The organism is Leptolyngbya sp. DQ-M1, from assembly GCF_039962505.1.
In the GTDB taxonomy this organism is placed as follows: domain Bacteria; phylum Cyanobacteriota; class Cyanobacteriia; order Leptolyngbyales; family Leptolyngbyaceae; genus Leptolyngbya.
Genome location: NZ_JAMPLJ010000004.1, coordinates 57,672 through 173,014, shown reverse-complemented (window position 1 = coordinate 173,014; position 115,343 = coordinate 57,672). Strand labels below are relative to the sequence as shown.

The 115,343-nt window shown below is 48.1% G+C and carries 114 protein-coding genes, 3 tRNA genes and 1 pseudogene (2 of these 118 cut by a window edge); 56 read left to right on the top strand and 62 right to left on the bottom strand.

Features of this window, described 5'->3' with window-relative positions; all coding sequences use genetic code 11:
- From gpmI to NC981_RS14105, 6 genes are all read right to left on the bottom strand, one after another.
- Window positions 1-1,401, bottom strand: the 5' portion of a protein-coding gene (gene gpmI, locus NC981_RS14130) for a 2,3-bisphosphoglycerate-independent phosphoglycerate mutase (RefSeq protein ID WP_348243941.1). 198 nt of this gene lie to the left of the window's left edge; only the first 1,401 of its 1,599 coding nucleotides appear in the window; it begins with the start codon at window positions 1,399-1,401; the stop codon falls past the left edge of the window.
- Between the two features lie 251 nt (window positions 1,402-1,652).
- Complete coding sequence (locus NC981_RS14125; protein ID WP_348243517.1) at window positions 1,653-3,371, bottom strand: ABC-F family ATP-binding cassette domain-containing protein; 1,719 nt, start codon at window positions 3,369-3,371, stop codon at window positions 1,653-1,655.
- A 69-nt stretch (window positions 3,372-3,440) separates the two neighbouring features.
- Window positions 3,441-3,779: a DUF952 domain-containing protein gene (locus tag NC981_RS14120; RefSeq protein WP_348243515.1), complete on the bottom strand. Its 339-nt coding sequence runs from the start codon at window positions 3,777-3,779 to the stop codon at window positions 3,441-3,443.
- Window positions 3,779-3,934: a hypothetical protein gene (locus NC981_RS14115; RefSeq protein WP_190379223.1), complete on the bottom strand. Its 156-nt coding sequence runs from the start codon at window positions 3,932-3,934 to the stop codon at window positions 3,779-3,781. The genes NC981_RS14120 and NC981_RS14115 overlap by 1 nt, the downstream gene beginning before the upstream one ends.
- A gap of 202 nt (window positions 3,935-4,136) precedes the next feature.
- A complete protein-coding gene (locus NC981_RS14110) occupies window positions 4,137-4,595 on the bottom strand; it encodes a VOC family protein (protein WP_348243513.1) in 459 nt (152 codons plus the stop codon).
- 25 nt (window positions 4,596-4,620) lie between these two features.
- A complete protein-coding gene (locus NC981_RS14105) occupies window positions 4,621-5,793 on the bottom strand; it encodes a pyridoxal phosphate-dependent aminotransferase (protein ID WP_348243511.1) in 1,173 nt (390 codons plus the stop codon).
- Window positions 5,794-5,850: 57 nt separating this feature from the next.
- Here NC981_RS14105 and NC981_RS14100 point away from each other — a divergent pair, with 57 nt between their 5' ends.
- Window positions 5,851-6,138, top strand: a complete 288-nt coding sequence (locus NC981_RS14100) for a DUF3288 family protein (protein ID WP_348243509.1) — start codon at window positions 5,851-5,853, stop codon at window positions 6,136-6,138.
- On the opposite strand, the gene NC981_RS14095 is transcribed toward NC981_RS14100, so the two are convergent.
- On the bottom strand, window positions 6,135-6,764 hold the full coding sequence (locus NC981_RS14095) for a cadmium resistance transporter (RefSeq protein ID WP_348243507.1): 630 nt from the start codon (window positions 6,762-6,764) through the stop codon (window positions 6,135-6,137). The two genes, NC981_RS14100 and NC981_RS14095, sit on opposite strands and share 4 nt — an antisense overlap.
- A gap of 52 nt (window positions 6,765-6,816) precedes the next feature.
- Here NC981_RS14095 and NC981_RS14090 point away from each other — a divergent pair, with 52 nt between their 5' ends.
- Both NC981_RS14090 and NC981_RS14085 read left to right on the top strand, forming a co-directional pair.
- On the top strand, window positions 6,817-7,641 hold the full coding sequence (locus NC981_RS14090) for a creatininase family protein (protein WP_190379228.1): 825 nt from the start codon (window positions 6,817-6,819) through the stop codon (window positions 7,639-7,641).
- Window positions 7,642-7,728: 87 nt separating this feature from the next.
- The gene (locus NC981_RS14085) at window positions 7,729-7,926 is read left to right on the top strand and encodes a hypothetical protein (protein WP_348243505.1); all 198 of its coding nucleotides are present in this window, start codon (window positions 7,729-7,731) and stop codon (window positions 7,924-7,926) included.
- Window positions 7,927-8,284: 358 nt separating this feature from the next.
- On the opposite strand, the gene NC981_RS14080 is transcribed toward NC981_RS14085, so the two are convergent.
- From NC981_RS14080 to trpD, 3 genes and pseudogenes are all read right to left on the bottom strand, one after another.
- Entirely contained in the window at window positions 8,285-8,620 is a 336-nt protein-coding gene (locus NC981_RS14080; protein ID WP_348243503.1) for a XisI protein, read from the bottom strand.
- Window positions 8,608-9,024: pseudogene (locus NC981_RS14075) on the bottom strand (XisH family protein). The gene NC981_RS14080 and the pseudogene NC981_RS14075 overlap by 13 nt, the downstream one beginning before the upstream one ends.
- A gap of 6 nt (window positions 9,025-9,030) precedes the next feature.
- Window positions 9,031-10,068 (bottom strand): anthranilate phosphoribosyltransferase, encoded by a 1,038-nt coding sequence (gene trpD / locus NC981_RS14070; protein WP_348243501.1) that lies wholly within the window; start codon window positions 10,066-10,068, stop codon window positions 9,031-9,033.
- 205 nt (window positions 10,069-10,273) lie between these two features.
- Here trpD and NC981_RS14065 point away from each other — a divergent pair, with 205 nt between their 5' ends.
- Complete coding sequence (locus tag NC981_RS14065) at window positions 10,274-11,356, top strand: EAL domain-containing protein (RefSeq protein ID WP_348243499.1); 1,083 nt, start codon at window positions 10,274-10,276, stop codon at window positions 11,354-11,356.
- Here the strand turns inward: NC981_RS14065 and NC981_RS14060 are convergent.
- Window positions 11,353-12,417, bottom strand: coding sequence for a potassium channel protein (locus NC981_RS14060; protein WP_348243497.1), 1,065 nt, complete (start codon window positions 12,415-12,417; stop codon window positions 11,353-11,355). The two genes, NC981_RS14065 and NC981_RS14060, sit on opposite strands and share 4 nt — an antisense overlap.
- Before the next feature lie 190 nt (window positions 12,418-12,607).
- Between NC981_RS14060 and NC981_RS14055 the strand changes: the two genes are divergently transcribed.
- Entirely contained in the window at window positions 12,608-13,072 is a 465-nt protein-coding gene (locus tag NC981_RS14055) for a CBS domain-containing protein (RefSeq protein WP_348243495.1), read from the top strand.
- Between the two features lie 20 nt (window positions 13,073-13,092).
- Complete coding sequence (gene nblB, locus NC981_RS14050; RefSeq protein ID WP_348243493.1) at window positions 13,093-13,755, top strand: phycobilisome degradation protein NblB; 663 nt, start codon at window positions 13,093-13,095, stop codon at window positions 13,753-13,755.
- Between the two features lie 118 nt (window positions 13,756-13,873).
- On the opposite strand, the gene NC981_RS14045 is transcribed toward nblB, so the two are convergent.
- Together NC981_RS14045 and NC981_RS14040 are read right to left on the bottom strand one after the other, a co-directional pair.
- On the bottom strand, window positions 13,874-14,743 hold the full coding sequence (locus tag NC981_RS14045; RefSeq protein WP_348243491.1) for an aldose epimerase: 870 nt from the start codon (window positions 14,741-14,743) through the stop codon (window positions 13,874-13,876).
- Between the two features lie 20 nt (window positions 14,744-14,763).
- Window positions 14,764-16,734, bottom strand: a complete 1,971-nt coding sequence (locus NC981_RS14040; RefSeq protein WP_348243489.1) for a CapA family protein — start codon at window positions 16,732-16,734, stop codon at window positions 14,764-14,766.
- Between the two features lie 237 nt (window positions 16,735-16,971).
- On the opposite strand from NC981_RS14040, the gene NC981_RS14035 reads away from it, so the two are divergent.
- Window positions 16,972-18,207, top strand: coding sequence for a pentapeptide repeat-containing protein (locus NC981_RS14035; RefSeq protein WP_348243487.1), 1,236 nt, complete (start codon window positions 16,972-16,974; stop codon window positions 18,205-18,207).
- Between the two features lie 186 nt (window positions 18,208-18,393).
- Here NC981_RS14035 and NC981_RS14030 read toward each other — a convergent pair whose 3' ends face one another.
- On the bottom strand, window positions 18,394-19,749 hold the full coding sequence (locus tag NC981_RS14030; RefSeq protein WP_348243485.1) for a CmpA/NrtA family ABC transporter substrate-binding protein: 1,356 nt from the start codon (window positions 19,747-19,749) through the stop codon (window positions 18,394-18,396).
- Window positions 19,750-20,520: 771 nt separating this feature from the next.
- Here NC981_RS14030 and NC981_RS14025 point away from each other — a divergent pair.
- From NC981_RS14025 to NC981_RS14000, 6 genes are all read left to right on the top strand, one after another.
- The gene (locus NC981_RS14025) at window positions 20,521-20,898 is read left to right on the top strand and encodes a DUF423 domain-containing protein (protein WP_348243483.1); all 378 of its coding nucleotides are present in this window, start codon (window positions 20,521-20,523) and stop codon (window positions 20,896-20,898) included.
- Between the two features lie 49 nt (window positions 20,899-20,947).
- A complete protein-coding gene (gene egtC / locus NC981_RS14020; protein ID WP_190379239.1) occupies window positions 20,948-21,721 on the top strand; it encodes an ergothioneine biosynthesis protein EgtC in 774 nt (257 codons plus the stop codon).
- Window positions 21,690-22,799, top strand: coding sequence for an SUMF1/EgtB/PvdO family nonheme iron enzyme (locus NC981_RS14015; RefSeq protein WP_348243940.1), 1,110 nt, complete (start codon window positions 21,690-21,692; stop codon window positions 22,797-22,799). The genes egtC and NC981_RS14015 overlap by 32 nt, the downstream gene beginning before the upstream one ends.
- Before the next feature lie 2 nt (window positions 22,800-22,801).
- Entirely contained in the window at window positions 22,802-23,815 is a 1,014-nt protein-coding gene (gene egtD, locus NC981_RS14010; protein ID WP_348243481.1) for an L-histidine N(alpha)-methyltransferase, read from the top strand.
- A gap of 295 nt (window positions 23,816-24,110) precedes the next feature.
- On the top strand, window positions 24,111-24,710 hold the full coding sequence (locus NC981_RS14005; RefSeq protein WP_348243479.1) for a hypothetical protein: 600 nt from the start codon (window positions 24,111-24,113) through the stop codon (window positions 24,708-24,710).
- Window positions 24,711-24,749: 39 nt separating this feature from the next.
- Window positions 24,750-25,661, top strand: a complete 912-nt coding sequence (locus tag NC981_RS14000; RefSeq protein WP_348243939.1) for a sugar ABC transporter permease — start codon at window positions 24,750-24,752, stop codon at window positions 25,659-25,661.
- Here the strand turns inward: NC981_RS14000 and NC981_RS13995 are convergent, their stop codons facing one another.
- The gene (locus NC981_RS13995) at window positions 25,662-26,606 is read right to left on the bottom strand and encodes a glycosyltransferase family 2 protein (RefSeq protein ID WP_348243477.1); all 945 of its coding nucleotides are present in this window, start codon (window positions 26,604-26,606) and stop codon (window positions 25,662-25,664) included.
- A gap of 44 nt (window positions 26,607-26,650) precedes the next feature.
- Here NC981_RS13995 and NC981_RS13990 point away from each other — a divergent pair, with 44 nt between their 5' ends.
- From NC981_RS13990 to NC981_RS13980, 3 genes are all read left to right on the top strand, one after another.
- Window positions 26,651-27,829, top strand: coding sequence for a glycosyltransferase family 4 protein (locus NC981_RS13990; RefSeq protein WP_348243475.1), 1,179 nt, complete (start codon window positions 26,651-26,653; stop codon window positions 27,827-27,829).
- Between the two features lie 59 nt (window positions 27,830-27,888).
- A complete protein-coding gene (locus tag NC981_RS13985; RefSeq protein WP_348243473.1) occupies window positions 27,889-29,307 on the top strand; it encodes a hypothetical protein in 1,419 nt (472 codons plus the stop codon).
- A gap of 213 nt (window positions 29,308-29,520) precedes the next feature.
- The gene (locus NC981_RS13980; protein ID WP_348243471.1) at window positions 29,521-31,206 is read left to right on the top strand and encodes an iron uptake porin; all 1,686 of its coding nucleotides are present in this window, start codon (window positions 29,521-29,523) and stop codon (window positions 31,204-31,206) included.
- A 63-nt stretch (window positions 31,207-31,269) separates the two neighbouring features.
- Here NC981_RS13980 and NC981_RS13975 read toward each other — a convergent pair whose 3' ends face one another.
- Both NC981_RS13975 and NC981_RS13970 read right to left on the bottom strand, forming a co-directional pair.
- Window positions 31,270-32,610 carry a TldD/PmbA family protein gene (locus NC981_RS13975; protein ID WP_348243469.1) on the bottom strand — a complete coding sequence of 447 codons (1,341 nt, stop codon included), beginning with the start codon at window positions 32,608-32,610 and terminating at the stop codon, window positions 31,270-31,272.
- A 329-nt stretch (window positions 32,611-32,939) separates the two neighbouring features.
- Entirely contained in the window at window positions 32,940-34,412 is a 1,473-nt protein-coding gene (locus NC981_RS13970) for a TldD/PmbA family protein (protein ID WP_348243467.1), read from the bottom strand.
- Window positions 34,413-34,854: 442 nt separating this feature from the next.
- Here NC981_RS13970 and NC981_RS13965 point away from each other — a divergent pair, with 442 nt between their 5' ends.
- The 4 genes from NC981_RS13965 to NC981_RS13950 all read left to right on the top strand — a co-directional run bounded on the left by NC981_RS13965 (window position 34,855) and on the right by NC981_RS13950 (window position 37,502).
- On the top strand, window positions 34,855-36,429 hold the full coding sequence (locus NC981_RS13965; protein ID WP_348243465.1) for an NAD(P)H-hydrate dehydratase: 1,575 nt from the start codon (window positions 34,855-34,857) through the stop codon (window positions 36,427-36,429).
- A 57-nt stretch (window positions 36,430-36,486) separates the two neighbouring features.
- Window positions 36,487-36,568, top strand: a tRNA-Tyr gene (locus NC981_RS13960).
- 33 nt (window positions 36,569-36,601) lie between these two features.
- Window positions 36,602-36,673 (top strand) — tRNA-Thr (locus tag NC981_RS13955).
- Between the two features lie 328 nt (window positions 36,674-37,001).
- Window positions 37,002-37,502, top strand: coding sequence for a hypothetical protein (locus NC981_RS13950; protein WP_348243463.1), 501 nt, complete (start codon window positions 37,002-37,004; stop codon window positions 37,500-37,502).
- Here NC981_RS13950 and NC981_RS13945 read toward each other — a convergent pair.
- The 7 genes from NC981_RS13945 to NC981_RS13915 form a co-directional block, all read right to left on the bottom strand.
- Window positions 37,499-37,693: a hypothetical protein gene (locus tag NC981_RS13945; RefSeq protein ID WP_348243461.1), complete on the bottom strand. Its 195-nt coding sequence runs from the start codon at window positions 37,691-37,693 to the stop codon at window positions 37,499-37,501. The genes NC981_RS13950 and NC981_RS13945 overlap by 4 nt on opposite strands.
- Before the next feature lie 159 nt (window positions 37,694-37,852).
- Window positions 37,853-38,305: an ATP-binding protein gene (locus tag NC981_RS13940; protein ID WP_190379311.1), complete on the bottom strand. Its 453-nt coding sequence runs from the start codon at window positions 38,303-38,305 to the stop codon at window positions 37,853-37,855.
- 287 nt (window positions 38,306-38,592) lie between these two features.
- Window positions 38,593-39,198, bottom strand: coding sequence for a DnaJ domain-containing protein (locus NC981_RS13935; protein WP_348243459.1), 606 nt, complete (start codon window positions 39,196-39,198; stop codon window positions 38,593-38,595).
- 75 nt (window positions 39,199-39,273) lie between these two features.
- On the bottom strand, window positions 39,274-39,867 hold the full coding sequence (locus NC981_RS13930; protein WP_068385955.1) for an ATP-dependent Clp protease proteolytic subunit: 594 nt from the start codon (window positions 39,865-39,867) through the stop codon (window positions 39,274-39,276).
- Window positions 39,868-39,882: 15 nt separating this feature from the next.
- On the bottom strand, window positions 39,883-40,512 hold the full coding sequence (locus NC981_RS13925; protein ID WP_348243457.1) for an ATP-dependent Clp protease proteolytic subunit: 630 nt from the start codon (window positions 40,510-40,512) through the stop codon (window positions 39,883-39,885).
- Window positions 40,513-40,533: 21 nt separating this feature from the next.
- Window positions 40,534-41,220 (bottom strand): ATP-dependent Clp protease proteolytic subunit, encoded by a 687-nt coding sequence (locus NC981_RS13920; protein WP_190379281.1) that lies wholly within the window; start codon window positions 41,218-41,220, stop codon window positions 40,534-40,536.
- A gap of 162 nt (window positions 41,221-41,382) precedes the next feature.
- A tRNA-Leu gene (locus tag NC981_RS13915) sits at window positions 41,383-41,465 on the bottom strand.
- 176 nt (window positions 41,466-41,641) lie between these two features.
- On the opposite strand from NC981_RS13915, the gene NC981_RS13910 reads away from it, so the two are divergent.
- Genes NC981_RS13910 through trpA form a run of 3 tightly spaced genes read left to right on the top strand, consistent with a single transcriptional unit; the run spans window position 41,642 to window position 43,031 of the window.
- The gene (locus tag NC981_RS13910; protein WP_190379282.1) at window positions 41,642-41,854 is read left to right on the top strand and encodes an NAD(P)H-quinone oxidoreductase subunit L; all 213 of its coding nucleotides are present in this window, start codon (window positions 41,642-41,644) and stop codon (window positions 41,852-41,854) included.
- A 4-nt stretch (window positions 41,855-41,858) separates the two neighbouring features.
- Complete coding sequence (locus tag NC981_RS13905) at window positions 41,859-42,173, top strand: DUF3007 family protein (RefSeq protein WP_190379283.1); 315 nt, start codon at window positions 41,859-41,861, stop codon at window positions 42,171-42,173.
- Window positions 42,174-42,230: 57 nt separating this feature from the next.
- Window positions 42,231-43,031 carry a tryptophan synthase subunit alpha gene (gene trpA / locus NC981_RS13900; protein WP_348243455.1) on the top strand — a complete coding sequence of 267 codons (801 nt, stop codon included), beginning with the start codon at window positions 42,231-42,233 and terminating at the stop codon, window positions 43,029-43,031.
- A 39-nt stretch (window positions 43,032-43,070) separates the two neighbouring features.
- On the opposite strand, the gene NC981_RS13895 is transcribed toward trpA, so the two are convergent.
- The 3 genes from NC981_RS13895 to trmFO form a co-directional block, all read right to left on the bottom strand.
- Window positions 43,071-43,634, bottom strand: coding sequence for a DUF4303 domain-containing protein (locus NC981_RS13895; RefSeq protein ID WP_348243453.1), 564 nt, complete (start codon window positions 43,632-43,634; stop codon window positions 43,071-43,073).
- Window positions 43,635-43,733: 99 nt separating this feature from the next.
- Entirely contained in the window at window positions 43,734-44,945 is a 1,212-nt protein-coding gene (locus tag NC981_RS13890; protein WP_348243451.1) for a lipid-A-disaccharide synthase-related protein, read from the bottom strand.
- Window positions 44,926-46,296 (bottom strand): FADH(2)-oxidizing methylenetetrahydrofolate--tRNA-(uracil(54)-C(5))-methyltransferase TrmFO, encoded by a 1,371-nt coding sequence (gene trmFO, locus NC981_RS13885; protein ID WP_348243449.1) that lies wholly within the window; start codon window positions 46,294-46,296, stop codon window positions 44,926-44,928. Before trmFO ends, NC981_RS13890 begins: the two co-directional genes overlap by 20 nt.
- Window positions 46,297-46,377: 81 nt before the next feature.
- Here trmFO and NC981_RS13880 point away from each other — a divergent pair, with 81 nt between their 5' ends.
- The 3 genes from NC981_RS13880 to NC981_RS13870 are packed head-to-tail and all read left to right on the top strand — an operon-like array spanning window position 46,378 to window position 49,144.
- Entirely contained in the window at window positions 46,378-47,790 is a 1,413-nt protein-coding gene (locus tag NC981_RS13880; protein WP_348243447.1) for a hypothetical protein, read from the top strand.
- A 30-nt stretch (window positions 47,791-47,820) separates the two neighbouring features.
- A complete protein-coding gene (locus NC981_RS13875) occupies window positions 47,821-48,375 on the top strand; it encodes a Uma2 family endonuclease (RefSeq protein WP_348243445.1) in 555 nt (184 codons plus the stop codon).
- A 58-nt stretch (window positions 48,376-48,433) separates the two neighbouring features.
- Window positions 48,434-49,144, top strand: a complete 711-nt coding sequence (locus NC981_RS13870) for a Fe-S cluster assembly protein HesB (protein WP_348243444.1) — start codon at window positions 48,434-48,436, stop codon at window positions 49,142-49,144.
- On the opposite strand, the gene NC981_RS13865 is transcribed toward NC981_RS13870, so the two are convergent.
- The 4 genes from NC981_RS13865 to fetB all read right to left on the bottom strand — a co-directional run bounded on the left by NC981_RS13865 (window position 49,136) and on the right by fetB (window position 53,645).
- Window positions 49,136-50,833, bottom strand: coding sequence for a DUF3352 domain-containing protein (locus NC981_RS13865; protein ID WP_348243442.1), 1,698 nt, complete (start codon window positions 50,831-50,833; stop codon window positions 49,136-49,138). The genes NC981_RS13870 and NC981_RS13865 overlap by 9 nt on opposite strands.
- Window positions 50,834-50,943: 110 nt before the next feature.
- Window positions 50,944-52,080, bottom strand: a complete 1,137-nt coding sequence (cofH, locus tag NC981_RS13860; protein ID WP_348243440.1) for a 7,8-didemethyl-8-hydroxy-5-deazariboflavin synthase subunit CofH — start codon at window positions 52,078-52,080, stop codon at window positions 50,944-50,946.
- Window positions 52,077-52,826 (bottom strand): circadian clock KaiB family protein, encoded by a 750-nt coding sequence (locus NC981_RS13855; RefSeq protein ID WP_348243438.1) that lies wholly within the window; start codon window positions 52,824-52,826, stop codon window positions 52,077-52,079. The genes cofH and NC981_RS13855 overlap by 4 nt, the downstream gene beginning before the upstream one ends.
- A gap of 54 nt (window positions 52,827-52,880) precedes the next feature.
- Entirely contained in the window at window positions 52,881-53,645 is a 765-nt protein-coding gene (gene fetB, locus NC981_RS13850; protein WP_348243436.1) for an iron export ABC transporter permease subunit FetB, read from the bottom strand.
- A gap of 112 nt (window positions 53,646-53,757) precedes the next feature.
- On the opposite strand from fetB, the gene NC981_RS13845 reads away from it, so the two are divergent.
- The 3 genes from NC981_RS13845 to NC981_RS13835 all read left to right on the top strand — a co-directional run bounded on the left by NC981_RS13845 (window position 53,758) and on the right by NC981_RS13835 (window position 57,313).
- Window positions 53,758-54,888, top strand: a complete 1,131-nt coding sequence (locus NC981_RS13845) for a DegT/DnrJ/EryC1/StrS family aminotransferase (protein WP_348243434.1) — start codon at window positions 53,758-53,760, stop codon at window positions 54,886-54,888.
- 282 nt (window positions 54,889-55,170) lie between these two features.
- On the top strand, window positions 55,171-56,883 hold the full coding sequence (locus tag NC981_RS13840; protein ID WP_348243432.1) for an AarF/ABC1/UbiB kinase family protein: 1,713 nt from the start codon (window positions 55,171-55,173) through the stop codon (window positions 56,881-56,883).
- A 55-nt stretch (window positions 56,884-56,938) separates the two neighbouring features.
- A complete protein-coding gene (locus tag NC981_RS13835; RefSeq protein WP_190379298.1) occupies window positions 56,939-57,313 on the top strand; it encodes a hypothetical protein in 375 nt (124 codons plus the stop codon).
- A 328-nt stretch (window positions 57,314-57,641) separates the two neighbouring features.
- On the opposite strand, the gene NC981_RS13830 is transcribed toward NC981_RS13835, so the two are convergent.
- On the bottom strand, window positions 57,642-58,874 hold the full coding sequence (locus tag NC981_RS13830; RefSeq protein ID WP_348243430.1) for a site-2 protease family protein: 1,233 nt from the start codon (window positions 58,872-58,874) through the stop codon (window positions 57,642-57,644).
- 89 nt (window positions 58,875-58,963) lie between these two features.
- Window positions 58,964-61,294: a cation:proton antiporter gene (locus NC981_RS13825; RefSeq protein ID WP_348243428.1), complete on the bottom strand. Its 2,331-nt coding sequence runs from the start codon at window positions 61,292-61,294 to the stop codon at window positions 58,964-58,966.
- 261 nt (window positions 61,295-61,555) lie between these two features.
- On the opposite strand from NC981_RS13825, the gene NC981_RS13820 reads away from it, so the two are divergent.
- The 3 genes from NC981_RS13820 to NC981_RS13810 all read left to right on the top strand — a co-directional run bounded on the left by NC981_RS13820 (window position 61,556) and on the right by NC981_RS13810 (window position 65,499).
- Window positions 61,556-62,716 (top strand): histidine kinase, encoded by a 1,161-nt coding sequence (locus NC981_RS13820; protein WP_348243938.1) that lies wholly within the window; start codon window positions 61,556-61,558, stop codon window positions 62,714-62,716.
- A 983-nt stretch (window positions 62,717-63,699) separates the two neighbouring features.
- Window positions 63,700-63,972 (top strand): Npun_R1517 family heterocyst differentiation transcriptional regulator, encoded by a 273-nt coding sequence (locus tag NC981_RS13815; RefSeq protein ID WP_348243426.1) that lies wholly within the window; start codon window positions 63,700-63,702, stop codon window positions 63,970-63,972.
- Between the two features lie 123 nt (window positions 63,973-64,095).
- Window positions 64,096-65,499: a TldD/PmbA family protein gene (locus NC981_RS13810; protein ID WP_348243424.1), complete on the top strand. Its 1,404-nt coding sequence runs from the start codon at window positions 64,096-64,098 to the stop codon at window positions 65,497-65,499.
- Window positions 65,500-65,505: 6 nt separating this feature from the next.
- Here the strand turns inward: NC981_RS13810 and NC981_RS13805 are convergent, their stop codons facing one another.
- Window positions 65,506-67,062, bottom strand: a complete 1,557-nt coding sequence (locus NC981_RS13805; protein ID WP_348243937.1) for a hypothetical protein — start codon at window positions 67,060-67,062, stop codon at window positions 65,506-65,508.
- Between the two features lie 288 nt (window positions 67,063-67,350).
- Between NC981_RS13805 and NC981_RS13800 the strand changes: the two genes are divergently transcribed.
- Window positions 67,351-68,064 carry a response regulator transcription factor gene (locus tag NC981_RS13800; protein WP_348243936.1) on the top strand — a complete coding sequence of 238 codons (714 nt, stop codon included), beginning with the start codon at window positions 67,351-67,353 and terminating at the stop codon, window positions 68,062-68,064.
- 103 nt (window positions 68,065-68,167) lie between these two features.
- Here NC981_RS13800 and NC981_RS13795 read toward each other — a convergent pair whose 3' ends face one another.
- Window positions 68,168-68,536, bottom strand: a complete 369-nt coding sequence (locus NC981_RS13795; protein WP_348243422.1) for a response regulator — start codon at window positions 68,534-68,536, stop codon at window positions 68,168-68,170.
- 213 nt (window positions 68,537-68,749) lie between these two features.
- Between NC981_RS13795 and NC981_RS13790 the strand changes: the two genes are divergently transcribed.
- On the top strand, window positions 68,750-69,307 hold the full coding sequence (locus NC981_RS13790) for a DUF308 domain-containing protein (protein ID WP_348243421.1): 558 nt from the start codon (window positions 68,750-68,752) through the stop codon (window positions 69,305-69,307).
- 86 nt (window positions 69,308-69,393) lie between these two features.
- Here the strand turns inward: NC981_RS13790 and NC981_RS13785 are convergent, their stop codons facing one another.
- From NC981_RS13785 to NC981_RS13770, 4 genes are all read right to left on the bottom strand, one after another.
- Window positions 69,394-70,239: an MBL fold metallo-hydrolase gene (locus NC981_RS13785; protein ID WP_348243420.1), complete on the bottom strand. Its 846-nt coding sequence runs from the start codon at window positions 70,237-70,239 to the stop codon at window positions 69,394-69,396.
- 245 nt (window positions 70,240-70,484) lie between these two features.
- Window positions 70,485-70,994 carry an inorganic diphosphatase gene (locus NC981_RS13780; RefSeq protein WP_190375678.1) on the bottom strand — a complete coding sequence of 170 codons (510 nt, stop codon included), beginning with the start codon at window positions 70,992-70,994 and terminating at the stop codon, window positions 70,485-70,487.
- Between the two features lie 53 nt (window positions 70,995-71,047).
- Window positions 71,048-72,595, bottom strand: coding sequence for a threonine ammonia-lyase, biosynthetic (gene ilvA / locus NC981_RS13775; RefSeq protein ID WP_348243419.1), 1,548 nt, complete (start codon window positions 72,593-72,595; stop codon window positions 71,048-71,050).
- A gap of 28 nt (window positions 72,596-72,623) precedes the next feature.
- On the bottom strand, window positions 72,624-73,067 hold the full coding sequence (locus NC981_RS13770; protein WP_348243417.1) for a Uma2 family endonuclease: 444 nt from the start codon (window positions 73,065-73,067) through the stop codon (window positions 72,624-72,626).
- Window positions 73,068-73,145: 78 nt separating this feature from the next.
- Between NC981_RS13770 and NC981_RS13765 the strand changes: the two genes are divergently transcribed.
- The 4 genes from NC981_RS13765 (at window position 73,146) to NC981_RS13750 (ending at window position 76,719) form a co-directional block, all read left to right on the top strand.
- Complete coding sequence (locus tag NC981_RS13765) at window positions 73,146-74,024, top strand: DUF3445 domain-containing protein (protein ID WP_348243415.1); 879 nt, start codon at window positions 73,146-73,148, stop codon at window positions 74,022-74,024.
- Window positions 74,025-74,345: 321 nt separating this feature from the next.
- On the top strand, window positions 74,346-74,966 hold the full coding sequence (locus tag NC981_RS13760) for a CHRD domain-containing protein (RefSeq protein ID WP_348243413.1): 621 nt from the start codon (window positions 74,346-74,348) through the stop codon (window positions 74,964-74,966).
- A gap of 401 nt (window positions 74,967-75,367) precedes the next feature.
- Window positions 75,368-75,952, top strand: coding sequence for a sigma-70 family RNA polymerase sigma factor (locus NC981_RS13755; RefSeq protein ID WP_348243411.1), 585 nt, complete (start codon window positions 75,368-75,370; stop codon window positions 75,950-75,952).
- Between the two features lie 8 nt (window positions 75,953-75,960).
- Window positions 75,961-76,719 carry an anti-sigma factor gene (locus NC981_RS13750; protein ID WP_348243409.1) on the top strand — a complete coding sequence of 253 codons (759 nt, stop codon included), beginning with the start codon at window positions 75,961-75,963 and terminating at the stop codon, window positions 76,717-76,719.
- A 90-nt stretch (window positions 76,720-76,809) separates the two neighbouring features.
- Here NC981_RS13750 and NC981_RS13745 read toward each other — a convergent pair whose 3' ends face one another.
- The 10 genes from NC981_RS13745 to NC981_RS13700 all read right to left on the bottom strand — a co-directional run bounded on the left by NC981_RS13745 (window position 76,810) and on the right by NC981_RS13700 (window position 81,010).
- The gene (locus NC981_RS13745) at window positions 76,810-77,022 is read right to left on the bottom strand and encodes a hypothetical protein (protein ID WP_348243407.1); all 213 of its coding nucleotides are present in this window, start codon (window positions 77,020-77,022) and stop codon (window positions 76,810-76,812) included.
- A gap of 258 nt (window positions 77,023-77,280) precedes the next feature.
- Entirely contained in the window at window positions 77,281-77,754 is a 474-nt protein-coding gene (locus NC981_RS13740; RefSeq protein WP_348243405.1) for a hypothetical protein, read from the bottom strand.
- A 98-nt stretch (window positions 77,755-77,852) separates the two neighbouring features.
- Window positions 77,853-78,239, bottom strand: a complete 387-nt coding sequence (locus NC981_RS13735; protein ID WP_348243403.1) for a type II toxin-antitoxin system VapC family toxin — start codon at window positions 78,237-78,239, stop codon at window positions 77,853-77,855.
- A 9-nt stretch (window positions 78,240-78,248) separates the two neighbouring features.
- A complete protein-coding gene (locus NC981_RS13730) occupies window positions 78,249-78,521 on the bottom strand; it encodes a DUF2281 domain-containing protein (RefSeq protein WP_348243401.1) in 273 nt (90 codons plus the stop codon).
- Window positions 78,522-78,546: 25 nt separating this feature from the next.
- Complete coding sequence (locus NC981_RS13725; RefSeq protein ID WP_348243399.1) at window positions 78,547-78,792, bottom strand: hypothetical protein; 246 nt, start codon at window positions 78,790-78,792, stop codon at window positions 78,547-78,549.
- A 185-nt stretch (window positions 78,793-78,977) separates the two neighbouring features.
- Entirely contained in the window at window positions 78,978-79,226 is a 249-nt protein-coding gene (locus tag NC981_RS13720) for a DUF4926 domain-containing protein (RefSeq protein ID WP_348243397.1), read from the bottom strand.
- 1 nt (window position 79,227) lies between these two features.
- Window positions 79,228-79,557, bottom strand: a complete 330-nt coding sequence (locus NC981_RS13715) for a DUF6883 domain-containing protein (RefSeq protein ID WP_348243395.1) — start codon at window positions 79,555-79,557, stop codon at window positions 79,228-79,230.
- 107 nt (window positions 79,558-79,664) lie between these two features.
- The gene (locus tag NC981_RS13710; protein WP_348243393.1) at window positions 79,665-79,901 is read right to left on the bottom strand and encodes a hypothetical protein; all 237 of its coding nucleotides are present in this window, start codon (window positions 79,899-79,901) and stop codon (window positions 79,665-79,667) included.
- Window positions 79,889-80,191, bottom strand: coding sequence for a hypothetical protein (locus NC981_RS13705; RefSeq protein ID WP_348243391.1), 303 nt, complete (start codon window positions 80,189-80,191; stop codon window positions 79,889-79,891). The genes NC981_RS13710 and NC981_RS13705 overlap by 13 nt, the downstream gene beginning before the upstream one ends.
- A gap of 15 nt (window positions 80,192-80,206) precedes the next feature.
- On the bottom strand, window positions 80,207-81,010 hold the full coding sequence (locus NC981_RS13700) for a carbohydrate ABC transporter permease (RefSeq protein WP_348243389.1): 804 nt from the start codon (window positions 81,008-81,010) through the stop codon (window positions 80,207-80,209).
- Between the two features lie 202 nt (window positions 81,011-81,212).
- On the opposite strand from NC981_RS13700, the gene NC981_RS13695 reads away from it, so the two are divergent.
- Both NC981_RS13695 and NC981_RS13690 read left to right on the top strand, forming a co-directional pair.
- Window positions 81,213-81,908: an aldehyde oxygenase (deformylating) gene (locus tag NC981_RS13695; protein WP_348243387.1), complete on the top strand. Its 696-nt coding sequence runs from the start codon at window positions 81,213-81,215 to the stop codon at window positions 81,906-81,908.
- A 155-nt stretch (window positions 81,909-82,063) separates the two neighbouring features.
- Window positions 82,064-83,083: a long-chain acyl-[acyl-carrier-protein] reductase gene (locus NC981_RS13690; RefSeq protein WP_348243385.1), complete on the top strand. Its 1,020-nt coding sequence runs from the start codon at window positions 82,064-82,066 to the stop codon at window positions 83,081-83,083.
- A gap of 270 nt (window positions 83,084-83,353) precedes the next feature.
- Here NC981_RS13690 and NC981_RS13685 read toward each other — a convergent pair whose 3' ends face one another.
- Entirely contained in the window at window positions 83,354-85,054 is a 1,701-nt protein-coding gene (locus tag NC981_RS13685) for an ATP-binding protein (protein ID WP_348243383.1), read from the bottom strand.
- Window positions 85,055-85,529: 475 nt separating this feature from the next.
- Here NC981_RS13685 and NC981_RS13680 point away from each other — a divergent pair, with 475 nt between their 5' ends.
- The 3 genes from NC981_RS13680 (at window position 85,530) to NC981_RS13670 (ending at window position 88,841) form a co-directional block, all read left to right on the top strand.
- Entirely contained in the window at window positions 85,530-87,032 is a 1,503-nt protein-coding gene (locus NC981_RS13680; protein ID WP_348243381.1) for an ABC transporter substrate-binding protein, read from the top strand.
- 89 nt (window positions 87,033-87,121) lie between these two features.
- Complete coding sequence (locus tag NC981_RS13675) at window positions 87,122-88,000, top strand: ABC transporter permease (RefSeq protein ID WP_348243379.1); 879 nt, start codon at window positions 87,122-87,124, stop codon at window positions 87,998-88,000.
- A gap of 25 nt (window positions 88,001-88,025) precedes the next feature.
- Entirely contained in the window at window positions 88,026-88,841 is an 816-nt protein-coding gene (locus NC981_RS13670) for an ABC transporter ATP-binding protein (protein ID WP_348243935.1), read from the top strand.
- 262 nt (window positions 88,842-89,103) lie between these two features.
- Here the strand turns inward: NC981_RS13670 and NC981_RS13665 are convergent, their stop codons facing one another.
- Entirely contained in the window at window positions 89,104-91,056 is a 1,953-nt protein-coding gene (locus NC981_RS13665; protein ID WP_348243377.1) for a LysR substrate-binding domain-containing protein, read from the bottom strand.
- A 294-nt stretch (window positions 91,057-91,350) separates the two neighbouring features.
- Between NC981_RS13665 and NC981_RS13660 the strand changes: the two genes are divergently transcribed.
- The 6 genes from NC981_RS13660 (at window position 91,351) to NC981_RS13635 (ending at window position 97,257) form a co-directional block, all read left to right on the top strand.
- Window positions 91,351-93,039 (top strand): fumarate reductase/succinate dehydrogenase flavoprotein subunit, encoded by a 1,689-nt coding sequence (locus NC981_RS13660; RefSeq protein ID WP_348243934.1) that lies wholly within the window; start codon window positions 91,351-91,353, stop codon window positions 93,037-93,039.
- A 28-nt stretch (window positions 93,040-93,067) separates the two neighbouring features.
- Window positions 93,068-93,295, top strand: coding sequence for a ferredoxin family protein (locus NC981_RS13655; protein WP_190376825.1), 228 nt, complete (start codon window positions 93,068-93,070; stop codon window positions 93,293-93,295).
- A 9-nt stretch (window positions 93,296-93,304) separates the two neighbouring features.
- A complete protein-coding gene (locus NC981_RS13650) occupies window positions 93,305-94,273 on the top strand; it encodes a HEAT repeat domain-containing protein (RefSeq protein ID WP_348243375.1) in 969 nt (322 codons plus the stop codon).
- A complete protein-coding gene (locus NC981_RS13645) occupies window positions 94,266-95,366 on the top strand; it encodes an Mrp/NBP35 family ATP-binding protein (RefSeq protein WP_348243373.1) in 1,101 nt (366 codons plus the stop codon). The genes NC981_RS13650 and NC981_RS13645 overlap by 8 nt, the downstream gene beginning before the upstream one ends.
- A gap of 95 nt (window positions 95,367-95,461) precedes the next feature.
- Entirely contained in the window at window positions 95,462-96,526 is a 1,065-nt protein-coding gene (locus NC981_RS13640; RefSeq protein ID WP_348243371.1) for a YeiH family protein, read from the top strand.
- 8 nt (window positions 96,527-96,534) lie between these two features.
- Window positions 96,535-97,257, top strand: a complete 723-nt coding sequence (locus NC981_RS13635; RefSeq protein ID WP_348243369.1) for a sulfite exporter TauE/SafE family protein — start codon at window positions 96,535-96,537, stop codon at window positions 97,255-97,257.
- Between the two features lie 43 nt (window positions 97,258-97,300).
- Here the strand turns inward: NC981_RS13635 and NC981_RS13630 are convergent, their stop codons facing one another.
- From NC981_RS13630 to NC981_RS13590, 9 genes are all read right to left on the bottom strand, one after another.
- Window positions 97,301-97,618 (bottom strand): hypothetical protein, encoded by a 318-nt coding sequence (locus NC981_RS13630; RefSeq protein ID WP_348243367.1) that lies wholly within the window; start codon window positions 97,616-97,618, stop codon window positions 97,301-97,303.
- 326 nt (window positions 97,619-97,944) lie between these two features.
- Entirely contained in the window at window positions 97,945-99,324 is a 1,380-nt protein-coding gene (locus NC981_RS13625; protein ID WP_348243365.1) for a cytochrome P450, read from the bottom strand.
- A gap of 149 nt (window positions 99,325-99,473) precedes the next feature.
- Entirely contained in the window at window positions 99,474-100,847 is a 1,374-nt protein-coding gene (locus tag NC981_RS13620) for a nucleotide pyrophosphatase/phosphodiesterase family protein (RefSeq protein WP_348243363.1), read from the bottom strand.
- Window positions 100,848-100,884: 37 nt separating this feature from the next.
- Complete coding sequence (gene eboE / locus NC981_RS13615) at window positions 100,885-102,102, bottom strand: metabolite traffic protein EboE (RefSeq protein ID WP_348243361.1); 1,218 nt, start codon at window positions 102,100-102,102, stop codon at window positions 100,885-100,887.
- A gap of 22 nt (window positions 102,103-102,124) precedes the next feature.
- Complete coding sequence (locus NC981_RS13610; RefSeq protein ID WP_348243359.1) at window positions 102,125-103,327, bottom strand: 3-dehydroquinate synthase; 1,203 nt, start codon at window positions 103,325-103,327, stop codon at window positions 102,125-102,127.
- 39 nt (window positions 103,328-103,366) lie between these two features.
- Window positions 103,367-104,299 carry a UbiA-like protein EboC gene (gene eboC / locus NC981_RS13605; protein WP_348243357.1) on the bottom strand — a complete coding sequence of 311 codons (933 nt, stop codon included), beginning with the start codon at window positions 104,297-104,299 and terminating at the stop codon, window positions 103,367-103,369.
- A gap of 74 nt (window positions 104,300-104,373) precedes the next feature.
- The gene (locus NC981_RS13600) at window positions 104,374-105,297 is read right to left on the bottom strand and encodes a TatD family hydrolase (protein WP_348243355.1); all 924 of its coding nucleotides are present in this window, start codon (window positions 105,295-105,297) and stop codon (window positions 104,374-104,376) included.
- A 47-nt stretch (window positions 105,298-105,344) separates the two neighbouring features.
- Window positions 105,345-106,235: an EboA domain-containing protein gene (locus NC981_RS13595; protein WP_348243353.1), complete on the bottom strand. Its 891-nt coding sequence runs from the start codon at window positions 106,233-106,235 to the stop codon at window positions 105,345-105,347.
- Between the two features lie 284 nt (window positions 106,236-106,519).
- Window positions 106,520-107,185 (bottom strand): SDR family oxidoreductase, encoded by a 666-nt coding sequence (locus tag NC981_RS13590; protein WP_348243351.1) that lies wholly within the window; start codon window positions 107,183-107,185, stop codon window positions 106,520-106,522.
- Between the two features lie 174 nt (window positions 107,186-107,359).
- On the opposite strand from NC981_RS13590, the gene NC981_RS13585 reads away from it, so the two are divergent.
- From NC981_RS13585 to NC981_RS13555, 7 genes are all read left to right on the top strand, one after another.
- Window positions 107,360-108,145 carry a lipase family protein gene (locus NC981_RS13585; protein WP_348243349.1) on the top strand — a complete coding sequence of 262 codons (786 nt, stop codon included), beginning with the start codon at window positions 107,360-107,362 and terminating at the stop codon, window positions 108,143-108,145.
- Window positions 108,146-108,232: 87 nt separating this feature from the next.
- Window positions 108,233-108,937 carry a Uma2 family endonuclease gene (locus NC981_RS13580; RefSeq protein ID WP_348243347.1) on the top strand — a complete coding sequence of 235 codons (705 nt, stop codon included), beginning with the start codon at window positions 108,233-108,235 and terminating at the stop codon, window positions 108,935-108,937.
- A 349-nt stretch (window positions 108,938-109,286) separates the two neighbouring features.
- Window positions 109,287-109,973, top strand: a complete 687-nt coding sequence (gene rppA, locus NC981_RS13575; RefSeq protein WP_348243345.1) for a two-component system response regulator RppA — start codon at window positions 109,287-109,289, stop codon at window positions 109,971-109,973.
- A gap of 9 nt (window positions 109,974-109,982) precedes the next feature.
- Window positions 109,983-111,227 carry an ATP-binding protein gene (locus tag NC981_RS13570; RefSeq protein WP_348243343.1) on the top strand — a complete coding sequence of 415 codons (1,245 nt, stop codon included), beginning with the start codon at window positions 109,983-109,985 and terminating at the stop codon, window positions 111,225-111,227.
- Between the two features lie 81 nt (window positions 111,228-111,308).
- On the top strand, window positions 111,309-112,553 hold the full coding sequence (locus NC981_RS13565) for a M28 family metallopeptidase (protein ID WP_348243341.1): 1,245 nt from the start codon (window positions 111,309-111,311) through the stop codon (window positions 112,551-112,553).
- A 31-nt stretch (window positions 112,554-112,584) separates the two neighbouring features.
- Window positions 112,585-113,361 (top strand): trypsin-like peptidase domain-containing protein, encoded by a 777-nt coding sequence (locus NC981_RS13560; protein ID WP_348243339.1) that lies wholly within the window; start codon window positions 112,585-112,587, stop codon window positions 113,359-113,361.
- Window positions 113,362-113,535: 174 nt separating this feature from the next.
- Window positions 113,536-114,621, top strand: a complete 1,086-nt coding sequence (locus NC981_RS13555; RefSeq protein WP_348243337.1) for a glycosyl transferase — start codon at window positions 113,536-113,538, stop codon at window positions 114,619-114,621.
- Between the two features lie 30 nt (window positions 114,622-114,651).
- Here the strand turns inward: NC981_RS13555 and NC981_RS13550 are convergent, their stop codons facing one another.
- Together NC981_RS13550 and NC981_RS13545 are read right to left on the bottom strand one after the other, a co-directional pair.
- Window positions 114,652-115,134, bottom strand: a complete 483-nt coding sequence (locus tag NC981_RS13550; protein ID WP_348243335.1) for a DUF2442 domain-containing protein — start codon at window positions 115,132-115,134, stop codon at window positions 114,652-114,654.
- Window positions 115,100-115,343: the 3' portion of a DUF4160 domain-containing protein gene (locus tag NC981_RS13545; RefSeq protein ID WP_348243333.1), read on the bottom strand. The gene runs 53 nt beyond the window's last position; the window shows 244 of its 297 coding nt (coding positions 54-297); its start codon lies off the right edge, out of view — the gene reads right to left on this strand; its stop codon occupies window positions 115,100-115,102. The genes NC981_RS13550 and NC981_RS13545 overlap by 35 nt, the downstream gene beginning before the upstream one ends.

The following is a 115,343-nucleotide window of genomic DNA, read 5'->3' as shown; positions in this document are numbered from 1 at the left end:
CACCAAAATGAAGGGAACGGGGTTTGTCGTGTGAGCTGTCCAGGGATTGTGATTTTCGTCGTACATCTGTTCAGCATTCCCGTGGTCGGCTGTGATCAACGCAGTTCCGCCGGCGCGATTAATCGCTTCGAGCAAGCGACCCAAACATCGATCAACCGTTTCAAGCGCCGTAATCGTCGCTTCGATCTGTCCTGTATGTCCGACCATATCAGGATTGGCGTAATTGAGAATGATCATTGAGTAGATACGTTTCTCAATGGCTGCGATCGCGCCTTCGGTAACTTTTTCGGCTGACATCGCAGGTTTTTTGTCGTAGGTCAGCACCATCGGACTTGGCACCAGTTCCCGATCTTCTCCGGGGAAAGGCTCTTCTAGCCCACCGTTGAAGAAATACGTCACATGAGCATATTTTTCCGTTTCAGCGGTGCGGAGTTGGCGTAATCCATGCCGCGCAACGACCTCGCCCAAAATGTTGTTAAAGTTCTGTGGCTCAAACGCAACTTTGACCGAAAGCGAAGGATCATACTGCGTAAAAGTGACAAACGAGAGCGGCGAAATCTGTGATCGCTCAAATCCATTGAACTTGGGATCAACGAATGCTTGAGTGAGTTGACGCGCCCGATCGGGACGGAAATTGAAGAAAATTACCCCGTCTCCCGGTTCCACGGCTCCCGGTGCAATCCGCACCGGTTCGACAAACTCATCGGTTACACCTGCCGCATAGGAAGCCTTCAGCACCTCGATCGCGCTTTGCCCAGTGCCTTCGCCGCTCTCGGTCATGACTTTATAGGCTTTTTCAACCCGATCCCAGCGACGATCTCGATCCATTGCATGATAGCGACCACTAATCGTCACAATCCGACCGACACCGAGACGATCGATTTCTAGCTGAAACTTTTGGATCTCTGATAACGCTGACATCGGCGTGGTGTCGCGCCCGTCGGTAATCGCGTGAATGCAGACTTCTTCGATCCCTTGTGCTTTTGCAAGTTCTAGCAAGCCGACCAAGTGCGAAATGTGAGAGTGAACCCCGCCCTCTGAACACAAGCCCACGAGATGTAACTTCGTCTGGTGCGAAGACACTTCCTGGCAAATTTCGACTAATTTTGGATTTTGCAGCAGGCTTTTATCTTCGACTGCATCAGAAATTCTGACCAATTCTTGAGGAACGACGCGCCCTGCGCCTAAATTGAGGTGTCCGACTTCCGAATTGCCCATCTGACCGTCTGGCAATCCGACATCTTTTCCAGATGTGCGAATTAGCGTGTGAGGATACGCTGCCCACAAGCTATTCATGACTGGCGTATTGGCTTGCGCGATCGCATTTCCATCGCGGCTCTCGCGGTAGCCCCAGCCATCCAGAATAACAAGCACCACAGGAGAAACAGGCGGTTGCCCCATATTGTTCTGCCCTTTCACTGAAATATTCTCCGCAAATCATACCATTGCTATCGTGACCATTCCCTTTTCCATGCCCCTGAAGATTCTTAATCAGTTATTTTATTAATGATTTCTTAAGAATCTTATCAGTTCAACAAATCACAGCAGGGAATTCACCCAACAATAAATGGCTTGCTATCAGTCAACATTCTCATAGCAAACCATCGATCGCAAGTTCTTATTTTTTGAATAGTAGCGGGTTTCGCCAAAAATTACGCGCTTTTTTGAGCTTTTTTTTCCTTCTCTTTGGCTTTTTGTTTAGTGCGTTTTTCAGCAACTTTCGCGGCTTTTTCAGCCTCGATTGCAGCTAGCTTTGCTTTCTCTTTTTCTTCAGCGATTTTCTCTAAATAATAGTGGTAATCGCCTCGGTACAGGCGGAGTTCACCGTCTCGAATCTCAACAATTTTATTTGCAGTTTTCGAGATGAAATAGCGATCGTGCGACACAATCACAATGCTGCCATCATAGTTCTGAATGGCTTCTTCCAGCATTTCTTTGGCTGGAATATCTAAGTGATTGGTCGGCTCATCAAGAATGAGTAAATTGGCGGGTTGAAGCAGCATTTTTGCCAGTGCCAGCCTCGCTTTTTCGCCACCGCTGAGCGCTTCTACTCTCTTAAAAACGGTGTCACCACTGAACAGAAATCGCCCTAAATGTGTACGAACTTCCTCATTTTTCCAGTCCGGAACTTCATCGTGAATCGTGTCGATCACGGTTTTGTTTAGATCTAGCGCTTCGGCTTGGTTCTGCTCGAAGTAACTGGGAATTACATTATGATCCCCTAACTTAACGGTGCCCTCGACAGGTTGTTCGCTTCCGGTCATCAGATGCAGCAGCGTTGATTTTCCGGCTCCATTCGGCCCTAAAATCGCGACGTGATCCCCACGTTCGATGAGCAATTCTGCCCCTAAAAATAGAATTTTATCGCCATACATATGCGTGAGATCTTCGATGATCACCACTTCGCGACCGCTTCGAGACGCAGGCGGAAAACGGAAATGTAGGGTTCTGACATCAGAATCGGGAGCTTCAATCCGCTCGATTTTGTCGAGTTGTTTTTCTCGGCTCTTTGCCTGAGTGCTACGGGTGGCGCTGGCGCGGAAGCGATCGACAAACGCTTGCTGCTTTTCTAATTCCTTTTGCTGCCGCTCAAAGGCACTCAGTTGCGCGTCTCGTTGTTCTTGCTTTTGTTGCAGATAAGCGGAGTAATTGCCAAGGTACGTTGCCGATATGCCGCGCTCGGTTTCTACAATTTGGGTACAGAGGCGATCGAGAAATTCGCGATCGTGCGACACAATCACCATCGGAGTCGATAATTCCTTGAGGTAGTTCTCCAGCCATTCGATCGTCTCCAAATCCAAATGGTTGGTCGGCTCGTCAAGCAGCAGCAGATCCGGAGATTGCAGCAGAATTTTTCCTAAGCTCATTCGCATTTGCCAGCCGCCGCTAAACGCACTGACTAAGCGATCGCCATCGTCAGGATCAAATCCCATTTCGGGCAGAATCTTCTCGATTCGAGTTTCTAAGCCGTACCCGTCCATCGCCTCGAATTGACGCTGCAAGCGATCCATTTTGTTCAGCAGCTTGTCTAATTCTTCGGGGGTCGCGGTTTCCATCGCACAATGAACTTGGGTCAGGGCTTCATGCACTTCGTTGGCTTCCTTGAACGCCCGCCAAAATTCTTCGCGCACGGTTCGAGTTGGGTCGACTTCAAATTCTTGCGTAAGATAAGCGATGTGCAAACTGGCAGGGCGGATGACTTCTCCGTCAGTCGGTTCGATCTCGCCTGCAATGATTTTTAGCTGAGTAGATTTGCCTGCTCCGTTCACGCCAACCAGACCGATGCGATCGCCCGGTTTAACCTCCCAATTCACATCTTTAAGAACTTCGCCAGTCGAATAAATTTTGCTGACGTGCTCTAGTCGCAACATAAGAAACTCCAAGGGTTAGGAATGCAGGCAAGTTCTAGAATCTTAACAAACCCTAACCCAATTCGATCTTTAAGTTGCGAACTGTTTCGGTAGCGTGAATGATCCGTCTGCATTCGGCGGAAAATCAACGATCTGCACGATCGCCTCTGTATTCAGTTCACCATAAAGATGCGGAAACTCTCCGACTCCTTCGACCGCTTCATATTTGATTTCTGCACGAACGCGATCGGGATCAATCACGAGCAAAACCAATGAAGTTTTTCCTCGATAAAATTGATTTGCAACCCAAATCACTTGATCCGGTGTGGAGCAGTGAATAAATCCTTCCGTCTCAAGCGAATCAGCCCGATAGGCTCCGGATTGTTGAGCCGCAATTGCAGCATCGCGCTCTGTAATGTGCAGGAGCATTAGTTTATTGATCCCATTGATCCCAAAGTGAGAAGCGAGAGGGAGAAGGTGTTAAAAAATGAAGTCGGAGCCTCTTTCGGTTTGGGTGCGCTAATGCCTGCGAACAATGTCAGAAGCGCAGTAATGACGATCGCTTGTAGAAGTTTTTCTAGCATCTCGAACCTCGCTCAATTTTCAGGAAGGCAAATCGTGCATCTACCTTTTGAATGATCTTACCCACATTTGATGCACATCGCGTATCTTTAGAGTCTTATAAGTTTGCAGGAAATGGAGTGATCTGACTCACTTTAGGTTGGTGAAAATGAGTCAGGTCAGCAAACAGAGAACAGAAGGAATGAGTGAGGACAAAACTGTAACTTAAGGTGAAGGATTGCAACGAATTTCTAACATAAAGCCATCCGGATCGTAGAAATAAATTCCGCGTCCGGTTGGGCGAGACACAGGGCCATGATCGATCGCCACGTGATAGTGATGCAGCACTTCAACAGCCTGATCGAACAACTCCGGTGCGATGTCAAACGCAAAATGATTCATTCGGGTAAAGCCTTTTTTGGGATCGGGATCAGGCGGAGTTAAATCGGGTTCCCAAAACAAATCAATAATGGTGCCATCTGGTGTTTTGAAGTTGGCAACTTTCCCAGAAGCAACTGCGTTTTTCAGCGTTTCGGGAACTTCTGATCCAGTGAGTTCATGCAAGCCTAAAACTGTGCCGTAAAAATGGCGAGATGCTTGCATATCTTTAACGTTCAGAGCGAGGTGATGCACCTGACGTAAACAGCCTGTTAAGGAAGCGATCGATTCGGAAGTAGAGAGCATAATTAACACCGCATTTTTTAATGTTCTAGCGTGTCTCGACGATCGTTTTCAATCCGGTGACAAGTCGCTGAATGCCTTCGATCGCGGTTTCTTTTTCGAGTGCGCCATATCCCACACGCAAATAACAACCATTTTCTAGTCCAAAGGTAAACCCTGGAAGTACAGCAACTTGGTGATCTTGAATCAGTCGTTTTACGAGTTCCATTGTGTCTAGTTCGGTGTGAACTTTGAGCAGAAAATAGAATGCGCCATCTGCTTTTGGAACGGTGCAGAAATGACGAATCGATTCGAGTTCAGCTAAAACAATGTCGCGGACTTGAGAAATGGATATAAGTTTTTCTTCGCAGTACGATCGTCCTGCCTGCAATGCTCCTAGTGCTGCATATTGAGAAACCACAGCAGGACAAATCACATTCGTATCCTGAATTTTCTGCACTGATTCGAGCAAGTAAGCCGGAATGACCATATATCCAATGCGCCAACTGGCAAAGCCATACGCTTTAGACAAACTAAAGATTGAGATCGTATGGTTAGCACTATCGCCAATGCTGGCAGCAGAGAAATGATCAACGCCATAAGTGAAATATTCGTAAGCTTCATCGGTAATGTGAAAGCAATTCGATTCACGACACAATTGATTCACTTCTCGCAATGCAAATTCGGAGTACACTGCACCTGTTGGATTATTCGGGGAAATGGTGACGATCGCACGAGTTCGATCAGTGATGGCAGCTCGAATTAAATCAGGCTGAAGCTGATAATTTTCATCTGTTGGCACTAACACAGCTCGACAACTCGCAATCTCGATCGCCATTTCGTGATTGAAATAAAACGGAGTTTGCAGAATGATCTCATCACCGGGATCAGTAATGGCTAAAACAACATGCAGAAACGCCATATTGCTGCCTGCGGTGACAACAATTTCTCGATTAGTCAAATCAATCTTGTTTTCAGTGGTTAATTTCTGTGCGATCGCCGCTTTCAATGCTGGAATTCCCTCAACCGCTTGATATTTATGATTCGCTGGGTTGCTGAGAAACGTGGTGATTTGATCGATCGCACTTTGAGGCGGCGGATAGTTCACCACACCTTGACCGAGTGAAATCGTACCAGGGTGTTGCCGGATCAGTTCACCGACGATCGGGATAATCGGCGATTGAACTGCTTGCATCCGAGAGGGAAGACGATTGAAATTCATGAGAATTGACAACGCTAAGCCCTATCATGGTATCGAACATTCCTTCGGCAGTGAGCTATGGCGCAAGAGCAAAAAGATCAAGAACATCCGTTGTGGAAGACCGATCGCGAGATTGTGAATGGTTTACTGAGCGGTGAAGCGACCGATTTGAATCTTGCTGAACTCGCGCGGCTTCGCATTCGCTACAATGGCTTTCCTGGAGCGCGAGACATTCAAGCGGATTTAGACAAAGTTCTCAAACAGTGGAACTTAACCGAGGAGGTCTTGTTTGAAAAAACTCGCAAAATTCATGCAGAATCCCAACCGTACAAAGGGCGCGGCGCAAAACGCGACGATTGGAGCTAAGCAAAAATTTTCCAGGTTTCGTTCTCGATCAAAATGTAAATTCCTAACCCAATCAGCACGATCGGCACCAAAATCCGGTTGTATTGTTCCAGCACAGGCGCGATCGCTGGATGACGCGATAACCAGTCGGCAACTCTACACCACACCGCAACCAAGCTAAAAAATACGGTCAACACAATCATCATTCGCTGTAACTCTAAGCTGGCAAACAGGGGAATGTAGGTTGCAATATTGTCTCCACCGTTTGCAAACGTGACGATCGCAACACTTAGGATCTGTGGCTGAAAAAATCGCAATAAAACCTTCGTGACTGGGTGATCCGGTAGCGTTGCGCCTTGAATTTCACCTTCTTCCTCTCGGCTTACGATCGCCCGAATTCCCAGACAAATTGGCAGAACTCCTAGCAGACCAATCCAAGTCTGCGGGATCAACAATCCACCTAAAAATCCCAATAAGCTACACCCAACAATTCCGGCAAATCCTAAATACTGTCCTAAATAGATGTGTGCTCTTGTAAAAGACGAATTGACCTGAGTAAAGAACAGCATCAGGACAAACAAATCATCGATATTCGTCGCCGCAAACGCGATCGCCCCTGTTAAAACAGTCGAGAGAAACCAGAGCATCGAGCAAGACACCTTACAATCTGAAATCAACGGTATCAGACTTAGGAACCCCATGATGCACGGTTTTATTCCCAGCGATCGCTATTTTCCCTATCTCAGTTGGACAGATATCGAATCAATGCCCAACAAAGAGAACGTTGTAATTGTGCAGCCGATCGGCGCGATCGAGCAGCATGGCGCACATTTACCGTTAGCGGTGGATTCTGCTATTAGTGTCGCTGTCTTGGGTAAAGCATTATCTCAACTTGATCCCAACATTCCCGCCTATGCTTTACCGCCTTTGTACTATGGCAAATCAAATGAACATTGGCACTTTCCCGGAACGATCACACTCAGCACTCAAACCCTACTCGCAGTTCTAATTGAAGTTGCAGAAAGCATTTATCGGGCTGGATTTCGTAAGTTAGTATTCATCAATTCCCATGGAGGGCAGCCGCAAATTCTCGAAATCGCTGCCCGTGATTTGCACCAGCAATACGAAGACTTTGCATTATTTCCGTTATTTACTTGGAAAGTTCCAACGATCGGCGCGATCGCATCTGAACTCTTCAGCGAAAAAGAACTCGAACTTGGAATTCATGCAGGCGATGTTGAGACGAGTTTGCTACTTTCAATCCTGCCGGATCAAGTGAAAATGGAACGTGCTAAAGCCGAATATCCGCTGGGTGAGCCGCAAGCAGGAGTTCTCAGCATGGAAGGAGCGCTTCCGTTTGCCTGGATGACTCGTGATTTGAGCCGCAGTGGTGTGTTGGGCGATCCCACAACTGCCACAAAAGAAAAGGGCGATCGCATTCTCACCGCTCTAGTGAATGGATGGGTACAAGTCCTCGAAGATGTTTATCAATTTTCATTACCAACTGCGTGGAAGTGTGAATAAGTTGAAGTATTTGTCGCAAATAGGATTGCACTTCTCCAAACCTCAGTAAAATTGGAGACAAATCGCACAGCTTATCTGGAGGTTTGTATGGCAGATGCGATCGTTGTTCCCGTTCGTCAAGTGTTGCAGACAAGGCAGGAACTTGATGAGGCAGTCAGAAACTACATTACAAATGATTGGCAAGGCGAAGAACTACTTCTGCGTTGGCAAGCGATTCGCGACGCTTCACTCGCGCAATTGGCGGATTCTGACCCGTTCGCAGTTCCAGGAGAAGATAGTTATTAGAGCAGACTGATTGTAAAGATTCGCGGATGAATCCGACCAAGTGCAAGATCAGCAGAAATACTTTTGAGGTGTACTCTACCCGGACTTTATCTCAACGGATCGCTTCTAGAATTCTCTGCGCCAACACAAGAGCAGACGGCTTCTAGAAAGAGACCTTACTCTCACTGGGGTTTTCCGATAGCTTAATTTAGAGCTATCGGAAACAACCGCGTAGATCTCAGGCTGCGAACAGAGTACGATCGCAGCTTAAATTGCGATCGCAGTAAGCGGAGCAGCCACGGCTCAACCCACTTTAAAAGGGAAACTCCGCTTAGATCAGACAGACGCGATTTTCGTCGTGGAGCGCCAAGAAAAATGGTTAAGCGATCGCGTATCCCGTATGCGGTCGCACATCGGCAGGATGAAAGCCCAGAACAATATCATGTTTGGGAATACCTGCTTCTACCAATTCACGAGTCACACCATCTTCTGTTTCATCCCGTTGCACCCAAATTTTGCCATCAATAATATCTAGGTGAACTAAACAACCGTGAACCCGCGTTTTACGATCCCATCCCAACGTCATCAGCACATAACTATCCCGGCTTTCATCAAAAATGGGTTTGCAAATCAGCTCGCCATGCGAGTAAGGAATTTCAGTATATGGGATCAGAACGGCTTGAATAATTCGGCGATACTCCGCTAACTTCTCCATTGTTGAATTACCTCTTGCTCCGCATCAAATACAATCAGCTTGAGATCCTCATCTTCGATCAAAAGTTGCCCGATCGGTTCTTCAAAGAAAGAACTGTACGTGATATCGCGAACAGCGAGATATAGTTTGTATTCAGGATTTGTGCGACGTAGAACCGATCAGTAAATTACAAATTGTCCAATTGCATCGCGAAAAGCTTGCATTTCGGAGTCTCCAGTAAAGCTCTTCACTTCAACTGCAATTCTCTCTTCGGCTCGTTCTGCAACAATTAACCGCTTTGCTCCTAAATCCACATACATATCTTTCCGTCCCCACCGTAAATGGAGCGGATCATGGGTAATGATCCAGCCATCCTTGATGAGTGCCTGTTTTACAACATGATGATAGAGGTCAAGAGCTGGCATAAGCTCCTACTTCAAGAATTCAACGAGTTGGGCTAACTTATCCCATGCTGCACAAGACTTAAGGATTTCTCTTGCTTGATCAATTCCCTGCTCATACGACTCTACCGCCTGTCCCACACGCAGCGCTAATGCCGCATTCAAAGTCACAGCATCTTGTTGAGCTTGCGTTCCTTTCCCTTGCAGCACCGATCGTAAGATCTCCGTATTCACAGAGATATCCCCTCCTCGCAGGGCATCGGTTGCGGCTTTCTGCAATCCAAGCGCTTGGGGATCGATCGTCGTCAGTTCCACCGCTTGATTGTTCAATACTGCAATGTCAGTCAGATCGCTCAAGCCTGCTTCATCGAGTCGCTCCCTGCCGTGCAGCACGATCGCAGATTCCTTGCCCAATAGCTTTAATGCTTCTGCGATCGGCTCTAACAGCGCAGAACTATACACTCCGATCACTTGTCCTGTCGGCTGTAACGGATTCACCAACGGGCCTAGCAAATTAAACACCGTCCGCACTTTCAGCGTTCTTCGCATCGGAGCCACGACCTTCAGCGCCGGATGCCAACCCGGAGCAAATAAAAACGTGATGCCCACTTCTGATACTGCCGCCTGGATTCGCTCCGGGTCTGCACCCAAATTCACGCCCAACGCTTCGAGAACATCTGCTGATCCCACTAAACTTGATGCTGATCGATTGCCATGCTTTGCCACTCGTAGTCCGGCTGCTGAAGCCACAAACGCCACGGCAGTTGAGATATTGAATGTAGAAGCACCATCGCCACCCGTTCCGCACGTATCGATCAGAGAAAAATTGGGGCGCTCGATCGACTGGGCTTGCGACTGCAATACTTTCGCCATTCCCGCAAGTTCTGGCGCTGAAATACCTTTTGCCTGCAACGCCACTAAAATTGCACCCGATAAAACTGGGGGAATCTCATCATTGAGCCATCCCTGCATCAACGTTGAAGCTTGATTGAGCGAGAGCGAGTCGCGATCGAGAAGCTGCTGAAGTAATTCAGACCATTGTGCGGTTTCTAGAGCCGGGGTAGTCATAGGTCAGGAGGGAGAACGATTCAAATCCTGTAGAAAATGATCTCACGCAATGGTTTTCTTGAAGCTTCTTCCTTAAAATTTGCAAATTAGGGTGTGATTTAGATCGCAAAGTAGCGCGATCCAAGTCACATTTGATACTCTATAGGCACGGAGAAAAATTCGTCATCCGTGGTGCATCCTTTAAGAAATGTGAGGGGTTTCTTTTGTGCAGATCATTCCCCAATCTAGTCATCTGTTCACCTTGATTGTGCAGCCAAGCGATCGCGAAACGCGTGCGGTGCTGTATCGATTGGGCTTTGAGAAAATCGCAGTCTTGCCGCAACTGCTCTATCGTTCTGTGAGCCAGTTTGAACTGTCGAATCTGTTCGCGGCAATCTGTCAGCACGTCTCGAACCAGGCAAAGGCATTATCTCGATATCTCGTGACGCGATCGGTGCTGGATCTGGAGCATTTATTGAGTGAGTTCCACAGTGCCCAATCGCTCAAACACATGATGCTGCTGGGCAAACACACCTGGTTTTTCCAGGTCTTGTCGAGTCGGCAACTGTTTTTTAACTATCAGCCGATTTTTGATCTGCATTCGGGTCAGGTGGTGGCGCATGAATGTTTAGCCCACGCTCGCAATGAAGAGGGGCAGCTCTTTAACGGACAGCAACTGATTGATGCAGCGTTGATGATGAATTTGACCCGAGAGTTTGATACGCTCGCCCGATCGATGTGCTTTAACACCTTGGCGCAGTGGAATCAGCCGGATCGCCCTACTTTTTTCATTAATGTCTTACCCAACGCGATCGCGCATCATCCCGAATCGCTAGAGCAGAACTTTCAGCAAGTGCTGGATCTCGGCTTGCACCCAGAACAAATCGTGTTTGAACTCACCGAAGTCGAAGCGCTGACTCAGCATCCTAACTTACCGAGAGTGATTGAACAAATTCGGGCAGGCGGGTTTGGGTTAGCGCTGGATGACTTGGGCAGTAATGTGGGAATCGATCACTATTGCACCGAGTTACGCCCGGATGTGATCAAGCTCGATCGACGATTGATTCACCGGTGTAGTCGCTACGAAATGAAGCAAGTGATGGTTAAGAGCTTGGTTCAGGTGGCGAAAGAATTTGGCATCACGGTGTTAGCCGAGGGACTCGAAGCTGTAGAAGACATCGAATTTTGTCGATCGATTGGCGTAGATCTGGGGCAGGGATTCGGATTAGGAATGCCGAGTCGAATGCCGATCGTCGCAGGTTCGCTTCAATCTGGCGCAGGAGTGATCGATCAAGCGTCCGTCAATTAGTTCCAAATGCGGGGAGAGCCGCGATAACGCATCTTCCGGCGCACGACTAAACTTCGCATCACCTGCGGAATATCGCCGCGATGCCCCATCACAATCACCGCATCGCCTTCGCTTAATACGATCATTTGTCCCGGATGGGTGATTGTCGTCCCGTCTGCTCGTCGCAGCGCTACGATGATCATCGTGCCGCGTCCCCGCGTTTCAATATCGCCGATCGTCGCCCCAATCATGCCGGACTTTTGGGTAATCGCCAGTTCATCCATCTGAATATCCATCTGTCCAAGCAGTTCATTCAGCGTATTGCGATCGTCGCCTTGGCTGAAAAAATCCAGCGTTGCCGGATGCGTGATCATGTGTGCCATCCGCAAAGCGCTAATCGAAGCAGGTAACACCACTTGATTGGCTCCTGCAAGTCGGAGCTTTTTCTCGGTCGAAGGCAGTTCCCCACGAGACAGAATCAAGAGTTTCGGATTCAGTTCGCGAGCCGTCAGCGTAATGAACACATTCGCTGCATCATCGGGTAGCACCGTCGCCAATGCCCGCGCCGTATTGATTCCCGCTTTATGCAAAACCGTGTCATCGGTCGCATTTCCCAAATACACTAAATAGCCCTGAGATTCTGCTTGCTCGATGCGATCGTCGTTATGATCAATCACCACAAACTTGACTTGAGCATCGGTCAGCTTTTTCGCCAAAATCTGCCCCATCCGACCGAAACCACAAATAATCACATGGTCTTCCAGTGCCTTGATTGTTTGAGACATATGGTTTCTTTGTAAAATCTGCTTGATTTCGCCTTCAGTCACCATCTGGATAAATCCGCCCACGGCATAAACCGCAGACGACGTACCACTGATGATCACCAGCATCGTAAAAACTTTGAGTTCCGGGGTATTGACGGGACGCACCTCTCCGAACCCCACCCCAAACACCGTAATCACTACCATGTAAAATGCATCGAGTACCGACCAGCCCGCGACAACATAGCCTGCGGCAGCAATCAAGACGGTAATCACAAAAAAGACGACTCCGGTGATGATTCGTCTGAGGGAACCTTGCATAGTCAAGCTTGAGCGTGTTCGCGCTATCGGTGGCGAAGTGCTTCTATCATCGCAGATTCATCCTCCTTTAGAGTGTTTATTCCGCAACGGTAGATCTACGAATGTTAAATCGGGTGAATCGATCGCAGCCTCGATCGCCAATTCCCCAATAATTGATCTAGACCTTAGAAAAGAACGGTTCACAACCTCCATGCCGAAAACTGTTGCGGAAGCGATGACCCCCAATCCGATCACGGTTCATCCTGAAACCCCGATCAACGACGTGATCAAAATCCTAGCCGAGCGGCATATTAGCGGTCTGCCTGTACTCGATGCCAACGGTCAACTGGTCGGCATCATTTCTGAAACCGATTTGATGTGGCGCGAAACCGATGTCACACCCCCCGCTTATATCATGCTGCTCGATAGTGTGATTTATCTAGAAAATCCAGGGCGGTATGAAAAAGAATTGCATAAAGCGATCGGGCAAACCGTCGGAGAGGTGATGAGTTCGGCTCCAGTCACCACGACTTCAGACACACTCCTGTCCAAAGCGGCCAAGGCAATGCACGACCACAAAATTCATCGATTGCCTGTGCTTGATTCATTCGGTAAGGTCGTCGGCATCTTAACTCGTGGCGATATTATCCGCAGCATGGCAGCAGAGCAAGCTTGATTTATTAGAGATTTGACCCTATGAATACACCAGATTCGATTCGCGACCTATTACAATCTCAAGATTTTGGCGATCGCCTGCGTGGCGTCAATCAACTCAGAACGATTGATCCGGCGATCGCGTTTGAACTCATACAAATTCCTGTGGCAGACTCCAATGTGCGGGTGCGATATGCTGCGGTTAGTCAGCTTGCGTCGCTGGGGAGCCAAAATCGCGAGGCTGCACTGAGCTTATTAAAAGTGGCGCTGGCAGATGTGGAAGCGGATGTGCAAGCGGCAGCAGCGGACTCGATCGGGGCGCTGAAGCTGACGGAAGCTTATGAACAACTCGAAGCCCTCTACCACAGAACGTCAGAATGGCTGGTGAGTTTCAGTGTGATCGCAGCGCTGGGCGAGCTGGGTGAGCCGCGATCGTTTGATCTGCTGAAAGCAGCGCTCGGCTCCAACAATGAGGTACTGGTTAAAACGGCAGCGATCGGCTCACTGGGAGAATTAGGGGATGCGCGAGCCGTTGAATTGCTTACGCCTTATGCAACTGACTCCGACTGGCAGATTCGCTATCGGGTGGTGCAAGCCCTAGCTCGGTTGAATACACCTGAAGCAAGAGCGACGATCGAAACTCTGACCCACGATGAAGCCGAGCAAGTTGCAAGTCACGCAAAACAAGTTTTGGCTGCGTCGTAGCTTTAAAGAATAAAGGTGGCAGATCGCCGATTTATTGCATCCGTGATCGTAGCGACGCGAGTAATCGCGTCGCTATGACAAGTTCTACACTTATCGCGCCTTTAAGACGATCGCCTTCTCACGAAAACTCAATAGATAAGCTAATCGTTGTGTTCATCGTTGCGCCAGGTTCCACCGAAAGTAATCGATCGCCTGTATTTAAAGCATTGCGGGGAGCGCTCCAAGGTTCTAGACAATAAAAATCCTTGCCTTTCAGCGTCCAAAACACCAGCAAAGGAAATTCATCCGCCGCAGTCAGAGTAATTCGTGTGTGACGGCTTAGATCCGCGACATTTGAGACTTGGCGGCTGATTTGCAGAAACGCCCAGTCGATCTCATCCTGAGCGAAATCAAACGTATTGAAGAACGGATGGTGCGCTTGAGTTCTTTGATCTAGAGCATCGTTCGCAGGAATATCGAATCGAAGCTGATGTTTTTCTGGAGCCAAGAAATAGGGATGAAATCCGATCGAAAACGGCATCGGTTCATCTGAGAGATTGCTAATTTGCTGCTCGATCAGTAACGTTTGACCCTGTAAGCGGTAAGTAAATACTAACCGGAAGTCAAACGGATAGTGTTCACGAGTTTGAGGAGTACTGGAAAGCCCGATCGTAAAGCTGAGTTCCGCTTCTGTGTTTTGCTCCATCACTTCCCAGGGCAAATCACGAGCAAATCCGTGCTGCTTCAAGTTGTAGGACTGTCCTTTGTAGCTATAAGCATTGTTGGGTAAATTCCCACAGATGGGGAACAAAATCGGAATTCCACCCCGGACTGAAAGCGTGGGATCAGCAAACCGAGCGGTATCCATATACAGGAGTTCGCGTCCCTGAACTTGCCAACTGGTGATAATGCCCCCGCGATCGGGAACGATTTCGAGCTTAGAGTTAGAAGCTCGATCAGATAAGACATAGGTATCGAATTGCTGGCGACGACGTTCAATGGAAAACACAGGCAGATGAATAAGTGGTGTTAAGGATAGAGAGCAGCATCGACGATCGTGTCATTAGGCATTGAGGTTGCATAACGACGACGATCGGGTTCAATGCTTTGACTCGGTGCTGGAGGGTTGAGTCCATCTGAGTCTGTTTGGCGATCGTTTGGATCGTCGGTCGCCTGCGGACTGGGTGAAATAGAGGGCTGAACCTCTGGAGCCGGAGATTCGCGGCTGGGTTGATTGATGAACGAATTTTGATTCCAAGGTTGGTCAGAAGAAGTCGGACTTGATTCTGGAGCAGGCGTTAAAGTCGGACTTGCAGAATCGGGACTCAATTGGGAATCTGAAGGCGTTGACTCTGGGTTTGGTGCAGCCTGATCAGGATCAGAATCAGGTTGAACAGTGCTAGAGGGACTCGGAGATGGGGTATTCGGCTGAGTTATGCTGTTCGATCGCGCATCAATAATCGTAGGCGACTTTAGCGGTTGCTGGAACACATCGGAAACCGATTCGATTTGGTTGAGAATTTCTTGTCCACGATCGCCCGTTGCCACATGCGGCTGAAATCCTTTAACCTCAACGGGCAAAAGTTCGACCTTCATTTGCCGATCTTTGAGCGCAACCCGCAGCATTGCACTGTCATAATTCCCTTCTGCTTTTTTGCCAAAAATGAAGTTTCCGAGCGAATAGGCGATCGGGCGACCTTTGTAAATTTCTGCGCCTTGCAAAACGCTAGAATGATGACCCACCACTAAATCTGCGCCTTGATCGATGGAAAAATGGGCGAGTTCGATCTGAGATTCGCTGGGATATTTGGCAATCTCATCGCCCCAGTGGAGGTTCACAACCACCCAATCGACTTGATCGCGAATGGCTTTAATATCGGCTGCAATGCGATCGTTTTGCTTCAGGTTCGTTCCGGGGGTTGATTCGCTAGCGGCTTGCTCCGGTGCGCCAAAATAACCCAGGTACGCCACTCGTTGCCCATCGACATCAAGAATTTCAGGGCGACGGGCTTCTTTCGTGTCTCGTCCTGCCCCAAAATGACGAATTCCCGCTTGGTCAAGCGTTTTGATCGTGTCTTCGAGTCCGGTGCCCTGGTAATCCATCATGCGATCGTTTGCTAGATTCACAAGACCGATGCCGCCGTTTTTCAGCACGTCTACTTGAGCCGGATCAGCTTTGAACCCTTCGTTCTTGGTTGAATCGGATGCCGTAGTAAACGGCGCTTCGAGGTTGACGATCGAGACATCCGCTTGCCGTGTTTCTGGCAGCGCGGCAAATGCCCAGTTTTTGTCGTCCTTCACCAACTCTGCGTAAGTATGCGTGAGCGACACATCACCCGTAAATAGAAGCGTGGCGGTTCCATCGGTGGAAGTTCCAGCAGTCTCGACCTGCACAGGTTCTAGCGCAGTGGTCACGGTTTGGGGTCTGACTGTAGAGTTGGCTGCTGTCGCCGTGGTTTGGGTGGGCGGTGCGTCTTTGTACCCTAACCAGCAGCCGAAGATAAACGCGGCAGCAGTCGTCCCGGTGAGTAAGAGCGATCGCAGGGCGCGAAACTGCACTCTTTGACGGGTGGTTTGCCGGAGTTTTGACTTGATCTGAGCAACGTCTGCGGTGGGAGCTTGCGCCTGGGGTTGTGCGAGTTTGGCGCGACGAGCAGGAGAAACAACTCGCACCGTTTTACGCCAGAGAATTTGAGGTTTACCCGTAAAGCGGGCAGCAATTTGAACGCCATCGATCGCGGCAGAGTTCAATTGCCAAATGTGATGGCAAATGAAGCGCACCAGATTTTGCTGAAATTCTGGCGATTGGGCATCGACTTCCGGAGAAGGATAAAATTCGACAAAGATTCTGACGCATCCCGGCGATGAAGCGGATTCTGTCTGAGCGAACAGATTATGAGGCAGCAAAAACACATTCAGCCAATACGTGAGTGCATCCAAATCGCCCGATCGTGCCAACTCCTGCACCGAGGGCTGATTTGACTGAGTTGCCTGACCCATACTGTTTAGACTCCACACGCACAAGGACACAGATTAGTAATACTGCAATTCTGGGAAGTTGAACGAATTTTATGGCATAAAGCCAACTTTTGTCACATTGGAGAAATATTTTTCCCACAATCTAACGATGAATTGATCAATCCGCACTGTATTCGAGATTGGAATCGCAGCAAAGACACAGATCAGCCTTGTGCGTAGCGGGTAACATAAGCTTACTGACTGAATTGACAAAGCTCCATGTCTGTTGATCCCAATTTGCCTGCTTCCAATACCACCAATGGTTCTGCGGTTTCAATCACGCCAACTCGCGCAGAAGTTTCGAGAGAGCGGACTGCCTCTCATCTAGCGTCTTCACAATCTGGCTCATCGCCCCCAAATCCGAGTCGAGCGATCATTTTGATTGTGGCATTGCTCATTGTGTCGATCGGGCTATTTCTCAACCAGTTCTGGCTAATTTTGGCAGGCTCGATCGTCACGCTCTTGTTCTCAGCGCAGATGCTTTACCCAACCGTAAAGCCCGTCCTGATCGAAATTCTCACCGAGCAAGATCAAGGGATTACTTTGGGGGTAATTGGGGCAGTTGTGGGGTTGATTGGGATTGCAAAAATTTTCGGAGCCGATCAAGCGAGCGCACAGTTATATCGCACTTTAGATTGGGATGCAGTTGGGGCATTAGGTGAAGTGTTCGGCGCGTTGGGACAGATTTTGATCGCGATCTTGGCAGTTTATATTGCATGGCGACAGTACATTATCTCGATCGAACTCACCGTGCAGCAAAATACAATTACGCAACAGCAAACGATCGATACGTATTTCCAGGGAATCTCGGATCTAGTGCTGGATGAAGAAGGGCTGCTGGAAGATTGGCCCCAAGAACGAGCGATCGCAGAAGGGCGAACGGCTGCAATTTTAAGCAGTGTCGATGGTGCCGGAAAAGCCAAGATCATTCGGTTCCTCTCACGGGCAAAATTGCTGTCTCCCCTCAAGCGAGATGCACGCTTGGGCAGAGCAATCCTTAACGGAACGGGTGGATATGCAGAAGATCGAGTCAACGGGATTCGGGTGATCGATTTAGGAATTATGCTGGCAGCAGCAGATCTTTCAGGAACCGATTTACGCTGGGCAGATTTGAGTGAAGCGAACCTCATTCGTGCAAATCTAGCCAACTGCGACTTAGTGAAAACGAATTTTGCCCGCACGGTATTATGTAGTGCGAGTTTACGCGGCGCTGATTTAAGCGGGACTCGTTTCTTCTATGGCAAAGCAGAAACCGCCTCGCCTCGCAGTCGCACAGAGCCGCCAAACTTCAAAACCGGAGCTTATACAGGTGCCGTGATCGAAAACGCAGACTTCACTGATGCAGAAGATATGTCTGAGGAGCAACGATACTACTGCTGCGCTTGGGGTGGCTCAACAACACGCAGCACTATTCCCGGTGGGTGTGAAGGAATTCCGAATAAGCTAGGGCGTTGAAGATTTAAAAAGAAAACAAGAGCACAGTCGGTCTTTCGATGTTCCGCACTCTTGATGCTATCCTTTGGGACACTCGATCGAAAGTGGAGAATGTATCGACGCTCCAACCTTCGCAATGTTGGTTTAAGTCAGGCTGGCAATGAACGATCGAAGAGCAAGACACGACTCTTCGGAATCGATCGCGTTCTAGACTTTGACTTTCTTCACTTTCAGGCTCTTGAGGTACTCGATCGGATTAGCAGGATCGAATGAAACCCCATCAAAGAACTTCTCGACCCCGCGCGAGGCATCTTTCGGAATGTCAGCATCTGCAATTCCGGCTTCTTTCGCCGCTTCTTTCCAGAGGTCTTCGCGGTTGGTTTTATCTACCAGCGCTTTGACATCGGTTTCAGCGGGCAGCATTTCCCAGCGAATGTTCTCGGTGAGGAACCAGGTGTCGTGACTCTTGTAGGGGTAAGACACGCTGCCTTTGCTGTCTTTCCAATAGAGTGGCCCCATGCTGATATCGTTGATTTCAGGCTGACCGTCGCCCATGTTGTACTTACCGGCGAGCGGCGAGTCGAGGATGTTCGCCGGCAGGTTGAAGTATTGCCGTCCACCCACAAGCTGAGCCAGTTCTTTGCGGTTTTCCTGCTTGTCGCACCATTGTTGCGCTTCCATCAAGCCTTTCAGAATCGCTTTGGCCGCTTTCGGGTGCTTGTCTGTCCAGTCTGCTCGCATTCCAAAGTATTCTTCGGGGTGGTCTTTCCAAATCTGAGCGGTGAGCGCTCCCATAAAGCCGATGTTGTCAGACAAGATCCGGTAGGGCCAGGGGTCGCCGGTGCTAAATCCGTCCATTGTGCCGGTTTTCATATTGGCAACGGTTTGCGCGGGCGGCACCACGATCAGTCTCACATCGGTATCGGGGTTCACACCGCCTGCGGCTAGCCAGTAGCGAATCCACAGTTCTTGGTTTGCGCCAGGGAAGGTGTAGGCTGCGGTGAACGGAGTGCCTTTCGATTGCAGTTCCTTCAAATAGGTAGCGCCGCCTTTGGACAGATCGAGGTGAAGATTTTTGCCGAGGTGCTTATTGGCGATCGCAATGCCATTTCCTTGAGTTGAGGTCTGCAACATCACGTACATCGGCACCTTGCGGTTATCCGTGATTCTGCCTTCTGCAATTAAGTAAGGCATTGGCATTTGGAACTGTGCGCCGTCAATCCCGCCACCTGCCGAGCCGATGACAATGTTATCTCGCAATGCACCCCAGGAAGATTGCTTCAAGGCTTGCACATCGGTCATGCCGTACTTCTTAAAGAAGCCTTTTTCAACGGCAACGACGAATGGCGCAGCTTCAAAGATAGGCAAATAGCCAAGCCGAGCGGTTGTGACTTCTGGGGCATCTCCACCGCCGGAGTTCACGGCTGGAACGGCTCCGGGGGAGGAAGGGGCAGCCGCATTATCCCGGCTGGGAGGATTGCCAACGCAGCCTTTCAGCACAAACGCGCCGATGCCGGATGCAGTTGCAGTATATAAGAAGCGGCGACGGGAAAACTGACTCATAACTCGAATCTCCTAACAAACAAAATCGCTATTTTTTGGCATGAGAAGCTGTCAGGAGTTATCCCAAAGTGACAGCCTTTTGAGAAGTAAAAGCTGAGCAGAAATTGAACCAAAACGAAACACAAATATTGCAACCGGAAGGACGCAAAGCCGCACAATTCCTGAGGTCTTCTAACATTTGTTTAAGCAGATAGAAGCCGCGATCGCGCTGACATTTGTATTTGCGTTCAAGTATTCAATTAGTAAATAAACTTTGTGAACTCAGAAGTTTCTTCTCTGATGGAAATTAGTTTATAGCTTTTTATAGCCATCTTGATCAAGTTAGGAATAAAACCATGAGAGTAATATCCAATCCATTCGATAAGTTTTTATTTTGATTTAATAACCCGAATTATTGATTAAGCAATTATTCTTATTTGAACCTATTAATGCTAAAAATTGATTGGAACCTATGAACGTTCAGAAATGGCTAGAAGAAAGATATTAAGGAAGTTTCAGCCGCCAAATGATTGTTTTGATCTATTGAAATTGCACTTTTGATTAGATTATGTTTGCTCTATTACACAGGATTAAATTACAAGATCTCTGCCTACGAATTTGCGTTTTGATCGAAGCGAGATCAGTTTCAGTGCAATTTTATTGATTCTTTAGATAGAGCAGAATCAATTTGCTCTTATTCATTTATCTTCATAATTGTTTTATAGCCCGTGCTCGATCGTGAAAGTCAGATCTAAAATCATTGAGTAGAACTAATTAGAAGGATTGATTGTAATGCGATTCTTTTTATCAATCGGAGCGATTTTTGCTGCAATTTCGGTTGCAGGAGGGGCATTTGCAAGTCATGCGTTAAAGGGAAAACTAGACGATCGCGCTTTGACTATTTTTGAAACGGGGGCACGATATCAGATGTACCACGCGATCGCATTAGTTCTAGTTGCATTATTTATTAGCAGAACTGAATTTGCAGATCCGCTTTTAACTGCTTCAGGAATCGCGTTTATTGTAGGAATTGTGCTTTTCTCTGGCAGTTTGTACGCGCTGTCGCTCTCTGGCGTGAAGTGGTTAGGAGCGGTGGCTCCATTAGGCGGAACAGCGTTTATCGTCGGTTGGGTATGTTTGGCGATCTCAGCTTGGAGACTGAAACTATAAGCAAAAGATTTATGTCACCATTTAGACAGTTCGCCCACGAAATTTATATATGTGTCGATTGCTAGGTTATTTGGGACAGCCTGTTTTACTCGATCGCTTAGTTTCTCAATCGGATCATTCTCTGGTCGTGCAGAGCTATCAACCGAAGGAAATGACGGCGGGCTTAATGAATGCTGACGGCTTTGGGGTCGGTTGGTATCGGGAAACTGAAGCGTTTATGTATCGCAATACCTTACCGATTTGGAATGATATGAACTTGCAAAGTTTAAGTCGGTATGTCGAATCGGGCTGTGTGTTGGCAAATGTTCGGAGCGCAACGGCTGGACTTGCGACGGATTTGAGTAACTGTCAGCCATTTCAGTACGATTCGATCTTAGGGCTTCACAACGGATTTATTCAGGATTTTCGCAAAACGCTGTATCGTCCCCTGCGCGATCGTCTTAGCGACGTTGCCTATGAATTAATCCAAGGACTGACGGATTCAGAGCATCTTTTTGCAACCGTGATTAATGAGCTAGAAACGAGCGCGAATTTAACTGAGGCGTTGCATCGTACTTTGAAGGTGCTGACTGAACTGGGTGAAAAACATCAAGTTCCTTTCTCGGCAAACCTAATCCTGAGTGATGGCAATCAGTTGGTTGCATCTCGTTATGCTCAGGGAGTTCCGACTCCCACGCTTTATTATCTGGTGAACGACCCGAATTTTCCGCAGTCGGTTCTCGTTGCATCTGAGCCTCTATTTGAGGGAAATTGGAAAGCATTAAGCGATCGCTGTTTGTTAACTATAGATGATGATTTCGAGCCAAACATTACTTCTATCTGAGTTGCAACACTCGATGCAGCAGTGTCGATCGAGAACGTTAGCGCTCATTGAATCGATTGATTACAACACTTTTTGCACGCAGGCACATCCGGACTTCAGCCCAGTTGGGTGGCATCTGGGACATATTGCTTACACCGAAGCCCTGTGGATCTTGCAGCGATGTGCAGGTTATCCGCCGTTGCTGCCTGAATATCATCGACTGTTTGCTCAGGATGGATTGCCGAAAAGCGATCGAGTTCGATTACCTGAAATTAATACGGTCGTTGAATATTTAGCGACGGTGAGAGCAAAAGTGTTTGATTATTTGGCGATCGCGCCTGTGGATCAGCAGGAACGATTGTGGAAATGGTTATTGCAACATGAGTGTCAACACGCGGAAACGATGGCGATCGTGCTTGCGCTGATCGGACAGGCTGCGGTTGGAGATGCAGGAAGCCCCCTAAATCCCCCACGGGTGGGAGATTTTGAATCAGAGCGCATGATTTTAATTCCGGGGGGTTCTTTTATTCAGGGGAATGAGACGATCGAGGCACAAGATAATGAGCGACCCCAGCACGAAGTCTATTTAGAGGCATATTGGATCGATCGACAGCCAGTGACTTGTGCGGAATACCGATCGTTTATTGAAGCGGGCGGATATCAGGATCGGGAGTGGTGGACAGCAGAAGGATGGGAATGGGTTCAGAAAAGCGGAATCGATCGTCCGTTGTATTGGAGTGCAGACAATATTCCAGTTTGCGGTGTGAGTTGGTATGAAGCGGACGCTTACGCAAAATTTGTGGGAAAACGACTGCCAACCGAAGCCGAATGGGAAAAAGCGGCTGCATTTCAGAATATGCTAGGTGAGGTTTGGCAGTGGACATCGACCTGGTTTGATGGATATTCGGGCTTTGAGAGCTATCCGTATCCGGGATATTCTCAAACCTATTTTGATCGAGCGCATCGCGTACTCAAAGGCGGAAGTTGGGCAACTTTCCCGTGGGCAATGCGAAACAGCTTCCGAAACTGGTATTATCCGCAGGTTCGAGAGATTTTTTCAGGGTTTCGCTGTGTTTGTTCGGCTGGTGTAAGGAGTTAGTTGTGCCGCAGAATTTTAGTGCGTTGGATCGCGTTCACCTCGTTTATCTCGTCGATCGCTCCCTTCCTTCTGAAGATGAGCTACATCCGGGAAGTGATGTTATACGCGGATTGAGTCAAGCACCAAAAACCTTACCGCCGCGCTATTTTTATGACGATCGCGGCTCTCAACTATTTGAGCAAATTACCGAACTGCCAGAATATTATCTAACTCGAACTGAAACAGAAATTCTCAAAGCTTGTGCGCCCGAAATTGTTCAAATCACCGGAGCCTGCGAACTGATTGAACTCGGTAGCGGCAATTCAACCAAAACGCGAATTTTGCTGGATGCCTATCGATCGGCGGATCATCCTTTGGTGTATTGTCCGATCGACATTAGCGCTGGAATTCTTGAAAGTAGCGCTCAAAGCTTGCTGTCGGACTACCCAACCCTTGAAGTTTATGGGCTAGTCGGAACCTATGAACAGGCACTGGAAAAGCTTCCGCAAACTCATCTTCAAAGTCGAATGATCGGGTTTATCGGCAGCACATTAGGAAATTTGAATCCGCAGGAATGCGATATTTTTCTTGATCAAATTGCAAGTGCGCTGAAGCCGAAAGAATATTTTCTACTCGGAATTGATTTACATAAATCCACTGCCCGATTAGAAGCAGCGTATAACGATCGCCAAGGCGTAACCGCAGAATTTAACTTGAATATGCTGCGTCATTTAAATCAGCGATTTCAGGGCGATTTTGATTTAACGCAGTTTCAGCACGTCGCGATTTATAACGAAGCTGAGCGACAAATTGAGATGCACTTACGGAGTTTGCGATCGCAAACCGTTCGCCTGAACACATTAGATTTAACGGTCGAATTTTCAGCCGGGGAGACGATTTTAAGCGAGATTTCGCGCAAATTTGATCTCGATGAAATGAAACAGCTTTTAAGCGCAAAAAAATTAGACTGGGTTCGCGTCTGGACAGATTCCGAGCAAGCCTTTGCCGTTCTGCTGTGTCAACGAATTCTGGGTTAGAACGTCGAGATCGATCGCGCACTAGGGCATTCTAGGCTTCAGTAAAAGCGACTCAAAACGGGGCAGCTTCAATCTTTAAATAGATTAGAAATTGCCCTTTTCCGGAAAAATCTATATAAACTGATATGGACAAGTCAGAAAATCTGAACTTGAATAAGTATGGAATCACCAATAAGATTCAGAAATCCTGGCTTGAGTCACAATAAACTAGAGACTACAAACTAGAGACTATAAACTAGAGACCGTTGGGAAACCGCAATCCGTGTTACAGCCAGCATGAGAAGGTGAAGGGGAGATGAGTGAAACGACATCATTTTTAGGAGGCGCAGCACTTGCAGGACTGGCGGCTGTTGTTTTGCTGAAAGGAGGAGTCGGCAACAGTTCGCCTACGATCCCGTCTCAACCCTTGCCGAACTATAACTATTCTGTGCCGCCTGCTGTTCCTACTGCACCTCCTTCTCCGATCGCCACAACGAGCGCTGATTTTGATAAACAAAAAGCAGAGATTGAGCAGTTGAGAGCGATCGTCGAGCAACAGCGGATTCAAACCGAGCAGTTCAAAACGCAACTGCAAAGCCAGCAAGCTCTGATTGAAACGCTGAATACTCAAAACAAAGTTGCCGTACCCGCGCCACAAAGGACTGCAAATCCAACAAACGAAAATAATTCTGTTCTCTCGAATCTTCTCTGGATGCTGGGCGGGGTGATTTTAACCTTTGGCGGCGGGATTGCTTTGGTTGGAATGTTTGTGTTATTCGCAAAGCAGCAGCGCCCTTCGCGAACGATCGAAGTGATTCACGATGAGTATCCGGGCTATTTGTCGAACCGTCGTCGAACGCAAGTGCTGCCTGCGCGGCGATCGATCCGACGAGTTGAAGCAGAGGAAATCGATTAGCGGTAGAGTGTGAGTTGGCTTTTTGCAACTCCACTCCTGATGATTAAGACACTCCGAATCAGTTGGTCTCCGATTCAGCGGCGTTTAACGCCTTATCTGTTTTTGTTGCCAGCGTTGATCGTGTTGGGGATTACGGTTTTCTATCCGGCACTGCAAGCGTTTTATTTCAGTTTTACGCGCTACGACTTGATCACAGAACCGCAGTGGATCGGGTGGGCAAATTTTAAGCGGTTGAGTACTGATCCGGTGTTTTGGCAGACGTTACGCAATACGATTTTGTATTTGGTCTGCGTGGTTCCGGTTCTGGCGATCGCACCTCTGGCTTTAGCGATTCTGGTCAATCAGAAGATTCGAGGAATTCGCTGGTTTCGAGTAGCGTACTATACGCCTGTGATCATTTCGATGGTGGTGGCGGGAATTGCTTGGAAGTGGTTGTACTCGGATAACGGATTGTTGAATCAGTTTTTACGAGCGATCGGTTTTGGAGGCGTGCCCTGGTTAACTGATCCAAATTGGGCGCTGTTTAGCGTGATGGCGGTGACGATTTGGAAAGGGTTGGGCTACTACATGGTGATTTATCTGGCAGGATTGCAGTCGATTCCGGCGGAATTATACGAAGCAGCAGAGATCGAGGGTTCAGACGGCATTCGCAAGCACTGGGATATTACTCTGCCGTTGATGCAGCCTTATTTGTTGTTAGTTGCGGTGATTTCTGCAATTTCTGCAACGAAAGTGTTTGAAGAAATATTCATCATGACGCAAGGCGGCCCGTTGAATAGTTCTAAAACCATCGTGTTTTACGTGTATGAGCAGGCGTTCACAAAACTAGAAATTAGCTATGCCTGTACAATCGGGCTTGTGATGTTTTTGATGATTTTAGTTTTGTCGATCGTGCGGTTAGCGGTGCAGCGTTCTACTGATGCGGAAAGCTTAAACGAAACAAAGCTATAGTCAAGCTTTAACTTTCCGAATCCTTTGAAGCAGAGTTTGTCTCAAGGATTTGGGCACCAGCGAAAGTGCTAATCCAGCATAAGCTTTTGGAACTGAAGCAGATTTGCCAAATTGCACTAATTCCCGCCCGCGCTTCGTTTCGCCCATTTCGATCAATCTCAGTCCAAGCAACAATTGCGTTTCGGCTAAGCGCGATCGCCGGATCTGCTCTAATTCTGATGTGAACTGAAAATTCTCTAAATAACGCAGCTTGTCTTTGAGATAAGGAATGGCACGATCGATGCCTTGCTGCTCTGGGTGCACCCGATATTCCATTAAGCGTTGTGGCAAGTAATAACCCTGCTTTCCGTCAAGTGCTAATCGCACAAATAAATCATTATCTTCGCAGTTTTGAATATTTGGGCGCATATAATCTACATCTTGTAATGCTTGCATTCTAAAAAGCGTTGCACCAACTTGAAAGCTCTGCTTCACAAATACGATTTCCAGAAGCGATCGCGGAATTCCTTCGGTCAATTCAGTTCTGCCCCATTTTTGCGAATTTCTATCCGTTTGTTCAAGGTCGCGCTGATTGTCGGAATTAATAATCCAGTGATCCGTTCCAACAAAGTCGATCGCTGAATTTTGATCAAGAATTTCACTCGTTTTTTCTAAAAACTTTGGGATGAGGCGATCATCGTCATCGAATTTAATAAAATACTTCCCACTCGCGACTTCATAGCCCGATCGCATATTGTTGCTTTTGCCCACGTTGCGAGGATGTCGCACATATCGAACTCGCGGATCAGTGTAGCGCTGCATGATTTCTGGAGTTCCATCTTGAGAGCCGTCATCGCAGACGATCAACTCCCAATCCAAAATCGTTTGCGCGAAAACACTCTCGATCGCATAAGGCAGAAAGTGAGCGCGATTATACGTAGGAATGCAAACGCTAATTTTGGGCATACCGATATGAGGTTAGTTTCTCTCAATATCGACACGATCGCCCCATGAATATCCTCATGTTGTCCACAACTTTCCCGTATCCCCCAACCAAAGGCGGGACGCAGGTTCGTACATTCCATTTGCTGAAGTATCTCAATCAAGCACATCACGTTACGCTTCTGACCCAGCGAAGCGAGGATGTTAGCGATGCAGAAGTTGAAGCACTACGGGAATTTACGGGGAAATTAGTTGTATTTGAGAAACCGATTCCTCGATCGAATAAAGTGCAACGATTTGCAGAGTTTTTGATCGAAGGAACACCGCCGAGTGTGCGATCGAACTATTCACCCCAGATGCAAGCTTGGATTGATCAGCACATCGATCAGTTTGACGTGATTACTTGTGAACATAGCGTTAACGAAATCTATCTCCGTCCCACATTTCAACAGAAAAAGATTGTGAACGTGCATAGCTCAGTGTATGGATCTTGCAAGAATCAATTACAGACTGGAACTTCTGAGAATCAACTGCGCGATCACATTAATCTACCGCTCCTGAAACGCTACGAGAAACGCTATTGTCGAAAATTTACCAACGTTGTGGTGACAACTGACGACGATCGTACCCAACTCCAACGCTTTAATCCAAATGCCGATTTCACCGTGATTCCGAATGGAGTCGATTTCACGGCTTTTCCTTACCGCACCACTGATCCGGGTGGTCATCATCTGGTTTTCATTGGTGCAATGGATAATTTAGCGAATATTGATGCTGCAAAGTTTTTAAGTCTGGAAATCTTACCGCAGCTTCAATTGATTTATCCTGATGTTACGTTGTCGATCGTTGGCGCACGTCCAACCGCAGAAATTCAAAAACTGAGTGAGCGCAAAAATATCATCGTTACCGGACGAGTTGAATCGATCGCAGATTACCTACACCAAGCAACAGTCTGTGTAATTCCAATGCGAACCGGATACGGAATTAAAAACAAAACACTTGAGGCAATGGCAGCCGGAACACCGATTGTATCGAGCGATCGAGGACTTGAAGGAGTACAATTCAACCGACCCATTCGGGCACTGCAAGCAAATACAGTGAGCGAATATGTTGCAGCAATTTCACGATTGTTTGGTGATCCAGCGTTACGATCGCAACTGTCCCAAAATGCACGATCGTTAATCGAAACCGAATACACTTGGGAACGCGCAGGACGGCAATATTTACAAGTCTTAGAGAGAAATTAGCTCGAAAACTCAAAAACGCATATACCATTCAAAGAAAGGGCAGTGTTTCAAATCGCGTTATGAAAGTGCAATTGCCAAAAATCGGTGCAATTCCCTGGAAATCAGTCGGATCGAGTGTGGTAATCGTGAGCGCAGCAGGTTTGGTTGCTTCTAGCATTTGGCTAAGTTTGCAATTCATCAAAGACCCGCGATCGGTCGCCTGGATGAATCAATACCTGCCCAAAAACGCCAAAATCCCGATTAGCGCTTGGGACGATCCAAAAACGCTCCGAGAAATCCAAGCAGACCTAAGAAAAGCTGGCTTATTTGCAGGAGAGCCAATCCGCGTTGAAACGGCAATCAAAGCCAAATCAAACCAAACCGATTTGCTCATCCCGATCTATCGTCCTGATAAAAATGGCGGAGACGATCGCTTAACCGAACTCCGGGCTTATCAATTGGTGTTCAATCCAACCCCAAACAAACCCGAAGCCCTTCAGTTCGTCAATCAAATCGCAGTGCGGGAGCTACAGGAGGATTTTGTCACCGAACCTCTCATTCGCGCCCATGTGATCGATTCCGGTGTCGATCGATCTGTCCCGTTCACCACAGTTCAACGATTTGAAGACCGCGCTCCGCGTAACGGGGCATGGCTCACCCTGAGCGGCAAACTCCAGCAGGGGGACAAATTGATCGCTTACGGTCAGGTGGTTTACTACAATCCCATCACGACTGCGATGAGCGTGATGCTGTCTTGGACAAGTTCAACGGGCGAGTTTCCAACCTGGCAAGCGGCTTCAAAAGGTCGTCCGGCTGAGTTTGTAGTCAATCAAACTGTCGGACTAGAGCCAGATTTTCAGGTGTATCAATTGCGATCGGTGCAGCGAAAAAACATTCCGTTTCAGCTTCAGCCGATTTCACTCAGCCAGAGCGGACTGCGGCAAGAGAATGGAGCCTTTGTCGATGCGTTGTTCCTTGCCCGCAGTGGGTTATGGTCACCAGCACTTGAGTATATGCAGTCTGTCAAGCAGCAAGTTGGCAAAAACTGGACGATGACGGCTCAAGCTCAAATGGATCTCGTCGAGCGTCATGCCAAAGTGACCAAAGCACAAGCTGATCAGCCTTGGGCAAGTCCAGGACAGCAAGTGTTAGCCAACCTAATTGATGGACGCTGGGAACGCGCTGCCCAGTTTGTGCAGAACCCTGCAACCGATCGTGCTGAAATCCTGGATACGCTCAAATTGGATTCAGATCGAGTTCAGAAGCGTATTGATGCAGTGCTAAACCTAAATCCTGCTCGATCGGACGTGCAGCTTTGGGCAGCACTCCGACTCGCCGCACAACATGGCAAACCAAACGCGATCGCGTGGCTCAAGAAACAACCCCAAGATTCGAGCCTGCGTCGTGCCCAAGCACTGAAGCTACTGAATGATTTAGACTCGATGACGTTCGGAGCCACTACGCCTGCACCAACAACGATTTCCCAAGGCAGGAATTAACGATACTACTTTTCAAAAATGACAGGCTTCAAGTTTTACAGCCTGTCGTTGTAACAGTCTGAGTCCCTTCCCCAGAAAAAGAAAATCTTAAATTCAGAGAAAATCGCTCGCGATTTAGTTGAGAATAAGACCTATTATCAAAAAGACCGCCCTTTTCGGTATTGCTAGTTTGCAACACGATTCATGATTCACTGGTGTAAGGATAGATAGGTCATGACAAAGCTTTTGATTCATTCCCTGGTTTTAGCAGCAGGATTGGGACTTGCTTCTAACGCCACCGCATCTGAAATTAGCGTAGATTCAGAAATTAAGGTAAATTCAGCAAATCCAGCTGTTGCAGAACTGAGCAACGAGGAGCCTTTAGCGCAGGTGACATCGGTTTCGCAGCTTTCCGATGTCCGCCCGACAGATTGGGCATTTCAGGCGCTACAGTCTCTAGTTGAGCGCTATGGCTGTATCGCGGGTTATCCCGATCGTACCTTCCGAGGCAATCGTGCCACCACTCGATATGAATTTGCAGCCGGATTGAATGCCTGCCTCAATCGCATTAATGAACTGATCGCCGCTTCCACCGCAGATTTAGTCAAAAAAGAAGACCTCGCCACGCTGCAAAAACTGCAAGAACAATTTGCCGCAGAACTCGCAACCCTGCGGGGTCGGGTCGATTCGCTGGAAGCTCGCACGACTACGCTGGAAAAACAACAATTTTCAACCACCACAAAGCTCAATGCCGAAGTCGTTTTAGGTATCACCGGAGCCGCCGCAGGACGCGATTTTATTCGACGTGAGTTTGATCCTGTGACCGGAACCAGTACCGAAGTGCTCGATCGCGTCTCCCGCAATACGATCGTCGGCAATCGTATCCGCTTGAACTTCGACACCAGCTTCACCGGACGCGACAACTTGAGAACCCGTCTGCAAGCGGCAAACCTTTCTGCGCTTCCTGCCAGCGTGAGTGGCGACCAACTGACCACCGAAGGGGCGTTGAGATTTGCAGGGGGTGATAATAATGAAGTGGTGATCGATGCTTTGAACTATACGTTTCCGATCGGAGAAAACACGACCGTTGTGGTCGAAGCGAATGCAGGTGCGATCGATGACTTTACCGATACATTGAATCCTTATCTTGATGGAGATGGTGGTTCAGGCGCATTGTCGCACTTCGGCACACGCAACTCGATTTACTATCTAGGCAACGGTACCGCCGGAACCGGCCTCGGACTGCGCCATAAGTTCGGCGATGCTCTAGAACTGAGTTTAGGCTATCTCTCAGGTGAGCCAAATTCTCCCGCAGCCGGAGACGGCTTATTTAACGGTTCTTACGGTGCGCTGGCTCAACTCACCTTCCGTCCGACTGAACGACTGGGAATCGGTTTGACTTACATTCACGCTTACAACGTCGATTTTGCAGGAAACGGCTCGGTAGGTAGCACTCGTGCAAATTTCCGCTCTCTCGGTGACACAGGCTTCTTAGCCAACAATGTGCCTACTTCGGCGAATGCTTACGGCATCTCGGCAACCTTCCAACTTGCGCCGCAGCTTGTACTTAATGGTGCAGTCGGCTACACGAATGCTCAATCGTTACAGCCTGGACAGCGGGGCACATTGGACATCTGGAACTGGTCAGTCGGCTTAGCGGTTCCTGACTTTCTCAAAAAAGGCAGCGTTGCCGGGGTGATTGTGGGGATGGAACCGAAAGTTACCGGAGCGCGGGGAACATTCGGATCTGCGGTGGGGCGCGATCGCAGCACCTCACTCCATGTTGAAGGCTTCTATCAATATCAACTCAATGACAACATTGCGATTACACCCGGAATTATTTGGCTAACGGCTCCGAATCATGACGATCGCAACGATGACATTGTGATTGGAACAATCCGAACCACTTTCACGTTCTAAGGTGCAAAAAAACGATCGGAGGATTGATAAGCTCCGATCGTTTTTGATCAGTTCAATGGTTCGCTATTCTCCAGTAACGGATAGTTCGTCTACCCAAACTCTCGGAGCAACCCCTGAGCCTGTAAATTCCGTCTCTTTCTCGACATAGATAATCGACTTCAGCACTTCCCGAATGTCACCTGCAACGGTAGCAGATTCAATGCTGGTACGCTTTCCATTCTGAATCAGCCAACCATCAAACGGCAGCGAGAACGAACCTTGCAGCGCTTGAACTCCCGCGTGAAGCGCACTCAGATCATCAATCAGAATTAGATTGTCTGCATTCTCTAAGCTATATTCCTGTGCTGCGGGTTCACCCGCATAGACATGAAAGAAATGCGGACTGACTGTAACCTTTGCGCCCATGTTTGCGTGTCCAGTGGGCTGTGCATTCATCCGTTTTGCTGTGCCCGCACTATGTAGGAAGTTCGACAACACGCCATTTTTGATCAATGGAATGGCGCGAGTCGGAGTTCCTTCACCATCAAATGCTTCTGCACCGATGTTTTCAGGATGCAGGGCATTATCATCTAAGCACAGGAGCGGAGAGGCGATCGTTGTTCCCAAAGATTCAACAGTAGAGAGACTTTGGTTATCTAAGATGCTCTGAGCATTAAACAAGTTAGAAAACGCACCAATCAAGCTCAAGAAGGCTTCTGGTGAAAATACGATGCGATATTTGCCTGTTTTTACTTTGTCATAGTTCAAATGACTGATTGTTTTCTCTGCTGCTTCTTTCAAACAGCCTTCAACATCCAGCTTTTCGATTCCAGGGCTGACGCGAAAAGCGCCTGCACTCCGAGGTTTTCTGCCTTCTTCTTCGGTTTTGGTGTAGAGATACATTGACGCATAAGAATGCGCTTCATGCCGTAATGCACCTTGACTGTTGAGATAGAAGCGATCGATATCCCGCTGCGCCAAACCATTGTAGGGAACACCGACGATCGCAGGATGCGCCGATAGTAGTTCTTTCTCTGCGTGAATCAATGTTTCTAACAATTGCGACACCGGAGCTTGCGGCAGATGCTCACTGTTCACATCCGCTGTTTTCGCCGTTGCTTCAGGACTAAAATCCGGTGCATTGTCTTTCACGCCAAAGTAACTGGCTTCTTTAGCCGTCTTCAAAGCAAGCTCTAAGCCGATCGAATCAACATCGGTTGTCGAAGTTATACCTACACTGTGTTCTTCGTTCCACACGCGCACCGTTACGCCCGATCGCTGTGAAGCCTTCATTTGCTGCGGCTCACCTTGATCGACCTGCACGCTGGTTTCATCGATCGATGAACCATAGATATCAAACTTATCAATTCCGAGTTTCTTTGCAGCTTCTTGTGCTGCGGCTGCAATGTCTTGAACCTTTGCCATTTGTTTAACGCCTATTGTGCAGAAGTGAATTTCTTTAATTACTTCGGGTTTGCTTCCTAAATCCCCAATCAGGAACTTTGAACAAAATGCTTTAACCTCCTGAGAAGCACCCCTAATACCAGATTGATTTGTGGATGCGACAGATTCTCGCCCCCTAAATCCCCCAGAATGGGGGACTTTGAGTATGATCTGTCGCATTCTATGTTTAATTCGGTATAAGCTTTAACGCCAAGCATGCTCCTACAGTCGATCAATTCCTTTATCTCAAAGTCCCCCACTGGTGGGGGATTTAGGGGGCAACAACCCACCCAAAACGAAGCAATTTGCCCTTATCGACCACCCACGGTGATCGAATCGACCTTCAGGTGCGGCTGTCCAACGGTGACATAAACGCTACCGCTCACCGAACCACAGAACCCTGCCGCCAAGCCTAGATCCTTAGAACACATGGAAATCTTATTCATGATGTCCACTGCTTCTCCGATCAGCGTTGCACCTTTGAGCGGTTTGGTCACTTTGCCGTTTTCGATCAAATACGCTTCATCAACTGCAAAGTTGAACTGGCCGGTAGGCCCAACACTACCGCCACCCATTTTCTTGCAGTAGATTCCTTTCTCGATCGACGCAAACAAGTCATCGATCTCATACTCTCCCGGTGCAATGTAGGTGTTCCGCATCCGACTGGCTGCTGCGAAAGTGTATCCTTGACGGCGACCGCTGCCAGTTCTTGGATGCCCAGTTCTCACCGAACCTGCACGATCGGAAATAAAGTTCTTCAAAATGCCATTCTCAATCAGCAACGTGCGCTGAGCGGGCATTCCTTCATCATCCATGTCGATCGTTCCAAACGCATCCGATGTAATGCCTTCATCCCAAGCAGTGAGATTTTCGTGTGCGATCTTCTCGCCTTTCTTCTCAGCAAACGGAGTCGTCTTGCGTTCGATCTGCGTCGTTTCGAGCAAGTGCCCACACGCTTCATGGAAAATCACGCCGCCGAATTCGTTTGCCATGATGATCGGATAGTTGCCCGACTCCACATAATCCGCATACAGCATCTTCGCGGCAGAATCTGCTACTTCTTCCGCATCGTTCGCGTAATTCCAATTTCTGAGAAAATCTGGCTCACTGGTGCTACCGACACGCTTATTGATCGACGATCGATTCGTTCCCTCGGCGCACAGCAAGCTATATCCAACCGACTGCGTTAAACGAATGTCCCGCGCAAACGTGCCATCGCTCGCAGCAACTAACACTTCTTGCCAATCGCGGAAATACACAGCGCGGCGCGATTGAACGTGATTTGCTTTCTGCAAGAGCGATCCGTTTGCCGCAAGCAGCACATCGCCCATTTCCCGCATCGAACTCGACTGACCGAGCCACGCTTCTTTGCCCTTCTTCGTCGCGTAATCGCGCAGCAGTTCGAGATGAATTTCTGGAATAAACGAATTCGGAGACGGCAAGTGCAACCCCATGATCGACAAGCCCTTCTCTAATGCTGCTTTCAGACCGTTAAACGACAAGTCATTCGTCGAAACGTAACAGTCTGCTTTGCCACGAAACACCCGCACCCCTGCACCCGTTGCCAATCGAGGCGAAATGCTGGTAATCGCGTCGTCTTCTGCCATACAGCTAATGTAGTTGACGCGCTCTAAGAAAAATTCGATAAAGTCTGCCCCGGCTGCCCGTCCAAGTCCAAGCAAAATCGACAACGGTGCTTCCCACGTTTCATCGAAGCGATCGGGAGCATAGGTATAGTTCAAGCTGGGTAGCTCTTTGGAGATCAAAAGAGTCGGTGATTGCATTAAGCAAGCCTCGTGCGTATTCGGGGTGGTTTTCGTTTATTGTAGCGAAGCCGTTCCGTTTCCGGGATCTCTGCGCTTTGGGGGGAGACCGTACTCTGTAGGGGCGATCGCGAACAGAAGGGTCACGTATGGAGTGTCGAGTTCACAGGATCTTTAGAAAGATTTCACTGATTTTGTCTGACAAGTCAGTAAATCTGCTGAAGGACTAACTGGTTCTCTAAAAATCATGGAGGCATTCCATGCGTGATCTTCTCGCTCTGACCAGCCTAGCCTGTTGGCTTATCCTCATGATTTGGGTCTATCGCAATTCGCCCGAATGGTTTTTTGTCCCCTTTTTCTTCGTGGCAACCCTTCTGTACCTCCGTCTATTGGAACCCGGAAAAAGCTCGTAGAGTTGGCGTTTGCTTGATAGCCTGAAAGTGCTGTGATTGGAATTGAGGTTGTGAATTCTCCACGCACGAAGTTAGACACCAGGCTAGAACAAATCCACCGCACGATCGTCACGGCTGCACAAATGAGATCGATCGAGCAGCGCCTATTTGATGCGGGAATGCCCGTTACCGCACTGATGGAAAAGGTTGCTGGAAGGCTGAGCGATCGCATTGTCAGCCTGTATCCTTCTGCTTGCAAAGTTGGAGTTCTCGTCGGGTCAGGGCATAACGGCGGAGATGCCTTAGTGGTGGCGCGAGAACTTCACTTTCGAGGGTATGACGTGCGATTGTGCTGTCCCTTCTCTCGCTGCAAAGAGCTAACCACCAGTCACCTGCAGTACGCAAAAAGTTTAGGCATTCCTTGTGACGCAGAAATCGACAGTTTGCGATCGTCTGACTTTTTAATTGATGGCTTATTTGGCTTTGGGCTAACCCAATCGCTCGAAGCCCCGATTTCTACAATGGTTGATTCTGTCAATGAATGGAATTTACCGATCGTCAGCATTGATCTGCCATCAGGACTGCACACCGATACAGGTCGCCCCCTTAGAGCCGCAATCCGAGCCACTCATACGCTCTGTCTCGGCTTATGGAAACTCGGCTTACTGCAAGATCATGCCTTGGAGTTTGTCGGTCAAGCTGAATTAATTGATTTTGATATTCCCCTAACTGACATCGCTGCGGTGTTAGGCGATCCGCCCCAAATTCAACGAGTTACCTCAGCCTGGGCAATGTCCGCCTTACCGCTTCATCGTCCCGCCTCAACTCATAAATATAAGATGGGGCATTTGCTACTAATCTGCGGCTCTCGTCGATATGCAGGTGGAGCGCTACTAACTGGACTCGGCGCACGATCGAGCGGCGTGGGAATGCTGTCGATCGCCGTTCCCGAATCGCTCAAACCGACCCTTTCCGCTCAACTGCCCGAAGCCTTAATCATTGGTTGTCCTGAAACTAAATCCGGCGCGATCGCCGAGCTTTCACAAATCGATTTGAGCGCCTTTGATGCGATCGCTTGCGGCCCCGGATTAACGCTCGATGCCGCTGCGATCGTCGGTCAGGTTTTAGCGTCCGATCGCGCAGTCGTGCTCGATGCCGATGGATTAAATGCTTTAGCGCAATTTGGAACCGTTCCGACTTTTCAAAAGCGCCAAGCTGCAACGATTCTTACACCGCATCTCGGCGAGTTTAACCGCTTATTTCCGGATCTTGCGGTTGAATGTCGAGTGACTGCGGTTCAGCAAGCGGCAAAATCAACAGGTGCAATCGTACTGCTTAAGGGAGCAAGAATTGCGATCGCATCTCCCGAAGCGCAAACAAGAATTAACCCAAAGAGTACCCCAGCGCTTGCCCGTGGCGGTAGCGGCGATGTCTTGACCGGACTACTCGGCGGACTCCTGGCACAAAATCTTGCAGATCAGCCTCCAATTCCGCTGCTCGGTCTGACTCAGACTGCTGCCTGGTGGCATGCTGAAGCAGGCATTCTCGCGGCTCAAAACCGCACAGAGCTTGGAGTTGATGCCCATACGTTGACTCAATTTCTGATTCCAGCCCTAGTAAGTCAACAACAAAAAACATTTTTTTAATTCGAGATTCGCTCTTGCTCACAATCCTGTGCTACTATATATAACTGTGAATGGCAAGGGTCGATGCCCGAGTGGTTAATGGGGGCGGACTGTAAATCCGCTGGCTACGCCTACGCTGGTTCAAATCCAGCTCGGCCCATATTCACAAGTGCGATGGTTTTCATCGCCTTCCGCCCGTGTGGCTCAGTGGTAGAGCACACCCTTGGTAAGGGTGAGGTCACGAGTTCAATCCTCGTCACGGGCTTTCGCAGAAACCTCTCAATGAGAGGTTTCTGTCGTTTTTGCATTAACTTCTGATAGTGTCCTACTCTCAGCAAAGGACAATTTTGGGGACTTATGATTTTGGGGACTTCTTGAGAAGTTTAGACCCAACGTTGGTAGAGAACTGGTAGACGACAATTAGACGAATAAAAGCGCAGCGCAATCCTGAATAAGAGCGCGACCACTGGTGGACAGGAATGGGACAACTGCTGCGCTCTTGAACTATTTTTATCTCATTTTGTCACGGTTGCTCATCGCACTTGTCGATGGCAATCGTTATCCTGAGACAGTGGCTATCTTGCTTCTTGCCCATGAGCAAACCGCGTTTTTACCAATCTTCTAGCCTCAGACGCACGTGGAGGTTGGTCAATTTGATTCTACTAACGATCGGCTTTGTAATCCCAGTCGTTCAGGATCAAGAGTTCGGCATGATCAACTACTTGCACATTCTATTTGTGCTGGTGCTATTCCTACCCGGTGTGATTTTTCAAGCGATCGCGATCCCCGGAAAGCTACCAGGACTTCTCCTTTACGCGGGAGGCTTGGTTAGTCTCGTTAGTCTTTTGGTCTATCTGCTTTTGGGGATCATGACATTCGGCTTGCAGAGTTCATCCGTGCTGAAAGAAAGCCGAAGAAGAAACCTGCAATCCTTGCTGCTCATCACCCTAAGTGGAATTGGAGTCTTTGCCATATTGTTTCTTTGGCAGGAACATCTGGCTCATGGGGCCGCGATCATGGTTGTGGGTCTCATTTCCTGCTGGATACTAGAGTGGCTCGAACTCCAATCAGCAAAACTAAGACAAAAGCGCTAGGAGTCCGATCGCGCCTGCAAGAATTCTGACTCCAATTTGAGGGCACAAAATGCACCAGTCACAGGTTTTGGAGCTTGAAGATTGGGGATCACTGGGGGAGACGCGATCGCCGATGCGATCGGATGCACCAACAGCGTGATCAAACAAGAACAACTTGCTAACAAAAATAACTCTAATCGCTTGGTCTTCATTCTTCTGACTATTCGCACAATGGGCAATCTGCTCTGCCACGATAACAAAATTTCGCCAGAATGATGCGCTTGTGTTGCAAATCTGGTAACGAGCGAGACCGTTCAAATTAAGGCGTGAGTCGTTCTTCTACCTAAGCTTGACTTAGGGAAAGACTGGTACTAAACTACTAATGGCGATCGGTGAGCATTCCGAACTTGCTTACATAGCCTCAGTTCTGTCCCTTCACGATTCCACTCAACCTGATCAAACACTTGATACAGAATGTACAAACCTCGTCCAGATTCGCCTTCATGCTGAGGAAGGTGTTCTTCTGCCTCTTCTACACAGCAGCATTCAGGCGCTTCAAATCCAGATCCCTGATCTGAGATAATCCACCAGTATTCGTCAGCAACCATTGAAAACTGGATCAGGACTTTTTTGCAGGGATCAAGGCAATTTCCATGCTTTGCGGCGTTGACGAGAGCTTCCTGCAATCCCAGCCTCACCTCAGCTTTCCAGCGGGCGGGAACTTTTGACAGCAGAAGATCAAGAATTGGAAGAAGATACAGCGTTGAAGGAAAGCTGACCGTATTCCAATTGCGTCCAACCGGACGAGGAGACATCGCAATCACTCGGAGAACTCCGTTGCTTTCAAATGGATCAACACATAGATCATTTAGCAATTGCACGTAGGAAAACTGGGTTGCTTCTAGAGAAATCAGCTTGGTACTGATTGAAGAACCTTAGAGTTTTTATCCTGCTTTACCGTCAATCCTGTACCTAAAAGAGTTAAGCAACCTTGTTATAAATTCGCAAATTTATTGAGGCTTTGCAGAAGCGAAACGCGCTCTGTAGGCCTATGTCTTCATCCTATACCAAAATACGAGGGCTGAGACACGAATTTTTACTCATCTTTCTGTCATCGTCGCCGATAAACTCTTTCTTCTAATCGTCGAAAATCCTGGTCAATTTCCGCCCAAAGCCGCCGATTGTGGGGATCAGTGCGGAGAGCCTTTTTCAGGTAAAGCCGCGCTTTTTCATAGTTGCGCTCCTGAATGAGATGTTGTGCCCAGCGGTGATAAGTAATCGCTTGCCATTGGCGTACATCGGGGTGATCTGGGAAGCGCTGGGCAAGTCCTTCCACTAGCGCGATCGCCCGTGGGAATTTCTTCAGCTTGAAGAAATCCTGCAATTGCTCGTAGGAGGTTTGTAGCAATTGGCGATCAATCAGGGAAAGTTCGGGTGCGGTTTGGGGATGAGTTACTTTAATGGTCACTTTAGGGGGTTCTGCCGATTGGGGTTCTGCCGATGGTGCTTCAGTAGGGTCGGGCGGCTTCTCAGCGATGATCCCCAATAAAAACTGGTACGCCTCGGTGATGCGAATGAAGCGTTCTTTGGCGCGATCGTCCTCCGGATTCATGTCCGGGTGTAATTGCCGCGCTAGTTTACGGTAGGCAGCTTTGATGTCTTCGTGAGTTGCTCCCGTCCTTAGCCCTAACAGTCGGTAAGAATCAGCAATATTCATAGATACAAAAAAAAGGGCAGAACTTATTGCATTCTGCCACTTCTTTATCAAATTGGTGTAGCGTGTGTTTGACGATTAGACCGTTTCGATGACGCGATCGATCAGTCCGTATTCTTTCGCTTCTGCGGCGGACATAAAGTAATCGCGATCGGTGTCTTTTTCGATCTTCTCAAGCGGTTGTCCGGTGCGGTCTGACAGCATTCCATTCAACTGGTGCCGCATCCGAATAATTTCTCTAGCTTCGATCTCGATGTCGGTCGCTTGTTGTCGTCCGGTTCCACCCAAGGGTTGGTGAATCATGATTCGAGAGTGCGGCAGTGCAACACGCTTTCCTTTGCTGCCAGCGGCGAGAAGAAAGGCTCCCATTGAAGCGGCAAGCCCGACACAGATTGTGATCACTTCGGATTTAATGTGCTGCATCGTGTCGTAGATTGCCATTCCTGCGGTGACTGATCCCCCAGGAGAATTGATATATAACTGGATCGGTTTGGTCGGATCTTCGGAATCGAGATAGAGCATGATTGCCACGATCTGATTCGCGATATTGTCATCGACATCTTGGCTTAAGAAGATAATCCGCTCTAAGCTTAAGCGCTGATAAATATCGATCCATTGCTCGTATGAGCTACCCGGTAAGCGATACGGGACTTTTGGAGTTCCAATTGGCATAAGACAATCTCTTGATTAAACGAGGGCGGGCAATTGTTTGGGTAACTCTTTAGTGCTGGTGAGAATCCGATCGATCAGTCCATAATCTTTTGCTTCCTGAGCGGTGAGATAGAAGCGTCGATCGAGATCTTTGCTGAGTTTTTCGACAGTGTGACCAGTGTTGAGCGACAAAATTTGCAGGAAGGTTGCACGATCGGCAAGTACCTTTTGGGCATCGACTTGAATATCGGTTGCTTGTCCTCGCGATCGTCCATACTGCGGAGATAAAACAATCTCTGCATTCGGTAAGCTCAGGCGCGATCCCTTTGTACCGGATGACAGCAGCAACACTGCACTACTCGCTGCCATGCCCATACAAATCGTATGCACCGGCGCTTTGATGTACTGCATTGTGTCGTAGATCGCCATGCTTGCCGCTAACGAGGACACACCGCCACCGATCCGCTCACCATACGAATTGATGTACAGATAAATAGGCTTGGTTGCGTCTTCTGAATGGAGATACAACAGTAGCGCAACAATGCTATTCGCAGTATTGTCATCAATCTCGCCATCGAGAAAGATAATCCGCTCGAATGCCATGCGGGTGTAGATATCGACCCACTGCACATATTGGCTACCGGGAAGACGGTAAGGAACTTGCATAAGGCTCAGTGAGGGGGTGAATTAAGTCAAAGCGGCAACAGGTTTGGGCAGTTGCTTGGTACTTTCGAGAACTCGATCGATCAGTCCATATTCTTTCGCTTCTTGCGGTGTCATATAGAAGGTGCGATCGGTGTCTTTAACGATTTTCTCGATCGGTTGTCCAGTGTTCTTAGACAGGATGTCGAGGATTGCAGCTCGGTTTTCTAGAACTTCTTTCGCCCGGATCTGGATATCGGTTGCTTGTCCGCGTGTTCCCGATTTCGGTTGGTTGAGAACGATCGTCGCGTGCGGCAGACTTGCGCGGAATCCCTTGGTTCCCGCCGAGAGAATCATTGCGGCTGTACCAACCGCCTGCCCGATACAAATCGTATGCACCGGAGGCTTGATGTAGCTAAGGGTGTCGCAGACTGCAAACGCTTCGGTTTCAAACCCGATCGTTTCACCTTCCCAGGAAGTTCCGGTTGAGTTGATGTAGAAATAAATCGGCTTTTCCGGATCGTCGAATTGCAGATACAGCAGTTGCGCGATGATCAAGCGGGTGTAATCTTGGTTGGGGTTTCTACGATATTCATCGATCGAGTGCAGGGGGCCGCCAAGATAAACAATGCGCTCTTTCAGCATCAGAGATGCTAAATCGGGTGGGGGCGTGCGGTAAGAGGCATCGCCATAATAATTTGAGGACTGAACAGCCTTAATCGGTGATTCCATAGCAGTTGCCTGAAACAATTTGCCTATAAGTGGCGGTTTATTCATGGTAGCGCGTGGAACGAGGAATAATACAGCCCAAGCCGAGCGGGACGAGTTGGGGAATCCGTAATTTTTGTGCGGCTAAATTTTGTAGAGGGACTGCCGCAATAAATCTTTAAGGTATGGGGGCGAAGGGACTTGAACCCTTACGACCTTGCGGTCAACGGATTTTAAGTCCGTAGCGTCTACCATTCCGCCACGCCCCCAAGACAATATTCTGAATTAGGATTGCAATTCAGAAGCTTTCCAAGGATATCACTAGATTTGCAGGATTGGTATAGAAATTTGTGAAACGATCGCAAATTAAATTTCACTGTTTGATTTTCAGAGCGCGATCGCACGAAAGCGCTAGGATAGAAAAGTTGATATCCGGTTGAAACGCATGGATGTAGCACTTCTATACCTCGCTTTGGGCGGCGCTTACCTGGTGGTTGTGCCCTTAATCATCTTTTTCTATCTGAAGTCGCGCTGGTATGTGGCAAGTTCAGTTGAGCGGGGCTTTATGTATTTCATGGTGTTTCTCTATTTTCCGGGAATGCTCTTGCTTGCGCCGTTCTTGAATTTCAGACCGAAAGCGCGACAGATAGAAGCTTAGAACGATGCGACGAATTGACGCGATCGGGATTACGTTTGGTGTGTTTTTAGCGGGCGGACTTGCGTTTCTGGCACTTCAGGGCGCAGGTCTGGACAGCGTTAGCGCAGGAATTTGGAGTCAGTTGCTGTTAGTCGGCGGCTTGATTGGATGGTTGGCGAGTTACCTGTTTCGGGTGCTGTCAAAGAACATGACGTACAACCAGCAGCTTAAGGATTACGAAGAAGCCGTCCTCCGCAAGCGCTTAGAAGAATTAACTCCTGAAGAATTAGAGAAAATTCAGGCAGAGATTGAAGCGGAACGGAAAAAGCAAGGTTCTTAGAATTTCGTGCCCAAATTTGCAGTAATCTACTGAAGTTGTACGTTTTAGAGAATCGAGATGGCTTCAGTGTCGGAATGTTTTGAGCGGCTACGGAATCAGGGTCGGTGTGCGTTGATTCCTTTTTTAACTGCCGGAGATCCGGATTTAGAGACGACCGCTCAGGCGTTGCAGATTCTCGATCGCAATGGAGCCGATTTAATCGAGTTGGGCGTTCCTTATTCTGATCCGTTGGCGGATGGCCCGGTGATTCAAGCGGCAGCCACACGATCGCTCGCGAATGGAACCCGACTCGATGATGTTCTGCAATTAGTAAAGCAGGTTGCTCCGAGCTTGCGATCGCCGATCATTCTCTTCACTTACTACAATCCAATTCTGAATCGCGGCATTGAATCCTTTTTGAAGGAGATTTCTGAAGCGGGTGCGAAAGGTTTAGTAGTTCCAGATTTGCCACTAGAAGAGGCTGAAACACTGCTCCGTCCCGCAAAAGAATACGGGATTGAATTAATTCTGTTGGTTGCACCGACGAGTCCACCGGAGAGAATCGCAGCGATCGCGCAACAGTCGCAAGGGTTTATCTATTTGGTGAGTACAACGGGTGTCACCGGAATGCGATCACAAATGGAATCGCGGGTGAAAGATTTAATCGCAGAGTTGCGACAGGTGACGGATAAAGCGATCGGTGTTGGATTTGGGATTTCACAACCGGAACAGGCGCGGCAAGTGATGAACTGGGGCGCAGATGCGGCGATCGTCGGAAGTGCGTTTGTGAAGCGATTGTCTGAGGGATCGCCTGCGGAGGGATTGAAAGCGATCGAGGAGTTTTGTCAGACGTTGAGGAGTGCGATCATTACAGATTAGTTTGCAAATAGTTTTCATTCTTTGTAGGCTGCTGCACTCTCAATCACAAAACTCTTGTATATATGTTTTGTAGATAGCATCAGAATTCGGCGCTTTAGCAGACTGAGACATGATGCTGTGATCCGAATCAGAAATCCAGATGATAGCGAACGATTTTTCACCTCCAAGCAGACCATCATGTCGTAATTCAATCATTGCTGTCAGAATTGTGGTAAGCAGTTTATTAGCGTGTGCGACTTCCCAGTCATCCAGTAGATATTCATTAGAATTATCTTTACGGTGGAGTTTCTTGAATTGAGCGTTGCGCGAATCGATGATTGCGCTGCTTCTTGGAAATTCGCTATGTGCATAGTTAGCCCATTCATCGACAGAGTATCGGTAATAACTGCTAGCAATATGTTCTGGAGCAATATCCGATTCACAATTGAAAGCAGCAACAAGATCACAGATTGCCTCAAGTTCACCAGGTAATAGTGCATATCCATAGAATTGCGTACTATGTGCATGAAGTTTTGCAATGTGAGTACGAATTTCTGATTTAATCGCATCAAGAAGCTCAAAATCATCACGATCAAGCCATGTTTGCAATTCGGTATTCGTCATTTGAGGTAGCGTGAAAAATTTCGATTAAGAGATCGTAATCCATTGAAACCTACAAATCGCACTCTCACTCTATCAAGTCCATCCGTTAGCTTCAAAATTTTAGAGGGTGTGAAGAATGTCAATTAAGCAATCGCTAATCCGCTCCGCTGCTCCCGGTTCTCCCATGCGTCGCCGTCCGTTTTCTGCAATCATCTGAATGCGATCGGGATTTTCTAGGAGCGATCGCACTGCACGACTCATCTGAGCGGGATGCGGAACTAACGTTACTGAAGCCCCTAACAATCGAGTTTGAGCCTCTGCAAAAGCAGGAGTAAATTGAGGTCCTGCACCAGGGATGATAAACGCAGGTTTACCCAGTCCGATAAATTGTTCGGTGGCGGTTCCTGCCATTGCGATCGCAATCTCACTTCGCTGAATACATTCTGCAAATCGTCCAGGCATTAACTTGAGTGTTGTTTGATTTTCACCGTATCCGTTCACATAAGTATTAGAATCTGTGGAACGCCAGCGATAGCGAACTAATAAAGTATGTAATTGATCGAGATCGATTCCAGGTGCGATCGCGCTCAAGAACTGCATGGGTTGCTTTAGATCGCTCAGATTATCGATCGCTTGCAGCATCAATTCCCAATTCGCAAAACATTCGGGTGGGCGAGAACCAGGAATCAGCGCAACAGTCAAACCATCGAAGGTTTCTGAGCCTGACCATTCCAAGCCGTCCATCATCGGATTACCCAGATCAAAAGCAGGCACATCAAAGCGTTTGAGAATCTGAGCGGTGAAACGATCGCGAGGAAACACAGCTTTACACTGAGGACGCTTCATCAGCCAGCGATCCCACGGTTGGAAAATACATCCGGTTGATCGCTCTAATCGATCGTCCCACCAGGATTGTCTTGGCAACCAGCCTTTCTCATCGCGCAGGTAATACTCTGACTTTGCAGTGGCAACAAAGGCAAACGGCGCACCACTGATCCAAGCAAACAACATTGGAACAATATCACCGACTGCCAGAATTAAGCCATCGTCTTTTGCCCAATTCTTAATCGCTTTGATTTGCTCTAGTGTGAGCTTTAGTAATCCACCTTGTATGTCTCGAACCAGTTGCTTATTATCCATGTAGATGAATCCGCCCGATGGCATCGCTTTCACCGAGCCGATTACAGGAATATTTGCATTTCTGTATGCGTGACCTTCTCCAACGATCGGTAAAGCTTCGATCTTGCAATCTGATTTTCGCTGCAACGCTTGAAGAATCCGAATTGCGATCGTATCTTCACCGTGACCGTTACTAAGACAAAGCAAACGCATAGTTGTTCGAGGATAAAGAAGCGCGGAATTGGTCTAAATCGGACAGGGCACGATCGCGATATTGTCCATACCGCTCTTGTTTGTTGCGAATCTTCTGCGGCAGTTCCGGTAAGATGCCAAAGTTCGGCGGCATCGGTTGGAAATGCTTTGGAGAGGCAGAACTGATGAAATCGAACAACGCGCCCATCATCGTTGTGACCGGAAGAGACAGGGTTGGTAATCCCAACGCCACACGAGCAGCATTGGTTCCCGCTAACCAACCGCCTGCACAAGCCGCCGTGTAACCTTCAGTTCCGCTGAGTTGGCCGGCGGCAAGAAGGGTCGATCGCGATTTAAATTGCAAGGTTGGTAGAAGCAGTTCGGGTGAGTTGATAAACGTATTGCGGTGCATCACACCCATTCGCACAAATTCAGCATTCTCTAAACCGGGAATGAGCCGAAAGACGCGCTTTTGTTCACCCCAGCGTAAGTTGGTTTGAAATCCGACCATGTTCCACAATTGCCCGGATTTATCTTCCTGGCGCAACTGGACAACTGCATAAGGGCGATGCTCTTTGTTGTCGCGGAAGTTGCCTTTTCGGGCATCAAACAGTCCCACAGGTTTAAGCGGGCCGTAACGCATCGTATCTTCGCCCCGTCGCGCCATTTCCTCGATCGGTAAGCACGCTTCAAAAAATTTCGCCGTTTCGCGCTCAAAATCTTTTAATTCCGCCTGTTCTGCATTGCACAGCTCTTGCCAGAAGTGGAGATACTGCGCTTTGTCCATTGGGCAATTGAGGTAGGCGGCTTCGCCACGATCGTACCGAGAAGCCAAAAATGCGGTTTCAAAATCGATCGACTCTCCCACGACGATCGGGCTTGCTGCATCGAAGAAACTCATATACTCCATTCCGGTCAGGCGCTGCAAATCCTGGGAGAGCGCTTCACTGGTTAAAGGCCCTGTCGTCAGCACCACAACGCCCGATCGCGGAATTTCGACCACTTCTTCACGCCGTAACTCAATTAGAGGATGATTCGACAGGGTTTCGGTTAATTCTTGGCTGAACACCCCCCGATCAACCGCCAATGCCCCACCCGCCGGAACTTGATGCTGATCTGCGGTTTGAATCACGATCGACCCCAAGCGCCGCAATTCTTCGTGCAGCAGTCCGGAGGAGCGATCGGTTGCTTGCGCTCCAAATGAGTTACTGCACACCAATTCCGCCAGATGCTCGGAGTGATGAGCAGGGCTTTGACGAATCGGGCGCATTTCATGTAGCACGACGGGGACACCCGCTTGAGCAATCTGCCAAGCCGCTTCGGTGCCTGCTAATCCGCCGCCAATGACATGAATTGGAGAAAGTTCGGTCATAGTCAACACTTTCGATCGAGTCCTTATCTAGGATAAACGGTTCTATGATCAATCTAGGAAAGTCAGTGCTGGTTTGAACTTATGCGATCGTCTCCTTCTCGCTCTCCGCTCCGTCGTAATCTGCTGTTTGAGCGATCGATGGCATTTTTAGCAGTGGCAAATTTAGGACTGGTGGCGTTTGATTGGTCGTATATCCCGTGGCGAGATTTCTGGCTTCGTAATTTTCCCGGTGTGACGCGGGGGTACGATCGCGTCAAAGGAATTGAGCCGCATCGCGACACCGAAGCGTATTTAGATACTGTTAACGCGTTGCAGCAGGAACTTCAGCAAACTGGATTAGAAAATCCGGCAGTGCAAGCAAGATTACAGGAATTGCGATCGCGCAGTTCCGAGATGGTTGATACCAATCCCTTTGCAGTCGCAAATAAAAGCGGAACGCTAGAGAAAATCAAAAATCGAATGCGAGAGCATATCTTCCAGGAGCGTCGGCGTGAATCTTCAAAACAGGCATTCGCAACCTTTTGGAGCACAGAAAACTTAACCCAGCGCGGAATCAATAACGAACTGCAATTTTTCAATCGTGAGATCCGTCCGTTGATTGCTTCAAACTATTACCGCAGCATTGGTGAAAACGGTGAATTTGTCGATTGGTTTTGGGCGATCGATGCTCCATTTATCGCCATCTTTGCGCTAGAGTTTATCGCTCGAACCTTCTATCTCAGTCGGCGTTATCGAAGTTTAAGCTGGCTCGATGCGGCACTTTGGCGATGGTATGACATCTTTCTGCTATTGCCCTTTTTCCGGTGGCTGCGAGTGATTCCGATCACAGTTCGACTGGATCACGCAAAACTGATCGATCTCAGCCACATTCGCGCTCAAGCGAGTCAAGGCTTTGTCGCAAATATCTCAGAGGATATGGCAGAAGCGGTGGTAACTCAGGTGATCGATCGGTTTCAATCGACGATCGAGCGGGGCGAGTTTTCCCGTTGGATTGCTCAGTCGATGAATCGCCCTTACATTGATCTCAATCAGCGCGACGAAATTCAGGAATTAACAACACATTTTGTTCAGACGACTGTTTACAAAGTTCTACCCAAGATAAAGCCTGAACTAGATGCAGTGTTGCGGCATACGATCGATCAAGTTTTGAGTCAGTCGCCTGCTTATCAAGGCTTGAAAACGATGCCGCTGGTTGGAGATTTGCCGCGCCAAATCAATGAGCGATTAGTTTCTGAAGTGACAAGCGGTATGTATGAGGCGATCGTCACGGCACTTGAAGATAAAAAGGGTGCAGAATTAATCAGCAAACTGGTGAAAAGCTTTGGTCAGAATTTGACGACCGAATTGCAGCAACAGCGATCGCTACAAGAGCTTCAATCATTGGTCATTGATCTGTTAGAGGAAGTGAAAGTTAATTATGTGCGACAACTGAGTGAGGATGATGTAGAAAGTATCTTAGAAGAAACTAGTCGAATTCGCAGACTCAAAAGTTAGATCATTGAAATTTAGAGTAAGGGAATCTGTATGACAATTTCGACTTGGAAATGGACAGTTGATCGCTATCACCAAGCAGTAGAAGCAGGTGTGTTTGATGATGTGCAGGTTGAACTATTGAAGGGAGAGCTGGTAGAAATATCCCCTGAAGGAATTCCTCATGCTGGATTAAGCAGCGATGCAGGCGATTATTTACGCGATCGTCTAGGCAGCCGCGCCAAAGTTCGAGAGGGACACCCGATTACCCTGCCAAACAACTCAGAACCCGAACCCGACTTAGTGATCGTTGAACCGCTCGGAGAGGTCTACATCACTGGGCATCACCCCTACCCGGAGAACATCTTCTGGATCATCGAGTATTCCAATACAAGTTTGCAAAAGGACTTAGAGATCAAGTCCAAAGTCTATGCAGAAGCAGGAATTCGCGAGTATTGGGTGATTAACCTAAAAACTAGGGAGTTGAACATCTTTCGGGATGCAGTAAATGGGGAGTATCAGCATCAAGTTGTATTGACCGATGGCAGGGTTAATCCTCTAGCTTTTCCAGAGGTCGAGGTTGAAGTAGCGAGACTATTGAGACGATAAAAACTCAGAAAACCAGTGAAGATTTAAGTCCCAATTCAGAACGATTATTCCTATTTTTATGCGATCGCGCCCCCCTTCTGTCACCCCAGAACTTCAGCAAAAACTGATTCAGATTCACGATCGTTTATGCCAAGAATACGGCTGTCCAATTCCGTATTTTCATAATCTCGATCCGCTGAGCGAATTAGTTTCAGCGTTGTTATCTCATCGCACTAAAAATGCGGATTCTGCGCGGGCATTCAAACAATTAAAAGCAAAGTTCTCCACTTGGGAGGCAGTCCGCGACGCGCCAGAAAAAGAAATTGAAACCGCGATCGCACCTTGCACTTGGGCAGATCAAAAAGCACTGCGGCTCAAACAAATTTTGCAGCAAATCACTGTCGAGCGCGGCGAATTGTCGATCGAGTTTCTTGCCAATCTCAGCGTCGAAGAAGCTCGAAACTGGCTGGAATCTTTTCCCGGCATCGGGCGTAAAACCAGCGCGGCGGTTCTTGCGTTCAGCAATCTCCGGCGACGCGCCTTACCTGTGGATAGTCATCATCACCGCGTAGCAATTCGACTCGGTTTAATTCCCGAAACGGTGGCGGTTGCCCCAGCTCACGACTTGCTAGAAGCACAATTGCCCGCAGGTTGGACAGCCCAACAGGTGTACGATAACCACGAAGTTCTCATGCTACATGGACAGCGCTGTTGTTTTTACCGCAGTCCCCAGTGCGATCGCTGTGTAGTTCTTTCGCTCTGTCCCTACGGTCAATCCCGTTTAGGGTAATGCTCCCGGCTTATTGCCTTTCCGCAAAGACACGAACACATCATGGCGAGAGGTGCGATCGCTTGTAATCGCAGTAGTGACCCCGATCGATTGCATTGCCTCCAATGCAGCTCGATTTGCGGCGGGAATCTGAAGCAGTGGGAAGTTCTGAAGCTTCAGCACCCGATCCATATCGACGAAGAAATGACCATTGCGGGGATTCAGTTCAGATTGTGTGCTTTTGCGGAATAGCTCATTTTCTGCCAGTGTGGTCGCTGGCTTTGGTAAAAAGGAGCCTGCCACAGGCGCACCGAGCGAGAGAAAAGCGATATTTCCATCGAGCCAACCGCGAGTCACGTTGACGTTCGCAGCAGGCAACGACCAATTCACCACAGCCTGTCCTTCAATTTTCGACTCTTCCACTCTGAAAGCGTATTTGTTTGCCATTACGCCATCAAGTTTTTTCAGTGTTTCTTCTGCGGCGCGTCGATCGCTTGCCTGCACCATCAGCACCAAACTTGCCGGAAAGTTACCAGGCGCACCTTGGGGTGCAGGCAGTAAGCCTAACGAATACTCCCCTTGCATCCAGTCGAGCAAGTCTTTCTCTAAATCAAGCCCGACGGTCGATCGCATGCCTTGCTTCAGTGCTTCTGGATTCACAAGCTGAATCGGATTTGCAGAAACGCCCTGCGAGTAGTCTTGCCAGAACTGCTTCAAATCACCACCAGATGCCATCATTAGCGTGTCTCCGGGTAATCGCGTTGGTATCGATTTTGCGTTATTACTGGTATCAAACTTGCGTTGGCTATCTGGTTTTAACCAGGAGATACTTTTGAATTGAATTCCATCATTTGCAAGGGTTGCAGTTGCCGCTAATCCCTGATTTTGTTGCAGTTGTGCGAGTGTTTGCGGTGGTACTGCTCGACCTGAGGTGGTAGCAGATATATTTGCGGCAGCAGGAATGTTCACGTATAATCGCGCCATTGCATCATCCGATTTAATCTGCGTGAGCGCATCTCCATATCCGGGCGTTTGTGTTAGTGATGCGCCACCTTTCACCGTATCGATCGCTCGATCGATCGCAGTTGGATTGTTGGCAACGAGAATTTGAGTGGTATCTAGAACAGCGATCGAAGCACTTTGTCCCGCTGTATCTTGGGATTCGCGAATCTTTACGCCTTTGTAATCTCGCTCTTTCCAGGTTCCGCCCTTGGTTGCTGGAGATTGCTCCAACACTTCCTTAGCTTTCAGCGCATCGGCGATCGGTAACACCATCACGGTAGGTTGCTGCGTCGGCGGCGTTGCGCTTTGTCCGGGCGGGGGAACACTCACCCCCGCTTGAGGCGGCAGAAATGCCATTGTCACTTCTTTACCAATCCAGGGTTGAATATCGCGCTCATACTCTAAACCCCGACTTCTAAGGAAGCGATCGCGAAACTGCGCCAGACTTTGATCGAATCCGGCTTGCGATCGCGGTGTCCCAAATTCTCGAAGCTGCTGCCACTTGCCCGGATCAGTCGAAACTGACACCACCATCAAAGCATCTTGCGGAATGGCATTTGCTCCGACTGGCATGACGCTAAGCTGCTGTTGACGGGTCAAAGAGAAGTAAGCGATCGTACCCCCGGCAACGAGAGCAGTCGCCGCACCGAGAGTCACAGGTAAGGGAAGTTTTTGCTTTGGAGGGCGGGGTTTAGTGGGGGCGTTCATGAGAAGCAACAGGGTGAGTGGAGTGCCGTAGACACTTTAGCAAAGTCTTTGAAATCTGTGACGAATTTGCGATCGACTTTCCCGCAGCGCTGAGAATTAGCGGGGCAGACTTAAACAACAGAACGATAGAGCGCGATCGGTCGATACAGTGTATCTCTCTGTTGATAAGGTCGATCAAGAGACGCGATCGCGCTTTGCAAAGTTTCTACTTCCATGCAAGTTCCGCCGATCGCGCCCGCCATTGTGGTGATGTGTTCTTCCATCAAGGTTCCGCCAATGTCATTACAGCCCCAGTTCAAGGCTTCCACCGCTCCAGAGAGTCCTAATTTCACCCAACTCGGTTGATGATTCGGAATCCAGTTGCCCAGGTAAATTCGAGCTACAGCCGTTAACAATAACGCATCAGATAACACAGGCTGATCGCGCCCAACGCGACGACGCAGAGGTTTCGGAGCTTCCTGCCCGACAAATGGGAGCAAAATGAATTCTGTGATTCCGGTGTAACCCGATCGTTGCGCCGATTGTTGGAGCGATCGGAGCTTTTCGAGATGCTGAATCTGCTGTTCTGGTGTTTCAATATGTCCAGATAGCATTGTGCTGGTCGTTGGAACACCCTGTTCGTGTGTTGTCCGAACAATCTCAATCCAGGTTTCAGCATCAATCTTCTCAGGACATAGAACCTTGCGAACCTGGTCATCCAGCACTTCCGCAGCCGTTCCGGGCATTGAATCCACTCCTGCATCTCTCAATGCTGCAATTACTTCCGCAAAGGTTAAATGATCCTCTCGCGCAATAAACTGGACTTCCTGCGGTGAAAACGCATGAAGATGTAGCTGCGGAAACTCGGATTTAATTGTATTGACTAGGTTTTGATAGTACCGTAGTGAACTATCGTTAATCTTTGCAGTCAGGTTTAATCCACCCTGCATACAAATCTCAGTCGCACCGCGTCTTACCGCATCTGTCGCTTTCTCTAAAATCTGCGACCAATCTAACCAGTAAGCCCCTTCATCACCCTCATCTCTGCGAAACGCACAAAAACTACAGTGTTGCTCACAGATATTGGTGTAGTTGATGTTGCGATTGATCACATAAGTAACCGTGTCGCCCGATTGTTGATGCCGTAATCGATCGCTCACCTGCCGAATCTGCTCAATCTCTTCGGACTTTGCTTGCAGTAGCCTCACCCCTTCTGCGGGAGATAAATCAATTCCTGAGAGTGCTTTCTCTAAAATTGCGTCAATCATTCTTGCCGTCCTTCATCCAGTGCGCCTAGCAAGCGTAAAACGCGATCGGCATCGTCCAAATTTCCCACAATTCGACGTACCGGACGCGGATACACTTTTATTAGTGTAGGCGTTGCCGAAATCTGATCGGATTCTGCTTGCTCTGGATGCTTGAAAATATCAATCACTTTTAGCGTATATGGGCTATCAAGCGATTGTTCTAGAAGCGCGTGTAAGTTCTGTAAAATTCTTGCTGTTGCAGCACTGTAGCCCGATACGAACAATCGCAACACATAGCCTTGTGGATAGGGAGAGACAGGCGCAGCAGATTGAGGCGGCGGAACTGGCTCATAGCGCATGACTAAATCGTGATTCTCCCAAAGCTGCGGAAATTGAGAACGATAGTTTTCTAGAATCATTGGATCGCAAATTTCTTGCGACGGCGCAATCTGCCAAACTAAATCACCCGCTTCAAACACCCGATTTAACAACGATCGATAGCGAAACACAGGCGGATAGGTTTCTGCGAACACCCGAACCTGCTGCGCTCTCGCATCAAACCAGCAATCGAACGTTGCTGTATAGCAAGGAACGAGGAAATGCGGCGGTTCAGGAAGTTCTAGCGCATCTTGAATTGCAGAACACAAATTTAAGTGCCATCGCCCCTTTTTGTCAGGATCAATGCAGTAGATTAGATCCCCTCCTGGCGTAAAGAGAGCGATGCCTTTGAAAAATGCGGGAATCGATCGGTAAAACTGAGAAGTCAAGGTTAATCACTCGATCGAAGAGATTGCCTTCAGTCTATCGCTGATCGGAGCAAATCACCATCGGATCAACTGTGCCTGAGTGTTAAAAAATTGTCGCCCAATTCCATGAACAACCAGTAGCGTTACCAACACCGTCGCAAATGCCACCATAAACAGCACAACAATTTGAACTGCTGTTGCCTGAATCGGATCTGCACCCCCCAAAAGCTGACCGCTTAACAGTTCTGGCAGGGTTGCCAATCCCACGATCGACATTGTATTAATCACAGGCAACACTCCCGCCCGAATTGCCTCTTTGCGATAGTGCGCGATCGCTTGTTGCGGAGTCGCCCCTAGACTCAAATGCGTTTCAATTTCTAACGTATGAGAATTTAACGCCGTAAAAAACCGCTCCCCTGAAATCGTTGCGGCATTAATCGCCTGAGAAAGAACGATCGCTCCCAACGGAATCAAAAACCTCGGCTCATACCAGGTTTGTGGCTGCGCTACGATCGCTTGAACATACACAACGGTGACAATCGTAGTCATCAAAAACGACCCAATAATCCAAGGTAGAATCGGCAACTTTTGGCTAATCCGATTTCGAGTGACGATCGCGCTGACAATCAACAATACCACCAACACAAACACAATTAAAACTGGACTCTGAGGCGGCGCAAAGACAACCGCTAAAACATATCCCACCACTGCTAATTGAATTACTGCCCGTCCCGCCGCCAGAATTAAGCTGCCTTCTAACCCCAACCGTTGCCACGAAGAAAGCGCAAACGCCGCCAAAATTAATCCGATCGCCCAAACTGCCTGAATCGCCAAATTCATTGATTGAATTTCCCTTGCCTGATATCTTTAGATTCAAGATTTGATGAAACCAATCTCAAACCTTCCCGGTCTAAGAATAAGACCAATCATTACAGGTGCGTGGTACAACCGAGTGAATACAATTCCCCCGTTTGATCTGTCCGAGCAATTCAAATCCATTGGTGCAGAGATTAATCAGGCTGTTTTAGAAGTGCTGGCATCCGGTCGATACATTGGCGGAGCCGTGATCGAGAAGTTTGAAACTCAATTTGCCCAATATATTGGTTCTGAAATTGCGATCGCCTGTAACTCTGGCACGGATGCACTATTTCTCGCCTTTCGAGCGCTTGGCATTGGCGCAGGCGATGAAGTGATTACCTCCCCCTTTACCTTTATCGCCACCGCAGAAACGATTAGCGCAGTCGGTGCCACTCCAGTGTTTATCGACATCGATCCGAATACCTTTAACCTCGACCTCGATCAAATCGAATCCGCTATCACCGCAAAAACGAAAGCGATCGTTCCGGTGCATCTGTTCGGTCAGCCGGTTGATATGACGCGATTGATGGCGATCGCCAACGCTCACAACTTGTTTGTAATCGAAGACTGTGCCCAAGCAACCGGGGCGGAATGGGCAGGAAAACGAGTCGGTAGCATTGGTCAAATCGGCTGTTTTAGCTTTTATCCAACCAAAAATCTCGGTGCCTGCGGTGATGGTGGCGCAATCACAACTAATGATCCAAAGCTTGCAGCGAAATTAAAAATGCTGCGCGACCACGGACGCTATAGCGGCTACTATCACGAAGAATTAGGCGTAAATAGTCGCCTCGATGCGGTTCAAGCGGTAATCTTGCAAATCAAACTCCGCTATCTCGATCGCTGGAACCAACAGCGTCAAGCCATCGCCGACCGCTATCATTGTCTGCTTGCCCCCATTCCTGGAATTACTGCACCTCAGTCGCTTGAGGGGGGCTTAAGCGTTTGGAATCAATACACGATCCGGGTTGAGCACGAGTACTCCGTGCAGCAAAGCTACCGCGACAAGCTCAAGAACGATCTGCAAGCCAAGGGCGTGAACACGATGATTTATTACCCGCTTCCCTTGCACTTGCAGCCTGTTTACAAGTCGCTGGGCTATCAACCAGGGCAACTCCCGGAAAGCGATCGTGCCGCTAATCAAGTCCTGTCGCTGCCCATGTTCCCCGAACTCTCGCACGAACAGCAGAACCAAGTTGTTTACAGTTTGAAAGATTGTTTGGGTTAAAAAGCTTCAGTTCTAGACTGCTTTTATCTGCTGAAAGCCTGATAAAATCACGCATTCGGTAGATAAAAGCGGCTGGATTTTCATGCTGAAAAGTTGTAGTTTTATATACTAGAATGAGATGAAACATAACGAATAGTAATCATCACAGAGCGGTGAGACGGCGGGATAGTCCCGACACTTCCAGTTACTGAATGACCAGTGACTAAATTAGAAGTGGAAAAACGACGAGGGCATCGCTGCGGATGATTGCGACCATCGATCGACAAAGAGGCAGATAATATCGTGGCTCGTACTCCGCTTTTTCAACTCAAACGTTACGACTCAAACGCGATCGCAAACTATTACCGCTTGCGTCCTTGGCTATTCATCTGGAGAGCGCTTCGAGTGACCGCCCTGTTCATCGGGTTTGTTCTAGGCTTGAAGTTTGACGACTGGCGCAGAGTCGTAGAACGTAACAGATTCAAACGCGCCGCCCAACTCCGCCAAATTCTGACGACACTAGGCCCCACCTTCATCAAAGTTGGGCAAGCGCTTTCGACCCGTCCTGATCTGATTCGCCGCGACTTCTTGGACGAACTGACCAAGCTGCAAGATCAGTTGCCCCCATTCTCGACCGACATCGCTTTTCGCATTATTGAAACCGAGCTTGATGCTGATGTCGATGAAATTTTTGCGGAAATTACGCCAAGCCCGATCGCTGCTGCATCACTCGGTCAGGTTTATCGCGCCAAACTCAAGACAGGTGAAGAAGTCGCAGTCAAAGTTCAACGCCCGAACCTTCTCCCAACCCTGACACTCGACCTCTACCTGATGCGCTGGGCTGCGAGTTGGATGGCTCCCTGGCTACCGTTGAACTTAGGACACGATCTCACTCTAATTGTGGATGAGTTCGGCTCCAAGCTGTTTGAAGAAATCGACTATCTCAACGAAGGACGCAACGCCGAGAAATTCGCTACAAATTTTCGCAACGATCCTTCTGTGAAAGTGCCCTCAATCTACTGGCGCTATACGTCTGAGCACGTTCTCGTGTTGGAGTGGATTACAGGCTACAAGCTAACGGATGTCGATAGCATTCGTGCCGTTGGGGGCGATCCAAACGCGCTCATTCGCATCGGTGTCACCTCTGGGTTACGTCAGCTTTTAGAGTTCGGCTTCTTCCACGCTGATCCGCACCCTGGAAACCTGTTCGCTCTGCCAGCCCCGTCCGGCGGGCAAATGGCGTATATCGACTTCGGCATGATGGATCAGCTTGAAGAAGAAGCAAAAGAAACGCTAGTCGATGCCGTTGTTCACTTAATCAACAAAGATTACGTTGATCTCGCACAAGACTTCGTTAAGCTGGGTTTTCTCGCACCCGGCACCGATATTTACCCGATCGTTCCTGCGATCGAATCGGTTCTGGGCGACATAATGGGTGAAAGCGTCGAAAACTTCAACTTCAAAACGATTACTGATCGCTTCAGTGAGTTGATGTATGAATATCCCTTCCGAGTGCCCGCAAAATTTGCGCTGATCATTCGATCGCTCGTTACTCAGGAAGGCTTAGCTCTCACCCTCAATCCCAACTTTAAAATTGTTGAGATTGCTTATCCTTACGTCGCACGCCGATTACTGACGGGTGAATCACCCCGGTTGCGTCGTCGCTTGATCGAAGTGCTGTTCAAAGACGGCAAATTCCAGTGGCACCGGTTGGAAAATATGATTGCGATCGCTCGATCGGACTCTAATTTTGACATTCTTCCGACGGCTCAACTGGGCTTACAGTACCTCTTTTCCGATGAAGGACAGTTCTTGCGTCGTCAGTTGCTGCTTGCGCTGACCGAGGACGATCGTCTCCACACCGAAGAAGTCCAACGCTTATGGCAACTGGTCAAAGATGACATCAAGCCCGCTCGGTTGCTGACTGCCGCATTCGGGGCACTGGCAGAATTATCGCCTGCTGCCGCTCTGATCCCGACCGTCTCTTCTTTGACGGGGGTCAAGTTAGAACGGTAGGATATGGGGACGAAGGACTCCCTTCCTGATGCCCTTACATTCCTATTAATCCACTGTGCAATACTTTTTTCCCCAACCTCCCTACCTTCTGCTCGTTGCTGGACTACTGGCGAGTATTGCCTCCGGACTGGCATTTGAAGCAGTTTTGAAACAATCGGTCAAAGAATGGTCAGAAAATAGATCGACTCGCAGCTTGGCAAAAATGCGTGGGCTGGCGTTGTTTACTCCATTTCTAGGCATGGCGGGCGGTGCCTTTTTCTTTCTTGCTGCAGGGGTCGAAATCTTTGGGATTCCTACCAAGTTTGCCTACGGAGTGTCGTTGCCCCTGACGATCGGGACTGCGTGGCTCGTTTGGTGGCAGTTGGGCAAGATCCTGACGCAGCTAGAGCAGGGCGGTTCAGCGGCTCTAGACCTCGATTCTTGGGGCTAAATTTTAGAACCCTGCTTTATGTCGAAAATAAAGCAGGGTTCTATTGATCCAAAATTACAACGCTTTCAATCCCAGTGTCAGTCAAAATCCGCGTCCGAGTTCCGTGTGGTGAGATTGTGTAAATGGCGCTGCTATTGGTGTAAAAGATTGTTCCACTTGCGGCTAATCGTAGGCTAAAACGCCCTCAGCTAAACCTTCCGGTGTTCCATCGCCCTTCTATAGGGAACGCTTCAAAAGGCTTCGTTTTTTCGCCCTTCCTCTGGCGCGTCTTCATTGGAGACTCACGTTTTGTTAGGTTCACAGATTCTTGTTAGGTTCACAGATTCCTCTATCTCAGATCGGCTGCCGCCTGTGCGATCGCGCCTAACTGCAACCCTGCTGGGTAAGCTCCCTCTTCTTTAATCTGCTTAATCGCCGCCTCAGAAATTCTTAAATTCATCTTGGTCGCGATCGCCTTGACGATATCTCCGCGATCAATCACGCCCGAAACTGCTTCAGCCGGAGACAAGACCGTCACTCGCGGCAAGCTCTGATTCTCCAGCAGTTGAATGACTTCTACGATCGAGGTCGATTCCTGCACTGTGGGAACTTCAGTCAGCGGATGCACAATATCCAGCAGCGTTTTCGTTTCCCACTCGCTCCGCTCAATTCTCTGAAGATCCTCAGTATTGACAACACCGCGATAGCGTCCATTCGACGCGGCATAGTAAATCGGAGCACGAGTTTCACTAATCAAATAGTCGTCCGCAAACTTCCGCAGCGTCATTCCGGCATCAATCACCCGGAAATCTCGCGTCATGGCATCTTCGGCTTTCACCTTCAGCATCGCTTCTTGCAGTTCAGTGATGCGATCGTAAGCACCCGCATTCTGCACCACAAACCATCCAATCAGTGCCCCCCACAGTCCGCCACCATAAGGTAGACCTAGATTTCGCGTTACCCCAAACGCATCTGCCAAGCCCCAGACGATCGCAACCGTCCCTAGAAATCGTCCCACTTTCGCAGCCGTGCGGATTCCTTTAATCTGACTGCCTGTGAGCTTCCAGACGATCGCCTTTAGCACCTGCCCCCCGTCCAACGGCAAGCCGGGGATCATATTAAATAACGTCAGCACAAGATTAATCGCCGCCAAATCGCGAAACAGAACACCCAAGGGCATCTCTGCATTCGGTACCAGTAGCGTTACCAGTGTTAACAGCAGAAACAAGCTGAAGCTGACTGCTGGACCTGCGATCGCCACTTGGAAAGCTTTTCCGGGCGTTTTTGGTTCTTGAGCGATCGCTGCAATCCCACCAAAGAAGAACAGCGTAATCGACTGAACCCGAATTCCTTGCAGCTTTGCAACTAAGCTATGTCCCAATTCATGCAGTAGCACCGACGCAAACAACAATAGCGCCATTGCAAAGCCCGTTCCCCAGGCAACAGGGCTACCCCAATCAGGATAGCGATACTGCCACCGCAGCGCATTACTGAGGGTGACGAACACAAGGATAACAAACCAGGACGGGTCGATAAGCAAGGGAATGCCAAAGAGTGACCCAACTCGCCAACCAGATTGCATGAATGGTTTTCCTAAAGTGTGTGTCTATTTCAAGCATACGAGATGAAATCGATGTAGCGGGGGTGAGATAACCCAACCTTAAGGAAGATTCAGATTGCATCTAGGGCTTGATCGGCTGCGGTTGAATCGAGATCGGGAAGCAATTGCTCTGAGTGCATCAGTGAAACTTCCGACTTAGAGTCGATCGATGCTTGAGCCTGGATCAAAGCGTGAAATCCGCCACACAGTAATAAGCGATCGCCCGCCTGAAGATCTAGGGTTTCTTCTGGAAATCGAATCAGCTTTCCATCTCGTCGAATGGTTTGTACAGAAATATTATATTGGCGCTGTAAATTCAATTCGATCAGCGTTTTGCCCACCAGCGGACTTTCTGCGGGAATTTGTAGCCACTGACAAGATGAATTCGTAGATGGGACTGCGGCTTCTCCTTTTGCCAATTGATCAAAAGCTGCAACCTCATCGGGCGCACCGACAATGAGTAGACGATCGCCTTGTTCTAGTGTGGTTTGGCTATCTGGATAGTCGATTTCCGCCCCGCCTGCTCGTCGAATTGCCATTACCGTAATCCCAGTTAAACGGCGAACATCAGTTTCTCCGATCGACATTCCTAATAAGGGCGAAGCCTCGGATAACGCATACCAACGGCTATTCATTTCATTTGCTGCGGCTTTCAGAGCGCGTGAAATCTCTTCAGAACGCTGATCGGGACGCAACTCCAAATAGTGTGAATTTCGGATTAACTGTACTTCGCGCTGAATGGCTGGGGTTGGTAAACCCATGCCTGACATTAAATGGGCAGACAGTTCTAAACTGGTTTCAAATTCAGGCTGCACCACCTCACGCGCCCCTAGCTGGTACAGCAATTCAATATCTTTATCTCTGTTGGCTCTTACCACCAAATCCAGATCAGGAGCAATCTCTAACGCTCGCTTCACGCATAATCGCGTACTCATCGCATCTGGAAGCGCGATCGCCATGCCCTGCGCTTGGGCAACTCCTGCTTTTTCTAAGACATACGAACTCGCTGCATTACCGTAGATGTAAGGAATTCCCGCTTCTCGAACCTTTTGGATCTGCGCTTCAGATTGATCAATCACCAGAACGGGATAATGTCGATCGCGCAGCAACCGCACGATATTGCGTCCGATTCGACCATAACCGCAAACAATTACATGATCGTGAATTGGTAAATCCTCAGAAATTGCCAGCGGCTCATCTGATTGTTCCAGGTATTTTGCCAACCAGGGGATCGATTCTCCCCAAGCGAACAGTTTTGGTACGAGTCGCAGCACGAACGGAGTTAACACGAGCGTCACCGCCGTTGTCCCCAGAATTAGCAGGTAAACTTGGCGTGAAACGATGCCGAGCGTCTGTCCCTCACTTGCAAGCACAAACGAAAATTCTCCGATCTGAGCCAGTCCTAATCCAGCAATCAAAGCGGTTTTTAGGGGATACCGAAAGATGCGAACGAGCGGCGTAATGATCAAAAACTTGCCAACAAACACGAGCGCGACCAAGCCGAGAATGAGTTCCAAGTTGTTCCAAAGAAACACGGGATCGATCAGCATCCCGATCGAGGCAAAAAACAGCGATGCAAAAATGTCTCGCAATGGCTCTACATAAGTGAGCGTTTGATCTGCATATTCCGCTTCTGAGATCATCAAGCCTGCAACAAAGGCTCCCATCTCGATCGACAATCCCAAGTGCTCAGTAAGAAGTGCGATCCCTAGACACAGCGCTACTACCCCCAGCAGAAATAATTCGCGGCTCTCTGTTTTTGCCAGTAGCCGCAACAGCGGCGGAATCACCCAAATCCCAGCCGCGATCGCACCGAGCGCAAACAGTCCCGTCTGAATCAGCGCCCAGCCGATCGCCAATCCCACTTGTTCCGCAGGCTGATCCAATGCTGGCAACACCGCCAACATCAACCCCAGCGCCAAATCCTGAACGACCAGAATTCCTAACATCACTTGTCCGTGTGGCGTTCCGGTCTCGTTGCGCTCCATCAAGCACTTCAGCACCACAGCCGTCGAAGAAAGAGACAGGATTGCACCTAAAAATACGCCCTGCGTCGGTGACGTGACCCATCCCATTGCCAGCGCCACTAAAGTCGTCACCAGGATCGTTAGCGCAATTTGCAGCCCACCTCCGCCGAGACTAATGACTTTGACTTTTTTAATTTCAGAGAAAGAAAATTCAACCCCTAGCGCAAATAACAGAAACGCTACTCCAAACTGCGCCAGCGTTTCCACCTGCACCAATTCTTTAATTAACCCAAGTCCCGTCGGACCCACAATCACACCCGCTACCAAATACCCCAGTAGCACAGGTTGCTTTAACAGCGCAGCCATCAGTCCACCCGCTGCTGCTGCTGCCAAAACTGAAACAAGATCAACAATGAGCCGAAAGTCTTCTTGCACAGGTTTCTATAAATATTAGAAAAGTATCACAGTCTATTAACATCACTTTACAAGGAATCGGGAACTTCTGGAGAGAACCGCGTCTGCGAATCTGCTTGGAGCGCTCTGATTTGCAAGGGATACGGTAATCTATAGAGAAGCGATCTGTAGACCGACAATTTGAATCTAATCCGACTCCACCTTCGTGGTGTTTTAGTCGCTGAAAGCTACGATCGACTCTCTATTTGTTCGCACCCGTTCTGAGAGTGCTAATTCATGACGATGCAGGCACCCACCCATTCAACCCTCGACGCTAACGTGCCACTCCAGATTTTACTGTTCGTCGATCAGCGTCCCGCGTCACGCGAACAGATTCGTCAGATCCGCGGCTTTCTCAACGATCGGAGTGCTGAATGTCCGTTTGAGCTTGAGATTGTCGATGTGGGTGAGCAACCCTATCTTGCTGAGCATTTCCGTCTCATTGCCACCCCAACGCTGATTAAACTCCACCCCGAACCGCGCCAAACTCTGACAGGTAGTGATCTGATCGCTCAACTGAGAAATTGGTGGTCGCGCTGGCAAAGATCTGTCGAAGACATTACCAATTCTTCCCAAACTACAACAGCGCCCGATTCTGTAGGAGTCGCTTCGATCGGGCACTCGGCCGAACTGATGAAGCTGAGCGATGAAGTTTTCCGGTTGCAGCGCGAAAACGAGAATCTTCAAGCACAGCTCCACTTTAAAGACCAAATTATTTCGATGCTGGCGCATGATCTTCGCAATCCCCTGACTGCCGCATCAATCGCGATCGAGACTCTGGAAATTGCTCATAAACAAGCAGATGGGCAACCGTCCCGACTCACACCCGCAATGACAGCCAACTTGCTTAAACACGGACGGACTCAAATTCGGACGATCGACCGGATGATTACGGATATCCTACAGGCTGCAAGGGGAACGAGTGCGGAGCTGCATATTCAGCCAGAGAAGCTAGACCTCGGCGCACTGTGTCAGGATGTGCTCCTTAGCCTCGCTGATCGGATTCAATCAAAACAGCAGCACATTGAGACCGATATTCCTTCTGACCTACCGATCGTCTATGCCGATGCTGAACGAGTGCGACAGGTGATCGTGAATATTTTGGACAACGCAATCAAGTACACTCCTACAGCCGGAACGATTCAGATCTCAATTTTGCACCGGACGGCACAGAAAGTTCAGGTCAGTATTTGCGACAACGGGCCGGGAGTTCCGCTAGAAAACCGCGATCGCATTTTTGAGGATCATTACCGCTTGCAGCGAGATGTTGCCCAGGAAGGTTACGGTATCGGCTTATCGCTGTGTCAGCGGATTGTGCGGGCGCACTACGGTCAAATTTGGGTTGATTCGGTTGCAAATCAGGGCAGTTGTTTTCATTTTACGCTTCCTGTTTTTCGGATTTAACTTTGCCTGTTTGCAGAAATTTCTAGATTTCAGTAGTTGCACTGAAGGCAGAATTTGTGTGACTGTCACATCAATTTATTCTGCTTCAAAATTTGATGTTGCTCCAGCTTTTAGCGGTCAAATCGAAATTCATAATTTTTCTTGGGATGAGCTTTATGAATAGAAAATATTGCTCTCAGTACACCAAATCTTTAAATTTGGGTTTTCATTAGAACAAGGCACGGAGATAATTCAAGCTTTCTGATAAAACTAACTTAGAAATCTCGGTATCTAAAAATTGTAAAAAATAGTACATAACCATTCGACCTTTACTGAAAGCCCTGTTTCTTAGTAATAGTGAGAAACCTAAAAAATTGACATTTGCATGACAATTCAGAAAGCTTATTTTGTAATTCTTTTCTAATGATGATCTCTAAAGCTTTGCTTAGAGATTAACTAGCCAGTTACTTTCTCCGTATTTCCCCTCAAGAAGTGCCTTGGATCACAAGAAGTACTAGGAACATTCCGCTTGATAATTGACAAGTTAAAATTCAAAGAACACTTCATCAATTCATTACACAAGAAACTGCACTAAAAATAGGAATTCCAATCCAGCAATACCTTTTTTTGTTTTTGAGCCTGTTGCTTTAAAGTATTTGTGAAAACTGGTGTTATTACGGTACTACTTTCAAAGTTACTCGCCTATAAATGGGCATAAGCGCTGTACGCAGCTAAATTTCTTCAGCCTGATTTCATCGCAATGCCGTGAGATTTGTGTAGCTGTTTCAGCGATATCGCTGATTTGAGTTCCTTCTCAGGAATGCTAAGTTCGAGCAGCAGAGGATTGTTTTCTTTGATCTTGCTCGATCGCGCTCTGGAGCAACTTATTCCAGGAATTACTGAAGGTGCATTGAATCGTTTGCAATACTTTGGTGGAATTTTGCCATTGTCAAGCCCGGTCTGAACTATCAACCACTATTCACATCATGGGACTGCTTGGGTAGATGAATTACGATCCTTTAGAATGCAACGTCACCCCCTCGGAAGTGGGTGTCTACGAATGCGAAGTTCACCTGAAATTTAGGCTGATCGAAGAGAAGTCTGTTTTGAGTAATCCAGAACAACTGCTTGAGTTTCTGCTAGATGCTTACGCGTGTGGTGCCGATGAGTATTTAGAACCCGTTGCGGCAGAGGTGAAAGCGAAAGAGATTTCTGAGGTTACGGCTTCTCCGCAAATGCGTCGCCGTTTAATCCGTCTTCGCAACTCAAAGGACTAGAACTACCTGAAGCGTTGAGTGTCAAACAATAAGACCGAGAAAAAGAGCTAATTTAATGGCTCTTTTTTTGCATGAGGGATCGATTGATCGCACAATAGTAAGGAGTGATCCTTAAGAGTGCCCATGAACTCAGCATTATCCGACGCTAAAAACTTAATTTCTGATTTGATCAGTCGGTATCGGCACCGAGTCGATTACTTAGCGATTCGGCTCGAAGCAGCAGAAGGAACAGATATCCTGCTGCGGGGTCACAAAATCGAAACGCTGAGCGAGGGCATTTCGATCGGCGGACAAGTCCGGGCTTGCTATAAGGGCGGCTGGGGATTTTCAAGCTTCAATCAGCTATCAAGTTTGAAAGAGCGAGTCGAAGATGCGATCGCAGCCGCACGATTGGTCGGAACCGATGAAACGGTTTTAGCCCCGGTTGCGCCGATTCAAGACGAGCGATCGCTATTGCTCACAGGAACTAATCCGCGCCAGATTCCGCTCTCCGAGAAGAAGGCGCTTTGTCAACATTACGGAGAAATTCTTCGCAGCGTTGATCCCCGCGTTGCCACGATTTCCGTCCGGTATGGAGACAGCGCTCAACGCATGATTTTGGCAACTTCAGAGGGTAGTTTGATTGAGCAGTCTTGGGTCGATCTGGAGATGCGATTTGCGGCAACGGCACGTAATGGTGAAACGGTTCAAACTGGGCGGGAAACGGTCGGGTCGCGCAAAGCCTACGAAGATTTATTAAACCTCGATCCCCAGGTACAAGAGGCAGCACAACGAGCAGTGAACTCTCTTGCGCTTCCGCCCGTCAAGGGTAACGCTTATACAGTTGTGATTGATCCGATTTTGTCGGGCTTGTTTGTGCATGAAGCGTTTGGGCATTTGTCTGAAGCAGACATGGCGTATGAGAACCCTGATATTTTAGAAGTGATGAGTATTGGGCGACGATTTGGATCGCCTGAGTTGCAGATTTATGATGGAGCCGCGATCGAAGGCCACCGAGGCAGCTATTTTTACGACGATGAAGGCGTTCCGGCAACGACAACCCAACTGATCAAAGATGGGATTCTGGTGGGGCGCTTACATTCCCGCGAAACCGCAGGCAAGTTAGAGGAAGCACCCACCGGAAATGCTCGCTGCTTGAACTATCACTATCCACCGATCGTGCGAATGACAAATACTTGGATCGAGCGCGGCAAAACCCCTGTGAAGGATTTGTTTCAGGATATCAAAGAAGGAGTCTATGCCCGCAATTGGATTGGTGGTATGACGAACGGAGAAATGTTCACCTTTACAGCGGGTGAAGCCTGGATGATTCGTCAGGGTGAAATCGCGGAACCTGTGCGGGATGTGACGCTCTCCGGAAATGCGTTTAAGACATTAGCAGACATTGAAGCGATCGGCGATGACTTTTTCTGGGATGAGTCGGGGGGGTGTGGCAAAGGCGGACAGAGCGGATTAGCGGTGGGATGCGGAGGCCCCAGTTTAAGAATCCGTGATGTCGTGGTGGGTGGAGAAGCGATCGATGATTGATGCAGCTTAATAGTTTGCTCTCAGCACTCCGTTCATGAAGCTGAACACACTATCCAACCAGCCAATCGTGTTGATAATATCTTCAACCAATCGGGGCGGTTGGGAAATTAGGGTATCGAGCGCAATCAGCCGATCGAAATCAATCTGAACATCACTCGATCGCTTTTGTCCCTGAGCGTCATAGAACTCAACACCCGCGAGCTGCATGATTTTGATTAATTCTTGTGCAATGATGCCATATCCGATCGTTGTTGCATGAATTCCATCAAGCGAGAACAATCCCCCCTGCAATCGTCCCTGTGCATTTGATCGGAAAAATCGCGAATCCGGTACAGGCTTCAACGCTTGCAATGCAGGCGGCAATTCATAGGGCACCCACCACTCCGGCTGCACTCGTGGTTGGTCAAAAAAGCGACGTGCCGCTAAACGATCGAGCAACTCCACCATTTCAAACAGATACCAATCTCTGCCCTGCTTGCGACCTTCTCGCACCACATTCACGATCGCATCATTGTATTGATCAATTGCACTATCGATTGATCTGGCTTCATTCGCAGTTAAGTGAGGATGTTTTGCTGGATTAAACGACTTATCTTTGATCCAGAACTGTGTGTAGTAAGGAAAGTATCTTGATTCGGATACCACTTTTTCGCCCACACCCCGCGCAAACGGCGCGATCGTTACATGCGGAACAGTACACCAAATCACATGACGAGCGCGAATCTGCTTCACCTGCTCCACCATCAGATCAAGCTCGGCTTGAAAGTGAATGGGTCGCCAAACCGTGTAGCGATCGTTGACATCCATATCATCGTAGCCAACATCCGACCATTCCACCTTGAATGTTAGAATGCTTCCTAACGCATTGTTTGAGCCAATAAAAATAATCAGCGTTTCGATTTCTTCATTCGATAATGCTTGTGCAGCTTGAAGCGGCGATAATGCTTGTCCTTCCTGATTTCGTGCAGTATTGAGAACGCGAATTGCAGCCCGCTCATTGTGATGAGCAACCGTCTGTTTAATGAAGTTATCTTTGGGCAGGTTATCGCGTAAAACTTCAAGACAGATATCTGCATTGCGAGACATCGTATTCCGTAAATCCCAACCGTACACGGCTAAATTGTGGTTGATTTCACCTTGGGCTGAGAACTGAGATCCTGCACCCTGCTCCCAAAAGTCTTCAGTACGATCGAGAAAACTCCGCACATTCAACAGCCCAAATGGAACTTCCCACCATTTCAGGTGTCCACCATACTTCATCTCTAAGCTACGAGCGATCGATTCCAGATTAAGCGGCAGCCCAGAACCTGGACTATCGTAAGTGGGATAGCGGAAGTCTTTCCAGCCCAATTCGTGAGCAATCATCGCGGCATAGGAAAGATGAGTCTGAAAGATTGCTCCACTTTGAAAGCCATGAGTTAGCGAATCGCCGATCGTCACTAATCGATGCTTTGGTGTACTTTGTCGATCAGCTTGAACTGGAATTCCCAAAGTTGGATCAGACTCTGGTTGACGCGGCTCGGCTCGAATCACCACATCTGGTGGCGTTTTTGGATCAAGCATGGCTGAAATGACAGTTTTTTCCACGATCCTTGCCTCCAAGCGCATCAATGTATCAATACATTCAAGTAAACAAACAATGTTCTACTTTGGCTAATTTCTCAATCTATGTTTACTGAAACTTCTTAAACGTCTCTCTCCTCAGGGGGATACTCTATCTAAATAGAGGGAACTTAGGATAGATCCATCTACTTCAAGTTCTACCCTAAAATCGCCTTACCAATTAAAAACTTGCAGCAACATCACGCTCGGTGGTGACTGATAGTTCATTATAATAATTGAGGCTTGGCAATAGGCATGATTCGAGTCATATTGATTGAAGACCACGACCTAACCCGCGTTGGCATTCGAGCCGCTCTACAGCAGCGTGAGGGCTTTGAAGTAATTGGAGATGCGCGTGATGCTAAGTCGGGATTAAGACTACTCAGAAGCTCTCATCCTGATGTTGCGATCGTTGATATCGGTCTACCGGACTCGACTGGAATTGATCTCACGCAGCAATTTAAGCAGGCGCAAGCTCAAGGTGAATGTCCCAACACGAAAATCCTGATTATGACCATGCAGGACAGCGAGGATACGGTACTAGCTGCATTTGCGGCTGGAGCTGATTCTTACTGCATGAAAGATGCCAGCATTGATAAGCTTGCTCAGGCAATTCAAACAACTGCTAGCGGTAATGCTTGGATTGATCCGGCGATCGCTCGTGTTGTTCTTTCCCAAACACAAAAATCATACGGTTCAGGGCAACAGTCTGCTGAAGCACCTACCATTTCAATCAACCGTCTGTCGGATGAAGACTTTATTCCTGCTTATCCTCTGACTGAGCGCGAATTAGAAGTGTTAAAGCTAATTGTAGAGGGTTGCAGCAATGCTCAAATCGCAGAAAAGCTATATATCACTGTTGGAACAGTAAAGACTCACGTTCGCAACATTCTAAATAAGCTTTGTGCAGACGATCGTACACAAGTGGCAGTCCGCGCTTTGAGAACTGGCTTGGTTCAATAGTTCAGCTTAATATTTTTAAAGGGTGTATCCTGAATGAATTCGTAACTTGAGTTCATTTAGGATGCACTCTTATTCGTTTAAAGCGTCTGTCGCGCTGTGACAATCAAGCAGTCAGGGCTTCAATGCTGGATAACAATTGCGACAAATCGATCGGCTTTTGAATATATCCATTTGCACCCGCATCTAAGCCAGGTTGAACCTGCACCTTGTCGTGAGCCGAGATCAGCAAAATTGGAGTTGTGCGATCATTCGATCGAATCTCTTGCGTCACTTCTAACCCATTCATTCCGGGCATCATGACATCGAGCAAGACCAGATCCGGGTTGCAAAGCTGAAATTGATTTAATGCAGCACTACCACAGTTTGCGACTTCAACTTCAAACCCTTCTGCTTCCAAAAACACTTGTAGCAATAGCAAATTATCTGCGGTATCATCCACTGCTAAGATTCGTCGCCCCTTTCGCTCTAACACTGCTTTATCCCTGTACTTCTTTAAATTAATAATTGCTCCAAGACAAGCTTAGATATTTTGATGATTGCTTTTCTTTTCTCAAATACAGTCATACCGGGGAATGATCTTCGCTCAATCTTTCGTCTGGATTGTGGTCTATCTCTTCAGAGCCTTATCGATCGTGCAAGCATTCTCTAGTGTAGTGATGGTTCTAAATACTGTAGGAGAAGTTTTATGACAGCAAGTATCGAACAGCCCAAGAGCAGAAATGGTGCACTTTGGTCGGGTATTTTATTGATTGCATTAGGAATTGGTGCTGTTGTTGCGCCTGTGTTCTCGACGTTCGTGAGCGAAACCTGGATTGCATTAATTATTCTGTCAGCAGGGTTCACCAAGCTCGTCTATGCAGTGCAAACTCGCAATCAAGGCGGCTTTCTCTGGAAGATCCTTTTAAGTGCGCTGTATATTGCAACTGGAATTATGCTGTTTGTGTCTCCTCTAACCGGAGTATTAACGCTGACCTTGCTCCTCGGTAGCTTCTTGTTAACAGAAGGTGCATTTGAGCTGATTTTGGCGTTCCGTATGCGCGAACAGAAAAATTGGTTCTGGCTGTTAGGCAATGCAATTATCACTGCTGGATTGGGCGCATTGATTTGGTCTCAGTATCCGTCTAACGCGCCTTGGTTGCTTGGAACGTTGGTGGGTGCCAGCATTTTTGCAAGTGGTCTTTCGCGGGTAATGTTCTCGCTGAATCCACAGGCGCAGTCTGAAACTCCTGCGACCTCTGCCTGATAGCAGATCTCTAAATAACTCGCTACAGACCTTGGTAAAGAGGCGATGCATCGTCTCTTTACGAGGCTACTGATCTTTGACTCAATCTAATCCACGGGTAGGATCATGCCCTCGCGTGCTAGCAGACTGTTTGGAAACACCGATCGCACCTGAGCTTCTACCGAGTCGAGAAAATCATCATCATGATTGGGGTCGTGGTGGAACATCACCGCTTGTTTCACGCCTGCTGCTTTTACAACTTTCAGGGCTTCTTGCCAAGTAGAGTGCCCCCAGCCAATTTTGGGCGATTTTTCGTCGTAGTATTCTTCGTCGGTGTAGCAGGCATCGTAGATTAAAACGTCGGCATTCCGGGCAAGATGCACTAGATCGGGATCGATGTGATCGGGGTAATGCTCAGTATCCGTTGCATAGACGACTGTTTTACCTTGAAAAGTAACGCGGTAGCCGATCGCAGTATTGGGATGATTCAAACGACCGGTTTCAATCTGAATATCATCGAGTTCGATCACATCTCCCACTGTGACATCCGTAAATTTTAGATCCGACTTCATCACCTGCATCGGTACTGGAAAATTGGGATGATGCATCTGGTCACTGAGGCGTTGCTGCATCGTTGCACCGTTGGGAGCGATCGCGCCATAGATGTGAAAACAGTTGCCGGGAATAAACGCTGGAATGAAGAATGGAAAGCCTTGAATGTGGTCCCAGTGGGAGTGCGAAAAGAAGAGGTGCGCTTCCACTGGCAGTTGCTGCATCATTGATTTTCCAAGAACGCGCAGCCCAGTTCCGCCATCAAAAACGAGGCGTTTCCCGCCCACGCGCATCTCGACGCAAGAGGTATTGCCACCATAGCGCACGGTTTCGTTTCCCGGTACAGCAATGCTGCCTCGAACGCCCCAAAAATGGATGTGAAAATCAGAAGACTGGGTCATCGCTGAATTCAAAGTTGCTTCAAGTGCTTGTCAAAGCAATCTAGATGAAGAAGGCTTCAGCTTGGTATTGCTTACAAGCAGGATTTAGTGTGATGCCGTTCCGAGAAACGGTGGGAGAGGTGCCCTGTGTTTAGGCTACCCATTCGATTCTTGGGGATAGCAGACTGAGATGGATTATAAGTGCGGATGCAAAAAAAGGCTCAGGAATTTTCCTCAGCCTTTACAGTCGATCGATGCGATGGAGTTTAGTTTGCGGCTTTGATGCACTGCTCAACGAGGGGCAGCACTTTATCTACGTCTTGCCAGCCCAGGATCTCTGTCACTTTCTTCTCTAGATTTTTGTACGTTCTAAAGAATTCTGCCACTTCGTCTAAACGGTGCTGGGGAAGGTCTTTGAGCGATTTGATATTCGTATAGCGGGGATCTTTGTCGGGAACGCAGAGGATTTTTTCATCACGATCGCCGCCGTCGATCATTTCGAGCATTCCAATCGGGCGGGCTGCGATCACACAGCCGGGGAAGGTGGGCTGATCCATGATTACCATGCCATCAAGCGGATCGCCATCGTCGGCGAGCGTGTTGGGCACGAAGCCGTAATCGAACGGGTACATCACTGAGGCATAGAGGACGCGATCGAGAGCGAAGGCGTTGAGGTCTTTGTCGAATTCGTATTTGTTCTTACTGCCTGCGGGGATTTCGATCAGAACGTTGATCAAGCCCGGTTTCGGTTGGGCGGGAATGCGAGATAAATCCACAGCGGTTCTCCAAGCTAAACAATTTCACCATTCTGAATTGTAGGGGAGAGCGGTTATGCCAAAAAGAGTTTGTAGGCGGGATTTTGGTTTTCGTCCCAGTAGCGGTAGCTGATCGAGTCAAGAAATGCCTGCCAATCGGTCATTTCATCGGGTGGAACTTGCACGCCTAACACAATGCGCCCATAATCAGCTCCGTGATTGCGATAGTGGAATAGGCTGATGTTCCAATCAGGGCGCATTGAGGTGAGAAACTTGATCAGCGCTCCGGGACGTTCGGGAAACTCAAATCGATAAAGGACTTCGTGTTCAGCTAAGGGCGATCGTCCGCCGACCATGTGCCGCAGATGTAATTTGGCGAACTCGTCATCGGTGAGATCGATCGTCTTAAATCCGTTGGCTTCAAAGGTTGAAACCATTTGAGCCGCATCCGATCGACCAGAGACTTGCATTCCCACAAAGATATGAGCGATGCTCTCATCAGCGATGCGGTAGTTGAATTCGGTAATGTTCCGTCGTCCGAGTAGATCGCAGAACTTGCGTAAACTGCCGCGCTCTTCGGGAATCGTGACCGCAAAGATCGCTTCTCGGCGTTCTCCGAGTTCTGCGCGTTCTGCCACGAATCTGAGGCGATCGAAGTTCATGTTCGCACCGCAGGCAATCCCGATCAGCGTTTGATCGGTGATTTGCTCGCGTTCGACGTAGGCTTTGATCGCTGCAACTGACAAAGCTCCCGCAGGTTCAAGGATTGATCGCGTGTCTTCAAACACATCTTTAATCGCCGCACAGGTGTCATCGGTATCGACCAAAATCATTTCGTCTACATACTGCTGGCACAATCGAAACGTTTCGACTCCGACTTCTCGCACAGCAACACCATCGGCAAACAAACCGACATTCGGTAATTTGATCCGATATCCGGCTTTGAGCGATCGCGTCATCGCATCGGCATCGACTGGCTCAACTCCGATAATTTTCGTCTGAGGGCGGAGTCGTTTGATGTAGGCTGCTACACCGGAGATCAAACCGCCACCACCGATCGCGACAAATACAGCATGAATCGGTTGCTGATATTGCCGTAGAATTTCCATACCGATCGTGCCTTGTCCCGCGATTACGTCTGGATCATCAAACGGATGGACAAACGTTAATCCCTTTTCTGCTTCTAGCTGGCGGGCATGGGCATAAGCATCATCGTAGGTGTCACCGTGCAGCACAACTTCGCCACCCCGCGATCGGACTGCATCGATTTTGACTTGCGGGGTTGTCACAGGCATGACGATAATCGCGGTGCTTCCCAGTCGCTTTGCACCAAGGGCGACTCCTTGAGCATGATTTCCAGCCGAAGCCGCAATCACCCCTTGAGCGAGAATTTCCGGGGGTAGCTGCGCCATTTTGTTGTAAGCGCCGCGCAATTTGAACGAGAAAACCGATTGCATATCCTCGCGTTTGAGTAGCACTCGGTTATTGAGTCGAGCCGAGAGGTTGGGCGCAAATTCGAGGGGGGTTTCCTGAGCCACATCGTACACACGGGCATTGAGAATCCGCTCTAGGTAGTCACCAGACATAGGAGTTAACGCTGAGGAAGATTGCTGAATCCTCATTGTACGGGGTGAGGGGCATCGGCAAGCCTCAGTCGGGAATTTGATCGGGATCGATTCCCAGCGATCGCAGATATTCTGCCAGTCGATCGGCACGTTGGCGTTCTTGATCTGCAAGCCGTTTGAGTTCAACTGGGCTGAGAAAGCGATCGCCGTCGGGTCGATAAATCACAAAATCTTGAAATGTCAATTCAAACCGAATGCCTAAGCGTGGACTAATCCAGCCATTGATTTGTTGAATTTCGCTGAGAGCCGAGCCTCGACGAATCCAGCCTGTTAAGTTGTTGCGATAGGGATTATAGAGATAGTATTCTTCGACTCCGTAGGTTTGATAAAACTCAAACTTGCTCGACATCTCCTCACCTGTAGTGCCGGGTGAAAGAATATCAAATACAACTTGTACTGGAATATCTTCCTCTTCCCACTGTCTGTATGCTCCTCGTCTTCCCTTTGGTCGCCCGAATGCAATTAGCACATAAGGAATACGAAGTCATAGCAGTGGCTCAACAACGGAGATATTCTAAATTGTAGTCGATCGTTGTTTTTGAGTTTTATGAGCAATCAGCGCATCTATCTACCATTTACAGGGAGCGATCGAACATTAAGTCTAGGATTGCAGCCGCTTAAGGTAGAAGATTGGATCGAGATGGATGATCAGCTTGTGCCTTACTTGCAGCGTAAGACAGAACTGTTAGAAACGAACTATATAGAAGTGTTTGCAAGTTTGCCAGGAACACAGTTGGCGCAGCAGGAAGTTTTGGAGCTATTGATTGATCATCTATTACGCTACTTTCCAGAACAGTACGATCGCGCTTCAGAAACAATCACGGTCAAAGCAACCAATCAAACCTGGAACATTGCTGATTTTAGTCAACCTTTGGATCTTGCAGGGCGATTAGTTCAGGAGGATTTTTGTTTGATGCAGCCGAGCGATCGGGGTTACAGTCTTGCCGCAGCATCGTTGTGTTTTCCGTTGCGGTGGAGATTGTTAGAGAAGCTTGGAAAACCAATGATGCAGATTCATCATCCGGTGCCGAACTATCCAGAGCAGTTGGGGAATCCGGTCGATCGATTGTTCGATCGATTAAAGGTCGATTGTCCAGTGTTCCGAGTGAATTGGAGCATTGTTGAGACTCCAGAGTTGTATCTAGGTCATCAAAGTCATTCCAATATTGCACCTGTAGAACTATCACCAAGCAATCTTTGGATTCGAGTCGAGCGTCAAACATTGCGGCGATTAGAACAATCACAGTGGATATTGTTCACAATTCGGACTTACCGTTATCCACTCACTATCTTGAAAGAGCAGCGTGATTTGGCGATCAGGTTAAGGTCGATCGTGCAGCAGCTTTCACCAGAGATGCAGCTTTACAAGAACTTGCTGCCGATTCGAGAAACATTACTAACTTTTCTAGAAGCGGTGCAGAACTAGCTGGGCGCGATCTTGTGGCGATCGAAAAAAATTATCCTGTTTGGAATCCAAATGGGAAACCCATCCGTACTCTTGGAAACTCTCCTCGATCTGCTGTGCTTCATACCAAATTAATTTGTTAATGCTACAGATCCTTCGCCCCCTAAATCCCCATTCTGGGGGACTTTGAAAATCCAATCCTTCTTGAAGTCCCCCACTCGTGGGGGATTTAGGGGGCTTCCAAGATCTGTAGCGATTAAAGATCAATTTGGTATTACGCAGGAGTCGGATGAGTGATTTTTGACCTCGCCATTTTCGACCTCGTTTTAGAGCAATACAACCATGAACAAGCCCAAACAACTTCTTCGTTCTCTTTTTTTCAGTACGATCGCCTGTGTGATTGCAGTCAGTATTTCGATCTTTTCCCAACCCGTTCAGAGTCAAGAGACTGCTGTATTCACGACCGCGCAGAGTTTTGAAGTTGCATCAGAAGCATTACACCAAGCCGAGAGCGCTTTGATTGCTCAGGGCATGATGGAAAGCACCCCCCTAACCCGCTACGTTGCAGTTCTGACGAAAGATGAGGTGATGCCGATGGCTTCATCTAGCGGTGCTTTTGGTGCGGCAGGCGCAGTGCTTGTGGGCGATCGCCTAATTGTCCGGGGTGACTTTAGCAATCTATCGAGTCCGCTTCGTGATTATGCAACCGATCCGCTCAATCCGCCTAACCCCAACATCACGTCGGGTGTGCATATTCACCGGGGCGAACCGAATGCGAATGGCCCGTTCCAATATGCACTCCAGGTTAGTCCCAGCGAAAGTGGCTTGCAAGGTCGGCTGATGGGGGAATACACGCTGACTCCTGAACAGCTACAGGCTTTGGCGAATGGCAAAATGTACGTGGATATTCACACGAAGCAAAATCGCGGTGGCGAACTACGCGGCATCTTCAAGCCGTACTAAATTGGTTAGTCCGCACTGGTCAGCCTGTGGAGTAGAAACGCCACGCACTCGCAGCGTTTCTACGATTTGATACCAAGTCAATTCGTGAATGCTACAGATCCTTCGCCCCCTAAATCCCCCATTCTGGGGGACTTTGAACTCGGAGTTTTGGCTCGAAGTCTCCCATTCATGGGGGATTTAGGGGGCAGAAGATTTCTGCGGTAACAGATCAATCAACTTGTGTGTACACGGTAGGGGAGAAGGGATGAAGGCGGTTCATCTTTACGCTCAGCAACGCCAGAAAGTCTTCTGTCGAGCCATTGAGATTCGATAACTTTTTTGTCCGGTAAACGCTTTTGCTAGGGATTGGTGTCAAAGTAAAGGTTGGAAAACGAATGCGCTTCTTGAGCCTGATTAGCATGATGTCTGAGCAGTTTGACGACGCAGAAAAATCTCCTCCGAGTCAGACAGATGCAGAGCTATATCAAGCATTACGAGCAGGGCAGAAAGAAGCACTCGGTACTCTTTACGATCGTCACGCTGCGCTGGTCTACGGCTTGGCTCTTAAAGCGTTGGGCAATCCACAGGAAGCTGAGGATTTAACTCAAGATATTTTTCTCAATCTCGCGAAATCCACGACCTATGATCCGCGTCGGGGTTCTCTCAGAACATTCTTAGCAGTTCTAACACGATCGCGCTCGATTGACCGGGTGCGATCGCGCAGCACCTCTCGTTCTTTTCTCGATCGGTTTCGCTCTAGCAGCACCGAAATGGCTTCCCAATCTCCATTGGAGCAGGTGTTTCAAACGGAACAATCTCAAGAGGTGCGGGCTGCTCTTGCCCAACTTCCAGAAAGCGATCGGCAGATCTTACGTCTTGCTTATTACGATGGTCTTAGTCAGTCAGAAATTGCTGCACGATTAAGCCTGCCGCTTGGCACTGTGAAAACAAAAACTCGGCGGAGTCTCCTCAAGCTGCGTCAAACCCTTACCGATTACCTTGGATAATCCCATTTATGAGTTGGTCGATGGCTTCAGAACACTTACAACTATTGATTGCGGGGTATGTCTTGGGCGATCTCGACTCCGATGAGGCGGCGGAATTCGAGCAGCTTTTGATTGATCATCCTGCGATCGCTGAAGAAGTCGATCGGATGCAGAAAGCACTAGAACTGTCTTCTGGTTCTCCTGAAGTCAATCCCCCGACGCATCTTCGTTCAGCTATCTTAGCGGCTCAGGAGCGACCTTTAGCGGCTCCAGAAGCAGCGAGTAGACCCGTTCGTCGATCGCTGCGGTGGAGTCAAGTGCTGAATGTTGCGGCGGCGGTTCTGATTGTGGCATTGGGTATCAATAACTATCAATTGCGGCAAGCCCTACAAACATCGCAGACCGAAACTGAGCGATTGGCAACGCTGGTTTACTCGCTGCAAGCCACAAAAGCGGGAAACGCGGCTTCTGCAACGGTTGCGATCGATCCCAATCGTCTAGAAGCGGTGCTGACGGTGCGGAATTTGCCGCCGCTACCACCGGGGCAGGTTTATGCCTTGTGGACGGTGGTGAAACAGAATGCTCCGGTGACGACGGATTCTAAGAGTGCAATCCTCACGGATGTGTTTACGGTTGATGCTGAGGGCAAAATGTCTCAGTCGATCGCGGTTCCAACAGTCTTTCGGTCTGCTAATTTGGTTTCTACTGTGGCGGTGACGATCGAGGATGCGACTGCACCGCAGAAACATGAAGGTAAGCCTGTGCTAATGGCGAAAGTGCAGAATTAGCTTGGGAAACTACCGGACGAAAAACTGCAATTGATGGTGCGATCGCCAGAAACAATCGCGCTTCGACAGGCAGCGATCGTGCTTTCTTCCTCAATTCTTGCTGCTTTGATGGGCAACGATCGTGCTTTGAGCAAAATTGATCGTGCTTTCTTTCTCAATTCTTGCTGCTTCGGGAGGGATTGATCGTGCTTCGGGAGAAATCGATCGCGCCTCCTGCCTCAATTGTTCCTGCTTCGAGAGGAAATGATTGTGCTTTCTTCCTCGATCGTTGCTGCTTAAAGATGAATCAGAGGAGCTTTTCATATAAAAAGAGCATCATTGTGATGCTCCTTTAACGTCAGTTCGACGAGTTTTTTCACTTCGGTTTGAGCAGCTTCGCCCCCTAAATCCCCCACGAGTGGGGGACTTGGAAGAAAAGAAGTTTTCCAGGTTCAGGGAGTCCTCTGACTTTCAAAGTCCCCCAGAATGGGGGATTTAGGGGGCTACCCGCAGAGCCAAACGTAGCCAAGAACTTGTGTCAAACTCACGTTCCTTCAATGACAACGAGACCGATCGTGGCGCTTAGTTAACCGCGCTCTTTTCTTGGGAAGGCTTCGGTTTGCGCGATCGACGAAAATGTTCTCGCATTTCAGCAACGATCGGCTCCATTCCGTTTGCATTCACACCACTTTTCTTGGCGTAGTCGTAGACCGTTAATGCAGCCGTATACGCTTCACTGCCAACGACCATACAAGTGTCGTTGACCATATCTTGAAGTTGAGTCAGGCTCATCAAAATTTGGTTGAGGTCTTGAAACAGTTCCAAGTCTTTTCGCATTTCTTCTACATCAAACGATCGCGGTAAGAAGTCGGGATTGCGACTAGCAACATCTAAGGCAGTGTTGACAAACGATCGAGATTTGGGGCTGAGCTTTGGCAGCGAGGAGCGTTCTTCAGCGACTAAATCGATCAGAAAGGGGAGATGTTTCTGGATTGTTGCAATGGCTTGGACGATCGCGTCTCGATCGGCTTGGGAAAGAGTGGCACTAATGTTCATGGAAGAACCTCAAAGGGAAAAGATTCTTCTACTGTGATAAATATTACAAGCAGTACGCAAAGGGGTATGACCCCTCAGTGGAGCTTAGCGGCGATGGTTTACCACAATCGTTGGATGGAATATTGATCGAACATCGAATCTGCACTCACGATCGGGAGTTGGGTGGAGAGTGCTTGAGCAATTAACAGTCGATCGAACGGATCGCGATGGTGATTCGGCAATCCTTCTAGTAACCAGATGTGCGATAGCTCGATCGGTAAGATTTGCAGACCGCTAGTCACTCGTAAATTTTCTAGCAATTCAGAGAAAGGTAAGTTCAGCGACAACTTACCCAGTTGGAGTTTGATTTGAATTTCCCAAACGCTAACAATACTTGTGACCCATGTATTACTTTCATCGGTCAGGAGTTCCCGCACTCGCGCTGATAGAGAATCGGGATCAATGTCTAACCAGATCAAAACATGGCTATCGAGCAAAAGATTCATGAAGATCTCCTAAGTGCTTTCATCGCCAAGCCAGAATTCATCGGGTAGGGGATTATTGAAGTCTTCACTCATCCAGCCCATGCCTTGATGCTGACCTAGAATTCTCTTTTTACTAGGCTCTGCTGCTTGCTGCATTGGAGGGCGCACTTCAGAGTTCTCTTGCTTCTGGATCAAAAACTCCACAAAGTCAAACACCTGTTGCTGTCGATCGAGAGACAGTGTGCTCAGGGCCTCTAAGATTTTCTCAGGTAGTCCCGTTGCTTGAGTTGCTTGATTGTCCATGAGCTAGGGTGTCAACTCGGCACTTTCATTCTAAGGGTTCGACGATCGCAGGCGTGGATGATTTGTGCTGAAATAACTCGCGCTTGCATTTAAGCGGTGGTGCGGAGGTCGGTGAAGTACCATTTGCTTTGTGTGTTGTCAGTTTGGCGGGCGACGATGCCGAGGGCTTCGAGGGCGGCTTGGATTTTGGCTTTGCTGCGGGTGGCGTTTTTGAAGTGTTGAGCGATCGCATCAATGCTCCATTCTCCGCCTTGGACTCTCCAAAAAACATTTGATAGTTAGCGCGTTCCGTTCCTCCAGCATTCTGCCAGCGCTGAATAAACGTCCTCGATCGCCTGAAGCTGTGAAGTCATAAAACCCGGGAGGTAACAAAAAGAATCAGCGATGATTCTAATTGCACTTGCTCAATGCGATCGCAGCTTAATTTTTCATCCCAGTTACGCAATGCTACCTTGATCAGCTTGCCTTCGCCAAAGAACGAACCGTCAAGATTTCATTAGAGCTTAGCGCCGCGATCGTAGAAACCGGAACAGTAATCACAGCTAGCGACTCACCCACTGCGTTAAAAACCTCTAAAACACAGCCTTCCTCTCCACCGTTAGGATGCGGCACAAAATCAATCAAAGTTGCAATGTCTCCTGCTTTCAAGTTGTATTCCGGCAAATCGCAAGTCAAAGCAACTTCGCAATATAGTTCTAGAGCCATATCAAGATTCTCGGTAAGGTTTGAGCGTCACAAACTGAAACTTTCCATCTCCTTGACGGTTTACCCAAATTGTAACAACAGGTAGATTGACACCATTCGCGCCGACCAATTCTCCAATCACTTGATAGAACGTTTCATACTCATTGGTTTTATCTGCGATCTCTTCTCCTTCGTCAGCAAGCGATCGAATTGCTGTTTTCAAGGCTTCGGGGTTCTCTTGCGTAAATCCAGCTTGTGCCAAAAACTTTGATTTGTTATTCCTGAGCTTCTGCACTAAGAGATAGTCAACGATTTTTTCATCTGGAATAATTGCATCTGCCGGAATCTTCACTGTCGTTTTTCGCAAAGCCTAATTATTAATGCCCCAAATCAGTTAACGTTGAGCGATCGCAAAAATCCCCACGATCGGAATCGTCGCCAACACAAAGAAATTAAAGCTCAATTAGCTGGCTGCATTTGGCTTGACTGGCCTAACTCCACGCTCACAGCATCAAGCCGAGCATCTCCAGGGCGATAAGACAGCACTTCCACACCAATTGGCTCACCGCTCACGCCATCTTTGAACAAAATGATTCCGTCTCCAAGCTCCGTACCAATCTGATTCTTGCGAGGACTCTGCCAAAACACGCTTAACAGTTCGGCTTCAGGTTCGTAAAACACTTTTATTTGAGCCATACCGTTTCACCCTCCTTAATCGCATCCGTTTGATAAGCCGTGATCAGAAATCCATCTCCATTTAAGCGCCTTGCCACTGCAACCACCCATCTTTCTGTCCGATGACTCCGATAAAACAACAGCACTTCTGCATCTCGGCTACTCCGCCGAATTTCATCGGGCACTGCAAGTGCAGCTTGAACTAACTCCTCTAATTCTTTGATATCAGGATGTTTAGCAATCAAGCGTTGCCAATATTCCTCTGAGGTTCTAACTGTAAAACCAAGCGGTGTGAGAATTTCAAACTTCATTCTGTCAGCACTGTCTTAATTTTTAATCCCTGTGGTTGCAATGCCTCGAATCAATTGCCGCTGAGCGATCGCAAAAATCCCCACGATCGGAATCGTCGCCAACACGATCGCCGCCATCAACAACGTCCAACTATTCGTAAACTGCTCTTGAAAACTCGCGAGTGCCAACTGCACCGTCCGCAACTCTGGGCGCGTCGTAAACACAAGCGGCTTAAATAAATCGTTCCACTCCCCAATAAACGTAAATAGCGCCAACGTCACCAACGCCGGACGCGACAACGGCAACATCACCTTCCACAGCACTTGTAACCGATCGGCTCCATCCAGCATCGCCGCTTCCTCAAGCTCGATCGGAATTCCTTGAAAAAACTGCCGCATCAAAAAGATCCCGAATCCATTCGCCGCAGTCGGCAAAATTAACGCCCCATACGTATTAATCAAATGCCCCCATTTCAGCACCAGAAAAATCGGAATCACCAAAATCTGAAACGGAATCACCAACGTCGTGAGAACAATTAATAAAATCGCCTGCTTGCCTTGAAACTTCAACCGAGCCAGCGCATAACCCGCAAGCGCTGACGTGAAAATCTGAAAGAGCATGACCGCGATCGCCACAACGATCGAATTCGCAAACGCCAGCAAAAACCCTCCCCGTTGCCAAGCTTCGCGATAATTCTCCAGCGACCAACCCGGAGCATCAAGGGAACTTCCTGGCGGCTTAAACGACGTAATCAATACCACTCCCAGCGGCAGCAGAACGACTCCTGCCCCGGCAATCAGTAGCGCTAAACCGAGTACACGCTTCCACTCGCTCCTCATACTTCCCACACGCCCCAAAGAATCGGTTATTTTAGCGCTTCAATGCCCATTAGCGCAGATATTTTATCGATTCTTAGCGTCATTCTCAACCTTAGACGGTAAAGTGAGAGGGGGGAAAGAATGGGGAGATACCGTGTTCAATCCCACCCGAACCTCCGCCACCCTGCGGAAATTATCGTCATGACCAGGAGAAATCTGATCTATGCCCCAACTTGAGGCGACCTTAGAGATTGACTTCCACAGTGAGCAATACAAAGATGCCTATAGCCGAATTAACGCGATCGTCATCGAGGGCGAACAAGAGGCACATGAAAACTATCAAAAACTAGCAGAACTTCTGCCCAATGATAAAGACCAGTTAATCGGACTTGCACGCATGGAGAACCGCCACAAAAAAGGCTTTGAAGCCTGCGGTCGTAACCTCAGCGTGGTTGCCGATATGGAGTTTGCCCGCGAATTTTTCTCCGCGCTGCACAACAACTTCCAAGTTGCCGCCGCCGAAGGTAAAATTGTCACCTGCCTGCTGATTCAATCGCTGATCATTGAGTGCTTTGCGATTTCGGCATACAACATCTACATTCCGGTTGCAGATGACTTCGCTCGCAAAATTACCGAAGGTGTCGTCAAAGACGAATACATGCACTTGAACTACGGCGAAGAATGGCTGAAAGCAAACTTTGAAGCCTCGAAAGCCGAGTTAGAAGAAGCAAACAAAGCAAATCTTCCCTTGGTTTGGAAAATGCTGAATCAAGTCGAGGCAGATGCCAGCGTTCTTGGAATGGAGCGCGAAGCATTGGTCGAAGACTTTATGATTCAATACGGCGAAGCGCTGACCAATATTGGCTTTACGACCCGCGATGTCATGCGGATGTCGGCGCACGGACTTGCAGCCGTCTAACGGCGCGACGACGAACGATCGCTTCAATCTTCCGACGGTGGACTCTTGATCTGCTTGCGTCCATCGTCGATTTGTGGCATTTTCTCTTACATCAGTTTAACGGTTTCGTTTTATCCATCTCACCGCCTGAAGTCGGACTACTTCACATACGATCGATGTTTGGTCTAATTGGTCATCTCACAAGCTTAGAACACGCTCAGTCTGTTGCACGAGAGCTAGGATATCCCGAATACGCGGATCAAGGCTTAGATTTCTGGTGCAGTGCCCCGCCGCAGATTGTCGATACAATTCGAGTCAAAAGTATTACGGGACAAGAAATCGAAGGACGTTACGTTGAGTCTTGCTTCCTCCCAGAAATGCTGGCAACCCGCCGCATCAAAGCTGCAACTCGAAAGATCATTAACGCGATGGCACACGCGCAAAAGCACGGCATCAATATCACAGCACTGGGTGGATTCTCTTCAATTATTTTTGAGAATTTCAATCTGTCGCAGATCCGGCAAGTGCGAAACGTCATGCTGGAATTTGAGCGGTTTACAACCGGAAACACACACACCGCCTACATCATTTGCCGCCAAGTCGAACAAGCCTCGAAGCAGTTAGGCATTGAGTTGTCAAAAGCGACGGTGGCGATCTGTGGTGCAACTGGAGATATTGGCAGCGCGGTTTGTCGCTGGTTAAATTCTCGCGCTGATGTAGCCGAACTGCTGTTAATTGCACGAAATCAAGAGCGGCTTCAGGATCTGCAAGCCGAACTCGGACGAGGCAAGATTCAGAGCCTAGAGGAAGCCTTACCGCAAGCGGACATCATCGTTTGGGTCGCGAGTATGCCGAAGGGTGTGGAGATTGATCCAACACAGTTGAAGCAGCCTTGTTTATTGATCGATGGTGGCTATCCGAAAAACTTGGGTACAAAGGTACAGCATCCAGGAATTACAGTTCTCAATGGTGGAATTGTGGAACATTCGCTAGATATTGACTGGCGGATTATGAGCATCGTGAATATGGATGTGCCTGCACGTCAGTTGTTTGCGTGTTTTGCTGAGTCGATGCTGCTGGAGTTTGAGAAGTTGCACACGAATTTCTCTTGGGGACGCAATCGGATCACGGTTGAGAAAATGGAGCAGATTGGAGAGGCTTCGGTGAAACATGGGTTCCGTCCGTTGTTGATTTAATCGATCGTACAATCGCCAATCTTTTAGAGACGTTCCGCCGGAGCGTCTCTGTTTTTTATGACCTACGCCTAAAATCAGGTGAGTTCGACGCAAATTCTTGACTACGTTTAGATCTGCGCGTTGCCCCCTAAATCCCCCACGGGTGGGGGACTTGGAGCAGCGAAATTCTCCAATCTTATGAGTTCTCCCGACCTTCAAAGTCCCCCAAAATGGGGGATTTAGGGGGCACGACCGAACCTAACCGCAGCAAGGAAATCCGTCGAACTGACGTTAAAATCCTAAATCCGCCTTAGCCGCCTCAGCCGCCCGAAACACCTCAACATCCGGTAATTCTTCCCAAGCGGTATCACCAATCTCTCTGTAAAACGTTTCATCATACGGACGAGTCCGCACAACCACAGGCATCGGAACTGCATGACCTAGAATTAACGCCTGTTGTTTTGAATCGAGTTTTGCCAGTACCGATCGCAGACTTTGCCCCCCAGACACTCCGGTAAAAATCGCGTCAATATCTTTCTCATCATTCAACAAGGCAGTAATCCGCGTTCCAATCTGTGACATCACTTCGTTATCAATGCCAGACGGACGTTGATCGACCACTAACAGCGTGACAAAGTATTTCCGCATTTCACGGGCGATCGTACCAAAGATCGTCTGTCCGACAGTTGCTGGATCAAGGAATCGGTGGGCTTCTTCGATCGTAATCACAAGCTGTTGGGGTCGATCGCTCACTTCTTTGGTTTGCAAGAATTTCTCTGCTTTTCGCACATAAGCTTGGTGAATTCGCCGCGCAATGATGTTAGTCGCTAACATATAGGACAGTAAATTCGATTGAGACCCAAACTCAATCACAACATGCTTTCCGCTCTCGATCGCTTCAAGAATTTGACCGACATAGTTATGCGGACAACTATTCCGAATATATTTCAGTTCATCAAGGCGATTGAGTTTACGTTGCAGTGCCATAATCGAGGACTTACTGCCCATTTTCGTCTCACAAAACTCCTGAATTTCGCCATTGCTCATGGTGAGAAGCCGATTGATCCAAGCCTTACCAAATTCATTACGGAGAATAATTGCGTTTTCTAGCGCGGCTTCTGAAAGGTTTAGCTCTCCCCGCACTAGCATTAAATCTTCAACATCGATTTGGTCGTAACTGACATAAAGTTCTTGAGCATCGCGCACTCCTCGCCGCTTTGTCGAGTCTGGATCGAGTGTGAAAATCTGCACCTGTCCTGGAAATAGTTGCCGCAAACCTTTTACTGTGCTGAACTGTTTTCCCTCGCGAGTAGCTTCCCATCCATACTCTGAGTGCATATCAAAGATGAGATTTACTGCCGCTTGTTTCCGCACAATGCCTGCGAGCAACAATCGTGTGAGAAATGATTTTCCGGTTCCCGATTTCCCAAAGACACCATTACTGCGCTCAACAAATCGATCGAGATCCAAACAAATCGGCACCTCCATATCGATCGGCTGTCCAATGGCAAAATTCCGCCGATGGGGGTCATCTTCCCAGCCAAACACGGCGCGGAAATCTCGCTCACTCGCGTCATACACCTGACTGAAGTGGCTCGGAATCGTTTTTACGGGTAAAAGCTCGATCGCTTCACTTGAGCTTGCTTCAAACGATGCCAACTTGGAAGATTTTTTCTTTTTCTCAACAGGCTTTTCAGTCGGCGTAAACATCAGCATCGGAGACAGTTCGATCGTGCCGTATGTCCCGCTTCCGGCAAGCACTTCTTGTAAAAATAAATTGGTGGGCTCTGGGGGATTGGCGATAATGCGCTGGCTGGCAGTTCCGAGAGAAACATCGGTGAGCATACAGAAAAAGCGCGATCGCGTTCCCTGCACAACTAGGAACTTGCCGACCCGCATTTCCTCAACTGAGATATCAGGATGCAGTCGCACTTCTAACCCTTGGCTCAGAGATCCTTGAATGACTGATCCCAATGGCTTCTCTAGATCCATAACTCCGCCCCAAGCAATTGTTCTATCTTAGTTCAGCTTGGAGCAGGCGTACTAAGTTTGTCAAACAGCATAGGAAGATTAATGCGAGGCAAGGCGCTATTAAAGTCGCTATCTACAGTACAAATTTAGTATTCATTCCTGCTTTAAAGGAAGCTTGCTTTTTATTAAACGTTTACATAAATTATCAACAAATTGGACATTTCAGAATAAAATACTGCGCTATTCTTCTCAACGAATACAATTAATTAGCCTTTGAAATAGTTGGATTTTTATTAACTACAAAGCGAAGACCTTTTGAAGAAACAACCCTTTAACTAGCAGTATTTTGAACTCATCAAATTGTTTTATCGATTCAATCGATCCATTTATGAATAAAAAGAAAGAGAAGCCAGAATTTGTATCATGTTCTACACGAACAGCCTGCATCAATTGCATAGAATGACAGCTACAAACAAGAGTTGGAGCGATTTCAACCATGAATAGACGGAGGTTCACTCGTCGAGGCTTTTTGCTTTCTCTGTCACTCAGTTCATTTGCTTTCGTCGCTGCATGTTCTAATACTCAAGCAAGCAATGTATCTGGTAATTCGGGTGGCAAAAAAGTAATTCGCATTGCGATCGGCACTCAAGATCAAGTAATTAACACGGCAACCGGAGGCTCTGTTATTCGCGAAGAGAAATTGCTTGAAAAGTATTTGCCCAAAACCGGAAAATACGAAAATGTAGAGTACAAAATTGAGTGGTCAAGCTACACTTCAGGGCCTCCGATTACCAACAAAATGCTTGCCAATCAGCTTGATATCGGCATGATGGGAGACTTTCCCCTCACAATTAACATGACAACTTTTCAGCAGAAAGGTGGCGGTGTTAACACGCTTTATATTGGCACCTTGGGTTACAGCGCGACCGGGGCTGGAAATGCAGTCATGGTTCCAAAAGATAGTCCTGTCAAAACATTGGCAGACTTGAAGGGCAAGCAAGTTTCTGTTCCGTTTGGTTCTGCGGCTCACGGAATGGTGCTGAAGGCGTTAAAGGGCGCTGGCATTGACCCTGAAAAGGATGTCAAGCTAATTAGCCAAGCGCCAGAGGTTGGCGGAACCAGCCTCCGAACCAATCAAATTGATGCTCATGCAAACTTTGTTCCCTTTGGCGAACTATTTCCCTTCCGCGGCTTTGCACGCAAGATTTTTGATGGTGCAGAACTTGGTGTTCCCACGTTTCATGGTGTGGTTGTGCGATCGGACTTCGCAAAACAATATCCAGAAGTTGTCGTGGCATATATGAAAGCAATGCTCGAAGCGAATAAGCTCTTCCGCGAACAACCCGAAGCAATCTCAGCCAAGGTCGAACAATGGGCGGGTGTGGAAAAAGAAGTCGTCTATATGTTCCTTGGCCCTTCAGGTTTACAGCGACTCAATCCCACAATTCGCAAGCCGAATTTGGATGCCTTAAACAACAGTGTGACCACATTGAAACAATTAGGAAGGCTAGATGCAAACATCAAAACGGAGGATGTGACTAAGTTTGTTGATGACAGCTATCTCAAGCAGGCGATGCAAGAAATGGGAATGAACTACGAGCAAGCTGCGACAGAAGCTGATAACTTTACGATCGCAGGTGAAGATGCTGAAACCAAGCAGCCGATTCAAGATGCAAAATTAGCGGCTCAACTGTGGCTCAAGGATGAAGATAAAGTCAGAAACTATGCCTCGATTCAAAATATGATGACGGCATTGAAAAAGATTCAAGCAGAAGGAAAGCAGGCGGTGAGTGCAATCTTTGTTCACGATCGCACCAACGGCTGGAAACTGTTTGCCGAAAATTCCTTCTTTGTTCGCAACAATGATGGTATTTCTGCATTCCTGACTGAGAAAGATGCTCAAGCCTTTGCCCAGACGAATGGCGCTCAGGTGGTTGGCTTTAAGGGGCTGCAAGAATTTTCCGCACAAGCATCCCAGCCTAGTTTAGCAGCGCGCTAAGTGCAAGGCGCTTTTGATACAGCTAGGAATGCGTTGAACATGAAACAATGCGTTCCTACTCGTTTTCTTTCACCGATTGGAGGCACTTCATGTCTAGCTCATCCTCTGAGCGATCGACAAAACTCAGCATCGTCGATCGCTTGAGTTTTCTATTGTCACAGCTATTTCAAAAATCAGAAGGAACTTCGCGGCTCAATCTATTGCGTGTCTTCCTGCGGGTACTTTCGCTTGTCTTGTTTTTTGGAATTTGGCAGTTTCTCTGTGCGATCAAGTTCCAATTCTTCATTAATTTTTCGTTTCTGCCTTCTCCACTGGAAGTTCTCGGTGCAACAGTTAAGTTCTTCTCAAGCAACCCAATGATGCACTTGCAGGCGAGTGTGATGCGGGTGCTGTTGGGATATGCGATCGCAGCAGTGTTAGGAATTAGCTTAGGAATTGTAATCGGCTGGTTTCAAAAGATCGAAGACCTAGTTTTTCTACCCTTAGAAATTCTGCGTCCGATTCCTGCGGTTGCTTGGATTCCGCTCGCGATTTTGATGTTTCCTGATGCAGAGTCGGGAATGGTCTACATTACCTTTATTGGTGCATTCTTTCCAATCTTAATCAGCACGATCAAAGGGGTTGAAGGCACTGATTTACTGTTGTTGCGCGTTGGACAGTGCTTGGGAGCGCAACAATGGCAGGTCTTCAAGGACATTGTAGTTCCGGGAGCAATGCCAAATATTGCGAGTGGCTTAGTGATTGGTATGGGGAATTCCTGGTTTTGTCTTGTAACCGCAGAAATCTTAGCAGGGCGATTTGGGATTGGTTATCTCACTTGGGAATCTTATGTGACTTCTAACTATCCGCCGATCGTCATGGGAATGCTGCTGATCGGATTAATGGGATCACTGAGTTCTTTTGCAGTCGATCGTCTCACTCATGTCTTGATGCCTTGGCGCGTCACCAAGAAAGGAACCAGCAATTAATCAGTAGAGGATAGTGATTGTGACAATGTTAATCGAGCAAGGAACTCCACAACAAGCACTCAAAGGACTGGTAGAGGTTGAAGATTTATCAATTTGTTTTAAGCGAAAAGGGCAGTTAATCCCGGTGTTGGAGTCGATCGACTTTACGATCGCTCCCGGTGAATTTGTGTGTTTGCTCGGCCCATCCGGGTGCGGTAAGTCCACGATTCTGAATGCAATTGCGGGGTTTATCAAGCCGTCTTGTGGCTCTGTCTCAGTCGATCGCAGGGTTGTTGTTCGTCCTGGAGCCGATCGTGGCTTTGTGTTTCAGCAGTATTCTCTGTTGCCCTGGAAAACGACGTTTCAGAATGTCGAATTTGGGCTGAAGATTCAAGGCATTCCGACTGAAAAGCGCAAAGAGATTGTGAATTACTATCTCAACCGTGTTGGATTGTACAAGCATCGTCACTCTTATCCCTATCAACTATCCGGAGGAATGCAGCAACGGGCAAGTATCATTCGTGCCTTGGTAAACTCTCCTTCTGTGTTGTTGATGGACGAACCCTTTGCAGCGCTGGATGCTCAGACCCGACATATGATGCAGGAGCTTCTGCTTGATATCTGGAGTGAACAGAAAACAACTGTGATTTTTGTTACGCACGATATTGAAGAAGCAGTGTTCCTGAGCGATCGTATCTTTGTGATGGGAGTGAATCCAGGCAGGATTAAGCAAATCGTCAATGTTCCTTTAGACCGACCGAGACACAGTGATATCACGGTTACTTCAGGGTTTTTGCAACTGAACCGCGAGATTTTTGAACTGATTCGAGAGGAAACGATGAAAAGTATGGAGGTAGAGTGAGGTGCGATCGACAAAGGTAATTTGCTTCGATGCGGGTGGGTGCAGCCCCCTAAATCCCCCACTCGTGGGGGACTTTGAGTCGCGATCGCACCTCAGAAAGCAAGAGAAGGTTTAGAGCGATCGTGCTTTTGCAGCATACGATGATGTACTTCAGTAAAGTAGCAATACAAAGGACAGTTAGTTTTATTTCTTCAAAGTTTTCCACTCGTGGGGGATTTAGGGGGCAAGAACAATCCACAACGCAGCGAGAAACTGGTAGAGCCTAAGCTCTAGCCTGCTGCAAGAACTCTGACTGAATCCATTGATTCAAGTTAATGGTTTGTAGCTCCTGGTTTCCCGGAATCAGACTAAGTTGATCAATGTGTAATCTCAGCCAATCAGGACGAATGCTCATCTCCGAGAAGAACCGTCCAGGTTGATTTGGTTGATAAGAACTGCTGAGAATTTGCACAATCACCTCTGAGTCAAGCTGTGTCCATTTTGCAACTAAAGACGGTGCAGTTGGAGTCGTATCGTACCAATACTGTGCAGCAGACAGCGCCCGAAGATAGGCGATCGCAACTTCCGGGTATTGTTCTGCAAGCTCACTTGTCACCACTACACCATAAAAAGCGGGCAAAGCTTCAGGATTACAGCCGACTAGATAGCGGAACTGTCCCCGACGACAAGCAATGTCATGAAAGGGTGCAAAGTGAGCATAGCTATCAGCGTAGTGTTCAGAGAACTCAAAGGGATGCGCGGATTCGAGGGGAAGCAAGTTCACTTGATTTAAGAGGTTCATTGCATTCAGCGATCGCAACACCATGCCATGTGCCGAAGACCGCAGTGGAACCGCGATCGCTCGTCCGCGCAAGTCGTCTACACTTTGAAGCTGAGAACGGTTCGGAACTACAACCGCATTACAAGAACCATCGGGATTAGTGGAAACAAAGCTGATTAAGCGAGTGTTTTGTCCGGCTTCAGCACTCAGAAGCAAAGGATAGTCACCGAGAACACCAATGTTTAATTGCTGCGATCGTAGTCCATCCACGATCGGTGCTCCGGTTGAAAAATCCTGCCACTGAATCTTGTATTGTGTTGTGCTATATCGTCCTTCTTTCGGCAAGAAATGTTCCAGCAGTCCGAGCCGTTGGATAATCAGCCCTGCGGTCACAGCCGGGATGGTACTGTTTTGGACTCCGATCGAGAGTGTCAGCACTTCGGGGCGAGGAGATGAATTGCTGCGACGAGTGAAACTAGGCGATCGTAGACGAACGACATTTGAGCCAGGTTGAGCCGCAGAATGTTTGGCTTGCAGCAGGTGGATCAATTTTTGGACTGGGTTAAGACTGCGCGATCGACGACCCGATGAAGTTGCTGTGTTTGCTTGAGCTAATCGCCGAGGTGTCACTAGATAAACTGTTCCAGAGAGCGCAAACTCTTGGATCGGAATTGCAGTCACAGTTCCTAATTCACACTCTGGCTTAAAATCAAAGTCCGTCGCGAATCCGAGATAGTTCCCCTGCATCATATAGGTTCGCATCAGGCTCATCGTATCGACGGTTTCAAACTGAAGAAAACCATCAAGCGAGAACCCTAGCTCTGATAACCGCGATTCTAGAACTAAACGACTGGGTGTACCTGAAGGCAACAGCGCCCAAGGATACTTTCTCAGATCTGCCAAGCTCAGCCAGCGCTGCTGTGCTAAGGGATGAGTGTGAGCGACAAACAATTGATAAGAGATGGCATCGATCGCGGTGGCTGAAAGTTCCGAAAATTCTTCAAAATTGACATCGGAAATTCCGACATCAACCGTTTGGCTTGTCATCGCTTGATAAAGCAATTCGGCTGATTCAAACACCAAGCATTGAACTTGAATACTTGGATATTGCTGGCGATATTCAAACACAACATTTGGCAACCAACCTTCAGCGAGCGCCATTGTACAACCAATTTTTAGGCTGCCATATTTTCCTTTTTTAATATTTTCAATTTTTTGGAGCAACTCATTTTCAACCTGAATCAGTTTTGCTCCTTCTTCCAATAAGAATTCTCCTACCTCTGTCAGTTGAATCTTACGACCTAAACGATAAAACAGCGAAGTTCCTAACTCGGTTTCTAGCGACTTGATCTTAGCGCTTACCGCAGGCTGGGTCAGATTTAGAGCATCTGCTGCTTCCGTAAAACTCAGGTGACGAGCAACTTCTAGAAAAACTCGAATCTGATAAACTTCCATCGCCTTAAACCCTAATGGTGTATTCGCTTCATAACTTCGCTGATCATATCAATCGATGGATTCAATTCATTTATTAGTTCATAAAATACCGCGATAAAGAAAATCAAAAATGTACTGCACAATAAAAACAGTCGAACTGAATTACATCTTCTTCTAGACGAATTTTTTCGATAGAAAAGATGTCTCTAATCAAATCGTTTTTTCTGATTTTTTCTGTAGTGCGTGAGACAGTTCTGAGCGCACAGCTAGATGCTGTCCATCAATAGGGAGGATTTTTGAGTGAATACTCAATGGATGAAGACGGATGTTCTGGTAATCGGGGGCGGGACGGCTGGAACAATGGCAGCCATCAAAGCAAAGCAGGCAAATCCCGATGGTGAAGTGCTAGTCCTGGAAAAAGCGAACATTCGTCGAAGTGGCGCGATCGCAATGGGCATGGATGGTGTCAACACTGCCGTCATTCCCGGTAACTCAACTCCAGAACAATATGTTCGAGAGATTACGATCGCCAATGATGGAATTCTCAATCAGAATGCGGTTTATCAAACAGGTAAACTTGGCTTTTCTGTGATTCAAGAACTAGAAAGCTGGGGCGTAAAATTTCAGAAAGATACTCAAGGCAATTACGACCTCAAGCAAGTGCATCGGGTGGGTAAATACGTTTTGCCGATGCCAGAAGGAAAAGACTTGAAGACGATTTTGGCACGTCAAGTAAAGCGTCACAAAGCCCAAGTGACTAATCGGGTGATGGCAACTCGCGTTTTAGTCCGGGATGGACGTGCGATCGGTGCAGTCGGTTTTGATGTTCGCAATGGCGATTTCGTGGTGATTCAAGCGAAAGCTGTGATTCTCTGCACGGGAGCTTGCGGACGGTTAGGTTTACCTGCTTCGGGCTATCTCTATGGAACTTATGAGAACCCCACTAATGCAGGTGATGGCTATTCAATGGCATACCATGCAGGCGCAGAACTAAGTAACATTGAATGCTTCCAAATCAATCCGTTGATGAAAGACTACAACGGGCCTGCTTGTGCGTATGTTGCCAGCCCATTTGGAGCTTACACAGCAAATGCACAAGGCCACCGCTTCATTAGCTGTGACTACTGGAGCGGTCAAATGATGCTGGAAGTTTGGAAAGAACTCAACTCTGGTAAAGGCCCGATTCAACTGAAGATGACTCATTTAGACGAAAATACGATCTCTGAAATTGAGTCGATTTTGTGGTCGAATGAGCGTCCAAGCCGAGGCAGATTCCATGAAGGGCGGGGTGAGAACTATCGCACCAGTGGAGTCGAAATGAACATTTCTGAAATTGGACTGTGTAGCGGTCATAGTGCTTCTGGAGTTTGGGTGAATGAGCGGGCTGAAACTTCAGTGCCAGGACTTTATGCCGCAGGAGACATGGCGAGTGTGCCACACAACTACATGATTGGTGCATTTGTGTTTGGACGAATTGCTGGAGAACATGCAGTTGAGTATGTTCAAAGGTTAGATCATGTTGATCCTGATCCAGAGTTCCTAGCAGCCGAAAAAGCAAGAATCTATGCACCGCTCGATCGATCCAACGGCATCCCGCATACTCAAGTCGAATACAAGCTGCGCCGCTTAGTGAATGACTATCTACAGCCGCCGAAATCTGCAAATCGCATGGAAATCGGGCTAAGCAACTTTGTGCGCTATCACGACACCTTAGACCTCATGGGTGCGCGTGATCCACACGAACTGATGCGCTGTATGGAAGTTCACTTTATCCGCGATTGTGCAGAAATGGCAGCAAGAGCATCACTCTTCCGTCGTGAAAGTCGCTGGGGATTGTATCACTATCGCGTGGACTATCCAGAAAAGAACAACGATGAATGGTTCTGCCATGTGCATCTGAAAAAGAATGAAGATGGAAACATGGTGTTATTCAAGCGTCCGATCGAACCTTACATTGTCGATGTGGATGTTGAAACCGAAGTGTATGATGTCGCCGTTCGCTAAGTTGTTCACGTTGAGAAAAGGTTGACCTATGGCTTTAGCAACTCAAAGAGTCGATGTTCCCGTTATTGTCGATGAATCCAAATGCCTTGAAAAATGCGTTGCCTGCATTGAAGTTTGTCCATTAGATGTGTTGGCGAAAGACCCCGAAACAGGCAAAGCTTATATGAAATACGACGAGTGTTGGTTCTGCTTACCTTGCGAAAAGGAATGTCCGACCAATGCAATCACTGTGCAAATTCCGTTCTTGTTACGCTAGGGGGAAGTGATGGAAACCAACTCTGAACTTGCTCCTTGGTTGGAGATGCTACGATCGCCAGAGGTCGAAGATCGTCTTGTTGCGGTCAAAACATTGCAGCATCTTGGAGATGAAGAAGCTTTAGCACCGTTAATCGATGCGCTAAAAGATGAAAGCTTCTTAGTGCAAAAACTAGCGGTCACTGCACTGTGGGAACTTGCTAATCCAGCAGCAGTTCCGGCGTTGATTGAATGTCTTGCTTCTCCTGATGAAGAAATTCGCGATGAAGCGCGATCGGCGTTAGGTGAATTGGTCGCTCCGGATCATCTACTCATGTTGCTCGATGCGCTACTCCAAGACGATGTGAATCTACAGCTTAATGCTTTATTCCTGCTGCGGAAGATTCATGATGCTCAATCCCTACCGTATGTGCTGCCCTTCTTTGAATCTTCTAACCCTGCTTTAAGAGAATCGGCAGTCACAACATTGCGATATCTCAACCAAGTCGAACGCTGTCAACCTGCATTAGCACTGATGTCTGATTCAGATGCAAGTGTTCGACGAGCAACTGCCTTAACTTTGGGGCATTTAAGCGATGTAGAAGTTGTTCCTCGTCTGTGTGAAGCACTGACCAATGATTCAGATTGGGAAGTGCGGCGAAATGCAGCCAAGTCTTTGGCAATTCATGCCGATCGCAGTGCAATTTCCTCTCTAGAAGCTGCCTTAAAAGATGAGCATTGGCAGGTGCGTAAGTTCAGCTTACAAGCCTTGCAAAAAACACCCGATGATCATTCTCTCCCATTGTTCATTCAGGCGCTCACCGATGAGTATTCCGACATTCGTCGAGATGCCGCGATCGCGCTTGGTATTCTGAAAAATCCAACCGCCCTTAATCCATTACAGCAATCGCTCGACGATCCCGATCGCGATGTCTGTATCTTTGCTCAACGCGCTATTCAGACCATCCAAGAAGCTTTGCAAGAACCCTCCAATGCCTAACCACCGATCGCCGTTTCAGACGGTTCACGAGTCTCCTGCATCTACGACCGATCCAATTGCTGAAGCTAGACAGCAAGCAGTGACTGAACTGCTTAAAACGGTCACTGAACCTATTCTGAACAACAATATTGTGAGTTTGGGAATGGTTCGTAATCTTAGAGTGGTCGATGGGTATGTGTATCTCCGTCTTTATGTTGGTCAGCATCAACATGGCTTGAAATCACAGATTGAGGATGTACTTTCACAACTGACTTGGTGCAAAAAGGCTTACATCCAGCTTTGTACGATTCCGGGAGTGAGAACCACGTTAGCAATCTCTAGTGGTAAAGGGGGAGTTGGAAAATCAACGACTTCTGTTAATCTTGCGATCGCGCTTAGTCTACAAGGGGCAAAAGTGGGTCTTCTCGATGCAGATATTTATGGCCCAAATGTGCCGCAAATGCTTGGATTAGGACAGTCCCAAGTAGAAACCATCGAAACGGCTGAAGGAACGCGATTTTTGCCTTTAGAAGCACACGGAATTAAGGTGATGTCAGTCGGATTGCTGGCAGAACCTGATCATCCGTTAGCGTGGAGAGGCCCTGTTCTGCACAAAATCATTACTCAGTTCATTCACGAGGTCGAATGGGGCGATTTAGACTATTTGCTGATTGATCTCCCTCCCGGCACTGGGGATGCTCAGATTACGATCGTCCAAGAAAGTCCGATTTGCGGTGTGTTGCTAGTGACGACACCACAGCAGGTTGCGATCTCCGATGTTCGTCGTAGTATTCATATGTTTCGTCGCGTCGGAATTCCAGTTCTCGGCATCATCGAAAATATGAGCTATTTACTGTGCGGGCACTGCGGCGAACCAACTCCGATTTTCGGCAGTGGTGGTGGACAGCAGTTAGCAGAAGAACTTCACACTCCATTATTGGGACAAGTTCCGATCGATGCTCGAATTTGTGCAGGCGGTGACGCTGGAAAACCTCTAACGCTGGCTGATCCGACTTCATTAACGGGACAAGTGTTTCTCAATGTTGCTTCAGCACTTGAAACAACGTTCTGTTCAATCAAACATAGACCATTAAAAGAAGTGGTTTTGTGCTGAGTTAATTTATAAGTGTTCGACAGCCCTGCTTTGTCGGATGCACAAAGCAGGGCAAATCCTTATTGGTTGCAAAACATTGAATCACCCTTAGAGTAATGCGACAAAAAGTAAATAATGTGAAGCCCTTCGCTGTAAAAATCGCTCCGCTTCAAAGTGATTTCTACTCACAGATAGCGATACAGGCAAAAATAGGCTTTGCTCAAATTCAGTCAGGAATCTTGCTCACTTCCGGCTTAGCCGCGATCGCTTATCTGCTGCGACTGGTTCCCGGATTCCATCTCTTTAGTCCGCTAATTCTGTCGATTCTACTCGGCATTCTGGTGCGAAATACGATCGGAACACCCTCACACGCTCAAGCAGGAATTAGTTTTGCAATGAAGAGAGTCCTCCGATTTGCAGTGGTTCTGCTTGGCGTTCAACTCAGCCTGCTACAAGTCTTCTCAGTTGGCATCGCAGGAATGCTGATCACCATAGCGACTTTACTGAGTACATTTTGGTTAACTTGTTGGTTAGGAAAACAGTTAGGAATTGATTCTAGCTTGACTCGTCTCATTGCTGCGGGAACTTCGATTTGTGGTGCTTCTGCCGTGATTGCAACCAGTACCACAACTAAAAGTGCAGATGAAGATATCACTTATGCGGTTGCAATTGTGACCCTGTTTGGAACATTCTCTATGCTTTCGTATCCATTGCTGATAGGACAGCTACACCTAACGCCAGAAGCATTCGGATTGTGGTGCGGGGTTTCAATCCATGAAGTTGCACAGGTAATTGCGGCTGCATTTCAAGCTAGTCCGCTCAGCGGTGAGGTGGCTAGTATCTCGAAGTTATCAAGAGTGCTTTGGTTAGCTCCGATCGTTCTATTGCTCGGTTCAGTTTCCAAAACTAATTCCTTAAAAACGAAAGTTGCAATTCCTTGGTTCGTTGTGTATTTCATGCTTTTGATCCTGCTCAATAGCTTGAACTTGTTTCCACAAAGCTTAAAAAGTGCGGTCGCACAGCTAAACCAAATTCTATTAGCGATCGCAATGGCAGCAATGGGTTTAGAAACAAGGCTGAATCAGATTCAGAAGATTGGATTAAAACCTTTATACTTAGGTGCTTTATCTTGGTTATTTATTTCTATTTTTAGCTATGGGCTGATCAAACTGTTTTATTAATCTCTTGCATGGAACCCTTTACTTTAACAATCGCCACCGCGCTGGTTTTATTCGTTTGTACCTCAATTCGATCAGCGATCGGTTTTGGTGATGCACTGCTTGCTATGCCGCTGCTCGGTTTAATCATGAGTTTGCGAACTGCCACTCCTGTCGTAGCATTCACAGGATTTATTATCAGCTTAATCATCTTAATTTCCGATCAAGATAGCGTTGATCTCAAATCGGCTTGGCGGTTGATTGTTGGCACAGTCATTGGTGTTCCTTTTGGCTTATTGCTGTTACAGTATGCCCCTGAAAAGTTGGTCAAGATTGGACTCGGCATCATCCTAATCTTGTACGGATCGTACAATCTCGTTTCTGTAAGGTTTCCCCAGCTTTCCCATGAGCGATATGCAGTGTTATTTGGATTCGTCGCAGGAGTTTTAGGAGGGGCTTATAACACCAATGGGCCTCCGATCGCAATCTACGGGGTGCTGCGTCGTTGGTCAGCCACTTATTTTCGGGCAACGATGCAGTGCTATTTTCTATTTTCAGGCATCGCGACGATCGCAGGGCACGGATTTGCAGGACTGTGGACTCCGATGGTTTGGCAGTTGTTTCTCTGGTCAATCCCCGGAATTAGCATCGGAATTTACGTTGGGAGCAAGATTAATCGTCTCATCCCGCAGCCGAGATTTAATCAGATTATTTTTGGCTTATTGATTGTCGTCGGCTGCATTTTCCTGCTGTGACAGCCTAAGCTTCGAGGAGAACAGAGTTTGTTCAAGCTTCCCTTTATCTGCCGCGATAGTTCTGCTCAATCCAAAGTCGTAATTCTGCTTCAGAATCTGCATACACACAGTCTCCTGTGCGCGGATCAAAGGCATACCACCACCAGTCGCTGCCCTGCTCATACTGGTACACCTGCAACTCTGATTTGCTAGAAAATGCGTTGGCGACCCTTTGTTTGAAGGCGTTAAATCTAGCAGCTAACGATCCTCGATGTGGCGTTGCTGCCTGTCCAAGCTGCTGCTTCTCCCGCTCTAACAATTCAATTAATTGTGTGTTGTGGGCTGCTTGAGCTGCTTCGATGCGGTGAGCAAGAACAGCCATAATGTTGTCCTGATGCTTAGCAGAGAGTTGAGAGTTGTTTGTATCAAGTATGGTTGTCATAATTTGGGTCATTCATAAATCGTCTATTCATAACTATATAAGATTTTCTGTAGCGAGAACTACAAAATCAATCTTTCCTGACATAACGCCAGTTTCCAAAAAACCTACGACACAGCAGTTTCCTCCGTAAAGACGCGAACACCTTCGGTGAAGCGAAGCTTCAAATCGCGTCTTTACGAGGATCTGTCGCGAGTATTGAAAGATTTTGTATGAAGCCGATGAGCCCGATCGCTTGCCAGGTTAAAGCCCTGAATGACCAGCGCCTTCTATCTCGTCTGCGCCATCGCTTCCGTCGATCGCACCGGTCTTTGCCCCACAATCTGGAGTTTGACTCCTCTCGCTGGAGCAAGCGTCACCCCACGGCGACGCGGCACTTCGGGACGACGATCGGCTAAGGCAAGCTGATAGCGCGACAAAATCGTTGCCAGTGCCAGCTTCATCTCAAACACCGCCAACGCTTCACCAATACAGCGCCGTGCCCCACCCCCAAACGGCATAAACTCAAACGGAGAAAACTGCCGTTCTAAAAAGCGCTCTGGTTTAAACTGGTGCGAATCTGGGTAAAGATCTTCCCGGTGATGCAGCAGGTAAATACAGCCGACCACATTCACTCCGGGCTGAAGCGGATGTCCTAAGAGTTCCAACGGTTCGTTCACGACTCTGGTAAACGTAAGCATTGCAACCGGATACAAGCGCAAGGCTTCGTTACAAACTGCGCTGAGATAGGGCAAGCGGGCAATTGTCATGGGATCGGGATTAGAGCCGATCGAATCAAGCTCTTGCAGCAATTTCTCACGCACTTGGGGCAAGCGATGAGTCCAGTACAGCGCCCAAGCCATCGCTGTTGCGGTCGTCTCATGTCCAGCAAACAGCAAGGTCATCAGTTCATCCCGGAGTTCTGGATCGCTCATCGGCTCACCGTTTTCATCGCGGGCTGCCATCAGCAACGACAGAATATCTACTCGATCGAGATTGTTCTCGCGACGACGATCGGCAATCTCGGCATACAGTAGCTTGTCAATTTCGGCACGATCGCGCAGAAACTTGCCCCACGGCATCCACGCCCCCAAATCTCGCTGCATCCAGGGGAAAAACAAAAAGCTCGCCGCTAAGGGAGAGCGGAATCGCTCGGTCATCGTCGTAATGGCTGATCGGAGGCGATTAAATCGCTCTCCCTCAGTTACACCAAACACAGCCTCTAGAATGACTTGTAGCGAAATTTCCTGCGTCGCCGATCGCGCCGTGAAGGATTGAGCGATCGGAATTCGACTAAAAACTTTTTCGGTGAGCTTGCAGATTAAATTGCCATAAGCCCGCATTCGTTCACCATGAAACGGAGGCATCAACAATTGGCGACGACGCTTATGTCGATCGCCACTGAGCATAATTACCGAATAGTCACCAATCAGCGGAGCCAGAATTCGGTTCACTTCTCCGGGAGCGAGAAAGCGCTTGCGATCGCTGGTGAGGATATCTTGAATCGCTTGCGGATGATTGACAAAAACTAGATGACTCCCCCCAACAATTCCTGCCGAAAAGAGATCAGGATGCTGCTGAGCCGCTTTTTCCATGTAGCTTACGGGATCAGCAACCCATTGCAATTCTTGCAGTAAGAACGGAGTCTGTAGCGTATTTGGTAAGTTCATTAGCCCCTCCACTGTGTGAGATTCGGAGTACATCCCGTCCGTTGGTCTTGAGACACCCCGCCGACTAAAAATCTGCTGCTTGGATATCTCCAGGATAAGCGCTACCACGGTTAATTGGGTACTCCGGCGCTGAGCAAGAGAGGCGGTTATTAACGCTTCAGGTGGCTTAGGATCACGTGAAATACATCAGTGGCTTCTAGAGAATCTCTTTGCAGTAGGTCGGTTTCGCGGGTGATTAGCATTGGGCAGTCTGCTGCACTTGGTGTGAGATGCCCGTGCGATCCTTTTACCACACTGGCATCTAACGGAATGACTTCCATCAGATACCGGAATCCCAATTTTTTCTTCAGGAGTGTTGTTCCCAGTTTCAGTTTCGGTAGTTTGATCTGAGGATCGATAAACAGTTCTGCGGGGTCATATCCTGGTTTGCGATGGATATCGACTGTTCTAGCAAAATCGGGAGCTTTGCGATCGTCCATCCAGTAGTAGTACGTGAACCAGGCGTTCGGTTTAGCAACAGCAATCAGATCGCCTGATCGAGGATGGTCAAGATGATAGGCTTCTTTGCCTGCCTCATCCAGCACCAGGTCCACGCCATCTGTTTGTTCAAGTAATTGCTTTACCTTGTCGAGACAGCTTGGATCATTAACATACACGTGAGCAATTTGGTGATCTGCAACAGCAAAGGCTTTACTTGCCCCAGCATCTAACAGTTCTCGCCCTAATTCCTCTCGAACTTGCAGCAGCTCTGCTTGACGCAGTACGCGGTTGAGGTGAATCGGCTGATTGACCGGAGTAATGCCATATTCAGAAAGAAGAATGACTTGAGCGCCACGGTTTTCATAGTAAGCAATCAGATCGCCACAGATAGCATCAATTTCCTGCAAATCTTGAGCAATCTCATCGGGCTGACAGCCAATCTTTTGCAAACAGTAATCTAAATGAGGAAGATAAATCAGAGTCAGCGTGGGACTGTACAGTTCCTCAACTCGTTTCGCCGATGCCGCAATCCACTGGCTTGATTCAGCAGAAGTCGCAGGGCCCCAAAACTTAAACAAGGGGAACTCTCCAAGCTCAGTCTGGAGCGTAGAGCGGAGATCGGCAGGTTGGGTATAAATATCTGGAAGCTTGCGCCCATCAGCCGGATACATGGGGCGGGGTGTCACCGAATAGTCGACCGAGGAGTACATATTGTACCACCAGAATAAGTTCGCACAGGTGAACTCAGGATCAATGCTTCGGGCAACGTCCCAGATTTTCGGACTCTGTACCAGCTTGTTCGACTGTCGCCAGAACTTGATTTCGCAGTCGTCATGAAAATACCAGCCGTTAGCAACAATGCCGTGATCTGTGGGATAGCATCCGGTGAGATAAGTCGCTTGTGCGGTACAGGTTACAGCAGGCAGAACCGGCTTGATCGTCGCGATCCGACCTTGTGCGATCCATTGTTTTAGCTGCGGAGTATGCTCTCCTAACAGCCTTGAACTTAGACCAACCACATTAATAACAACAGTTTTTTTCATGAGTTGCTGAGAAATTCAGTGAATGGAACGATCGCAATCAAGCTAGAGTTTTCAAAACCCAGTGATATTCGCGCTGAATAGACTCTAGAATGTCCAGCTTCATTGCAGGCGGTAAGACATCCCAGGTGTAAGTTTCAATTTCCAAGTGTGTACAATCTGGTGCAAGCGATAGGTTCTGAAGCGCCTGATAGATGTGATCTTGTGTCGAAGCAAAAGAAGAGTAGCGATCAATAAAGATAGGAACGTGAAAGTGAGTGCGCCATTCGATCGCAGCATCGATCGCAAGATAGGGCATTGCTTCTGTCAAATCCGCATAGTGCTGAAGCGCTCCATCTGCATGACGAGTCACGACTTGATGCAGATAAGTTGATTCTGCAAACGGAGCTAACGATTGAATCAAAGATTGGCGCTCAGAGGGTTCCGGTAAAGTAATTTTGAGCGCGGCGCTGAGTTGAAACTTACCAACCTTGATGCCTGCCGCTTTTAGTGCGGCTAGAGCGATCGCAGGTTCCTCATATTCCACCGCAAAATGACAGGTATCATAGCAAAGCCGAATATGCTGTCGGATTAAAGTTTCTGCTGTTTGGATATCTACTCCTAGTGCCTGCGTGAGAACAGGAGTTCCGATTGGGAGTAGCCAGTCTTGGAAAAATGCGATCGTTTCTTGCGTGTTTTCAATCAATCCATCCGGTTCTGGTTCAAGGTCTAGGTGCAATAGCTTTCCAGTTTGTTGATGTACTTGAGCCATTACCACAACTGCCTGCGCCAAATTCAAACTGCTATGGTGAAATACTTTCTCCTGCGCTGTTGCATCGTTTTGCCACCAAGGTTTATAGGATAGAGGCAGCGTTGAAATTCCACCGTCTATACCTTCTGGTAGTAAAGCTGCCAAAATGCGAATCAAACGTTCGGTGTACGCTAGGCGTTCTGGTTTCGACCAATCAGGTGCATAGACCTGATCTTTCACAATCTGGTGGTGAAAGCCTCCAAAAGGGAATCCGTTGATCGTAAAGACATACAAATCCTGTGCCTGAAGCCAGGTCTGAAACTCGATCAGGTTGTCCCCCTGAAAAAGCTCCTGGGTAGCGGCATCTGCCAACCGCAACCCAACACCAAAAGACTGATCTGGGCTAAGCTGCTGTTTCAGAACAGGAAGATAAGTTCGTAGATTGGTGTAGGTTGCATCCCAGCTTTCACCCGGATGAATATTGGTGCAATAAGTGAGATGGAGCGGGGATGGAGTGGAAAGACGCATGACTAGGATGACAAATAGAACTTTAGAGAGTAGATAGAATCGCGATCGCTTTGCGGTACTGTTCCCAATCAACGTGATGGACTTCCAGACCCTGACCCACTTGCTTTAATAGCATCAACGTTAGCTCTCCGCCTAAATGTTCCCGAAATTCACTCAGCCCGCGAAACAGGGATAAAGGGTGCTCTGGCTCATCAAGATAGCTAGTTAACTCTGGAACAAACAGCGTAAAGCCTAATGTTTTCAGAGTTTTACAAATGCGTTGCCAATCTGCTTCAGGTAAAAGATTGATTAAATAGGAATAGGTTGCATCCAGCGCAATCCCGATCGCAACTGCTTCTCCATGCCGCAATTCATAATTCGTGAGCCGCTCTAATCGATGCGCTGCCCAGTGCCCAAAATCCAAGGGTCGCGATGATCCCAGTTCAAACGGATCGCCATGTCCGGCAATATGCTCTAGATGAAGTTGGGCACAGTGATAGATGAGGTGCTGCATCGCTGGCATCTCTCGTCGTGCGAGTGCCTCTGCTTGAGCTTCAATGTTGGTGAAAAATTCAGGTGATTTGATCAACGCCACTTTGATTGCTTCCGCCATGCCCGATCGCCAGTCGCGATCGTCGAGCGTCGTTAAAAACTCAAAGTCATTCAGTACCGCAAAGGGTGGCGCAAAGGTTCCTAAAAAGTTCTTTTTGTTGAAGGCATTAATACCATTTTTCACGCCAATTCCAGAGTCATTCTGAGCCAGAACCGTAGTGGGTACTCGAATCAGGCGAATGCCCCGATGAGCGGTTGCCGCAGCATAGCCAACCATATCCAATACCGCACCACCACCGATCGCGACTACATAAGAGTGACGACATAACCCAATGTCATCGACCGCCTGATGCAGTTGCTCAATTAGACTAGGATTGTTCTTTGCGGCTTCACCACCGGGAACCACGATCGGAGAAATGGGCAGGGCTAACTTTGGGTAAGCTTTGGTATAGGATTCAATTTGATTCAATAGCTGGGGATGATGCGGGAGCAAGCCTCCATCGACCACAACCAACATTTTTTTAGCGTCTGCATCTGCCTGTTGAGCAATGACTTGCGCCAGGAGTGGATTATCTGTCCGAAATAAGCCTTGTGTAAAGTGAACTTCATATCGAAAGTTTACTTCAAACTGCTGTTTAAGGATCGGGAGCGAGGACTGTTGAGGACGAGCAGGACGGCGCAATAAAGATGTCATAGTTATTTGGAGAATGAACAGCAGCAAAAAACGCAAAGATTAGGTTACAGCGAACAATCGCGCTAGAAGCATAGATAGGGGAAGCAACACGAGTAACATCGCTCCGTACAGCCATCCAGCAAAACCAGCCGCTACAGCAGCATCCATCACAATCAAGGAAAGAACTCCTGATTTCACAGCGTTTTGAATCGTTTTGGGGCTGGGATCTTGAGTCGCTTTAATAAAAGCAGGGAGAATCAATCCCGCAAATAACAGCACAAAAGGAACAGCAGCAAGCAAGTGATAAACAGGCAGGAATCCCAGTAGCAAAATTGCTGAAATCACAGCTCCGGCTAGCACCAGCGCAGCAATCCCGGTTTCACGCTTGCCTCCTTGCACCTCGCCCCGACTAATCGCTGTAACCGCAATAATGTATACGATCGGGATCAAAGCCAAGAACCAGCGATCACTCAACAATTCCGGAGCCGCACTAATCCCCAAGAGCAAGTTTCCTCCCCGACATAGCCCCATATTGATCGGGCCAAACTGATCCTGGTGCTTGCCCGCACTGTCATACAGTAGTGCTGCAATCGTGATCGCGATCGCCAATAAAGCACTGATCAGAGAGACTTGAGCCGCCGCCGCAATGCCGCCCAGTAGCAGCACGCTTCCTAAAATTGTTGCTCCCTGTCGTGAAGCTCGACCACTAGGAATCGGACGTTCAGGACGCTCCTCTGCATCTAGCTCTGCATCAAACACATCATTGAAGACAACCGCCCCGGCGTAGAGTCCTGTCGTTGCTAACAACAGCCAACCAAGGGGAACTAGCTCTACTATAGATACCGTTCCAGCCAGCACTGCCTGGATTTGACTCACTTGCCCAGCCGCCGCATATCCTAGCAGAATGTCTGCCCAGGCAGTGAGGATATTGGCAGGTCGCATCAATTGCAGGTAAGCCCATAGCGAGGCGGACTGCATACTGGTTGTATTCATCGGGGTAGGGTTCTAAAAGAGTTGTATTGAGAGACCTGTCCTGGTATTCAAAGAATAGAAACAAGTATCAAGCATTACCGAATGATCAAAGATTCTTGCTCGGCATCGTACACAGGGGTTTGTCCTCGTAGAACCGAGTTGCCACTGTAAAGTTGACGCTGATCGACAGGGAGAGGATTCAGCCAGTCCTCTTCTTTCATTTCACCGCTTTGACCATAAGCTGCAAGCGCATTGCTATAGCTAACTGCTCTCACCTGCTCTTCGGGAATTCCGCACTGAAGCATCAGTTGAGCGGTTTTAGGAACTGCTAACGGGTCGCTCATTCCCCAGTCTGCTGCGCTGTTGATCATGATTTGCTGGCTGCCATAGCGCCGCACCAGTTCTACCATTCGTTCATTCCCCATCTTGGTATTGGGATAGATAGAAAACGCACACCAAAAACCCCGATTTACTACTTCTTCAACGGTTTCCTCGTTGCAGTGATCGATTATGACTCGTTGAGGATTGATCCCATGTTCCAAGCAAATGTCCATGCTCAACGTGGTTCCCTCTTTTTTGTTGCGATGGGGAGTATGTACCAGCACTAGCTTATCGAGTTCTTTTGCAAGCTCAAGCTGTAGGCGAAAGTATTTCTCTTCTGCCTTTGTAATCTCATCAAAGCCAATTTCTCCGATCGCGACTACCCCTTCTTTGCCAGCGTAGAGCGGTAATAGCTCCATTACTTCCTCCGCCAGGGCTTCATTGTTGGCTTCTTTTGGATTGATGGAGATAGTACAGTAATGGCGCATTCCAAACTGTCCAGCCCGAAATCGCTCCCAACCCACCAGACTATTGAAATAGTCTTTGAATGTTCCCGCGCTGGTACGAGGCTGCCCCAACCAGAAGGAAGGCTCAATCAAGGCAACGACTCCATATTGCTGCATCACCAGATAATCATAGGTGGTGCGGGATGACATATGGATATGAGGATCGATAAACATCATGGAGTTTGGCTGCATGGCAATTGGTTGATTGTTGGACAGATGTAGATTTTCAGAAACGCTACTTAGAGCAGAGCAAAGTGCTCCCAGGACAGTTCACCATGCTGGATCTGCTGTTGTAGGTGGGGGACTTGTACCAGAAGAGCCTGAGCTTCTGGTAGTGGAGAGGCTGCACAGGCAAGCGCTCCCGCTTTTTGCTCCTGTGAATCAGCACTAGAGATCAATCTAGTGAGATCATTGATGCGATCGCGCTCTAGATACGGAGCCGCTACTCGCCACAGTTCAGGATTAACGGGTCGCCCTGCTGCCCAGCGCTCGTGAGCATAGTCTGACAGCATTCGAGCCAGCTTAGGATTGGCGCGACGATCTAAACCAACGATCGCATGGAGCGGACTACCGACAAACAGAGCCTTCAGCACCAGTTGATTCCAGGCATCTTCGCTAAAGTATTCAGCAGGGTAAGGATTGTTTAGAGTAAGAGCATTAAATACGGCTGTGATATTGGTGCGAATGCCGTCGAGCGCTGGGGTGAGCAAGCGATCGGGATGAGGAAGCAGTGGTAGTACCTGATAAAGCGCCACCAGTTCACCCATCTCTGCTGCTGAAAACAGCTTTTCGACCGTACTAATATAGGAATCAGGATGAGAGTCTGCCCAAGCAAGAACTAACAAGGCTCGTCCTGCTTGATCTAGGCTCCAGTGCTTCAGCAACAATCCCGGACGAACGCGATCGAACGCTTGGACATCTTTGTTAGCAAGATCAAGATCAGATTTTCCCAAATGTCTGGGGACAGCGCTAAATCGAGCAATAAAGAGACGTTCAGAGGCTCCTTCTTCTATTTGATGAACCGTTTCATTTAACCAGCTAAAGGCGGTGTCATTTAAGCGGTGCTCCAGGCAGGAATACAAGAACATAGCTGCTGGAGCCAACCCAGAAACTAAGGTTGGTGGTTGCATTATATTTACGAAGTGACCTTACACATCTACAAGCATTTGCTCATTGCACCATCATTAAGTAGAACCACTGAATATCTCAAGTCTTTTAGAGTGAAGTTGATGAAAACTTCATCTTTTCGTGCAGGTTTCCCAGCGTTGTTGAATGGAGAGATGAAGATTCTAAAATCTGTTAGAGAATGGATGAAATCAGGCTGTAGTGCTCTCTCGTGGTCTTCGACAAGTTTTCTCGCGTGCGATCGATCAATCGGTTAATTGCCGCCGAACTCATGCTAGACGACTTCGGCTTACCAGGGTAGCACTTCACCCTTTGCGTGCCAGAATGTTCCCGTATTTTCCAAAGTCAACTCATCAATACGAGCTAGAAGTCCCTTCACAGATTCTTCTGGTGTAATACCTCCAGGCGTAAAGTTTGTCATTCGCGTTTGCACTAGACCCGGATGTAGAATCGCTACTGCAATTCCACGCGGTTTTAGATCATGCGCCAAAGACTTTCCTGCCATTGATAGCGCCACCTTCGACATTCGATACCCATAAGAACTGCCAGAGGTATTGTCTGCGATCGACCCCATTCGGCTAGTCATCAAGACAATCTTAGAGCCGTTTTTAAGATGCGGTAGCAACGCATGAGTGACTCGCAATGCGCCTAGAGCATTCACTTCAAACTGTTCGCGAATGCTATCGAAGTCGAGGTTATCTAACGTCACTCGCTTGAGAATACCTGCATTGTTGATGAGAACATCGATCGTGGTCTTTTGTAGTCGATTTTGCAACTCTGCAACCGAAGCGTCTGAAGTAATATCGATCCCAGTCTCAAGCTGTACGCCTAGCTGCTGCAATTCCTCAGAGGCAGCGCGGCAGACGGCAATCACCGTGTCTCCTCGTTCTTGCAGTTGACGACAAAATTCGTAGCCAATTCCTCGATTTGCTCCCGTAATTACATAAGTTACCATATTAAATTGCTCTAGAAAAATAGCTGTGCTGTGAATGCAACTGTAGTTTCTCACACTCTAGCTAACCAGTAGAAAAGGAAACAGAATTAGAATTCAAAGAATTAATTCGATGCGATCGCTATTCCTTTTTAGAAAAATCTTCTGAAAACGACTCAGTTTAATGGTAGTTAAATAATGCACAATACTTTAGTTGCCACCGGAGGTTGTATGTCGATTGATTATACAAAAGCTGTAAAGTACGCTCTTCTTTGTCAAAAGATTTATGAGAACTTCGACACTATTAAGTTTGACGGCATCACCGTTAACCCTGTCCTGATTAGTGAACCAAAAACAGATACCCAATGCGCGATTTTAGTAGAAGGAACCGCAGCAACGATTGTGTTTAGAGGTAGCAAATCCTCGGAAGATTGGGAAACAAATTTTAACACTAAACTAGAACGCACTCAGTTTGACCAAAACGTGATTCGAGAATTGATTGTTGAGCCACGGGAGAAAACCTATCCGTATGGTGGCTCTAGTCGTTCGGGAGCACTGATCCACCAAGGCTTTGTTGCAGCTTATTTTGCGGTGCGAGATAAAATTCATGAGTACATCAGAAACAATGCGATATCTAGTGTCGTTGCAACGGGGCATAGTCTAGGTGGAGCCTTAGCAACCTTATGCGCTGTAGATGTTCAGTACAATTTCTCTGATAAAGTGACGATCGAAGCCTACACTTATGGCGCACCGAATGTCGGAAACGATGGATTTCGCGAGTCTTTCAATCAGCGAGTTCCCAACAGCTACCGAATAGTTCATGGAATGGATCTTGTCCCAGAGTTACCGCGCTGGTGGCAGGGATATCGCGCTGTAGACAAAGAGATCCGAATCGGACGACGGTTTAGTCTTAACTTCGTCAGTCAGCGGTTTAAAGATCATGCGATCGATCGCTACATTACGGTGCTGAGACAGCTCGCATAAACTACACCGACCAAATCCGCTCATCGGTATTTAGATATCCGCTACGATCGTACAATGAACTAGATCACACGCACTGGAGGCACAGCGATGACGGCTCTTGCTTCTGCTTCTCAAACTCCAGAAATTTTCTATCCCACTGGCGATGGTGAACCCGTGGCAGAAACTTACGACCATTTCTATGCTTTACTCATCACCCTGGAAGTATTGCGCCAATACCTCACGGGTCAGCAAGCAACCGTTTTAGGCAACCAGTTTCTCTACTACGCGCAAGGCTTTCCCAGACTGCGGACTGCGCCTGATGTGATGGTGATTTTTGGGGTCGAACCAGGGGGACGCGACAACTACAAAATCTGGGAAGAAGGGCAAGTTCCTGCCGTGATTTTTGAGATGACCTCGCCCGGAACCAGAACCCAGGACGAAAGCTTTAAGAAAACGCTTTACGAACAATTGGGCGTTCAAGAATATTGGCAATTTGATCCTAAAGGCGAATGGATTCCAGAAAAACTCCGGGGCTATCGCTTGAGAGGCGAAACTTACGAACTCATTGCCGATGGTCAAAGCCAACCCCTACAGCTTCGTCTCACCGTCGAGGGCAACCTGATTGGGTTTTATCGCTTAGAAACGGGTGAGAAATTACTGATCCCCGACGAATTAGCGACTGCCCTCGAAGCTGCTGAATCGCAAGCTGCTCAAGAACGCCAACGCGCCGAGGAAGAACGCCAACGCGCCGAAGCCCTTGCCACCGAGCTTCAGCGATACCGCGATCGCTTCGGTGACTTGCCCGAATCTTAACTTACCCCTTCCTGCCGTCGATCGCGATTCATCGCTTGTCGCGCATTTATTTGATGAGAGCAACGATGCTGTCAAGCAACTGATAAAGATGGCAATCGCACCGTTAAACAACGCAGAAATTATCGAATCTCGACTGTCTTAATTTGAATACTTTCTACGCTTTGATTATTCTGTTTCAATTGCCGATCAACAATCCAACCACTGCTTGTCCAAAACAACATGCCGAGCAGGGGTAGCGACAACCAAAACCAAAGTCCTAGATTGGGTAAGCTTTTCAAGGGAACATTCCTTTATCGAGGTGAATCTTCAAGCATTTTCTAGAATAGGAAAGTTAGTTTGAGGAGCGAATATGCTGATTCTACTGGTTGAGGATGATTCCCTTCAACTAGAACCTTTGCAAGCCGCGCTAGAAAAAGCGGGACATATTGTTGATGCGATCGCTGAAGCAATGACAGCCCGATCGCTGATGCTCGATCGTCCCTATGACCTGCTAATTCTCGATTGGATGCTGCCTCAAATCAGCGGAATCGAACTGTGTCGGCAGTTTCGGCAGGTAGGCAAGACGGCTCCGGTGTTAATGCTAACCGCAAAGGATACGACGATCGATAAAGTGACAGGACTAGATGCTGGAGCCGATGATTATCTCGTTAAACCCGTGGATGTGATGGAATTATTGGCACGGGTGCGCGCATTACGGCGACGATCCCCGTTGTGGCAAGGCGACACGCTGAGTTTGGGAGATTTACAGTTGCACCTCAACACCTTGACTCTAGAGCGCCAACAAACGACGGTGCAACTATCGGGACGAGAATTTCAGTTGATGGAATATTTTATGCGGCATCCGCGCCAAGTGGTGACACACGATCAGGTAGAGCAAGCCTTGTGGGGTTGGGGCAGTCAACCCGAAAGCAATGCAGTCACCACCTTGGTTCGACGACTGCGACAACGGCTTGATGCAGTTGGAGCCAAGAACTGGCTTGAAACCGTGTATGGCGTGGGTTATCGATTGATTTCTATTGACTCTGAAGCGAGATAACTGCGTCTCATGTTTCACCGCAGCCGCCGGAATTTAGCCTACTGGTACACGCTCTCCATGGGCGGGGTTCTGACGCTATTTGCAACGATCGGCTATGGGCTGACTGTGAATGAACAACTCGATCGATTTGATCAAACCCTGCTGAAGCAAACACAGATTCTCACGGGTCAATTGAGCCGCAGCAACCAATCACCATCAATGACTCCAAATCCTCAATTTGCTTATGTTCGATTGTATGATGCTCGAAGAAGGCGACTTCAAGCTTCTGATCAAAGTTCTCCATTGAGGTTAGAAGATACGATCGGCTGGAGAACGATCACATCTCCAGCCAGTGTTTTAAGGCAGTTGACGATTCCACTAAAAAACGGCGCGAGGATTGTAGGCTATCTACAAGTTGCAGTGCCGCTCGATTCGCTGCAAAAGAGCTTAGATCAAGCGCGATTATTTCTTAGCATTGGTCTTCCGGTGACGCTTGGAGTGATTGGAGTCATTGGTTGGACTTTGGCGGGAATCGCCCTGCAACCGACGCGTCATGCTTACGATCGTCTTCAGCGCTTTACAGCCGATGCCTCTCATGAACTCAGAACTCCCGTCGCTGGAATTTTGAGCCAAGCTCAGGTTGCACTGATGCCACCGGAGGACATTCAAGAAATGCGATCGCGGTTAACTCAGATTGTGATGATTGCCCAATCAATGGGTTCACTGATTGATCAATTGTTGTTCCTGTCACGCCAAGATGGAAAGTTAGATCCAGCAACCCTGAATGCTATTGATTTTGCTGCGTTAGTGCAATCATTGATAGAAGAATATACGCCTCAAGCGATCGAGAAACACCTTCAGCTAACCAGCCACATTCGGGAAGCAACACTCTGGCTCAAAGCTGATCCCAATTTACTGAGACAAGCGATCGTCAATTTAATCACGAACGCACTCAAATACACACCCGCAGGCGGAATGATTGAACTGCGTTTATTCGTTCAGTCGAATCACGCTGTTTTTGAGATTCAAGATACTGGAATCGGTATTCCTGCCGCAGATCTCTTTCATGTGTTTGAGCGGTTTTATCGCGTAGATACTGCCCGCACTCGGCAAACCGGCGGATTTGGACTCGGACTTGCGATCGCGAAGCAAATTATCGAAGCGCATCAGGGACAGATTCGCGTCATCAGTGAAGTCGATCGTGGCTCAACTTTCCGCATTGAACTGCCGCTCAAGCCGTCCAGCCGGTTTACCTCTGACATTTCCTTGTCATAATCGCTCTCCACAATAGGAAATAGCTTAAGAAACGCTTTGCAAAGGTAGGTGTGAGGATGCTTTCTGAACCTTTTTGTCGTCATGACTCGAATGAACAAAACCGTTAAATCCATCTATGCAGCTTTTGCTGTCATTTTGGCAACGCTTCCGGCTTGTACGATTCAAGCAAACCGTTCCGAAGATACCGCTGCTGCCAGTACAACTGAAGCGGCATCTCCATCTGATAGTCGGGTTCAAGAAACCGTTCAAAAGCTGATTCAGATTGGAGCGAGAGTTGCGGGGACACCTGCCGCACAGCAAGCAAGTCAATTTCTGATCGAGGAATATCGCAAAGCAGGCTATCAAACTGAGGTGCAGACCTTCACCTATCCGAAGTTTCGAGATCTAGGTTCAAGTGTTGCCGTAAATGGACAGACAATCTCAGGTGAAGCTCTAAACAATTCGATCGCAGGTCAAGCCAATGCGCGGTTGGTCGCCGTTCCCAATGTGGGGCGACCCAATGACTTTGCATCGATTGAGGTGAAGGGTGCGATCGCGGTTGTGCGGCGGGGCGAAATTCCGTTCTCACAGAAAGTAGACAACGCAGCAAAGGCGGGCGCGATCGCAGTCATTGTGATCAATTCAGAAGACAAACCCCTGCGAGGAACGCTGAGCAGCCCGGCAGCAATTCCGGCGATCGGCATCACTCAAAGTAATGGTGCAAAATTACTCAACGCGCCATCTGCACAGGTTTCTGTCAATACAGAGCGGCGAACGATTACCGGACGCAACGTGATTGCTCGTCTTTCTGGTGTAACTCAACCTCGTTTATTGTTAGGTGGACATTATGACTCTGTTTCCGGTTCTCCTGGAGCCAACGACAACGCATCTGGAACAGCAGTGGTCTTGGAAACGGCGCGGCGGTTGGCGAACACGCCATTGGCTCGCGAAGTGTGGTTCGTGGCGTTTGATGGTGAAGAAGATGGCTTGCAAGGATCAAGAGCCTTCGTAAATTCTGTGCAGCCTCAATTTTTGTCTGGTTTAGCAGCCATGTTTAATTTCGACATGGTGGGGATCAATGATCGTCTCCTCATTGGCGGGTCTGCTGAGTTACGATCGCAGCTCAAGCAACTCAATTCCAATGTTCCAACTTTTGTTCCAGCTTTAACAAATAGCAGCAGTGATCATGCGTCGTTTGCAGCGAAGGGAGTCCCTGTGTTGTTTTTCTATCGCGGCTCTGATCCGAACTATCATTCACCGACCGATCGCATCACCAATGCAACCAGTTTGAACGACACGATACAGACGGCATTGGCATCGATTAATCAAGTGTTGCAGTCGAAGTAATTCAATTTCAATCAAGGAATTTCTAATCACTATGATGGCTTTGAAAAAATCAATCACTTCAATTTCGCTAGTTTCATTTGGCGCGATCGCAGCGGTCGCAACGACTCACTTTGCCCCCGCTCGAATTGTGGATCTACAGCCCGTAGTAGCTCAATCTACATCTCCTGATGCCAACTTCGTCTCAAACGCGGTCGATCGTACAGGTGCGGCAGTCGTTCGGATTAATTCATCACGCACGGCAGGAGGTAATTTCTCTAATGAGCGAGTTGTACGCGGAGTGGGTTCAGGATTTATTACGCGATCGGATGGATTAATTTTGACCAATGCTCATGTGGTCGATCGAGCTAATCGAGTCACCGTCACGCTGAAAGATGGACGACAGTTTGAAGGGCGCGTCGTCGGAGAAGATCGTCAGGCTGATGTTGCCGTGGTGAAAATCCAAGCAAACAATTTGCCTACAGTTCCTTTGGGAAATTCTAATCAACTGCGTCCCGGAGAATGGGCGATCGCGATTGGTAATCCACTTGGATTGGATAATACTGTCACGGTTGGCATTATCAGTGGCACTGAGCGATCGGGGCGATCGTTTGGAGCGCCGAATGGTCAAGGCTATATCCAAACCGATGCTGCGATCAATCCGGGCAATTCTGGTGGCCCATTGCTTAACCAGAACGGGCAGGTTATTGGCATTAATACAGCGATTATTCGGGGGACTCAAGGCATTGGATTTGCAATTCCGATCAATCGCGCCCAGCAGATCGCTCAAGGAATTGTCTCGGCTCCGATCGCAAATTTGACAGCGCGTTAATATAACGATCCTGTTTGAGTTGTGACCGCTAAAAGAAGTGGGAGTAGGGGGCTGAAAAGGAAGCGACACCCGGCTCCCGACTTCACAACAGTTCTGCGACGCATCAGAAGATAAGCCGTACAATTTTTGCCTCAATCGCTTAAGCTTGTTTTCTGATCGTTTCTTCGAGATGCCATGCCTCAACCAATTCTCTATCTTGCGATTACCAATCATGGCTTTGGTCATGCCACCCGGGCAGCCTCGATCGCGGCTGAAATTCAGCGGCTCGATCCTGAGATTGTATTAATCCTTGTGACCACGGCTCCGCGATCGCTGCTGGAAGCCTATATTCCAGGAGATTTTATCCATCGTCCCCGCGCCTTTGATGTGGGTGTGATTCAAGGGGATAGTCTCACCATGGATAAAGCGGCAACCTTAGAGAAACTCCGTCAGATTCAGCAACAACAGCGATCGATCATTGCTAGCGAGGCCAATTTTATTCGTCAAAATCGAGTTGGCTTAGTGTTGGGAGATATTCCACCGTTAGCGGCTCCGATCGCCAAAGCAGCAGGCGTTCCGGGCTGGATGATGAGTAACTTTGGGTGGGACTTTATCTATCGCGATTGGGGCGGCGAATTTATTGAGGTTGCAGATTGGATTGGGGAATGTTTTGCTCAGTGCGATCGATTGTTCAGAATGCCCTTTCATGAATCCATGAGCGCGTTTTCTCACATTACAGATGTGGGCTTGACCGGAGTTGATCCCCGATTCGATGCCGCAGAGATTTTAGAGAAATTTGATCTAACTGAAACTCCGAAAGAAAACATTATTTTGGCAACATTTGGCGGATTGGGACTCGATCGCATTCCCTACGAAAACGTGATGCGCTATCCCGATTACAGATTTCTTTGTTTTGATCTAAACGCTCCAGACTTCCCGAATCTAATCAAAGTAGACGATCGCTTTTATCGCCCGATTGATCTCATGCCTGTGTGTGGTCGTCTACTCACAAAACCGGGATATAGCACTTTTTCCGAGGCTTGCCGCTACGAAATTCCGGTTACAACTGTTACCCGTGAGGGTTTTGCTGAGTCTCCAGTGTTGCTCGAAGGGATTCAGAACTATGCAACGCATCAAATTTGGTCAACCGATGAGTTTTTTAACGGTGATTGGAAAGGTATCACTCAACCAATGAACGCACCGCGTAAAACAGAAAAGCTCGCTAAAGATGGAAATTTAACCATTGCGCGATCAATTGTGGAACATCTGCGATCGTCATAGCTCACTAAACAAGGCTAGTTCAGTGGTCGGCTACTTCGTCAATTGTGGCTTTACATGCCCTCTTGGCTCTTCTTGAGTTTCCTTGCGAGGTCTCCCACCCTTCTTGCCATTTTGCCTAGCCGCTTCCGACTTCGCGATCGTTCTTTTTTTACCGCCTTGTCTCCCCAACTCAATCATTGAGAGTTTTGTGCCGAGTATTCGAGTAACCAATCCAGAAATGCTGAAGTCAACATCCAGTATTTCCCAGTGGATGCTACCGCCATCGCCTGAAAGATGCACATCAGAAAGTTCTTCTATTGACGCTTCTGCAAGTTCTCGAAGCAAAGATACGGGAAAGGAGAACTGAGCCGCATTGGTTAGCGCGATTGTGTATTGCAATTTGCGTGGATAGAACTTCACAGATTCAGCACAAGGTTCTGTTGAGGCAGCTTGAACCCAAGCCGCCTTCGCTTGGGTAATTTGGCTTTCTAATTCGGCTTCACTGATTTCGTTCCTCCATTTCTTCTGAGCCATGTATCTTCTTCCATTCAATTAATAATTTATCTTGGTTATCCGCAACGAGTTGCCACGCTCTATGGATATCAGAATTTTTAATTTTTGGGTGTGCTCTTAGTATTTTTGGCGCATTGTTATCATCACCAATACTGATTCTTATATTTTTATCGCTTCGACTTCTCTTTTTGCCTACAAACACGTGAACGTGTGGCGGAAGATGATCATCG

Coding starts and splice junctions, on each gene's coding strand:
- trpD (WP_348243501.1), bottom strand. CDS start 10,068: ATGACTACCCCGGCTCTAGAAACCGCACAATGGTCTGAATTACTTCAG.
- NC981_RS13600 (WP_348243355.1), bottom strand. CDS start 105,297: ATGCAGCCAAACTCCATGATGTTTATCGATCCTCATATCCATATGTCA.
- NC981_RS13710 (WP_348243393.1), bottom strand. CDS start 79,901: ATGGCTCAAATAAAAGTGTTTTACGAACCTGAAGCCGAACTGTTAAGC.
- NC981_RS13560 (WP_348243339.1), top strand. CDS start 112,585: ATGATGGCTTTGAAAAAATCAATCACTTCAATTTCGCTAGTTTCATTT.
- NC981_RS13660 (WP_348243934.1), top strand. CDS start 91,351: ATGAAGACGGATGTTCTGGTAATCGGGGGCGGGACGGCTGGAACAATG.
- NC981_RS13970 (WP_348243467.1), bottom strand. CDS start 34,412: ATGCAATCACCGACTCTTTTGATCTCCAAAGAGCTACCCAGCTTGAAC.
- NC981_RS13640 (WP_348243371.1), top strand. CDS start 95,462: ATGCGACAAAAAGTAAATAATGTGAAGCCCTTCGCTGTAAAAATCGCT.
- NC981_RS13680 (WP_348243381.1), top strand. CDS start 85,530: ATGAATAGACGGAGGTTCACTCGTCGAGGCTTTTTGCTTTCTCTGTCA.
- NC981_RS13725 (WP_348243399.1), bottom strand. CDS start 78,792: ATGTTTTTTGGAGAGTCCAAGGCGGAGAATGGAGCATTGATGCGATCG.
- NC981_RS13755 (WP_348243411.1), top strand. CDS start 75,368: ATGTCTGAGCAGTTTGACGACGCAGAAAAATCTCCTCCGAGTCAGACA.
- NC981_RS13865 (WP_348243442.1), bottom strand. CDS start 50,833: ATGAACGCCCCCACTAAACCCCGCCCTCCAAAGCAAAAACTTCCCTTA.
- NC981_RS13685 (WP_348243383.1), bottom strand. CDS start 85,054: ATGGATCTAGAGAAGCCATTGGGATCAGTCATTCAAGGATCTCTGAGC.
- NC981_RS14000 (WP_348243939.1), top strand. CDS start 24,750: ATGATTAAGACACTCCGAATCAGTTGGTCTCCGATTCAGCGGCGTTTA.
- NC981_RS13945 (WP_348243461.1), bottom strand. CDS start 37,693: ATGAAGACCAAGCGATTAGAGTTATTTTTGTTAGCAAGTTGTTCTTGT.
- NC981_RS14055 (WP_348243495.1), top strand. CDS start 12,608: ATGCCGAAAACTGTTGCGGAAGCGATGACCCCCAATCCGATCACGGTT.
- NC981_RS13620 (WP_348243363.1), bottom strand. CDS start 100,847: ATGAAAAAAACTGTTGTTATTAATGTGGTTGGTCTAAGTTCAAGGCTG.
- cofH (WP_348243440.1), bottom strand. CDS start 52,080: ATGATTGACGCAATTTTAGAGAAAGCACTCTCAGGAATTGATTTATCT.
- NC981_RS13645 (WP_348243373.1), top strand. CDS start 94,266: ATGCCTAACCACCGATCGCCGTTTCAGACGGTTCACGAGTCTCCTGCA.
- NC981_RS13625 (WP_348243365.1), bottom strand. CDS start 99,324: ATGAACTTACCAAATACGCTACAGACTCCGTTCTTACTGCAAGAATTG.
- NC981_RS14120 (WP_348243515.1), bottom strand. CDS start 3,779: ATGCTCCTGCACATTACAGAGCGCGATGCTGCAATTGCGGCTCAACAA.
- NC981_RS13705 (WP_348243391.1), bottom strand. CDS start 80,191: ATGAAGTTTGAAATTCTCACACCGCTTGGTTTTACAGTTAGAACCTCA.
- NC981_RS13570 (WP_348243343.1), top strand. CDS start 109,983: ATGTTTCACCGCAGCCGCCGGAATTTAGCCTACTGGTACACGCTCTCC.
- NC981_RS14005 (WP_348243479.1), top strand. CDS start 24,111: ATGAGTGAAACGACATCATTTTTAGGAGGCGCAGCACTTGCAGGACTG.
- NC981_RS13555 (WP_348243337.1), top strand. CDS start 113,536: ATGCCTCAACCAATTCTCTATCTTGCGATTACCAATCATGGCTTTGGT.
- NC981_RS13930 (WP_068385955.1), bottom strand. CDS start 39,867: ATGCCAATTGGAACTCCAAAAGTCCCGTATCGCTTACCGGGTAGCTCA.
- NC981_RS13920 (WP_190379281.1), bottom strand. CDS start 41,220: ATGGAATCACCGATTAAGGCTGTTCAGTCCTCAAATTATTATGGCGAT.
- NC981_RS13760 (WP_348243413.1), top strand. CDS start 74,346: ATGAACAAGCCCAAACAACTTCTTCGTTCTCTTTTTTTCAGTACGATC.
- NC981_RS13675 (WP_348243379.1), top strand. CDS start 87,122: ATGTCTAGCTCATCCTCTGAGCGATCGACAAAACTCAGCATCGTCGAT.
- NC981_RS13925 (WP_348243457.1), bottom strand. CDS start 40,512: ATGCAAGTTCCTTACCGTCTTCCCGGTAGCCAATATGTGCAGTGGGTC.
- ilvA (WP_348243419.1), bottom strand. CDS start 72,595: ATGAGGATTCAGCAATCTTCCTCAGCGTTAACTCCTATGTCTGGTGAC.
- NC981_RS14115 (WP_190379223.1), bottom strand. CDS start 3,934: ATGCTAGAAAAACTTCTACAAGCGATCGTCATTACTGCGCTTCTGACA.
- fetB (WP_348243436.1), bottom strand. CDS start 53,645: ATGAATTTGGCGATTCAGGCAGTTTGGGCGATCGGATTAATTTTGGCG.
- NC981_RS13830 (WP_348243430.1), bottom strand. CDS start 58,874: ATGCAATCTGGTTGGCGAGTTGGGTCACTCTTTGGCATTCCCTTGCTT.
- NC981_RS13635 (WP_348243369.1), top strand. CDS start 96,535: ATGGAACCCTTTACTTTAACAATCGCCACCGCGCTGGTTTTATTCGTT.
- NC981_RS14095 (WP_348243507.1), bottom strand. CDS start 6,764: ATGCTCTGGTTTCTCTCGACTGTTTTAACAGGGGCGATCGCGTTTGCG.
- NC981_RS13805 (WP_348243937.1), bottom strand. CDS start 67,062: ATGCTTGATCCAAAAACGCCACCAGATGTGGTGATTCGAGCCGAGCCG.
- NC981_RS13995 (WP_348243477.1), bottom strand. CDS start 26,606: ATGCCCAAAATTAGCGTTTGCATTCCTACGTATAATCGCGCTCACTTT.
- NC981_RS13820 (WP_348243938.1), top strand. CDS start 61,556: ATGCAGGCACCCACCCATTCAACCCTCGACGCTAACGTGCCACTCCAG.
- egtC (WP_190379239.1), top strand. CDS start 20,948: ATGTGTCGATTGCTAGGTTATTTGGGACAGCCTGTTTTACTCGATCGC.
- NC981_RS13790 (WP_348243421.1), top strand. CDS start 68,750: ATGACAGCAAGTATCGAACAGCCCAAGAGCAGAAATGGTGCACTTTGG.
- NC981_RS13890 (WP_348243451.1), bottom strand. CDS start 44,945: ATGCGTTTGCTTTGTCTTAGTAACGGTCACGGTGAAGATACGATCGCA.
- NC981_RS13700 (WP_348243389.1), bottom strand. CDS start 81,010: ATGAGGAGCGAGTGGAAGCGTGTACTCGGTTTAGCGCTACTGATTGCC.
- NC981_RS14040 (WP_348243489.1), bottom strand. CDS start 16,734: ATGGGTCAGGCAACTCAGTCAAATCAGCCCTCGGTGCAGGAGTTGGCA.
- NC981_RS13810 (WP_348243424.1), top strand. CDS start 64,096: ATGAACTCAGCATTATCCGACGCTAAAAACTTAATTTCTGATTTGATC.
- NC981_RS14110 (WP_348243513.1), bottom strand. CDS start 4,595: ATGCTCTCTACTTCCGAATCGATCGCTTCCTTAACAGGCTGTTTACGT.
- NC981_RS14085 (WP_348243505.1), top strand. CDS start 7,729: ATGGCAGATGCGATCGTTGTTCCCGTTCGTCAAGTGTTGCAGACAAGG.
- NC981_RS14060 (WP_348243497.1), bottom strand. CDS start 12,417: ATGCAAGGTTCCCTCAGACGAATCATCACCGGAGTCGTCTTTTTTGTG.
- NC981_RS13895 (WP_348243453.1), bottom strand. CDS start 43,634: ATGACGAATACCGAATTGCAAACATGGCTTGATCGTGATGATTTTGAG.
- nblB (WP_348243493.1), top strand. CDS start 13,093: ATGAATACACCAGATTCGATTCGCGACCTATTACAATCTCAAGATTTT.
- NC981_RS13765 (WP_348243415.1), top strand. CDS start 73,146: ATGAGCAATCAGCGCATCTATCTACCATTTACAGGGAGCGATCGAACA.
- NC981_RS13690 (WP_348243385.1), top strand. CDS start 82,064: ATGTTTGGTCTAATTGGTCATCTCACAAGCTTAGAACACGCTCAGTCT.
- eboE (WP_348243361.1), bottom strand. CDS start 102,102: ATGCGTCTTTCCACTCCATCCCCGCTCCATCTCACTTATTGCACCAAT.
- NC981_RS13665 (WP_348243377.1), bottom strand. CDS start 91,056: ATGGAAGTTTATCAGATTCGAGTTTTTCTAGAAGTTGCTCGTCACCTG.
- NC981_RS14035 (WP_348243487.1), top strand. CDS start 16,972: ATGTCTGTTGATCCCAATTTGCCTGCTTCCAATACCACCAATGGTTCT.
- NC981_RS13650 (WP_348243375.1), top strand. CDS start 93,305: ATGGAAACCAACTCTGAACTTGCTCCTTGGTTGGAGATGCTACGATCG.
- NC981_RS13980 (WP_348243471.1), top strand. CDS start 29,521: ATGACAAAGCTTTTGATTCATTCCCTGGTTTTAGCAGCAGGATTGGGA.
- NC981_RS13815 (WP_348243426.1), top strand. CDS start 63,700: ATGAATTACGATCCTTTAGAATGCAACGTCACCCCCTCGGAAGTGGGT.
- NC981_RS13730 (WP_348243401.1), bottom strand. CDS start 78,521: ATGGACAATCAAGCAACTCAAGCAACGGGACTACCTGAGAAAATCTTA.
- NC981_RS13580 (WP_348243347.1), top strand. CDS start 108,233: ATGACGGCTCTTGCTTCTGCTTCTCAAACTCCAGAAATTTTCTATCCC.
- NC981_RS13910 (WP_190379282.1), top strand. CDS start 41,642: ATGGATGTAGCACTTCTATACCTCGCTTTGGGCGGCGCTTACCTGGTG.
- NC981_RS13655 (WP_190376825.1), top strand. CDS start 93,068: ATGGCTTTAGCAACTCAAAGAGTCGATGTTCCCGTTATTGTCGATGAA.
- NC981_RS13565 (WP_348243341.1), top strand. CDS start 111,309: ATGACTCGAATGAACAAAACCGTTAAATCCATCTATGCAGCTTTTGCT.
- NC981_RS14025 (WP_348243483.1), top strand. CDS start 20,521: ATGCGATTCTTTTTATCAATCGGAGCGATTTTTGCTGCAATTTCGGTT.
- NC981_RS14105 (WP_348243511.1), bottom strand. CDS start 5,793: ATGAATTTCAATCGTCTTCCCTCTCGGATGCAAGCAGTTCAATCGCCG.
- NC981_RS14090 (WP_190379228.1), top strand. CDS start 6,817: ATGATGCACGGTTTTATTCCCAGCGATCGCTATTTTCCCTATCTCAGT.
- NC981_RS13785 (WP_348243420.1), bottom strand. CDS start 70,239: ATGACCCAGTCTTCTGATTTTCACATCCATTTTTGGGGCGTTCGAGGC.
- rppA (WP_348243345.1), top strand. CDS start 109,287: ATGCTGATTCTACTGGTTGAGGATGATTCCCTTCAACTAGAACCTTTG.
- NC981_RS13880 (WP_348243447.1), top strand. CDS start 46,378: ATGCGATCGTCTCCTTCTCGCTCTCCGCTCCGTCGTAATCTGCTGTTT.
- NC981_RS13595 (WP_348243353.1), bottom strand. CDS start 106,235: ATGCAACCACCAACCTTAGTTTCTGGGTTGGCTCCAGCAGCTATGTTC.
- trpA (WP_348243455.1), top strand. CDS start 42,231: ATGGCTTCAGTGTCGGAATGTTTTGAGCGGCTACGGAATCAGGGTCGG.
- NC981_RS13740 (WP_348243405.1), bottom strand. CDS start 77,754: ATGAACATTAGTGCCACTCTTTCCCAAGCCGATCGAGACGCGATCGTC.
- NC981_RS13670 (WP_348243935.1), top strand. CDS start 88,026: ATGTTAATCGAGCAAGGAACTCCACAACAAGCACTCAAAGGACTGGTA.
- NC981_RS13695 (WP_348243387.1), top strand. CDS start 81,213: ATGCCCCAACTTGAGGCGACCTTAGAGATTGACTTCCACAGTGAGCAA.
- NC981_RS14125 (WP_348243517.1), bottom strand. CDS start 3,371: ATGTTGCGACTAGAGCACGTCAGCAAAATTTATTCGACTGGCGAAGTT.
- NC981_RS13975 (WP_348243469.1), bottom strand. CDS start 32,610: ATGGCAAAGGTTCAAGACATTGCAGCCGCAGCACAAGAAGCTGCAAAG.
- NC981_RS13990 (WP_348243475.1), top strand. CDS start 26,651: ATGAATATCCTCATGTTGTCCACAACTTTCCCGTATCCCCCAACCAAA.
- NC981_RS13630 (WP_348243367.1), bottom strand. CDS start 97,618: ATGGCTGTTCTTGCTCACCGCATCGAAGCAGCTCAAGCAGCCCACAAC.
- NC981_RS13745 (WP_348243407.1), bottom strand. CDS start 77,022: ATGAAAAGCTCCTCTGATTCATCTTTAAGCAGCAACGATCGAGGAAGA.
- NC981_RS13750 (WP_348243409.1), top strand. CDS start 75,961: ATGAGTTGGTCGATGGCTTCAGAACACTTACAACTATTGATTGCGGGG.
- NC981_RS13550 (WP_348243335.1), bottom strand. CDS start 115,134: ATGGCTCAGAAGAAATGGAGGAACGAAATCAGTGAAGCCGAATTAGAA.
- eboC (WP_348243357.1), bottom strand. CDS start 104,299: ATGAATACAACCAGTATGCAGTCCGCCTCGCTATGGGCTTACCTGCAA.
- NC981_RS13610 (WP_348243359.1), bottom strand. CDS start 103,327: ATGACATCTTTATTGCGCCGTCCTGCTCGTCCTCAACAGTCCTCGCTC.
- NC981_RS13720 (WP_348243397.1), bottom strand. CDS start 79,226: ATGGCTCTAGAACTATATTGCGAAGTTGCTTTGACTTGCGATTTGCCG.
- NC981_RS13735 (WP_348243403.1), bottom strand. CDS start 78,239: ATGAATCTTTTGCTCGATAGCCATGTTTTGATCTGGTTAGACATTGAT.
- NC981_RS13590 (WP_348243351.1), bottom strand. CDS start 107,185: ATGGTAACTTATGTAATTACGGGAGCAAATCGAGGAATTGGCTACGAA.
- NC981_RS13585 (WP_348243349.1), top strand. CDS start 107,360: ATGCACAATACTTTAGTTGCCACCGGAGGTTGTATGTCGATTGATTAT.
- NC981_RS13935 (WP_348243459.1), bottom strand. CDS start 39,198: ATGAATATTGCTGATTCTTACCGACTGTTAGGGCTAAGGACGGGAGCA.
- NC981_RS14030 (WP_348243485.1), bottom strand. CDS start 19,749: ATGAGTCAGTTTTCCCGTCGCCGCTTCTTATATACTGCAACTGCATCC.
- NC981_RS13905 (WP_190379283.1), top strand. CDS start 41,859: ATGCGACGAATTGACGCGATCGGGATTACGTTTGGTGTGTTTTTAGCG.
- NC981_RS14100 (WP_348243509.1), top strand. CDS start 5,851: ATGGCGCAAGAGCAAAAAGATCAAGAACATCCGTTGTGGAAGACCGAT.
- NC981_RS14080 (WP_348243503.1), bottom strand. CDS start 8,620: ATGGAGAAGTTAGCGGAGTATCGCCGAATTATTCAAGCCGTTCTGATC.
- NC981_RS13875 (WP_348243445.1), top strand. CDS start 47,821: ATGACAATTTCGACTTGGAAATGGACAGTTGATCGCTATCACCAAGCA.
- NC981_RS14015 (WP_348243940.1), top strand. CDS start 21,690: ATGATTTCGAGCCAAACATTACTTCTATCTGAGTTGCAACACTCGATG.
- trmFO (WP_348243449.1), bottom strand. CDS start 46,296: ATGACCGAACTTTCTCCAATTCATGTCATTGGCGGCGGATTAGCAGGC.
- NC981_RS13870 (WP_348243444.1), top strand. CDS start 48,434: ATGCGATCGCGCCCCCCTTCTGTCACCCCAGAACTTCAGCAAAAACTG.
- NC981_RS13950 (WP_348243463.1), top strand. CDS start 37,002: ATGAGCAAACCGCGTTTTTACCAATCTTCTAGCCTCAGACGCACGTGG.
- NC981_RS13985 (WP_348243473.1), top strand. CDS start 27,889: ATGAAAGTGCAATTGCCAAAAATCGGTGCAATTCCCTGGAAATCAGTC.